The following is a 115,343-nucleotide window of genomic DNA, read 5'->3' as shown; positions in this document are numbered from 1 at the left end:
CCCGCCTTCAACCGTGGCGTCCACGCGCGGCAGCCATCCGCCCTTTGCCCTTTCATACTGATGCACGGCGGACTGGTACTGTGCCTCGGCCGCCTTGACCCGGTCATGCGTCCTGACCAGATCTTCAAGCAGCAAATCCAGCTTCAGTTCGTTCTGCTCAAGACAGAACGCGGACGAAGCCAAAGCCAGAATCAGGGCAAAGGCCAACAGAATCGCATTACATCTTGTGATCGTTTTGGGCATGCGCGACCTCTTTGACCGCCATTTTCATAGAAAAAATCCATATAAAACAGAAAATTACACTGACAACAAAGCCACAAATCACATTGACACTACAAAAAAAATATTTTTTGTGCAATAAAAATAGAAGGTTTCGGGTATATTTTCCCCTAATGGAAAAATCATCCATTACTCCAAATGCAAAAAACAAGAGGTGCCACATGGCCGGCTGGTTGAAAAGACACTTCAAAAAGGATCAGCTGATCCTGCTCGCCGTCGGGCTGTGCGCCACAGCGCTCATGGCCGTACTCTTCGTGCTGCAACCCAGATTCTTCCGGTTTCTCGACTACAAGTTGTACGATTTGTACATGGACAGATATCACTCCGAAAAAACCACCCCCATCCCTGCAATCGTGGACATCGACGAGAAGAGCCTTGCCGAAGCCGGACAATGGCCATGGCCCCGCTACCGGGTGGCCATGCTGCTGAAATACATACAGGCATACGGTGCGACATCCATTGCTTCGGATATCATTTTCGTCGAACCGGACCGCACCTCGCCCTCCATTCTGCAAAAGGAACTGAAAGAGGCATTCAAGCTCGACATCACCATCAACGGCCTTCCCCCTTCCCTGCAGGACAACGATGCCCTGCTTGCCAAAAATCTCAAGACAGGCCCCTTTGTCCTCGGCTTCGACTTCATGACCCGCGAAGCTCGTGAAAAGCTCGGGGATGCCAGGGCATCATCCGAATGCCCGATTCCCCCGGCAAAAGTCGCAGTCCTGTCGCCTCCGGGCTCTCCATCTCCCCATGCAGCGCTCCCCCGGGCGGAAGGGATCGTCTGTCCACTGCCCGAACTGGCCCGATCCGCGCGCCGCTCCGGCTTCATCACCATTTCCCCGGATCTGGACGGCGTATACCGCCGCGTGCCGCTACTCTATTCATGGAATGACAAGTTCTATCCCAGCCTTGCACTGGCCGCCCTGTCACAAGCGGTCGGACAAAAGACCATCACCCTGAAAATGTCCTCCATCGGCGTGGACTCCCTCAGGATCGGCAAGGTGGCCACGGTTCCGCTGGACAAGCACGGCCGCATGCTCATCAATTTCCGAGGGCCGCAAAAGACATTTCCCTACTACAGCGCCTCCGATGTGCTCAACAAGCGGATTCCCAAGGATGCCCTGAAAAACAGAATCGTGTTCATCGGCACTTCCGCAGCCGGACTCAAGGACATCCGCCCCACTCCACTTGATCCCGGCTATCCCGGAGTCGAGGCGCACGCCACCATCGTGGACAATCTGCTTTCACGTGAATTCATCAATATTCCGGATTGGGCACAGGGATTGGAATTCTTCGCGCTTCTGCTGATATGCATCATGACCACCTTCCTGCTCATGTGGGCAAGGGCGGCCTGGATCGCATTGCCGCTGCTCGGCCTGAGCATAGTCATGTGGCAGGGCTCGGTCCATTTGTACACGACCCAGCACATATACGCTTCCCCCTTGTACCCCTTCATGGGGCTGGGGCTTACCTTCACCCTGCTCACGGCCCTCAAGTTCTGGCGCGAGGAACAGGCCAAACGCTTCATTCACGGCGCGTTCGCCCACTACCTCGCTCCTTCGGTCATAGACCGCATCATGGACGACCCGGACTCCCTGAGCCTCGAAGGTCAGGAAAAGGAAATCACCATCCAGTTTTCCGACATCCGCAGCTTCACCTCGCTGTCGGAAAAACTCTCCCCCACGCAGGTGACCAATCTGCTGCACGACTACCTGACGCCCATGACCCGAATCATCACCGAACATCACGGCACACTGGACAAATTCATCGGCGACGCGGTCATGGCCTTCTGGAACGCTCCCCTCGACGTTCCCAATCATCAGTTGCAAGCCATGAAGGCAGCCAAGGAACAATTGGCGCGCCTTCATGAGCTGAACGAACTGTTCGTGGAAAAATACGGTTCAGGCATAGCCATCGGCATCGGCGTGCATTCGGGCGCGGTTCGCGTGGGAAACATGGGCTCGGCCGACCTGTTCGACTACACGCTGATCGGCGACAACGTGAACCTGGCCTCCCGTCTGGAAGGACTGACCAAATTCTATGGACAGACTCTCGTGGTCAGCGGAAAAATCGTCGAAGCCTGTGGTGATGCCTATGTGTTTCGCGAACTGGACAGCGTCCGGGTCAAGGGCAAGCAGGAGCCCGTCACCATCTACACCGCCTATACGCACGAGGAGGCTGCGGAACGAAAGGAGGAACTGGACACATACTTCGAGGGACTCGCCTTGTACAAGGCAACCCGATTCAGCGACGCCTGTTCCCTGTTCTCCCGACTGCAGGAGTCTGGCCGGGAACCGATCCTCTACTCCATGTATGTGGACAGATGCGCGCATTTGCAGGAAGAACCGCCGGAACCGGGATGGGACGGTGTCTTCACCCACAAGACCAAATAGAATGACAGGCGGTCCGAGTCATCCGAACCGCCTGCCATTTCCTGTACAGTGTCAAGGCCTAAGGATTGTTGAGCATCGCCTCGATGAACTCCTCGGGCCAAAGCGAGGGGGAAGGATCGCCATCCATCAGCCGTTTTTTTCCTTCCTCGTCCAGTTGGAAACCGTTCTTGATGAAACTGGTGTAGAATCCGGCGGCGTCAATGTCGCCGATCAGCACGCAACCGACAAGTACATCGTCCTTGAAGACCAGTTTGCGATATACCGAATTTTCCCGGTCCAGATGCACCGCTACCTCATGGCCGGTGGCCTCGTTTTCCTCGGAATTCCCCACGGAAATGGTTGGCAGCCCGTAATAGGTTACGGAATTCATGGAAAGGCCGCCCGAATACGGGGCATTCGCCCCAGCCATGTTCTGTCCGGCGTAACGCCCCTGCGTGTAGGCATTCGGCCAGATGGGGCGAACCGTATATTCGCCGGTCAGCATGTCCTTGGCCTCGGCAACGTCTCCGGCGGCAAAAATGTTGCTGTCACTGGTGCACATGAAATCGTCGACCCGAACGCCCGCCCCGGTTTCAATGCCCCCGGCAATGGCCAGCCCCATGTTCGGTCTGACACCGGCAGCGATCACCACCACGTCGGCCGGCACTTCGCCCCGGTCGGTTTCCACTCCGCGAACCGAACCGTCTTCGTTGCGAAGAATGGCCTTTGTCTCGGCCCCCTGATAAAAGTGGAGCCCATTTCTTTCCAGATGGGAAACAATCATGTCACCCGCAGTTTCGTCAAAGTAGGCACGCATGATCCGGGAACGGACAATGATGGAAACCTCAATGCCCTTTTCGGCAAAACCCTCGGCAGCCTTGAGCGCGATCAACCCCGCTCCGATCACTGCCACGCGCTTCACCTTGTCGACGATTTCCCTGAGCGATTCGGCATGGGCAACCGTGGTGAAGTTGTGGATGCCCTTCCCCTCGATTCCGGGAATTTTCGGCTGAAGCGGACTGCCGCCCGTGGCAAGCAGCAATTTGTCGTACTTCACCACCTCTCCATCCTGAAGCTCAAGGGTGCGCTCGGCAGGATTCACGACCACGACTCGTGCGCCGAGTTTCATGTCCACACCATTGTCCCGATAGAACTCCTCGGTACGAAAAGGCAGGGTCTCCAACTTGATTTTATCCGCCAGATAATAGGAAATAAGCGGACGGCCATACGTGGGAACCTGCTCGTCGCTGATCACGAGAATGCGGCCGTCCCGGTCCCGGGAACGTATCCCTTCAATGGCACCTATCGCAGAGACTCCATTTCCGACAATTACGTAATTCATCAAAACCACCAACCCTGATTTCATATGCAGTTTTTACGCTTTTTGATAAAAACAATCAAAGTACTGACATTTCAATCTACATCTAGCCATTTTTTTGTAAAAAATCCACATTATAAAATTAAAACGCCTGTTTGATCACAACACCCCGTCATGATTGGCAATCCACTCATTTCGAAAATTTGCCAGAAGGCGTAAGAATGGGTATTTATTGCGACCTCACAATCTCGAACAGGAGACATGGACCCACCGTGAGCATCGAAGGAAACAAACTACTCATTGCAAACAGGGGCGAAATAGCTGTCCGCATCATGGAGGCCTGCACGGATCTCGGCCTTCCTTTCGTCGCCTTGTACACAGAAGAAGACAAAGATTCCGGCCATGTGGACATGGCCAGAAAACTGGGCGGCTCGGACTCCCTTTACAGAATACAGAATTACCTCGACGCCGGCGACATTCTGTCGGTAGCCGACGAGTCCGGCGCAACCGCCATTCACCCGGGATACGGATTTTTTTCGGAAAACTACCGTTTTGCGCGCCGCGTCACGGAACGCGACCGGAAGATGAACTTCATCGGCCCTTCCTGGCGCGTGATTCGCGATCTGGGCGACAAGATCAATACCAAACGGCTCGCCAGAAAGCTCGGTGTGCCCACGGTTCCAGGATCGGACCGCGCCATTTATGATGAATTGGAAGCGGAAACCATAGCGGAAAGCCTTTTCGAATTTCAGGAAAAAATGGGCGTGAAACGTCCCGTGGTTCTGATCAAGGCTTCTGCCGGAGGCGGCGGCATGGGAATCGACGAAGTCGAGGACATGGCGCGCTTTCGTCAGGTCTATCGCCGCATCCGCAACTATTCTCTCCGCACGTTCAATGACGAGGGCGTGCTCATCGAACAGCGCATCTTCAACTTCAATCATCTTGAGGTGCAGATCGTGTCGGATCGTTCCGGGACAAATCCCGTGCATTTCGGCACCCGAAACTGTTCGGTGCAGAGCCCGGGTCTGCAGAAACGCATCGAGGTCGCGCCCGGTTTCTGGCCGCAGGACCTGCGCTACACCTTTGACGCAGACAAGCTCATGAATGATATCGTGGGCTACTCCCTGAGCATAGCCAGGGAAATAAAATACGATAACGTGGGCACGTGGGAGTGGATCGTCACCCCGGACGGAGAACCGTTCCTCATGGAAGTGAACACGCGCATCCAGGTGGAAAACGGCGTTTCCGCCAGCATTGCCAATGTCCGGGCAGATTCCAACGTGAACCTGCTGCGCGAACAGATTCGCATCGGCCTTGGCGAACCGCTCGGCTACTCGCAGAATGACGTTTCCTTTGACGGCGTCAGCATCGAGTACCGCATCATCGCCGAGGACACGGAAAACGGATTTGCGCCATGGGTAGGCAGGATCGAGACCATGAACTGGCCCGAACACGACTGGCTCTCCGTGCACACGCACGTCCCTCGTGAACGCGCCTATCAGATTCCCACGGAATACGACCCGAATCTGGCGCTGGCCATTGTCTGGGGCAATGACCTTGAGCAAGCCAAGTCCAGAGGCATGGAATTCCTGAACCAGCTTCATCTTGACGGAACCGACTCCGCCGGAGGCTCCATGCGAACGAACATTCCGTTTCTGAAACAGAAGACTGCAAACCTTCTTGAGTTCTAATACACAATGAATATTGAAAAAAAACTGACAGCTCTCTCTGAGCGGATTTCCTATGCCCGCGAAATCCTCGGCGGCAGCCTGCGCCCGGAACTGGAGGCTTTCGCTCTGGAGGTCGCCGGGTTCAAGGACAAGCACGGACGCAAATCCGCCGAGGACCAGTTCAAGACGCTCGAAGCGCTGGACAGAAGACTTTCCGCCCTTGAGGAAGCGCTGGACAGGCAGCTCACACCCATGGACAAGGTCCGCATCGTGCGCCATCCCCAGCGGGTCTGTCTCAAGGACATTCTCGAGAACGTCTACGACAACTACTCGGAAATCGGGGGCAAGGACGAGCACAGCATCGACCCGGGCATGCTCATTGCCAGAGCCTACATTTCCCGGCGCAAGGGCAAGAAGCTGATCAACCAGCCCGTCATGGTCGTGGGGCAGGAAAAGGGACACGGCGAGGAGTTCCGCAACGGCGGATCGATCAAGCCGTGGGGCAACTCCAAGGCCCTCAAGTACATGAAGGTCGCGGCCAGGGAACGCATCCCCATCCACGCCTACGTGAACACCCCGGGGTCCTACCCTGTGGAGGATTTTCCGGGAGCGGCTCAGCAGATCGCGGAAAACATCTATGAAATGGCCGGGCTGGAAGTACCCATCATCGCGATCTTTTCCGAAGGCGGTTCCGGCGGAGCCGAGGCCATCGGCATGGCAGACAAGCGCCTCATGATGTCCCACGGCTATTATTCCGTGATTTCGCCCGAAGGTGCTGCCGCCATTGAAGGCCACATTCGCGGCCCGGAACGCGCTCCGGTCGAACTCATCGCCTCCTGTGCCAAATCCCAGATGATCACGGCGCAGGACAACCTGCGCAACGGCTACATCGACGAGATAGTCGAGGAACCGCCCCTTGGCGCACGTCCCGACCATTTCGACTTCTACAAGCGCCTGCGGGAACAGGTCGTGCGGGCAACCGACGAGGTCACGCTCTCCGTGCGCGGCGTACGTCTGTTCCGTGCGCTGGCCCTGCGCCATTTCCGCAAGAATCTGGATATCATCGTACGCTGGGACATGAGCGAATCCGCCCGGGAACGTCTGGTGGCGCGTCGTTACAGAAAATATCGCCGACTGGGCCAACACGCCTATCAGGACAAGCGGTCCTTCTGGGAAAAACTCAACGCGGCCCGATCCGGCGTTGTCTCGTCCACCTATTCCTCGGTGCGCTACGGCCTGCTCAAACCCTTGAAGCAGAACATCCAGCGCATTGCCGAGGAGGTCACGGACGAGATCCATGTCATCACGGGAAAAATCGACTCCATATACCGCTCGGTTGCCGGAAAAATCGGCATGAAATCCCCGATCGACAACGCCAAGGTCATGGAACTCACCAGTCTTTCCCGCGACGACAGCAACGGGCATCTGGACAACGGCACCAGCTATGTCAGCCCGCAGGCCAGAGAGGATCGGGAAGTTTCCTGCCCCTACTCCGCCAAACGCGGCTGCATGGACATCTGGGCCAAGGACCTGTTCACGGATTTCGCTGGCGTCTGCCCCACGTGCGGCCACCATTTCCCCATGGAATACCAATGGTATCTGCACAACGTCTTCGATGAAGGCTCCATCCGGGAATTCAACCGCGACATCGTGGCGGGCAACCCCACGGGATTCCCGAACTTCGATGAACGCATCGAAGCGGCCAAGGACAAGACCGGACTGGGCAGCAGTTGCATGACCTTCCATGCCAGCGTGGAGAACATCGACCTGACCTGCGCCATGCTCATCGCCAAATTCAGAGGCGGTTCCGTCGGCGCGGCCGAAGGCGAAAAATTCATTCGCGCTCTCGAAATCGCCCAGAAAAAGCATCGTCCCTTTCTGGCCTACATTCACGGCACTGCCGGAATCCGCATTCAGGAAGGCGTGAACGGCCTGATCCAGATGCCGCGCGTGACCTTGGCCGTGCGCAAGTACATCGAGGCTGGCGGCCTGTACATCGTGCTATACGATACCAATTCCTACGCTGGTCCGGTGGCCTCGTTTCTGGGCTGCTCCCCGTATCAGTATGCGGTTCGTTCGTCGCGTCTCGGCTTTGCCGGTCCCGGCGTCATCCGCGAAACCACGGGCATCGACATTCCGCCGAATTATCACAACTGCTACAAGGCCCTTTCCCGGGGCCACATTCAGGGCGTCTGGAGCAGGCGGGACATCCGCAAGAACCTGCATCAGTCCTTCCTGACCATTGGCGGCCGCAACCTGTACTACAGATAGACCGCCCATCGCCTGATCAAAAACGGCCCGACTTCTCCGGAAGTCGGGCCGTTTTCCTTTCTTTTCCTACCTGACATGGCAGTAAATAATTCCTGTTCTTTTCGCTGGATAAAGCCTTTCCGGATTTGCTATGGAAAATGAAAACAAGCGGCTTGGCACCGCTCGACAGAAACACATTCGACCGCAACCTCATCGCCTTCCCAAGGAGCTTCCATGAAACGATTCGCCGCCCTGTTCGCACTCCTCATCATGCTCACGGCCTCTCCGGCCCTCTCCTGTTCCGATTTTCTCATTTCCTCCACCGACGGGACGCATGTGGTTGGTCGGTCCATGGACTTTTCCAGCCCGCTCCCGGCAGACCTCGTGGTCCGCGCCCGGGGCGAAAAATGGTCCTCTCCGGCACCGAATGGCAAGACCGGCATGCAGTGGAAACAGAAATACGGCTTTGTCGGATTCTCGGTTCTGGGAATGCGGCAGGTTGCGGACGGCATGAATGAAAAGGGTCTTACTGCGGAAGTGCTCTGGCTTCCTTCCGTAGGGTATCAGGAAATCCCGGCGTCCAAACGCGGCAAGGCCATGGGCTCGTCATTCCTGCCGTCGTGGGTGCTGGGTTCCTTTGCTTCCGTGGACGAGGTCGCCGAAGCCCTTCCCAAGGTTCTGGTCTGGGGACGCGAAGTGCCGGAAATGCAGATGGTCCCCACCCTGCACATGGCCGTGCACGATGCCTCCGGCAAAAGCCTTGTCGTTGAATGGGTGGGCGGCAAGCTGCACATGTACGACAATCCCCTTGGCGTGATGACCAATGATCCGCCCTTCCCCATGCAGCTTGCCAACCTGCGCAATTACGTGAATCTCACCCCGTGGGTGCAGAACAGGGAATTGGAAGGCATTCAGGTAAAAGGCACCGGCTACGGTTCCGGTACGCTCGGCCTGCCCGGAGACAGCACCGGCCCCTCCCGGTTCACACGCCTTGCAGTCATGAAATCCTTTGCCTACCAGCCGAAAAACGCGGAAGAGGCCGTAACTCTGACCCGTCACCTGCTCAATGCCGTGGACGTGCTTCCGGGCGTTGCCCGCGCCAAGGCCCCGGACGGAGAGCACACCGACTATACCCAGTGGACCACCATAAAGGATTTGACCAACCTCAAGGTCCATTTCAACTCCTACAAGGACCACACCCTGCGCATGGTCGACCTCAAGCGGCTCGATTTCTCGCGCACCGATTATATGCCCATCAACGTCCAGACCATTTCCGGCAACGGCATTCTGGACGTGACGCCCTGACGGTACCAACGTCATTCGAAAAAAAAAGCCCGGCCTTGCATGCGCAAGGCCGGGCTTTTTCATTTCCACGCAACGGTCATGCCGCCGTCTCGCAATCGTCACCCCATGCTCGGGAAAAGGCGTAGTGTCCAGTCGTGCCGAACAAGACCATCGGCCCTACTGCAACAAACGAGGAAACGATGCACACCACCCTGTCCATCAAGGCTTTCCCGCACGATTTTCTCCCTCTTTCGCATGAATTCCGTCAGATTCTGCAGCAAAGACGGATCACTTCCCTGTATCAGCCCATCATGAACATCGAAGCCTGCACCATTCTCGGCTGGGAAGCCCTGAGCCGCGGTCCCTCAGGGTCGCATCTGCAATCCCCTGCCGTACTCTTCGAAACAGCCGAACAGGTCGGCAAACTCTTTGCGCTGGAAAAAATCTGTCGAGAAAAGGCCATTCGTGGCGCTGGCAGCATGAGGCAGGGTCAGAAGCTGTTCCTGAACATCCATCCACGAACCATGGCCGATCCGGAATTCACGCCCGGCAAGACCATGGGACTTCTCGAATCCGCCGGGTTGTCTGCGGCAAACATTGTCTTTGAAGTCACGGAACGGCACAGCATTCACGATTTCGACCTGTTCTGTCGCACCCTGTCGCATTACCGGAATCAGGGATTTCAGGTGGCTCTGGATGATGCAGGAACCGGCTACTCCAACCTGTCAGCGCTTGCCGCACTTCAGCCCGAATACATCAAGCTCGACAAGTCCCTCATTGCGGACATTCATCAGGATCGCATCAAACGTGCTCTGGTGGAAACTCTGGTCACGTTCGCCAACAAGATCGGCTCGGTCATCATCTGCGAAGGACTGGAAACCCGGGAACAGCTCGTTTGCGTCAAGTCCCTCGGCGCACATTACGGGCAGGGATATCATCTGGCCCGCCCGGCAAATCCCCGCCCCAACCTTTCAAGAGCCTGCGTTGAAATGTTGCACGTCAAATCCGCCTAATGGACACCGCTGGACAGATTCAGCCCGATCACGCCCGCCACGATCAATCCAATGGACATCATCTTGAGCAATCCGACCTGTTCGCCCAGAAAGACAATGCCGATCAGAGCGACCAGCGCTGTCCCCACACCGGACCAAACCGCATAGGCCATGCCCATCTCCATATGACGCAACACAAGGGAAAGTCCCCAGAACGACAGCCCGTAGCCAATTGCCACCCCCAGTGAAGGCAGCAGTCTGGTGAACCCATCGGAAAACTTCAGACAGGTAGTGCCGCTCACTTCCGCACAAATGGACAGCAGCAGGATAATCCAACTCTTGAGCATGACACCTCCATCGCAAAAATGCGCCTCAAAATTCTGCGACAATATTCGCATCCAGCGCAGACAGCCAGATCATAGTCGCCTTTTCCGCAAAAACAAAGGACCCCGCCATCCGGCGGGGTCCTTGCTTTTCATTTGCGTTACCGCGTAAGCCGACGGAACTTGATGCGATGCGGCTGATCCGCTTCCGCGCCCAGCCGTTTCCTGCGATCCTTTTCGTAGTCGGAATAGTTGCCTTCCACGAAAACGACCTTGGAGTCGCCTTCAAACGCAATGATGTGCGTGGCGACACGGTCCAGAAACCAGCGGTCATGGCTGATGACCAGCACGCAGCCCGCAAAGTTGTCCAAGCCGTCTTCAAGAGCGCGCATGGTGTTCACGTCAAGGTCATTGGTCGGTTCATCAAGCAGTAGCACGTTGGCCCCGGACTTGAGCATCTGGGCCATGTGCACCCGGTTGCGCTCGCCGCCGGACAGCACGTCCACGGGCTTCTGCTGATCCGAGCCGGCAAAGTTGAAACGGGAGCAGTAGGCACGGGCGTTCATTTCCCGGGAACCCAGCTTGATGGTCTCCTGCCCGCCGCTGATGATCTCGAACACGGTCTTGCCCGGAATCAGGGACTCGCGGTTCTGGTCCGCATACGCCAGCTCCACGGTCTCGCCCAGAGTCAGGGAACCGGTGTCCGGCTGCTCCTGCCCCGTGATCATCTTGAACAGCGTGGACTTGCCCGCGCCGTTGGGACCGACAATGCCCACAATGGCGTTTGCCGGGATGATGAAGCTCATGTCATCCACAAGCAGCCTGTCGCCCATGGCCTTGGAAATGCCCTCGGCAACAACAACCTGCTTGCCGAGACGCGGTCCCGGCGGAATGTAGATTTCCAGATCCTTTGCCCGCTGCTCGCTCTCGTGGCTGGCCATGGCCTCGTAGGCATTGATACGAGCCTTGCTCTTGGCACGGCGCCCCTTGGGCGACATGCGAATCCATTCGAGCTCGTGCTTCAACGTCTTCTGCCGATCGGATTCGGATTTCTCTTCCTTGGCCAGACGATTCTGCTTCTGTTCGAGCCACGAGGAATAGTTGCCCTTCCACGGAATGCCATGACCGCGATCCAGTTCCAGAATCCATCCGGCCACGTTGTCCAGAAAATAGCGATCATGGGTCACGGCGATGACCGTACCCGGGAAGGTCTGAAGGAACCGTTCCAGCCATGCCACGGACTCCGCGTCCAGATGGTTGGTGGGCTCGTCCAGCAGCAGGATGTCCGGGCTCTGAAGCAGCAGACGGCACAGGGCCACACGTCGACGCTCGCCACCGGAAATCACGGGAACCGGCGTATCGCCCGGCGGGCACCGCAGGGCGTCCATGGCCATGTCCAGCTTGGACTCGATATCCCATGCGCCCTTGGCGTCCATGAGTTCCTGGACCTTGCCCTGACGTTCTATCAGAGCGTCCATTTCCTCGGGCTCCATGGGCTCGGCGAACTTTTCGTTGATCTCGTTGAACTCGCGCACCAAGGCCATGATTTCCCCGGCGCCCTCTTCCACGACCTCGCGCACGGTGCGCTGTTCGTCGGCAAGGGGTTCCTGTTCCAGATAGCCGATGGAATATCCGGGTTTCACATGGGTCTCACCCTCGAAATTCGCATCCACTCCGGCCAGAATCCTGAGCAGGGAACTCTTGCCCGAGCCGTTCAGGCCGAGCACACCGATCTTTGCGCCATAGAAATACGACAGGGAAATGTCCTTGAGCACCTCGCGCTGTCCATGGCGCTTGGTGACCCGGTACATGGAATAGATTATCTTGTCAGGTTCGTTGCTCATGTTTCTCCTCTGATGAACATCGTTGTGTTCAGGGAGACTTCGCAGACCCCGACGAATTTGTCCAGCTATTCAAATCCGGCAAGAATCGAGACCAGTTCCTCCCTGTTCACGGAACGCAGTGCGAGCGGTCCCTTTTCCAGCCCGGGCATGCCCGAACCGAACGGAGCGCGACTGTTGCGGTAGAGTATGCCGATGGGAATCCGCTCGTCGAATTCCATGGCCACGGTCATGGCCGCATCCCAGTCCGCCGAATTGTGATCCTCGCCGAGCTTGTAGCAGCGTTCCCTGTACCAGGCGAACGTGTTCACCTTGTTGAAGGAAACACATGGCTGCAACACGTCCACAAGGGCGAATCCCGGATGGCAGATCGCCTGCTTGATCATGGTCACCAGATGGTCCTTTTCCCCGGAAAAGGCCCGCGCCACGAATCCGGCCTTCATGGTTACGGCCAAAGCCACGGGATTGAGCGGTTCGGACGGCGAGCCTCCGGGCTGGGCCTTGGTCGCCTGCCCCCGGGCCGTGGTAGGACTGGCCTGTCCCTTGGTCAGGCCGTAGATCTGGTTGTCATGCGCGATGAGCGTCATGTTCACATTGCGCCGCAATGCCGCGAGAAAATGGTTGCCTCCTTCGCCGTAGGAACAGCCGTCCCCGGAAACCGCCACCACGGCAAGTTCGGGATTGGCGAGCTTCACCCCCTGCGCAACCGGAAGCGCCCTGCCGTGCAGCCCGTTGAACATGTTGCAGTTCATGTACTGCGGGGTCTTGGCCGCCTGTCCAATGCCGGACACGATGCAGACCTGATGCGGAGCCAGTTCCAGTTCGGCCAGAGCCTGCTTGAGACAGGCAAGGATGGCGTGATTGCCGCATCCCGGGCACCAGGCGGTTTCGAATTTGCCGTACTCTTCCATGGATACCATGCCGCCCTCCTAGATGATGCTTTCAAGACCCTTGAGAATGTACCACGACGTGAGCGGCCTGCCATCAAACCGCAGGATGAAGCTCGACACCCGGAATCCGGTTTCCTGACCGAGCAGCCGCGCGAACTGGGCCGTGGCATTGCCTTCCACGGCAACCACATGTCCGGCGCCCTCCAGAAAATCCATGAACTGATCTTCATTGAGCGGGTAGACCTGCTTGAAATGCAGCACGCCGCACGTGTGATCCTTCATGCTTTCCATGGCTTCCAGACACGGCCCCAGGGTCGACCCCCAGCACAGCAGGACCACGTCCGCGCCTTCCTCCCCGTAATATTCGGGCGGCACCACCTCGTGCCACATGCCGCACGCCTTGACGATCCGCTTGGAATTCATGCCGATGCGGGTCGGTCCATCCTCGATGATATGCCCGGCCTCGTCATGCTCGTCGGAATCCGCCTTGACCAGCGCCTCGGAAAATCCGGGAATCGCCCGTGGTGAAATTCCGTCGTCGGTCATGGCATACCGCTTGTATTCAGCAGGATTTTCCGGCTCCAGCACGGACGACGCCACTTCGGGAAGATCCGGATCGAAACGAGGCACATTGCGATAGGAATCCGCAAGATACTGATCGGAAAGAACAAAGCACGGAGTCTGATATTTTTCGGCCAGATCAAAGGCCCGGTAGGTCAGATAAAAGCATTCCTCGGGAGTGCCGGGCGCAAAAATTGCGCGCGGGAATTCGCCATGTCCGGCATACAACGCCAGATTCAGGTCGCCCTGCTCGGTCCGCGTGGGCAGGCCCGTGGCCGGACCGGGCCGCTGCACCAGCACCACGACAACCGGAGTTTCCGTGATCCCGGCAAGACTGATGCCCTCGACCATGAGGGCAAAACCGCCCCCGGACGTGGTGACCACGGACCGCGCACCGGCATAGGATGCGCCAAGGGCCATGTTGATGGCCGCGATCTCGTCCTCGGCCTGTTCCGCCACCATCCCCAGAGCCGCCCCCTTGCTGATCAGGGTCAAAGCCACCGAGGTGGACGGCGTCATGGGGTAGAAGGACAGGAAATTGCAGCCCGCAGCCAGTGCGCCCATGGCAATGGCCTCATTGCCGTTGATCATCATGGCCGGTTCCGGATTCTCGGGTGGGGGCGGCATGCAGGTGAAATCGAACTCCTGCTCCCGAACCCAATCGTAGGCCTTGCGCAGCACTTCCACATTGGCCTGCACTATCTCGTCACCCTTCTTGTGAAACGTCTCGTGCAACAGCCCTTCCAGAATCGAAACGTCATTGCACACGGATGCGCCAAGCACCCCGAGCGCCACGGTATTGTGAAACAACGGCTTGGGAGCCAACTCCTTGAACGGCACCCGGAGCGCATTCATTCCCTGACAATCAATGGCTTCATCCACCACCACAATGGCCCGGTCGGTCAGTTCCTCCCGATGCAACTCCAGAGTTTCGGCATTGAGCGCCACCAGAATGTCCACGTCCTCGACCGCCGCGTAAATCGGGTCCGGCCCGGTACGGATGGCAAAGGTGTTGTGACCGCCGCGAATGCGCGACATGTAATCCTGATGCACCAGAATGTTGTACCCGGCACGAATCAGGGCCTTGGCCATGAGCTGGCCTATGGTGACCAGCCCCTGCCCGGCTTCGCCGCCGATAAGAATGTTGATGCTCGTTTCCGTCATGCTCCGGCTCCCTGCCGCCCTTGCCGGTCACGGTGAAGGGCGACGTTGCTGTTTACAGGGCGAAAAAACGAACGGCCGGACAGGATGTCCTGTCCGGCCGCATGAATCATGCCGTTGTCGGCGGAGTGAATACCCGCGTACCAAGGTCGCGGTCCAGCATGAAGAGGCCGCCGCCGTCGCCGACCATCTTGAGCTTGCCCACGATGTCGCCCACGGTATCCTCTTCCTCCACCTGCTCGGAGATGAACCACTGGAGGAAGATGCCCACGGCGTGGTTGCGCTCTTCCATGGCCAGATCGGCCAGTGCGTTGATGCGCGAAGTCACGCCCTGCTCATGCTCCAGAGCAACCTCGAACGCCTTGAGCGGCGATTCCCACTCGTAGGGCGGCGCATCGATCACGCCGAGCTTGGCGTGCCCACCAGCTTCGTTGATATAGTTGAAAAATCTCATGGCATGGAACATCTCTTCCTGATACTGGGCCAGCATCCACTGGGCAATGCCGGGCAGGCCCTTGCGGGAAAAATCCGAAGACATGGAGAGATAGATATGCGCCGAGTAGATTTCCCAATTCATCTGATCATTGAGCGCATTTTCCATTTTCTGGCTGAGCATGGCATTCTCCTTTGAATACAAGCAAATAGTGAGTAGCTATACGATTCACTGCCAAACGGTACCATATTCCGTCGACATGATGAAACAAGAATGTAAGACTTTTTCGAGCCTTTTCAACCTGTCATGGTAGAAAAAGGGAATGATTAGAAAAAATCCCCGCACAAGCCTGCGCGGGGATCGAAAATCGAGAGACGAACCAGGGCTATGCGAGACGATTGCCGGAAAACATGTCAGCCAGCCTGAACGAAAGGTTGGTCATGCGTTTGCCGGACGTGACCGTGTTCAGACCGATCTGCATGGCGCGCTCACTGCCGACCATGATGGCAAGCTTGCGGGCGCGCGTCAGCCCGGTATAGAGAAGATTGCGCTGAAGCAGCATGTAGTGCTGCGTTACCACGGGCATGACCACTGCCGAATATTCGCTGCCCTGCGACTTGTGCACGCTCACGGCGTAAGCCAAGGTAAGCTCGTCCAGATCGGACTGTTCGTAGTGGACATGGTTGCCGTCGAACTCGATGTACAGCTCGTTGTCCGCCACATCCAGATCAACGATCCAGCCAAGGTCGCCGTTGAAGACTTCCTTGTCGTAATTGTTGCGCAGTTGCAGCACGCGGTCCCCGATGCGGTAGCGGGTGTTGCCGCGCTTGAGCTCGCGCTGTCCCAGGCGCAGCGGATTGAGGCGCTCCTGAAGCAGAGCGTTGAGTGCCTGCGTACCCACATCGCCCTTGTGCATGGGCGTGAGTACCTGCACGTCGCGCAGCGGGTCCAGTCCGTATGCATCGGGAATGCGGTCGCACACGCTGTCCATGATGAGCTTCTGCACCTTGAGCGGGTCTTCCTGAGGCAGCCAGTAGAAATCCGCTTCCGGGGCCAGCGCCGGATGCTGTCTCGGCATCTTTCCTTCATTGATGCGGTGCGCATTGACCACGATGAAACTTTCCTGCGCCTGTCGAAAGATATGGGTCAGTACGGCACAGGGAACCTGTCCGCTGTTGATCAGGTCGTGCAGCACATTGCCCGGCCCCACGCTGGGAAGCTGGTTCACGTCGCCCACCAGAATCAGGCGACAGGTGTGCGGCATGGCGCGAAGCAGGGAGACGAACAGATGCGAGTCCACCATGCTGGCCTCGTCCACCACCAGCACATCGGCCTTGAATTTCTTGTCCTGACAATAGTGAAATCCGCCGTCGGGCTGATACTGAAGCAGACGATGAATGGTCTGGGAATCCAGTCCGGTCGCCTCGGTCATGCGCTTGGCGGCCCGGCCCGTGGGCGCGGCCTGCTTGATCCTGAGGCCCAACTCCTTGAGCGTACGAACAATGGCCCGGGTTATGGTGGTCTTGCCCGTTCCCGGTCCGCCCGTGACAATGAAGACCTTGTTGCCGCACGCCTCGAACACGGCCTTGCGCTGTTCCTCGGACAGGGTGAACCCGAGTTCGCCCTCCACCTTGGGCAGGGCCTGTGAAATCTTTTTCCGACTTACGGGCGACGGGTGATTCACGAGCTGGTAAAGCCGCTGCGTGATTTCGTTCTCGTAATGATAGAAATGCATCAGGTACACGGCCTGATCGATTTCCTGTTCGGGCAGGTCCTCGATCTTCACCCGCTGCTTTTCCTGAAGCGCATACAGGCTGCTCTCGATCTTCTCGTAATCCACGCCATCAAGAATGCGCAGCACGTCGGACATCAGCCGTTCCTTGGGCAGAAACATGTGACCGTTGCGTTCGCACTCGGTGAACATGGTATAGACCAGAGCCGCTTCCAGCCGCTGCGGGCAATCCGTGGCAAATCCGAGCTTGAGCGCCATGGTATCGGCTGTACGAAAGCCGACCCCACGGATTTCATAGGCCAGATCATAGGGATTGGCCTTGAGCTTTTTGGTGGCCTGAGCCCCATAGAGATGAAAAATCTTGCCGGCAAACGTGGTAGGCACGCCGTGGGTTTGCAGAAAAACCAGCAGATTCTTGATTTCCCGCTGCTTGGACCAGGATTCGATGATGTCTTCAAGCTTCCTTTTGGAAATGCCCTTAACCTCAAGCAGCTTTTCCGGCTCCTCGTCCAGCAGGTCCAGCACGGCCACGCCGAACCTTTCCACCAGCGTTGCCGCTGTCTTCTCCCCCACCCCCTTGATGGACGAGGACAAGAACTTGATGACCCCGTTTTCCGTGGCGGGACGGGTCTGTTCAAAGGTGACCACCTCGAACTGCGGACCATATTTGGGATGCACGACCCACTTGCCGTGAATGTCCAGATTTTCGCCCGCCTGAATCTCACCCATGACGCCCGTGATGGTGATGGTGCCGGGTTCATCCTTGGCCCGCACCCGGGCAATGACATAGCCGTTCTCGGCATTGTGAAAGACAATGCTCTGGACTTCGGCTGAAGAGAGCAGCGTGAGTTTGTCGTCTGGCATGGCGAATCCGGCTATGTACGGGAAAAGGGCCGGAGCTCCGGCCCTTCCGTTTTCTGTTTTGTCATATGGCCCTGCGGCCGATTTCCGGTGACAGATTCATGCTCACACCTTTTGACGGTGCATGAGCGACTGTCGCAGTGTTTCCTTGTCCATGTACTTGACCTCCGCGCCCATGGGAATTCCCTGTGCCAGACGTGACACGGCCACGTCCGGAAATTCGGATTCCACGAGATTCTTGACGTAGGAGGCCGTGGACTCGGCGTCCAGGGTCGCTCCGAGAGCGAGAATCAGTTCCCTGACCTCTCCACTCGCCAGATGACGCCTGAGCCGATCCATTTCCAGATGCCCGGGCTCCACGCCGTCCAAAGGCGACAGCAGTCCGCCGAGCACCAGATATCGGCCGCGAAACAGCCCCATCTGCTCAAGAGCCAGCAGGGAATCCCACTCCGCGACAAGACAGAGCTGCGCCCTGTCCCGTTCCGGGTCCGAACAGATGGCACACGGACTGGACTCGGCCAGACACGCACATTCACTGCACAGACAGAGATTCTCCCGCAGGTCCAGAATGCTCCTTCCCACGGCTCCGGCCTTTTCGCGAGGCATCTTGAGCAGGGTCAGGGCTATCCTGAGCGCGGACTTGGGACCAATGCCGGGAAGCCCGGCAAGCTGTTCCACGACCTCTCTCAGAGGTCCGGGCAACTTCTGCACAGAAGCTCCTAGAACAGGCCCGGGATGTTGATGCCGCCGGTCACGGACTTCATTTCCTCTTCCATCAGGTCCTTGCCCTTCTTGATGGCCTCGTTCACGGCAGTCATGATCAGGTCCTGAAGCATTTCCACATCGCCGGACTCCATGACCGAAGGCTCGATGGCCACGGACAGGATTTCCTGTCCGGCAGTGGCACGCACGGTCACCATGCCGCCGCCGCTGGAAGCCTCGATCTCACGGGTCTTGAGTTCGTCCTGCATCTTGCTGATCTTGCGCTGCATGACCTGGGCCTGACGAATCATTTCATTCATATTCATAGTCGTTTTCCTTCAAGTTGTTGCCGTCCTGCGGCTATTTTCGATGATCAACAGCCATGATGCGCGCGTCAAAGCTCTCCATGATCAGTTGCACGCCGGGATGCTTTTCCGCCTCGGCCATCAACTGCCTGTCGCTCTTGCGCACCTGGATGTTGCCTGTTTCCACACGCACTTCGACCATGGGACCGAAGTATTCCCTGACCATGAGATCCAGGGCATGAAATGTCTTGTTTTCGTTCAACTGGTCGCATTGGACCCGGGATTTGCAGCGGATCACGAGATCATTGCCGTTCAGCTCGCCCGAAGTGAGTCGGAGCACATGGGCCCGAACCGGGGAACTGCCGTTTCTCTCTTCCGCAAGATCAAGAAATCCCTGCCAGTCCCGGCCGATTCCGCCCGCCGAAGCGGGCACGGATCGTGAGCCCGCGTCTTCTTCCTGCTCGGAAGGACGCGCCGAACCCTGCGCCGGAGAACGCTGCTCCCTTGCCTGCTGCTGAAAGGACTGCGCCCCATGCGAGGGTCTGGACTGCGGCGGCATCTGCTGCCCGGCCGGTTGTCCCGGATTCTGCATGGACGGCTGCGCCGGAGCCTGCGCAAACTGCTGGGGACGATGCTGAGACGCATATCCCTGCTGGGACGCGGCCTGCGGTGTCTGCGGCGGCTGTGGAGCCTGCGGTTCCCTGCGCTGATCGTTCCGGGCGAACTGGCGTCCGTTTCCCTGCGGAGTTCCCTGCTGCCTCATGCCGTTCCCCGCACCCGGCCCACCGGGTGCGCCTCCGCGAGCAGGTCCGTTCGAACGCGGCGGAGCCGATGGCGAACCGCCCTGCCCGGCCGAAGTTCCAACACTTTCAAGGCTGATGAGATCGGGCAGGCTGGTCAGATTGAGCAGAAGCAGTTCCAGAGCCATGGCCGGTTCCAGACTGGTCATCACACGCCGCTGGCCGTCCAGCGTCATCTGCCAGCAGGCATGAATATGCGCGGGGTCGAATTTTCCGGCCCAGTCCATCCACGAGGCGGCTTCGTCCTGAGACAGGCCCAGAAGCGGCATGGCCTCGGTTCCGGCCTGACGCAGAAGAAACATGTTGCGCCAGCAGGCCGTAAGTTCGCGCAGAAAGAATCCGAGGTCCAATCCCTGATCCAGCACTTCGCGCAGTACGTGTCCCACGTTCACGAGGTTGCGGGAATGCATGGCCTCCATGAGTCGGAAAAAGACTTCCTGTCCGGCCAGCCCCAGAAATCCGCGAACATCCTCCTCGCGCAGCACGTCCTGCCCCATGGCCAGAGCCTGTCCAAGCAGGGACATGGAATCGCGCACACTGCCGGCACCGCGTTTGGCGATGATCTGCAATGCGCCCGGTTCGAACTGAAGTCCTTCCAGATTCATGATCTTTTCCAGATGGGCGTACAGTTCGTTCTGGGCCAGCATCTTGTAGGTGTAATGCTGGCAGCGGCTGATGATGGTGGCCGGGAACTTGTGCGGCTCGGTCGTGGCCAGGATGAACGTGGCGCGCGCAGGCGGTTCCTCAAGGGTCTTGAGCAACGCGTTGAACGCTTCCTTGGTGAGCATGTGCGCCTCGTCGATGATGAACACCTTGTAGCGGCATTCAATGGGCGCATAGCCTATGTCTTCCTTGAGACGGCGGGCATCGTCGATGCCGCGGTTGGAGGCGCCGTCGATCTCGATCACGTCCGGAGCCACTCCGGCCGTGATCTGACGGCAGTGCTGGCACTTGTTGCACGGTTCGCCCGTGGGGGCCTCCACGCAATTCAGCGCCTTGGCGAAAATGCGGGCGATGGTGGTCTTGCCCACGCCTCGCGTACCGGAAAAAAGATAGGCGGGTGCGACCTTGTCCTGTGCCGCTGCCCGGGACAGAATGGCCTTGACCGCTTCCTGTCCCGCTACATCGGAAAAGGTCTGCGGACGATATTTTGCCGTGAGATTGGATGTGCTCATGATACTTCGTCTGGTTGCGTTCCGGCGTTCGCCATGCTGAATTCTACAAGTCCGAGAAAAAGACCCGCGTCCGGGCCAAGCTCATGACTCCTTAACAAATCGTGCGGCGCGAGACCAGCCCCGGAACCCGATGGATTTTCGGATTCCGGAACAGAAAAAAGCAAAGGGAAGCCTGCCGAACCGGCAGGCTTCCCGCAATATTCGATTTCCGCGGCTGCTACAGGGAATAGCGGTGCAGCCAATGCTCGTAATCCGGATTTTCGCCCTTGACGATCCGGAAGAATTCGGACTGCATCAACTGGGCGACCGGACCGGCCTTGCCCTCTCCGATCACGCGGCGGTCGATCTCGCGAATCGGGGTCAGTTCGGCAGCGGTTCCCGTGAAGAAAACCTCGTCCGCGCAGTACAGCATGTCGCGCGTGATGGGCTCCTCGCGCACTTCGTAGCCGAGATCGCCGGCAAGGGCGATCATGGAATCGCGGGTCAGGCCGCCGAGCACGCCGTCTGCATGCGGGGTGTAGATCACGTCGTTGACCACCATGAAGATGTTCTCGCCCGAGCCTTCGGAAACATGGCCCGTGGTGTCGAGCAGAATGGCCTCGTCATAACCGTCGGCCACGGCCTCGGTCTTGGCCAGCACGGAGTTCACGTAGTTGCCGCAGGCCTTGGACTTGGTCATCATGACATTGACATGATGGCGGCTGAAGGTGCTGCACTTGACGCGGATGCCCTTTTCCAGAGCGTCCTCGCCCAGATACGCGCCCCAGGGCCAGGTGGCGATGATCACCTGAATGGGATTCTGGCCCGGATGCACGCCCATGGCGCCCGCGCCCACGAAAATCAGGGGACGGATGTACGCGCCGGGCAACTTGTTCACCTTGAGGGTTTCCACGGCCGCCTCGGTCAGATCTTCGGCAGTATACGGAACCTTGAGGCCGAGGATCTTGGCGGAATTGATCAGACGGACCATGTGATCTTCCAGCCGGAAGACCTCGGAAGTGCCGTCGGCGCACTCATAGGCGCGGATGCCTTCGAAAACCCCGGCTCCGTAGTGCAGGGTGTGGGTCAGGACGTGGACATTGGCCTCGTCCCAGGGAACCTGTTTGCCATCGAACCAGATGGTATCGGACTTCTGGACCATTCAAGCGCTCCTTCCGTAGTTGCGGCGGAACTGTCCGCCGGGCTTTTCAATTTGAACCTTGAACGCTAAAGAAATCGTTTTCCAAGGTCAAGCAACAGGCCCCTCCGAACAAATACTTTTTGACAGACTCCTCGGCGAAGGCATAAGAAAAATGCCTTACACATCTTGTTATGGAGGAATTTTTGGTATGCAGCAGTTTGCGAGAGTTCACAGGCTTCCGCCCTATGTTTTCGCCCAGGTCAACGAGCTCAAGATGCAGATGCGCCACGCAGGCGCAGACATCATCGATCTCGGCATGGGCAATCCCGACGTTCCCACCCCCAAGCCCATCCTCGACAAGCTCGCAGAGGCAGCATACAAGCCCGGCAACTCCCGCTATTCCGCATCCAAGGGAATCAAGGGATTGCGACGGGCCATTGCCGACTGGTACCAGCGCCGCTTCGACGTGTCTCTGGACATGGATCAGGAAGTCTGCGTGACCATGGGCGCCAAGGAAGGTCTTGCGCATCTGGCTCTGGCCATGCTCACCCCGGGCGACGTTGTTCTCGCTCCGGACCCGGCCTACCCCATCCACCCGTATGCTTCCATCATTGCGGGTGCGGATGTGCGCCGCGTACCCATCGGCCCGGGACAGGATTTCTTCGAAAATCTGGAAATCGCGATCCGGCACACCTGGCCCAAGCCCAAGGTGCTGATCATCAATTTCCCGCACAATCCCACCACCCAGTGCGTGGACGTGCCCTACTTCGAAAAGATAGTGGACTTCGCCAAGGAACACGGCCTGTACGTGATTCACGATCTGGCTTACGCGGATTTCACCTTTGACGGATACGAGGCCCCGAGCTTTCTGCAGGCCAGAGGCGCCATGGACGTGGGCGTGGAGTTCTATTCCATGACCAAGAGCTATTCCATGGCCGGAATGCGCGTGGGCTTCTGCTGCGGCAACAAGGAACTGGTGCAGGCCCTGACCCGCATCAAGAGCTATCTGGACTACGGCATCTACAATCCCATCCAGATCGCGGCCACCTGCGCCCTGAGCGGCGACCTCGGAGACGACCCCAAGTTTTCCCGCGAGGAAATGGACAATGCCGTCCGGGAAATCATGGCCGTGTATCAGGATCGCCGCGACGCATTGTGCGACGGCCTGAACCGCGTGGGATGGGAAGTCGAGCCGCCCAAGGCCACCATGTTTCTGTGGGCACGGATCCCCGAGGAATTCCGGAAGATGGGGTCCGTGGAATTCTCCAAGATGCTCCTCAGGGAAGCCGAGGTGGCAGTTTCGCCGGGCCTTGGCTTCGGCGAATACGGCGACGACCACGTGCGTTTCGCATTCGTGGAAAACCGCCACCGTACCAATCAGGCCATCAGGAACCTGAGAAAATTCTTTGCCAAGGGATAATTGAATGACTCCGATCAAAATCGGTCTGGCCGGATTCGGCACCGTAGGTTCCGGTCTGGCCAGAATTCTGGATATGAATGGAGACCGCATTGCCCGGCGCGTAGGCAGGCGGATCGAAATCAAGACCGTGCTCGTACGCGATCTGCAAAAGAAGCGCGCTTTCGAGACCGGGCCGGACGTGACCTTCACGGACGACCCGGCTCGTCTGATCGACGATCCGGAAATCTCCATTGTCGTGGAACTCATGGGCGGCATCGGTGCAGCAAAAACGCTGATCACCGATGCGTTCAACGCGAAAAAGCATGTGGTCACGGCCAACAAGCATCTGCTGGCCGAACACGGCCCGGAACTGTTCGCCCTTGCTGCAAAAAGACAATGCGGCCTGCTGTTCGAGGCGAGTTGCGCCGGGGGCATCCCCATCGTGCAGACTCTCAAGGAAAGCCTTGCGGGTGACGAAATCGTCTCCATGCTCGGCATCATGAACGGCACGGCCAACTACATCCTTTCCGAAATGACCACCAAGGGGCTGGACTTCGACACGGCCCTGCGCGAGGCTCAGGACCTTGGCTATGCCGAGGCCGATCCGACCTTCGACATCGAAGGCATGGACACGGCCCACAAGCTGTGCGTGCTGATCCGACTGGCCTACGGCGTGGATTTCCCGCTCAAGGACATCCCGGTTCAGGGCATCACCTCGGTCACGCCGCAGGATATCCAGTTCGCCCGCGAATTCGGATACCGGATCAAGCTGCTGGCCCATGTGGCTCAGGTGAACGGCAAGCTCGAAGCCGGTGTGCATCCGGCACTCGTGCCCTACACCTATCTGCTGGCCCGGGTGGGCGGCAATTACAACGCGGTCCGCGTCACGGGCAATGCCGTGGGGCCCATCATGCTGCATGGTCAGGGAGCCGGTGATCTGCCTACGGGCAGCGCAGTGCTGGCCGACATCATGCATCTGGCCCGCCACATCAACAGCAACGTGGTGACCAACAACACGGGCTTCGGGTCCGATCCGCTTCCTCCGGCCGAAATCCATCCGCCCGAGGAAACCGTATCCAAGTACTATTTCCGTTTCACGGTACAGGATCGGACCGGCGTCATGGCCGCCATCACCAAATCCATGGCCACCCATGGCGTTTCCATTGCCCAGGCAGTGCAGACGGGCGAGGTCGGCGGAGATGGGGTTCCCCTTGTCATCGTGTCGCACGACACCAAGGCAAGCGCGGTCGAGGCCGTGGCCCGGGAAATCGATGCCATGGACTTCACTGTGGAACCGTGCGTCAAATTCAGAATACTGTAACCTTTTTGATATTATGAAATTCCTGTACCTGATAGCCGACGGAATGGGCGGCTGGCCTCTGGATGAGCTCGGTGGGAAAACCACGCTGGAAGCGGCGCATACGCCCAACATGGACGAGCTGGCCGCCTCCGGCATCGTGGGCCGCTGCCAGACCGTGCCGCATGGCATGGCCCCGGGGTCCGACGTGGCGAACATGGCCCTGCTCGGCTTCGACCCGGCCCGCTACCACACGGGGCGCGGTCCCATTGAAGCCGCAGCACAAGGTCTGCAACTCGACCCGGACGACCTTGTCTGGCGCATGAACCTCGTCCGTGTCACCGAGCTGACCATTGACGGCATCATGCGCGACTACTCGTCCGGACACATTGCAACGGAGCTGTCCCGTCCTCTGGTGGAACGTCTTCAGGAAAAGCTGGGCAATGACACCTACAGCTTTGTACCGGGCGTGCAGTATCGCCATCTGCTCGTGCAGAAGAACGGCGCACTCACCGAAGACGCGGACCTTGCCGTCACCCCGCCGCACGACATCACGGACAAGCCCATCAAGCAGGACATGCGCGCATTCTCCCGCAGCCCGGTGTTGTGGGACCTGATCATGGAATCCCGCGACCTGCTCGCGGACCGGTCCGTGAATGCGACCAGGGCCAACTCCATATGGCCGTGGGGTCAGGGACGTCCTTTGAACCTCCCGGGGTTCAGGGACAAATACGGCCTGCACGGCGCTGTCATCTCTGCGGTGGACCTGATCAAGGGGCTCGGCTTTGCCTCGGGAATGGACGTGATCGACGTGGACGGTGCAACCGGCCTGCTCGACACCAACTACGAAGGCAAGGTCCAGGCCGCACTGAAATTCCTTGAACAGGGAGACATGGTCTTCGTGCACCTTGAAGGCCCGGACGAATGCGGGCACAGCGGCATTGCCAAAGACAAGGTGGAAGCCATCTCCCGATTCGACGAACGCGTGGTTGCGCCGTTGCGAAAAGCCCTTGAGGGGCAGGACGTGGCGTGGCTCATCGCCTGCGACCATTTCACGCCCATCAAGGAGCGTACGCACACCATGGACCCGGTGCCCTTCATTCTGAACGGCCCGGGCTGCACACCTTCCGAAGTGTCCGCTTTCACTGAAGCCACGGCCGACGCTTCGGGCCTGCGCATCGAAAACGGGCATGAACTGCTCGACTTTGCGCTGAACAGGACCGGAAAGAAGTAATGACACCCAAAAGCGACTTTCCCCAACCGGAATTCTGGTACCCGCACTTTGTCTCCTATGGTGAAACCGACACCATGGGCGTACTCTACTACGCGGAATACCTGCATGTCTTCGAACGCGCCCGCAGCTTCTGCTGCCGCGAGCGCGACATGAGCTATGCGGAAATGGAGCGGCGCGGCCTGATTCTGCCGGTACGCGAAGCCCAGTGCCGATACCGCGCTCCCATCCGGTTCGACGATGCCATCCTTGTCAGGACCGGCATTGCCGAGTGGGCAAGGGCTTCCATCACGTTTCATTACGAAATATGGGACAGGGAAAAGACCGTGCTGCATGCCACGGGCATGACGCAGCACGCCTGCGTGGACGGCTCCGGCAAGCTGATCCGTGTTCCGGGCTGGCTCCGGGAACTCTTTTCCTGATTCAACGAACCATAAAACCATCTTCCGTCGCACACGCATGGCGTTGTGCGGCGCATACTCTTGTGCCATGAAAATCGACGTTCACACACATGCGTTTCATCCGAAAATCGCAGACAAGGTTCTGGATCAACTCGACCACCACTATCACATCGGCATGACCGGGACGGGACGGGCCGACGATCTGATCCAACGGCTGGACAAAGGCGCCATAGACAAAGCCGTGGTGCTCTGCGCAGCTACAGCTCCGAGTCAGGTCATTCCCGCCAACAACTGGGCCATCCAATTGAAAAAGGAGGAACCCCGGTTCATTCCTTTCGGAACCATGCATCCGGATTTCGACAATATCGAAGAGGAGTTCGACCGGTTGGAACAAAACGGCATCACCGGCCTGAAGTTTCATCCGGACTTTCAAGGCTTCCGCATGGACGATCCAAGGTTCCGCAAGGTCATGGAAATCGCAGGCGATCGATTCATCATGCTGTTTCACGTCGGCGACACGCTGCCGCCCGAAGAAAATCCGTCCTGCCCCATCAAGATGGCCAAACTCAGGGACGATTTTCCCGATCCGATCATGATAGCCGCCCATTTCGGCGGGTACCGACAATGGGACCTGGCTGTCGAGCATCTTGCGGACCGGGATGTGTTCGTGGACACGTCCAGCTCCATCGATTTCCTTTCCGACGAGCAGTGCAAACGGATTTTCGACAAATTCGACCGCGAGCACATTCTGTTCGGCAGCGACTACCCTCTGTGGGACCCGCAGACCGAAATGGACAAGCTCAGAAAACGCCTCGGGTTCTCCGATTCGGAAATGGAAGACCTGCTTTCCGCAGGTTCCGTCCTGTTTGCGGATTAAGGTCTTCGACCGCAGAAAACGGAAACTCGCCCCGAAGCGGTTTCTTTTTTGGCCGAAATATCGACAAGACTATTGAAACCAAAACCGTTTTGCATATATGGTACGAAAAACCATGAAAGGAGCATGACCATGAAACGCATCATTGCGATCCTTTTGACCCTTGCCATGGCCTTGCCGCTGACCGCTTGCGGCTCCAAGACGTACCATGTGGTGACCAAGGAAGGGGATTCCTACACCACTCAGGGCAAGCCGGACTATGACGTCAAGACCGAGACCTATACCTTCGAAAAGGAAGACGGTCAGGAAATTTCCATCAATCGCGAACAAATCAAGCACATCGAAAGCGTCAAGAAATAGACCGGGCAGGCTCATGCGGAAAAGGAACGGCGGCAGGGAATCCCTGCCGCCGTTCCTTTTCCGCATGAGCCCGATTCGGCTAGATCAGATCGATGATCGAGCCGAAGTCCGGATCGAACAACCGCTTGTAGGTACGCACCACGAATCCGTCGGTCATGCCGGAAAGATAGTCGCACAGAATCCTGCGCCGCTGATGCGTATCCTGTCCGCGCATGGCTTCGTAGTACTGCGGCGGCAGAAGCGCGAGACTGTCCTTTCCGGTAATCGCGGTCTGCTCGTCCAGTACGGTGAACAGCCGACGCAGAATCTCTCCGCCCTTGTATTCGAGCTGATGGACCTGCGGAGTACGAAAGACCAGATCAATGGCCAACTTCTTGAGTAGAGAACACACGCCCTCGGCTTCCCCGCTTTTCCGAATGTCAAAGGCGTAGCGATTGGTCCTGCCGGAAAGATGATTTTTCCGTTTCACCAGCGTTGTGGCATGGATGAATTTCCCAATAAGCCTCGCCAGATAAGGGCCGAAATCATCTTTTTGAATGGCAAGAGCCAGCTCTTCAAGAAAGCGCTGATGCTCCACGGAAAAATCATTGGCGGCAATCCAGTTCCGAACATGCTTGACGTTGATGAACCCGGCGCGGATGCCATCATCCACATCGTGCACGGAATAGGCGATGTCGTCCGCCCAGTCCATGATCCGGCATTCCAGCGACTTGAAACTGTTCAAGGCATCTTCGGACTTGAGCATGTCGGCAAAAGGCGTTTCCGGAGACACGAACTTCAAGATCTCGTTCTGAAAATCGTAGATGAAATGATTCCGTTTTTCACGTGAAGCACTGTACAGGGTCTTGTATTTGAGCATGCCGTCCAGAAAGGCCCGAGTGGGCTTCATGCCGCTCCACTCGCTTCCCTGCCGGTAGAACAGGTCAACGAGGATACGCAGATTCTGCGCATTGCCCTCGAAGCCACCGGCCTTGCCGACCATGAGGTCGTTGAGTACGCGTTCCCCGGCATGACCGAACGAGGGATGCCCGATGTCATGCGCCAGACACAGGGATTCCACCAGACTTTCATCAATGCGAAAATCCGGCCCGAGCAAATCCGAGGTGCGATTGAGATGATTGCAGATCGATCTGCCGATCTGGGAAACCTCAATGGAATGGGTCAGCCGGGTGCGGTAGAAATCGAACTCGCCGGACAGAAAGACCTGCGTCTTGGACTGCAAGCGACGAAATGCCGGGGAATAGATGATCCGGTCCCGATCCTGTTCGAACGCGGTCCTGCCCTTTTCCTTTCTGGGCTGGCCCCTGCCGATGCACTCCACATCGAAATCCGAATAAAACGAATTGTTCACGGCAACTCCTTGTGTCGGCAGAACCGTACAGGAACCCCCGGCATAAGAAAAGCCCCTGCCGCATCAGCGACAGGGGCCTTGAAAAGGCAAAATCAAATCTCGATCAGCCGAGATCGAGCACAGCCGGTCCGCCCTTTTCCCGATTCTTTCCGGTCGCCATCCTGACTTCCAGATAGTTGAAGAAGCGGGAGAAAGTGAAGGTCATGACCAGATAGATGCAACCTACGCCAACGAGGAACGGCACATAGGTGTAATACTTGGCGCCCAGCACCTTGGCAGAGAACATGAGTTCGGCCACGCCGATGATGGACAGCAGGGAGGAGTCCTTGAGCAGGACCACCAGCTCGTTGCCGAACGGCGGGATCATGCGCTTCAGGGCCTGCGGCAGAATCACGAAGACCATGGCCTGAAAATGGGTCAGACCGGAACATCGTGCGGCTTCCATCTGCCCCGGGTTGATGGACTGAATCCCGGCTCGGACGATCTCCGCATTGTAGGCACCGCTGTTGATGCCCAGCGCGATGCTGCCGAGCAGAAACGGGTTCGGGGAAAGTCCATCACCTGTCAGCATCATGTAAATCTGCGGGATGCCGAAATAGAAGAAATAAATCTGCAGCAGCATGGGAGTGCCGCGAATGATCTGGATGTAGGTATCGGCTGCGACGCGGACCGCGAACCTCCGGCTGATGCGGCACGTTCCCGCGACGGTCCCGAGCACGAGTCCCAGGGACAGCGCGCCGAAAGTCACCATGAGAGAGGCAACCGCACCGTCGAGAATCATCTGGTAATGTTTGAATACAAGGGCGAAATCCACGCGCCGTCTCCTTGGAAAAATCGCCGGGGGAACCGCAGTTCCCCCGACTGATGAAGTTCAATATCTCTTACAGGTTCCACTTCTTGACGATTTCGTCGTACTTGCCGCTGGCCTTCACGGCCTTCAGGGCGTTGTTCAACGCTTCAAGCAGGTCGCTGTTGCCCTTCTTGGTGATGATGGCGAATTCCTCGAGGGAAAGCGGCTCGCCAGCACGCTGGAACATGCCCTGCTTGGCGTATTCGTCGGCAACGGACAGATCGGCGATGACCGCATCCGCAGCCTTGTTCTTCAGCATCATGAAAGCAATGTTGTAGGTCTCGGGACGCACGACGGTAGCGCCTTCGATCTTGTCGGCCTGCTGTTCGCCGGTGGTGCCGAGCTGAACCGCAATCTTCTTGCCCTTCAGGTCTTCGGCACTCTTGACCGGGGAATCGGGCAGGGTCACGATGACCTGACCGCTGGCCACATAGGGATCGGAAAAATCAACCTGCTGGCGGCGTTCTTCGGAAACGCTCATGCCGGACATGCCGATATCGGCCTGACCGCTCTGCACGGCGGTAACGATGGCGGCAAAGTCCATGGTCATCCAGCGAACCTCGATGCCCATTTCCTTGGACAGGGCGTCCATCAGATCGATATCGAAACCGGTGCGCTCACCAGTATCGCCGATGAATTCGAACGGGGGATAATCAGGGCTGTTGCCAATGGTCATCACGCCCTTTTCCTTGATTTTTTCCCAAGCGGAACCGGCAAAGGCATTACCCACAAAGGCGACCATCAGAGTGGCCGCAGCCAGGAGCGTAACCAACTTGAACACATTCCGTTTCATTCCGTAACTCCTTGTGATTGTAAGAACCAGTCTCTCCCAAATCCCGGCGTACCGGGACAACCTCGAAAAGCCTACTCGGACACGACTCCTGCCATGAGCGGGCCGATCTTGCCCGGGGTGTCGTCATCACTCGTAGGCAGCATTCCCAAAATCCGGCCCCGGTAGATCACGGCGATGCGGTCCGCCAGTTGGAGCGCCTCGTTCAGGTCGCCCGTGACCAACAGGATACCGGCCATTTTTCGCGCTTCCAGAAGCCGTTTCCAGACTTCCTCGGTTGCTGATATGTCCAGTCCCTGAGTGGGCTGTTCAGCGACCAGCAAACGCGGTTCACGGTAAAGTTCGCGGGCAAGCACGGCCTTTTGCAGATTGCCGCCCGAAAGCTGCCAGGCCAGAGCATGAATGTTGCCCGGCCTGATATCGTATTCCTCGATAAGCGATTCGGCATTGCGAGCCGCACGCTTCTTGTCGAGCCATGGTCCCTTGGCAAACCCCTTGCGCGTGGTCAGCAGCAGGTTGTCCACCAGATTCTCGTTCCTGAGCGAAGCCAGGCCGAGCCGGTCCTCGGGCACGTAGCACATGGACCTGTTCCAGGTGGATTCCGCAAAAAACTTTCGCCACGGGTGCCCCATGATGAACACGGTGTCCACAGGAGGCTTTCGCATGCCCGTGACCGCTTCGACAAGGGCTTTCTGCCCATTGCCCGCAACACCGACGATGGCGAGCACCTCGCCGCGACGCACATCCAGCGTCACTTCGTGCAGGCCCAGACCCGTCATGCTGCGGATTTCCAGAACGGTCTGGCCGGGATCCATGGGCTCACGGTCCACCTCCAGCAGCACTTCCTTGCCCACCATGCGCGAGGCAAGGTCGGCCTTGGACTCGATAACGGAAGGATCAAGCTCCCCTTCGATCCTGCCGCGCCTGAGTATGGCGATTTCGTCAGCCAGCGCAATGACCTCTTCCAGCTTGTGGCTGATGAACACGATGGCCTTGCCCTGTTCGGACATCAGCCACAGCGCGTCAAAGAGCCGGGAAGCCTCGTCCGGGGTGAGCACGGCCGTTGGTTCGTCAAAAATCAGAATGCGACTCTCGCGATACAGGAGCTTGAGAATCTCCACGCGCTGCTTCTCCCCCATGGAAAGATCGCAGACACGGGCTGCGGGATCAATGTCCAGACCGTATTTCACGGCCAGATCGGCCACGGTCTTGCGCATCTCCTTCGGCTTGATGAAAACTCCGCCTTCCTGTCCGAGCAGCACGTTCTCGGCCACGGTCATGGACTCGACCAGCATGAAATGCTGGTAGACCATGCCGATTCCAGCCTCGATGGCATCACGCGAAGACGTGAAGTTGACAGGCTTGTCATCCACTTCGATCACGCCTTCATCAGGCTTGTACCGCCCGGCCAGCATGCTCATCATGGTGGACTTGCCTGCGCCGTTTTCGCCGAGCAGAGCCTTGATGCGGCCGGGATAGATGTTCAGATTGATGGAGTCATTGGCAATCACCTTGCCGAATCGCTTGGTGATTCCCTTGAGACTGACCAGCGGTCTGGTCCCCTCGGGCAGGGCCCGGACCTGTTCCGGGCGAACAAAACTCAATTCCGACATGGCCTATCCCTCCGGCTCGATGTTGGTGCCAAGGGCGGCCGGGGCATCAATGCGGCTCCCGCGCCAGGCCGAAAAAATCAGGACAAGAATGGTCAGGGCGTACGGCAGCATCAGCAGCAGGGAGGACGGCAGATGCGTTCCCATGGCCTGAAGTCGAAGCTGAAACGCCATGACTCCGCCGAACAGATAGGCACCGGCCACGGCACGGCCGGGCCGCCAGAACGCGAAAATGACCAGAGCAACGGCGATCCAACCGCGACCGCCGGACAGACCATTGGTCCACAAGTGCGTGTAGGCAAGGGAAAGATACGCGCCGCCGAGGCCGATGAGGAATCCGCCGCACATGACCGCGAAATAGCGAAGCCGGATGGGCTTGAGTCCAACCGCAGCGGCCGCGGCCGGCATTTCTCCGGTGGCGGTCACATGCATGCCCATGCTGGTCCGCTTGAAGAAGAACCAGAAAATGAACGGGATGATGAAGGAGATGTACACCAGCGCGTCATGCTTGAAGAAGATGTCCCCGAGAAGCGGTATGGAGGACAGCACGGGCAGCTCGAAAGGATAGAATCCCGGAGCGGGCAGCCCGACATAGGGCACGCCGAGAAAGTTGGTGATGCCCAGTCCCAGAATGGTCAGGGCAAGGCCGGACACGACCTGATTGCCGAGGCAGGTAACGCACACGAAGGCATGCAGGCCGCCCATGAGCATCCCGGCAACGCCTCCGGCCAGAAAACCGATCCAGGGTGATCCCGTGGCCATGCTGAACCAGAACGCGGCCAGTGCGGCCACGCTCATCATGCCTTCCACGCCGAGGTTGAGCACACCGCCCTTCTCGGTCATGATCTCGCCCAGGGTGGCATAGAGAATCGGGGTGCCGGACTGCACCGTGGCAGCAAGCAGCAATACGATGAATTCTGTCATGGTCTCTTCCGGACCGCGCTTACGGCCTGTTCCTTTTCTCCAGTTTGTGAGTCAGGAAGAACTGGCCCGCCAGAACGGACAGCAGAATGAGTCCTTCCAGAATCTTTCCGTACGCCTCGGGAATCTGCAACTCGAGCTGCATGTTTTCCACGCCCACACGCAGGCAGGCAAGCAGAAACGAGGCGAACGCAATATTCAGGGGTTCGAGCCGGGCAAGCCAGGCAACCACGATCGCGGTAAATCCGTAGCCCACCATCAGGCTGGGCTGCAACCGATTGAGCACGGCCGAGGTTTCCACGCATCCGGCCCATCCGGCAAACCCGCCGGACATGCACATGACCAGAATGACCAGTGCGCCGTAGCGAATCTTGGCATACCGGGCCACGCGTGCGCCCTCGCCGCTGGCCTTGAGTTCGTAGCCGAGCCGGGTGTAGCGCATGAAGGCCCAGAGGCCGAAGCCCACCACCACGCAAAAAGCCAAGCCCCAATGCACGTTGGATGCGCCGATGCGGGGGATGATAGCGCCTTCGGGAAACTCGCGGGTCATGGGAAAGCCGAAACTCGCCGGGTCCTTCCACACGCCGAACACGAGATAGTCCAGAATCAGGATGGCGATATAGTTGAGCATCAGGGACGAAATGATTTCGTTCACCCTGAGCTTGAGCTTGAGAATGGCCGGAAGAAACGCCCAGAACGCGCCGAAGATCATGGCCATGAAAAACATCATGGGCAACAGCACGAACCGGGGCAGGTCCGGAAAAGACAGGGCCATCCAGGTCGCACCGATAGCCCCCAAGGCAAATTGCCCTTCCGCGCCGATATTCCATATCTGCATCCGGAAGGCCACGGCAACGCCGAGGGAGCACAGGAAAAGCGGTATGGATTTGAGCAGGGCGCTCTGCACTGCGTAGGAAGAGCCGAAACACCCCTGCCAGAGGATGATCAATCCCTGAATCGCGCTTTTCCCCTGCATGGAAAGCAGCATGGAGCTGACAGCGAGGGAAAGAGCAGGGCGCCCAGGAAAATAACCAGGGCGCCCCACTTCCAGGGTTCATCGCGTTTACGAATTTTAAACGGCATGTTCCAAAGGGTTATTTGGTGGTACCGACAACGCCTTCAACAAACCAGTCCATACCGAGAAGCTCTTCATCGGTCGGGGTCTGGCCTTCGGGAATCTTGACTTCGCCGTTCTGATCCTTGACCGGACCGGCAAAAACGAGATCGTCGCCCTTCATGAGTTCGGCCTTCCTGGCGTCGACAACCTGCTTCACGTCCTCGGGAACCATGGGGCCGTAGGGAGCGATATCCACAACGCCGGTATCAATGCCCCACCACGTGGACTGGTTGCCTTCCCAGGTGCCGTTGCGCACGGCCTCGACAGTCTCGACATACTTGGGAGCCCAGCTCCAGATGGCGGCGGTCAGATGCGCCTTGGGGGCGAAGGAGGACATGTCGGAGTTGTAGCCGATGCAGTAGGCACCCGCTTCCTGCGCGGCTTCCTGCGGAGCCGGAGAGTCCTGATGCTGGGCGATCACGTCACAACCGGCATCAAGCAGGCTCTTGGCGGCGTCCTTTTCCAGAGCCGGATCGTACCAGGTCTTGGTCCAGACAACGCGCACTTCCGCGCCGGGATTGGTCTCGCGCACACCGCGGGTGAAGGCGTTGATGCCACGAATGACTTCGGGAATCGGGAAGGCAGCGGCATAACCGATCTTGCCGCTCTTGGTCATGGCTCCGGCCACCATGCCGGTCAGATACCGGGCCTGATAGATGCGGCCGAAGTAGTTGCTCATGTTCGCGCTCTTCTTGAAGCCGGAGCAGTGCATGAACTTGGTATCGGGAAATTCCTTGGCCACCTTGATCATGGGATCCATGTAGCCGAAGCTGGTGGCGAAAATCACATCGAAACCCTTCTGGGCCATGTTGCGGATGACGCGTTCGGAGTCGGCACCTTCGGGCACGGACTCGACAAAAGCGGTGGTCGCCCAGTCAAGGGCATCCACGGCCTTGCGGCCCTGATCATGAGCATAGGAGTAGCCCGCGTCGCCAATGGGGGAAACGTAGACGAATCCGGCCTTGACGGTCTTGACTTCCTCGGCCGGGGTCTCGGCCTTCCTGGGCTCTTCAGCAGCTTTCTTTTCCGGAGCCTCGTTGCTGCAGGCAAAGAGCGAGAACATCAACGCCGAGCATGCGGCAAACACTGTGAGCAGTCTCATTACCTTTTTCATGGGTCCTCTCCCTGATTATAGTATCAAATGCCAATAGCCCAGCAATGCGTATAGGGCAACACCCATTGCTGGCGCACATGGTTGAACAGGCGGTAATACCTAACCTATTTTTTTTCGATTATCTAGCTGTTCACCTGGATGATGGGCTGTACCGGCTGAGGTTCCGCGTCCCAGGGAAACAGAATCCAGGTATCCTGACTGACCTCGGTAATGAAGGTGTCGACCTTGGGGCGCCCTTCGGGCTTGGCATACACCGTGGCAAAATGCGCACCAGGCACCATGTCCCGGGCGATCTGGGCCGTTTTGCCGGTATCCACGAGGTCATCGATGAGCAGCCACCCTTCCCCGTTGTTCTCCACCTGCTTGAGGATCGTGGCACTGCCCTGGCTCTGCCAGTCGTAGCTGGAAAGACAGATGGTGTCGATGAGATGGATATCCAGTTCCCTGGCAATGATCGCGGCAGGAACCATGCCCCCGCGCGTGATGGCGACAATGCCCTTCCAGGGTCCTTTTTCCACAAGACGCCAGGAAAGCGCCCTGCAGTCTCGATGCAACTGTTCCCAGGAGACCGGGAACATCTTCTTGTAACGGTTCGGATCGCCCACGTTTTCACTCCTATAGTGTTGGGAAAGTGGGTTCCTTATACTGCTTCGCCCCATTAATCAAGGGTACAGGCCCGCCCCTTGTAATCGAAAAGGAACCCCAATGCCTTCTTCACCTTGTCGGAAAACAGTTTTGACGCAAGCACTCTGCCCGCCACCCGCTTGTTGATCTCGCAGACCGTGGGATACGGATGCACAGCGGAAGCCAACGTGGAAAGCCCGGTGCCGGCATTGAGTGCACTGATCCATTCTCCCATGACCTCCCCGGCGTGCGGCCCCGCAATCTGCACGCCAAGCGGCTTTTCCCGCCGATCGAGAACCAGCTTGATCCTGCCTTCGGACTGCCCTTCGGCAAGAGCACGATCATTGGCGGAGAAGGGCTCCTCCCACACCACATGCTCCACTCCGGCCCGGGAGGCGCGCTCCTCGTTCATGCCGATGCTCGCCAGTTCCGGTTCAGTATAGGTGCACCAAGGCATCCACGTGTAATCCACCTTTCGGGGAAGTCGAAACACGGCGTTGGAAATGACGATGCCTCCCTCGTATCCGGCGGCATGCGTGAAAAGATACTTGCCGAGAACATCCCCGGCCGCGAAAATGTGTTTCTGCGAAGTCCTCAGCCGTTCATCCACGACAATGCCGCGCGGTCCGCATTCCACTCCGGCGTTTTTCAGTCGCAAGCCCGCAACATTGGGCGTTCTTCCGGTCGCGACAAGAAGCGCATCCGCATTCAGGACAAATGTTTCCCCGTCCCGTTCACATTCCAGTTCGTAGCGACCATTCCTCTTGCGCACGCTTCGGGGAGTCGCATTCAGTTCGAACCGCACGCCCTCGCGCTTCATGGCGTCCATGACCACGCGAACCATGTCCGCATCATCATTCTTCAAAATCCGAGGGCCTCGCTGCACCACGGCAATCTGGCACCCGAGGCGCTGAAAAGCCTGCGCCATTTCGCATCCCACTGGCCCGCCGCCAAGAATCAGCATGGAAGCGGGCAATTCCTTCAAATCGAACAAATTCCTGTTGGTCAGACAATCGACCCCGTCCAGACCAGAAAAGGACGGAATGGCTGGAGAGGAACCGGTCGCCAGTACCCAGAATCTTGCGGAAATCCGTTTGCCGTCGCAACGCACGACATGTTCATCCTCGAATTCGGCTTCACCGAACAAAACTCTGGCACCAAGACCGCAGAACCGCTCTTCGGAATCATGCGCCTGAATGGAGCCGATCACTCCGCGTATGTGCCGGGCGACAGTCCGAAAATCCACGGGCGGCACGGCAGCTTCGGGCAAACCGTATTGCCCGGCGTTGCGCATGGCATGGTACACCGAAGCGGTCCTGATCAACGTCTTGCTCGGCACGCATCCATGGTGCAGGCAATCCCCGCCGAGATTGGGCTCCCGCTCGACAAGCAATGTGGAAAGTCCGAGCTGGGCGGCCCCCGCAGCCACGGTCAACCCGGCCGCGCCCCCACCGATGATGCCGATATCATAATCATACGTCGCCATGCGTCCCCCGCTTCTTTCGAAACCATTCCAGCCCTTTTCTCATGGTCAGAGGAAAAAGGCCCAGCAAGGCAAAGGAAAAAAGAAAACCGGGCGACAGAATGCCGGAAAGGGATTCCAGCCTGCCAAGTTCCCTGCCCGCATTCACGAACACCAGCGTGGCCGGAAGCATGCCCACCTGAGAGACCCAATAATAGGTCCTCAACCGAAGAGGAGTCAGGGCCATGACCGTATTGACCACGAAAAACGGAAAAACCGGAATGAGACGAATCGTGAACAGATAGAACGCACCATCCCGCTCGATCCCCTGATTCACCTTGCGAAGCCGCTCGCCGAAACGATTCTGCACCCAGTCCCGCAACAGAAACCGGGCAACGACAAAGGCAATCGCGGCGCCCATGCTGCTGGCAAAGGAAACCACGATCGCCCCTGTCCAGAATCCGAACAGTGCGCCACCAGCCAGAGTCAGAATTCCGGCAACAGGCAATGCCAGAGCTGTCATCGCGACATACAGCAGAAAATACCCGGCAATGAACGCGAATCGATGCTGAGCGTGGGATTCCAGAAGTCGCCCGCGAGACGCCTTGAGATGTTCCAGAGAAAAATACTGACCAAGATCAAACACGAAATATGCGGCAACAAGGGCAAGGATGCTCCCTATCAGCAACCATTTTCTCCAAGCGCCACTCCGCATGGCCTACCCCAGCAACTGCATGCCGTAGAACGCGGCTCCGAACAATCCGCTTTCCTCATTGGCATTGAGCTTCACGGGCACGGAACGCAGAAAATCCCCGTAGACATGCGTATTGTGAAACTCCTTCAGGAATTCGGGAGATTGTACCAGAATCGGATTTCTGGCCGCCACGCCGCCGGCAATGTACATGCCGCCATGGGCCATCAGCCCGATGGCCCAATCCCGGCAGGCCCTGCCGTAGAATCGGGCAAACCATTTCGTGGTTTCGCAATCCGGCGCAAGTCTGGCCGCAACCTCCTGCGGCTCCAGATTCTCTCCGGTCAGAAAACGATGCACCAGTTGCAGGCCCAGCCCGGTGACGACCGTATCTCCCTCGGGCCAGCAGCGTCCGGATTCGCGACGATTGAACTCCGCGTACTCGGCCTCTTCCTTGCCAACAAAGGGGAAGGCCATGTGCCCACCTTCGGAGGCAAGCGCGGTCCAGCGGGTTTCTCCTCGGATCAGACCGGAATAGCCCAGCCCGGTGCCTGCGCCGATCACCCCGATGACGCCAAGGTCATCGTGTTCGCCATCCTGAAGCACCACGGCCTCATCCACGGCAGAAGTTCGGCAGGCATATGCCTGTGCGCAGAAATCATTGACCAGACAGGCTCGCTCCACGCCCAGATCGGTTTCACGCAGGTCTATGGAAAACGGCATGTTGGGCGGCTTGCGGCAGAGTACGCCGTGCCAGACAGCTCCGGCCACGGCAAGGGCCGCGCTGTCGTATTCTCCCGGACAAATCGGGAAACCGTTGTCCCGCAATTGTCCCAGAAGCTGATCAAAGGATTCCGCCTCATGCGTCTTGAGCCACAGGGATTCGGCAATGTCGAGCCGCCCGTTTCCGTCGGTTTCAAAAATGGCGAATCGGCTGTTGGTGCCGCCGATGTCCGCAGCCAGAATTTTCGGCACAGATGTCTCCTCCTGAGCCGCAATCTATCACAATTCGCTGAAAAAAAAAGGAGCCTTGCGGCTCCCTCCGTGAAAATCACGACTTGATCGATCATGCGGCTTCACTGCTTTCGGCAAGCAGGCTCTTTTCCTCCGCCTCATCCGTTCGCACTTCAGGCGGCTGCCTTTTCCGATTCACGTATTTCCGGGTAATCTGCCGCAGGGCTTCGGTATTGCCCTCGCGTTCGGCAGGACTCAGAAACGAAGCGAGCTTGCGCTCCAGCTTGTAGGAATTCTGCTCCTTGCTGATGGCAACGATGCCCTCCAGCACGAGTTTCTGATTCAGCAGTTCGGCCCGAGTTCTGAAATTGATGTTTTCAGCCACGGGTGCAAAAAACAGATTGCTGAGCACCAGTCCGTACAATGTGGAAATGAAGGCCACGGGAATGTTCCTGAGAATCACGGTGGTATCGTTGATGCCCATGAGCAGACCGATAAGACCGATCACGCTGCCCGCCACGCCAAAGGCCGGAGCCATGCGCGCCAAGGTATGAAAAATGCGCTCGCTCTGCTGCCGCCTGAGATTGAAAAATGCCATTTCCGTGCTCAGGTAATCCCGGATTTCCTCTTCCTTGTAATTGTCCACCAGAAGTATCAAACCATTTTTCAAAAACGAGCTTGTGGCGGTTTCCTGACGCCGTTCAAGCGAAAGAATGCCGTCCACCTTGCTCTTTACGGAAAGGTCAAGCAACGTGCGGACTATTTCCTCGGAGGTCACGGGTTCCGTGGCATAGGCATTCCGCGCCACACGAAACGCGTTTTTCACCCGCTCCAGCGGATAACTGATCAGTGCGGCGGCCGTAATGCCGGAGCCGACAACCAGAAACGCCACGAGGTTCCAATATGCACCGGCTGCGCCGCTAAGCAGAAAACTGGCCGCAAAAACAGCCAGACAGACTATCACGCCGATGAGATTCTTCTTGTTCATCCCTTCCTCCAGACAACTCACGATTCATTGAACAGCACGATCTCGACCCGCCGATTCCGTTCCTGATTGGCGACCGAGGAATCCGGCAGTTCCGGGGCGTACATGCCCCTGCCGGACAGAATGACCCGCTTCGGATCGATATGGCTTTCCCTGATGAAATATTCGGCCACGCTTCTGGCCCGATCCCCGGACAGAGCAAAACTCTGCACCCCGTCCGCCTCATTGGCCGAGGAATACCCGATCACATGAACCCGCCCGGCACTGACGCGCAGCAACCCCGCTATCTCTCCGAGATACTGCCCGGCACTGGCATTCAATCCAGCCTCACCAGCCTGAAAAAAAAGGCCTCCCCGCAGGGTGATGCGTGTCCTTCCCTCCCTGTCCTGAACCACGGTGACACCATCCGCACGGGATTTGAACACGACTTCGCGTCCGCCAACATGCACCGTGTTCCGGGAGGCGTATTGATCCGCCTGACTGGAAATCCCGCCAATGAGGCCGATCAACGGGTCCAGCGTACCAACAGCCTCGGCCCGAGAAGCAGTCTCCGGGCTGAACAGTACGCGCACGTCCTTGTGCGTACTCGCATAAATGAACAGCACAACGAACAGGACAAACATCACCATCATCAGATCAGCCCATGGCACGACCCAGTCATTGAGTCCCCGCGCCGCAGCCGTGGTTTCGAAATCTTCGAACGAGCTGAATTTTTTTGTCAAATCCGAATCCGGAATTCGCATACACGCTCCTTGGAGTTCCACGCAGAAGAGCTAGCAAAATGCCTGCCACAGCAGTAAGACACTGAATTCAATAGCCTTGATTGAAGAAGAAGAGTGTTTCCACAGTCACGGTGACAAAAAAATGCCACGCCATGAGATGTTTGACGAGCTTCGGGAAATGGAGGAATAACTGCGGGCATGACACAACACGTACAGCCTACCGGACCTTTCGTCGCAACAAAGCCGCTGGTGCTCGGCTCGGGCTCTCCCAGACGCAGGGAGCTTCTTGCCGATCTGGGCCTGCAATTCGAAATCTGTCCCAGCCGGGCCGAAGAGCCAGCTCCTCTGCCGGGCGAGGAACCCGATGCCTACGCCCGTCGCATGGCCACGCTCAAAACCCTTGAGGTTGCATCGCGCCGTCCCGATGCCGCGGTACTCGGAGCGGATACCATCGTGGTTCTGGGAAAACGGATCATGGGCAAACCCAGCGATGCGCAGGATGCCCTTGCCATGCTGTCAGCCCTTGCAGGCACCACGCATCAGGTCATCACCGGATGCTGCATGGCCTTGCCCGGAGAAGCTCCGAACGTATTCACCGTCAGCACGGACGTGGACATGCGCAACTCTTCCGAAACCGAACTGCGCGCCTACATTGCCACAGGCGAACCGTTCGACAAGGCCGGAGCCTACGCCATCCAAGGCATCGGCACTTTTCTGGTCACCGCCATTCGCGGCTCCTATACCAATGTGGTGGGATTGCCTGTGGCAAGAATCGTTGATGAGGCAAAGAGGAAAGGCATAATAGCTCCATCAGGCTGAACATTTTCCCGATGATTCATAGCAGATACGGCCTGTTTCTCCTGTCGACCCGATCGACACGAAAACAGGCCGCTTTTGCATCAGACCATCACATATCCGCCGATTCGGAAATCCTTGGCGTAGCGCTTGTTGATCAGCCGAACACTTTCCGAGTCATAATACCGGGAAAGATAGTCCCGTCCACCATGATGGGAACGGTTGCGCTGTGGCATGCCATCCATGCTCACGACAAAGCTGGACCACGGGGATCCCCCCTCGGCCAGCTTCAATATGGCCAAAATCTGACTGTCGGAATAACGGGACTTCTTCATGTAAAATCTCCTGCGTTGGTTTTACGAGAAAATTCTACTTTTGAGGACCATTGATTTTCGGGGGGATTACCATGCTATTCCGGCGCTTCTTCCCAAAGGATAGGCGGAAGGCATCCGCCTTGGTGTTCCCGGCAATGGCCGGGGTGACGCCCCTCCTCATTGCACCAGTCAGGGGGCGCAAAACCATCTCCCTGAATTTGCAGACGCCTCCTCAATGCATTGCGTTGTTCGAACCGACCTTGTATAGCTCCGCATGTGTTCGCCTGAGCAAGGCGCAAGAGCCTTTGCCGCAGGCATAGACAGTCAGCCATAAAGAGTGAGAAATGAATTCCGCACAATCCTTTTCCGACAAGGCCGCCGTATTTCTGGCCACGCTTGGACCGATAGGACATTTGCCCAAGGCTCCGGGCACTTGGGGATCATTGGCAGCCATACTGCTTGCCCCGGCCTGTTTCCTGCCCGCCCCTTTCTGGATGCGCATCGCCATCCTGATTCTGATTTTCGGAGTCGGAACCTGGGCGGCATCCCGCGCCGAGACCGTTCTGGATCAAAAGGACCCGGGATGCGTCATCATCGACGAACTGCTCGGCCAGTGGATCGCCCTGCTCCCGTTTCAGGTGGTTTCGTGGTGGGTGCTGGTTCTGGCCTTTGTTCTGTTCAGGGTCTTCGACATACTCAAACCCTGGCCGGTCAGGCAGGCCGAAACCGCGTTTCCCGGAGGCTTCGGCGTAATGATCGACGATGCCGTGGCCGGTGGATACGCTCTGCTGATCCTCTGGCTGCTCTGTCTGGCTTTCTGACCGAATCGACTGAACACGAAAAAAGCCGCCTTGAAATCAAGGCGGCTTTTTTCATCTCTAATTGGCGGAGAGCTACTGCACCACGAACTCTGCCCGACGGTTCTTGGCCCACGCGGTTTCATTATGCGAGGGATCGACCGGACGTTCCTCGCCAAAACTGACGATGCTCATCCGCTCCGGGGCAACCCCCAGAATGACCAGATGTTCGTAGGCGGCACGGGCGCGGCGTTCGCCGAGAGCAAGATTGTATTCCTCGGTACCCCGCTCGTCGCAATAGCCTTCAATCACCACGGTGGTGTCGGCATAGTTGCGCATGATGCTTGCCTTGACAGCAAGCAGGGCACGGGATTCCTCGTTCAGCTCATAGGAATCAAAGGCGAATTGAATGCGGGCATCCGTCAGTTCCTGAATGGCCTGAGTCCGTGCGCGAGCTTCGGCTTCGGCCTTGAGAGCCTCTTCATCGATCTGGGGCTGGGGCGCTTCGGGAGCCGGAGGAGGCGTCCACTTGGAATCGTCCTCCACCTTCACCTTGGTCGCGCCCGGCGGCATGCTCGATGTCTTTTTTGTCGAACACCCGGCCGTGACGAACAGGGACAGGCAAATCACTACCAATACGCCCAGATACCATTTCGTTTTCATGCTCTCTCCTTAAAGGTGCCGCATTCAGGCATTTGCGCAGGCGCCAAGCACCGAATACCAGTACGCCGCTTGATTAGATGTACATTTTCCAGCGGCAAAATCAACCCTCAACATGCAACAATTGCCTACCACTGTCGCGACGTATCCCAGGCCGGGGCATAGGCAGGCCCCTTGCCCGTGGGCAGCATCCTGGGCGTATCGCCATGACGCGTGGTCAGATACAGCTTGTATTCCCCTGTCCTGTTTGAGGCAAAGGCGATGAAATAGCCGTCCGGCCCAAAGGCTGGGAATTCGTCATTGCCCGGGCCGAAGGTCAGCTGCTTTTCCCGCCCGGTAGCCAGATCGTGCAGAAAAATGCGGTGCCCCTCATCGGTCCGGTGCGTATAGGCCACGAATCGACCGTTCGGGCTGAGGCAGGGATGCGTGTTGTATTTGCCCTGAATGGTTACGCGCCTCACCTGTCCGGTCTTCATGTTCATGAGATAGATGTGGGGATTGCCCGCCCGGCCCGAGGTAAAGGCCATGAGTTCGCCGGTCCGGTCGAAGCTCGGGGAAACATCGATGTACGGTCCCTGAGCCAGAGTCCGCTTGGGGCGAAACTGGCCGTCAAGCTGATAGATGTTGGTCGCGCCGTTGCGATTCAGGGCCACGGTGATGTGATCGTCCGGTCCGAATACCGGGCTGATGACGGAATGACCGAGTCCCTTGGTATACAGCGTGATCTTCCTTGTATCCGCGTCGTAGACACCGAGGGAATGGGTCTTCTTGCCAATGTGCGTGAATGCGATCTTGCGGCCATTCATGGACCAGGCCGGGCTGAGATTGAATCCGCCAAGTCGGGTGATGCGCTGCAACTCCCTGCCCTGCGGCAAAATGGTGAAAATTTCCTTGGTCTCGCCCTCATGCTTCACGAAAGCGATGGGAGATTCGAAAAATCCCTTTTTTCCGGTCAAGGCCTCCAGAAACACGGAACAGAATCTGTCTGCGACCTTGGCAAGCGGTACCCGGTCAAGATCGTTGTATTTCTTGCCAACGACCCGACGTCCACTGAACGTCTCGAAAACACGCAGCTCCACACTGTTTCCGTCCCAGCCCGTGGTCATGACCAGATCAACCTTGGCAAGCTGCAACGGTTTGAAATCAATGTCCTTGCGTTCGACGCCCTTGCTCGGATCACCGCCAAGCAACGAATTTGAAGGCACATTCCTGAGAAACGGAATGTAACCGAGATCATTGGCAATGAGTTCGGCCAAGGCTTGGGACGGCGCCTGAGGCACGAGCGATACTCCCGCAGGTCTGGGCGGCAGCATGACGAAATTGACCATGCGCTGACCCGGGCCATGGATGTCCACGGTGAGCGGAGCCTGGGCAAAAGCCGGGACCGCCAGGGCCACGGCAAGAAAAATCACGGCAAACAACTGGAAAAGTCGTTTCATTTGGCTACTCTGAAAGTTCCTGACTGTTGAAGTTGATAACGAGAACGCGGTCCCGTTCGGTTCGCGGGCGTTCCACGTACTCGGTCTGTTTGATAGCCTGAAGCGCGGAATTGTCAAACACGGCATTGCCCGAGGGAGCAACAACCTTGTATTCGAGAATTCTTCCATCCGAAGCCAGAACGATTTCCACGGACGCAACGATATTCGCTTCTCCGGCAAACGAAGGATAGCGCCAATTCTTCTTGATGGCCGTCCCCACGATCAGGGCGTACACCTCGGACAGACCGGATCCGCTGATCCCGCTGCCTCCCTGCACACCACCTTCCCGGCCGTCCTGCTGACCACCATGCGCATATACGCCGCTCTCGTTTTTTCGAAGCGCGGCAAGCTCGTCAGCCAGTTTCCGCTTCTGTCTGCGTTCCTGCGCGGCAACCTTTTTCTGCGCGGCCTTGAGTCCCTCGGCCAAAAGCTGCTTTTCCGTTTTTCCGGGCTTGGGCTTCGGTTTGGGCTTCGGTTTGGGCTTTGGTTTCGGTTCGGGTTTCGGCTTTTCCTTCCTTTTTACGACTTTCTTCTTTTCGTCCTTTTTGGGACTGATCTTTTTGGCTTTTTTTTCAGGCTCCGGCTTGACGACCGGCTTGACCGGTTCGGGGTCACCCTTGACCTCCACCGGAGCGGCAGATTCCGGCTGAGAGACCGGTTTGACCTCGGACGCAGCCGGGACTTTCTCTACCGGAGCCGGAGGCGGCGGAGGCGCAAGGGAAACCAGATCGACCGTATACACGGGCCGATCCATGTTCACCCTGACCGGCGTTCCCGTGGCCCAGAAAAGCGCGACCGCAACCAGGGCACAGTGAAAGAAAAAAGAGGCTATGAAACCGAAAAAATGACGCATTCAACTGCTCCGGGAACGGCTTGCGCCTACTTCCGGGCCTGCTTTTCCTGCTCGGCCACAATACCGAGCCGATCAATTCCCGCGCCCTTGATCTCGCCCATGACCTTGACCACGGTGCCGTAGGGCACTTCCTTGTCCGCACGCAGAAAAAGCTGCTTTTTCTGGTTCGCCACCAGCCGCTTGAGATGGTCCTGCAATTCCTCGAAGCCCACCTGATACTCGTCCAGAAACATCCTGCCGTCCCGTTTCACGGTCAGCACGAGATGATCACTGTCCTGAGGCAGGTTGCGCACGGTGCGCGTGGTGGGCAGGTCCACTTCCACGCCCTGGGTCATGAGCGGAGCCGTAACCATGAAAATGATCAGCAGCACCAGCATCACATCCACGAACGGGGTGACGTTGATTTCGTTCAGGTAGCCGCCGCCAGTCTTGATCGCCATGCGCGGCTCCTAGTTTTTGGCTTTGGCCTTTTCGGCCCAGGCGATTTCCCGTTCCGCGCGATTCAGAAACGCGCCAGCGAAATCCACCATCCCGGACTCGACTTCATTGAGCTTGCCCAGAAAGTAGTTGTAGAAAATCGTGGCGGGAATGGCCACGAGCAGGCCGATGGCCGTGGCGACCAAAGCTTCGGAAATGCCCGGGGCAACCGTGGCAAGTGCTGCGGACTGCTGCTGGCCGATGCTGTGGAAGGAATGCATGATGCCCCAGACCGTGCCGAACAGCCCGATGAACGGGGCGGCATTGGCGCAGGTTGCCAGAAACGGCAGATTGCGGGTCAGGGAACGCATTTCCTTGCTGATGCCCTGCTTGAGCACTCGACGCAGAGTGTCCTTGGCCAGCATGCGCTTGCGCTCGCGGTTGACCTCGGCCCGTTCGAGAAGCCTGAACTCCTTGACAGCCAACGCACCAACGCGTGCCAGAGGCGATGCGTCCCGTCCGCCGAGAGCCTTGAGCCCCGAGGTCAGGTCATGCGCATCCACGAATGCGTCATACCCCTGCGCAACCTTGCGCCGGGCAACGCCAATCGAAAGGAATTTGTAGAAGATGATGGTCCAGCTCCACAGGCTCATGCAGGCCAGAAAGAGCAGTACCAGCTTCACCGCAAGGGTGGCGCCGGAAAGCAGCGTGACGATGTCGCTGTCGGGAAGAAGATTCATTGATCACCCGTCATTGTTTGGGACCAGGCCCGTACTTCAGAAAAAATCAGGCAGCGATGCGTGAGATATCCGCATCGCAACCGCTCCGCACCACGATTCCGTGACAAAATGCGAACGCTATTTCATGCAGCGCTGCACGATCTCCCGCGAATTGGCCTCGGCCGCCCGCAACTCCTCGGGCGTCAGTCCGGCCCCCAACGCCACGACCCGCCGCAGCTCCCTGCCGATCAGATCGCGTGGGGCATGGGCATCGTTGTCGATGACCAGTTTGGCACCGTGCTTGCGCGCCATGGCCGCCACATGACCGTTGGTATAGCTGTGCCCGCCCCGTGTGGTGATTTCCAGAGCAACCCCTTTTTCCACGGCCAGAGCAGCTTCCTCGTCCGTGATCAGACCGGGATGTGCCAGAATATCCACTCCGGCCTCGATGGCAGCGAGATTGGTTCCCCGATCCACAGGTTCGACCGGCGTTTCCCCGTGCACCACGACCACCCGGGCTCCGGCCTTGCGCGCCTCGCGGGTCATTTCGCCAATCAACGCCGGGGGCACGTGCGTGATTTCCACGCCGGGGATCACGGTCACATCGAAAAAGTGTCCCTGTTTCCTCACGAAACGGATCACGTTTTCCAAGGTGTGATACATGTTGCTTTCATCGGCATGATCGGTCAGGCCAACGGCCTTGTACCCGGCCACCTGTGCACGGCGAACGAGTTCCGCTGGAATGAGTTCGCCATCGCTGAAAACCGTATGGGTATGCAAATCTATCATGGTCGATCACATCTTGTATTTGGTGTCTTTTTCCGACATTTTTTCCAATTCATCGAGCCACTTGCTGGATTCGTCCCTTTTGAGAACCGTCTCGGTCTCCTGATATGGAGCCCCGGCATCGTCCAGCACGGCCTGACTCACGAGAATCGGGCATTCCGCCCGGACGGCAAGGGCGATGGCATCCGAGGGACGACTGTCGATCCGCCGGGTATTCTCGCCATGCTCCACGACGATTTCCGCGTAGAACGTGCCGCCTTCGATATCCGTGACCTCAACCCGGGTCACGCTGCCGCCCATGCCCTTGATCATGCTGAGAAGCAGGTCATGCGTCATGGGCCGGGGAAAGGGAACCTTGTTCAGGGCGACGGAAATGGACATGGCCTCCATTGCCCCGATCCAGATGGGCAACACGAGATTGCTCACCTCATCCTTGAGCATCAGGATCGGAGATCGGGAATTCTCGTCAATAGCCAGTCCGAATATGTCGACCTTTACCACGGCTCGCCCGTCCTTTCCCCCATCAGGGAGTGTTTCTTGGCTTCGGTTATCCTGGCAGGAACCATGAGCCCGGTCATGCCCTTTTCATGGGGCAATGCGAGATTCACGATACGTCCGGCCGGATCGCGGCCCTTCCACCAGGTACCGCCGCCGTCCTGCCTGCGGCTCACTCCTTCGATCAGAACCTGCGTCCGGTTTCCGACCTGCTTTTTTAGACTATTTCCAGTAATAGCATTCTGCAAATTCTGCAAGCGGGTCAGCCTGTCCGAAGCTTCTTCAGGCGACACCTTGGGTTCCATGTTCAGAGCGGCAACGCCCGGCCTGTCGGAATACTTGAAGGAAAAGCTGGACTCGTACTCCACCTGCTTCATGACGCGCAGGGTCTCCTGAAAATCCTCCTCGGTCTCTCCGGGAAAACCCACGATCAGATCCGTGGTCAGGGCAATGTCGGGCCGGGCCTGCTTGAGTCCCTCCACGATGGACAAATAGCGCTCCCGGGTATAGCGACGCTTCATGCGCTTGAGCACGGCGTCCGAGCCGGATTGAAGCGGCAGATGCAGGGACGGGCACAGATTCTCCAGCTCTCCGAACGCGGCAATGACTTCCGGCGCAATGTCCTTGGGATGCGACGTGGTGAATCGCAGACGATCCAATCCAGGAATCGCGGCCACGGACCGAAGCAGATCGGCAAAACTCACGCCCACGCCGCCCTTGTCCAGACCGAAGCTGTTCACGTTCTGGCCCAGCAGAGTCAGCTCGCGCACCCCGGACCGCACGAGCATCCGGCATTCCTCGATGACGGCCTCGGGATGCCGGGACTTCTGACGACCGCGCGTGTACGGCACGATGCAGTAGGAACAGAAGTTGTCACACCCCTGCATGATGTTCACGAACGCCTGCCGAGTCTCGGCAATGCGCACGGTCTCGCCCTCGGCCTGCTCACGTTCCTCGTACAGGGATACGAAATCCAGCAGCGCGACCTTCTCGTCCGAGCCCTCGGCCAATCGCTCAAGCGCATTGGGCGCATTGGCAATGCCATCCGAACCGAACACCAGTCGAACAAAGGGAAAACGTTCGAAAAAGCCGCGTCCCACCTGCTGGGCCACGCAGCCACCGACCGCAGCAAACCCTTCGGGGATGTCCCGCAGCCGTCCCGCGATCCTGCCGAGTTCGCTATACACCTTCTGCTCGGGCTTTTCCCGCACCGAGCAGGTGTTGACAATGAAGACCTGAGCCTCGTCCTCGGGGACCGCGGTCCATCCGCGGCTGTCCAAAGCTCGTGCAAGCCATTCCGAGTCATGCACGTTCATCTGGCAGCCAAAAGTGCTGATATGGTATTTCATGAAATGTCGCTCTTCCAGACCCCATGCCCGGGCATGGGAATGATTTCGTTTGTTATGGACAATGCCGTCCGCTGGTTGTGGTTAAGCGTTCTTGAGCCAACTGTCCAGAAAAGCGACCACGGCGGCACGGGTCTCGGCTTTGGAAAGCGTGGTGTTGTCGATCATGAATTCGGCCCCGGAATCTTCCTCGAAAGGCACGTCCACACCCACGACATCGCCAAGCCCATCAAACTGTTTTCCGGTTTCCTGCCGCTCCAAGGCCTTGCAATACAGTCCGGCCATGACCAGCCCTTTGGGCCGGGAAGCCTCACGGCGCATGGCTTCACGCACGTCGCACCGGACAAGAATTTCCGCAAACCGGGCAATGCATTTGCGCGCCTCCCGCCGCATGGCCGCGCGATACGCCGTACCGTCCATGACAACGGCCCGCCCCTGCTCCACCAGCGTCGCGGCTTCGTCAATGAACATGGCATACGCCTGCGCGCGTTCTTCTGCCGAATACGTCGGATTCGGGAAATACGCCTTGCGACGGGCATCCATCTGAAGCAGGACCGCGTCATGGCCGTGCTCCAGCAGCCGTGCATGAACGGCCTTGGCCAACGTGGACTTGCCGCTGCCCGGCAGCCCCACGACCCAGATGGCGAATCCGGTTTCCGGCATGTTCATTCCATGTAGCGATTGATGTGTTCCCAATCGAAGACCGAGTCCTCAAGCACGTTTTCCATGAACCGAAACAGGCGACGACGCACGTTGACGGGATGATCCGGGTACCATTCCGGAGAAGCGATGACCAGGGCGCGAAACACGAAGAACGGAGCCATGACCTCAAGCACTTCCTCGTCCCCGGTCAGGGAGAGGTATTCCTCGAAATAGGCCCGGTACAGCAGCTCGTATTTCCCGTTCAGGCGGTCGTGGTCGTACAGGCTCCAGAGCAGGTAGTTCACGGCCATGGTCGCGAGATCGCCGCCGGGCTCGCCCCACTCGCCCCGGCTCCGGTCCAGCACGGAAAAGTCGCCGTCATCCGTGACCAGCACATTCCACGGATGAAAATCCCCATGCACGGCGCTCAGCCGATGGCTGTAGCCGCGAAGCTTCCAGCGCCACTCCACGCACTGCTTTTCCAGACCACGGAACCGCTCGTCCGGAAAAAACTCGTAGGGATGCGGAAAGGCCTCGTCGATCAGGCCGAGAATGCATTCGCTGGAACCGATGAGGTTGCGAATGCGGCGATAGTACAGGTCGGGATCATCCAGCTTGCGGGAATGCACGCGGGCAAGCCACCGGGCGAATTCGCGCGCCATGTCCACGTCCGAATCCCGAAATCCGCCCTCGCGAATGCGCTCCAGATCCTGAAAGTAGTCATGCCCTTCAAGTTTTTCATTAACAATGAAGAACTCCCGGGGCGACTCCACAGGAACAAGCTCGCTGTCCGCATTCACATACCCGAGTCCGAGCGGACGGGCATGGCGTTCCATGAGGGCCGAAGTCTCGAACTGGAACATCAGAATGGCGGCCCGGTCCCAATAAAACTGATGGCCGTACTTGTCCCCCTTCATGACGGACAGTACGGCCTCCTTTTCAGTTCCATCGTGCTCGAAACGGATGAGCAAAGGCTTTCCGTAGCCAAAGCCCTTCATGCCCTGCTCGTCCAGGTTGCCGATGTCCCCGGCTCCGATCAACCGCGCATTGCGGCCGAACACCTTCCGAAGATACTCTTCCAGCGAGGTCCTGGTCAGTTCGATCACGATACGGCTCCTTGGAGGAGCGTCCGGGTCCTATGCCAGCGGCCCGTAGTTCTCCTCGTAACGATGCTTGAAATCCTCCCAGGTATACTGAAATTCCTGGGTGCCTCTTGTCTCGACGGAATACAGGGCGCTCACGCAGCCCATGCGACAGGCGGTTTCCACATCCTTGCCCAGACAAAGTCCCTTGAGCAGTCCGGCACGGAACGCGTCGCCCGCGCCCGTGGGATCGACCACGGCTACGGGCCTGGCTGCGGGAATGTGCATTTCCTCACCGTTGTTGACCATGCAGCCGTTCTCGCCCAGCGTGGTCACGATCATGCCCACCTTGTCCAGCAGCTCCGTCTTGGAATACCCGGTGTCGTTCATGACCATCTGCAACTCGTAGTCGTTGACGATGAGCATGTATGCTCCCTCAAGAGCCTGCTTCAGCTTTTCACCGCCCAAGGTGGTGATCTGCTGTCCCGGGTCGAAGATGAAACGGATATTGTTCTCGCGGTAGTATTTCGGATGATTGACCATGTCCTCCACATTGCCGGGGGACACGATGCCGATGCTGTCGCCATTGAGGCCGGTCATGTCGTAGCCGCAGGAGTGACACATGGCTCCGGGGTTGAAGCAGGTAATCTGGTTGTCGGCCATGTCCGTGGTGATGTGCGCGCCCGCAGTGAATTCGTGATCCAGCGTACGGATGCCCTCCACGGGCAATCCCAGTTTCTGGAGGCGTTCGTCGTAAACGGAAAAATCCCGTCCCACCTGACTGAGGATCACCGGCTTTTCACCCAGTTGGGCCATGCTGTACGCGATGTTTCCGGCCGTGCCGCCAAATTTTTCGTCAAGCCCGTTGCCGACGAAGCAGACGTTCATGATGTGAATCTTGTCCGGCAGAATATGGTCGGAAAACCTGCCGGGAAACGTCATGATGCGGTCAAAGGCCAGAGAGCCGGTGATATATACTTGCATTCATTCCTCCTCGGAACCTGTTGAATTTCTTTGTGCCGAGACTAGGCCGAGGTGCGCGTCATGTCAACGGAACCGCCGTCTATTTGGTCTCCTCACGTATCCACGTCAGAAAATCCGGATTGCCCCCTTCGATGCGCATGGAGACGATGCACGGCACCTCATGGGGATGCACGGCCTTGACAGCTTCAACAAGTTCCGCCACCAGTGCGGACCTGGTCTTGGCAATGAGCACGGCTTCGCTGCCATGCTGCACCTGTCCGTTCCACCAGTACAGGGACTCCATGCCCGGAATGACGTTCACGCATGCGGCAAGTCTGCGTTCTACCAGAACCGCACCGATATTGGCGGCCTGCTCCCGGTTTTCCATGGTCATGTACACAAGGGATTCGCTCATGATGACTCCTTTGTTTCGCTATGCATTCGAACCCTACCACTCCCAGCCCTCCGCGCAAAGCCCGGACATTGATCTTGAGGGTTGCGGCGCAAGCTGTTAACGGATGGACCGTCACAAAGGAATTTGCCATGCAGAAAAAACAACGCGCTCTGGAAATCTTCCGCAGACTCGAAAAACGCTATCCCGCCCCCGAGCCGGCTCTGGACTGGAAAACGCCGTGGGAACTGCTCGTTGCCACGGTGCTGTCCGCGCAATGCACGGACGCCCGGGTCAATCTGGTCACGCCGGTGTTCTTCGAACGCTGGCCCTCCATACCGGACGTGGCCGCAGCCGACGTTGCGGAAATCGAGGAAGTGGTCCGCTCCACCGGATTCTTTCGCAACAAGGCAAGGAATCTCAAGAACGCGGCCATACGCGTTGTCGAGGAATACAACGGCGAAGTACCCCGGACCATGCAGGACCTGATTACTCTGCCCGGCGTGGCGCGCAAGACAGCAAACATCGTGCTGTCCAATGCGTTCGGCATTCACGAAGGCATTGCCGTGGACACGCACGTGACCCGGCTCTCCTTCCGCCTCGGCCTGACCACGTTCACGGATCAGGTACGCATAGAAAAGGATCTCATGGCATTGTACCCCCGCGAAGCATGGGGAGACATCAATCATTTTCTCGTCTACTTCGGACGCGAGGTATGCCCGGCGCGCAAGCCCCGCTGTCCGGAATGCGAACTCAACGACATATGCCCGAAAAAGGGAGTGAAATAGACCTATGGCAAATCCCGGCGATTTCAAGCTGCATGCCACGGACGGCCTTGCCCGTCGCGGCACCCTGGCCACGGCCCACGGAGAAATCCAGACCCCGATCTTCATGCCCGTCGGCACGCAGGGCACGGTGAAGTCCCTGTCCCCCACCGATCTGGAGGAGATGGAGGCCCAGATCATTCTGGGCAACACCTATCATCTGTATCTGCGACCGGGTGACGATCTCGTGGCCAGACGAGGCGGCCTGCACAAGTTCGCCAACTGGAAAAAGCCCATCCTCACGGACAGCGGCGGATTTCAGGTCTTCAGTCTGGAATCCATCCGCAAGCTCTCCGAGGAAGGCGTGGAATTCCGTTCCTACATCGATGGTTCCAAGCATTTCTTTTCCCCGGAAAAAGCCATCGACATCCAACACAATCTCGGTTCGGACATCATGATGGTTCTGGACGAATGCGTGGGCTACGGGGCGGATTATGCCTACACGGAAAAATCCCTCGAAATGACCACGCGCTGGGCCAAACGCTGCCGCGCACGCTACCCCAAGGGCTCTGGCGACCAGCTCATGTTCGGCATTGTACAGGGCGGCTTCTTCAAGGATCTGCGCGAACGCAGCCTGGAGCAGCTCCGGGACATCGATTTCGAAGGATTCGCCATCGGCGGCCTGTCCGTAGGCGAAGGCACCGAGGAAATGTACGACATCCTGCACCACATCACGCCGCTCATGCCCACGGAAAAACCCCGCTATCTCATGGGCGTTGGCACACCACTGGACATTCTGGAAGGCGTTTCCGCCGGAGTGGACATGTTCGACTGCGTGCTGCCCTCGCGCAACGCCAGAAACGGCACGCTGTTCACTTCCGTGGGCAAGATCAACATCAAGAAGGCACAATACCGCGAGGACGATTCCCCTCTGGACCCGAACTGCGACTGCTACACCTGCCGCAACTTCTCACGCGCCTACCTGCGCCATCTGTACACGGCCAAGGAACTGCTGTCCTACCGACTGAATACCTATCACAACCTCCACTTTTATCTGAAACTGATGAAAGAGGTCAGAAATTCCATCGAACAGGGCTGCTTCAACAAGGTCAAGGCCAAGTACGAAGCCATCTACGCAAAGCCTGCGGCGTAGGCGAATCTACGGCGACCAGAGCCCCTATGGCAAAAGGTTCTCTGGTCTCTCCCAAACTCTTTGGCGCTACGCCTCCGGAAAGAATTGGCAGTTTGCAAAATTGCCATGCCACGTAGTTGAAAAATACGGTTCTCCAAACTCCGTTCAGCCAATCGAAAGAGGCGTGATGCATGTCCCGGCAGGGCATGCATCACGCCTCTTTCGATTGGCTGAACAAATGGAGTCGAGGGGCCTCGCTCCTCGCGGGTCCGGGGCAGCGCCCCGGTCCTCCCGAAGGGACCGCCGGAGGCTATTTCGTTTCCCCGACTTCCTCTTTCGGCACTTCAATGGCATGGGCAGGAAATTTTTCCGCGCATTCGAGCAACGTCAGATTGGCTTCACTTTCGGACACGACCTTGCCCAGATTGTCGAACAGGGTTTCCATGAACCCGAACCGTTTGGCAAACGCGGCATAGCTGCGATTGTCGCCATCCATGTTGACCACTCCGATGATATCCACCACCCGGACGTCTTCCAGAGACCGTGCCGGGGCGAACACTTCGCCTTCTCTGCCTTGCACAGGCACCACATATCCGAACTTGGCCAACACGGCATACAGATCGGAAACCAGAGAAGACGGCGCCATCAACTGATCCGAAAGTTCCTCGACGGAAGGCAGGGGCCGCGCATCCCGAAAGCTCCTGGCAAGCATGACCATCATGAGCACGGCAAGTTTCTGACGTTCAAATGGCGTGGCATTGCCGAAAAACCGTTTTTTGACAAAGGCGTTCAGATTCTGAAAAGCGTAGCTCACCTCGCTGCCGAGAAGCACGATGGTCCAACTGATGTAAATCCAGACAAGCAGCAGGGGGAACTGGGCAAAACTGCCGTAGATGGCATTGTACTTGGCCGCGCCTATCTGCCAGTTGATGTAGGCCCATTGCGCAACCTGCCAGAGCGCACCTGCGAACATGCCCCCCAGAAGCGCCCCGGAAAAACGGACCTTGGTGTTGGGGATGAATGCGAACATGAAGGCAAAGGCCAGCGAAATGAGAATGAACGGGGTGATCTTGAGAAACAGGGCCTCAAGATACCCGATGGCCTGAATGCTGAGCAGCCCCTTGATCATGTTCTGCTGATGCAGGGAAACGTTGAAACTGGACGCCACAAGCAGGACGATGGGGCAAATCACGATAATGGGCAGAAAGTCGGAAATCTTTCGCCATGTGGACCGCCCCCGATTGACCTGCCAGATCGTGTTGAAGGCCTTTTCAATGGTCCCGACAAGGGAAAGAACCGTAAACAGCAGCATGGCCACGCCGATCCAGCCGAGCGCCTGAACATTGGTCCGGTCGATGTATTCGATGATCTTGTCCGCCACTTCCATGCGGCCCGTGGTCATCTTCAGGATGAGCGTCCTGATGACTTCGGTGTTCTGCAAGCCGAACCCCTTGGAAATGGAAAAGGCCACGGCCAGAAACGGAACAACGGAGAGAATGGTGGTGAAGGTCAGGGCCGCAGCCCGGATGATGCATTGATCCTGAAAGAAACCGTGCCCAACCAGATAGAAGAAGCGGCAGACGGCCTTCCAGGCGCGCACATGCAGAGGCGTGTCCGGGGCGTTGCGGACCCAGATATCCTCGACAAAATGGCTGCGAAGCGTGGCCGATGCCTTGCGCACTCGTTTCGGCGTCATGATGATCATCCCTTTTGGCTTGTGCGCCGATAATACACGAATTCACGAACCGGGCAATCCCGGCATTTCTACCAGGGGAGAAGATCCCGCAAGAAGTCGATGGGCTTCTGCGGTAACGTAAGGATGTTCGTCACCGTATCACTGAGAATGTTTTTGGTGGGAATCCTCACCTGCGGGTCGGACAGTCTTCCATGAAGCTGAATGGTCACACTCGGCACGGCCACGAAATCATTGCGCAGGGACAAGGCGATAACATCGTCAGCAACACTGAAGAAGCCCGACCCCGTTGTCACGAGAAGCGGCGGCGCGTCCATGCGAAACTTCTGCACCGAAAAGACTCCGTTCTGCACCGTGAAATCTCCGGCCGCCTTTTGAAAGACCGTACGCTTTCCCTGCCCGGCGTCATCGCTCTTCGAAAAACGGAACGAACCGTCGCGCACCCGGAACCATGCCGTGCCCGACAGGGAATTCACGACATCGTCATCCGTGGCACCGCTTGCGGACAGATCGAAATCCACATCGGTTTCGCCACGGATATAGTCGCGCCCGGCCACATCCTTGAGCATCTGCTCAATGCGTCCGTCTTCAACATGCAGCTTCAGGGCGGTATGCAGATATTCCTCGCCTACCTCGCCGGACCAGTCCACGTCCAGAGCCCCTCCATACATCCGGCCCTTGGCCTTGACGGCAATGTCACCCTTTTCCGCCCTGACCGTACCGGAAACCCGGGTCGCCCACAGATCATCCAGTCGAAACTCGGCGATCCGCACCGTTCCATCCAGCCGCAGAGCACGCAGAAAAGTCATGGGCAGACGAACGGGAGCCGATTCATGGACAGCCTGGGAACTCCTGCTCCGCGCCTTGCGCACGTCATCTTCCGGCGGCAGATACCTGTCCAGATCCAGCCGTCCGGCATCAAGGGAAAACCGCAGCACAGGGGTGTCGAATCCCTCGCCACGAACCATGCCCTGAACAGCGCAGTCATCCAGTCGTCCATTCACATCGTCGAAACGGAATCCATCGGAGGAAAGTGCGAACCGGGACGATACGGTCAGTTCTCCCAGAACGCCGGGATCAGCCATTTCCCAGGGTTCCAAACCGGCCAGTCGCAACAGGCGCCGAGGCTGGCACCTCGTCACGGACAACATCCCTGAATATTCCTGTTTTCCACTCAGTTCCCGACCGGAGATACTGCCGGAGACTTCCGTTCCAAGACCACGTACCAGCAGACTGCCGACTTGCAGGGAGTCCGCAGTGGAGTCAAGGGAAATTCTGCCCTTGGCCTGCAGGAGGTCGCTCTTCTGCGGAAAGAAATCACCGGCAAACCGACCGGAAAACACGACTTCGGATGCGCGAAAGTCCCCGTTCTCCCGCACTGCAACAGGACCTTCGACCTGCAATGCGGAAACGTACTTCCCGCTCTGCCCATCGACATTCAGACTCCCGTTGACCTGAAAACCGAACCAGTCCGAATCCTCGGCCAGCGAATGCGCATCAAGGGAGGTTTCGGCCCGGGAAAAGGCAACATTCTTCCGGGCATGGTCCGTGGCAACGGAAATCACGCCGTTCGTCATCTCGGCCTTGCCCGCCAATGCGACATGGTGCAGAAGTTTCAGGGAACGGTCAGCCGGTACACATGGCACTTTCCCAGCGCGCAACTCAAGCCTGACCTTGCCCCCGGAGTGGATATCAACCGAATCCGACTTCCAGACAAACGAGTCGGCAGCCACTTCCACAGCCCCGACCATGGATACGACTGGCGATCGGCGGGCAGCGCCGGACAAGTCGAGATCAAGCATTGCACGCCCCCTGGCGGAACTGCCGTTGAAAAGAAAAGGCCCGGTGGCCAATTGCATTTTTCCACGGGAAGATGCCAACGACGCGGAGACCGAGTCGAACTCATGCCCAAGGACCACGACGCTTGAAGCTTTGGCCTTCCCCTTTGCCCGAAGGTGCGCCAGCTCGGCAAGATGAAAATCTCCCCAGACAAAAGGCTCTTCGGTCATGAAAAGCGGAAGATACCGGTCGATATCCAGTTTGCCCGCAGTCAGATCGAAATGGAATTCCGGATTGGAAAAATCGAAACAGGCCAAGGAACCACGAAGCCTGGCATCATCCAAGGCAAACGACAGTTTCTCCAAACTGATGCCTTTGCCATCCATGCGAAAACGCGTTTCCCCGGAAACGGAGTTCAGCCCGTCGCGCACCTTGTCGAGAGGCAATGCAGGCACATACTCCTTGAGCAACGGACGGGGCGCAAAGGAATTGACCGCCAATTCGCCCTCCAGAAGAAAAGGCGCATCCAGCCGTCCTGTCCGGAACGAACCATGAGCCGACATGCCAAGAAGCCGAAGGTGGAAACCGTCCACAAGCAGCTTGTCCTGTTCACGGTCGAACCGGATGTTGGCCGTCACTTCACCCGGGGCAGCCTTGTCCGGCAGGAACCCGCCCCCCACAACAGCGTAGAGGGACGTATCGGAAATCAGGTCGTGCTTTCTGCCCAGACCGGAATCCAGACTTCCCTGAAGATTCACATCGGCAACAACATCCCCCTGATCCCAGCCAAAGGAGCCGCGCAAGGTAAAGGCAACACGCTCCCCCGGCCGAAACTCGCCCAGTTTCATTTCCAACCCCTGCGCAATGTAGGATTGCTTTTCCAGCTTGTCCCGCATGCGCAAGGTGCAACCGGAAACGTCGGCGCCTCGAATGACGAAATCCCGAATGGCAATTCCGCCCTCCTCGCCGCTGCCGGCGTTCATGGCCGAACCGTTTCCGGAGGATGCCACGACCGATTCCCAGTTGAACCGGCCATCCGGCAGGCGCACCACATTCACGGTCATGCCCTCGACCGATGCGGCATTGACAATGACGTCACGATCCAGAAGCGGAAACAGGCGAACGCCCAGAAGCAGGTTGTCCACTTCCAGAAGCGGCAGATCGCCGAATTCCGGATCATCGGGAATGGTCAGCCCCTTGACATGCAGGCGAATCCATGGACGGAAGGAAATGTCCAGTTCGCCATCAAGCCGAAAAGGGACACCCGTGGCATCCTGCAGGACCGAGACGAATCGCGTCCGAAAATCTTGGGTATCAATGTATCGGGAGACGAAAAAAAGCGCGGCAGCCCCAAGCAGGACAGCAACGGCAACGGTTTCGGACACGAAAACCAGAAAACGCCGCAACATCCGCGTCATGCGTCCTCCACTCACGACTCCCGGCCGCAGGTGACGAGAAAGGCGGAACTGCCGATCTCCTGTCCCGTATCCCGGGCTACTCGGTCGCACTTGACCTTGAAGGCACAGAACACCCCCGGAAAACGTCCCTGCAAGGCCTCGAAATTGCCCTGCCCCTTGGCCAGAACCAAATCGGCATTGCGCATTTTATCGAGGAAATCCGGCGTGCACCGTTCCAGTACCGTACCCGGCGTATCCACTCCGCTCTCGACCACGGGACACAGAGCTGTCATGCCGACCTGTTCGGCATCGGCAACCGTGGCATCATTGAGCACGGGACAGGAACGAACGGCATAGGTCACGGAGCATCCGAGTCTGGAAAGCTCTTCGACCAGCAGGGTATCCAGCACGATTTCTCCGGCATTGTCGCCGAGGATGAGCACCTCTTTGCCCGGCCCGGTGCGATCCATGAAACGTTCCACGGTAACAGGGCACAATGAGGTCGACAGGTTGTCGAGTGCCGCTTTCCAATCAAACGTCAATTCCACGCCCCTGTCGATGAAATTGCCGACTATGGACATATCCAAAGCAAGCGACAGTACGCAGGTTTCCCCCTGCGGCCTCTGTTCGTCAAGCAGGGACCGAAGGCGGGGCAACGTCCTTGAAACGCTCGCATTGGCCTCCAGCTTATCGTCCTCGTACAGATCGGCGCAACCGGACAACTCGGCCACCAGCCTGTTCAAATGGGCAGCGATGGCCGGCGGAGGAAGACGCAAATCCAGATCGGCAAGAATGCGACACCACCGGGAAACCACAAGGTGGTGAAAATCCTCGTCATGAGGGCGAGCCAGCCGGGCTGAACGAAGCGCCATGCCCATCAGGCACGGCATGCAGTCTATGGATGTATACATGGTGAAAACCTGTCAAAAAGCCGAAAACGATGTTGACGGAAATCGCAACATCGCAATATCCGTGAAAAATATTTAATCTCACACGGACCCGCCTTTGGCAAGGTTCATATGGGGACGGGAAAACGGCTCGAAAGCCGAGAAAGAGAAAAAATCAGGAACCGATCTGATCCGCCGTCAGTCCGACGATGGAAATTCCGGCCTTGCGGGCCGCAGCAAGCGCTTCTTCACGATCAAAAAACAGGCTTTTTTCAGCCTCAATGCCAAGACAGGTCGCGCCATGCTCGGCCATGATGTGAATGGTATCCGCTCCCAGACTGGGCAAATCCACCTGATCCTGCTGACCGGGCTTGAACACCTTGACCACCACGCAGCCTTCTCCGGCAAGGGAACAGCCGCGGCGAATGGTTTCATCCGTGCCTTCCAGAGCTTCGACAGCCGCAACCACGGCCTGCTTGACCACAAGGCACTGGCCGATGTCGAGCTTGCCGAGCTCCTTGCCCACTTTCCAGCCGAAACGCAAGTCCTCCCATTCGTGTTCGTCGGGTTGACGTTCCGTCAGCACCCCAGCCGGAGTCAGCAGATCGGGAAGATAGAGGTGGGCGGGCTCGACAGGCATGCCCTCGGCTTCGAGTTCCTCGCCGAAAGCCTGAAGAATCTGCGCGTCTCCCCTGCCCTTGATGCGAAAGATGAGTTTCATGGCGCGCATGTCCAGAAATCTGAGATCCATGACCTTGGGCTTGTTGATGGTCCCGGCCATGATAACGCGCTGCACGCCGTTGCTCTTGAAGAACTTGATGAGCTGGGCGAGCTTGCCGAGCTTCAGTTCCTTCCAGACATCGGCAAGGGGCACCACATCCATATTGGTGTGGCCGGAAAATCCGGCCACCACCAGTTTATGGCCACGAGCCTTGATTCCCTGAGCCACGAGAACCGGGAATTTCCGGCCTCCGGCAATCAGTCCTATGGTCATGGAAGCAGTCATTCCAAGGCTACTCGTCGTCCTGGCACTGCCCGCTCTTCTGACGCGTGTCGGGAGCAACGCCCCTGCTTTCGCGAATGAAGGCAACAAGCGTATCCACTTCCGGTACGCCCTGAATTTCCGCTTCAACCTGAGCCAGGGCTTTTTCCTTGGTCTGACCGGAACAGAAAATGGTCTTGTAGGCCCGTTTGAGCATCTTGCAGGTCTCGGAAGTGAAACCATGACGCTTGAGCCCGATGATGTTCAGCCCGGAAAGCTTGCCGCGAACTCCGTGCGCCAGCATGTAGGGAGGAACATCGAGATTGTAGCCGCTGGCGCCGCCAAGAAAGGCGTAGTCACCGATCCGCACATGCTGCTGCACGGCGGAAATGCCGCTCACGATGACATGATTGCCGATCTGGACATGACCGGCCAGATTGACCGAGTTGGCCAGAATCACGTTGTCCCCGAGGCGGCAGTCATGCGCGACATGGGAATAGGCCATGAGCATGCAGTTGGAACCGACCACGGTTTCCCCGTCACCCTGCACTGTTCCGCGATGAATGGTCACGCACTCGCGGACCGTGTTGTTGTCGCCGAGTCGGGTAAACGTCTTTTCGTCCTGATACGCGACATGCTGCGGTTCACCGCCGATGACCGCATTGGGATGAATGTGGTTGTTTTTTCCCATTTCCGTATACCGCTTGATCACGGCAAAGGATTCCACGTAGGAACCATCGCCGATCACGGTATCCGCCTCGACAACCACATAGGGTCCGATCCGGACGTCAACGCCGAGCTTGACGGAAGGGTCAACCACCGCAGTAGGATGAATCTCGGTAGCCACTACATATCCCCTTTATCGGCGACAGCAGCGGTGAAATCCCCTTGAGCCACGACCTTGCCGTCCACAGTGGCAACGCCGCTCATGCGCCATATGTTCATTTTCTTTCTCTGATAAAAGACCTCAAGATCCAGCTTGTCACCGGGAACCACCGGAGTACGGAACTTGACGTTGTTCATTCCCGCAAAAAGAAAGACCTTGTCCTTGGATTCGAAATCCACGGAACGGGTCACGAAGACAGCGCCGGTCTGGGCCAGAGCCTCCAGAATGAGCACGCCGGGCATGACCGGAAGTCCGGGAAAATGTCCCTGAAAAAACGGCTCGTTCATGGTCACGTTCTTGTACGCCTTCATGCGAACACCGGCTTCGAATTCCACCACCCTGTCCACCAGCAGAAACGGATATCGATGCGGAATCATTTCCATGATCCGCTTGATTTCAATGATTTCCTCGAAATTACCCATCGTTCTCTCCAGAAACGGCCTTGAGCTGCTCCAGTTCCCTTTCAAGCTGTTTCACGCGCTTGAACAACTCCGGCAGCCTGGGCAGGCAGACCCCACCGGCGCGCATGTACTGCTTGACCGGAATGGCCGGACTGCCCATCAGTTTCGCCCCTTCGGCAACATTGCCGGCAATGCCGGACTGCGCGGCAACCTGCACATTGTCACCAATGGACACGTTGTCCGCCACGCCGACCTGACCAGCCAGAATGACACCGTTGCCGACCTTGGTGCTCCCGGCAATGCCCACCTGGGAAATGATCAGGCAATGCTGTCCGATTTCCACGTTGTGGGCCACCTGAACCAGATTGTCGATCTTGGTCCCCTCGCCCACGCGGGTCACGTCCAGCGCGGCCCGATCAATGGCGGAGTTGGAACCGATTTCGACATTTCCACCAAGCTCGACACGTCCGATCTGAGGAATCTTCATATGTCCGGCCGGAGTCTGGGCATAACCGTACCCGTCCCCGCCAATCACGGCGCCGGGTTGAAGAATGACGTTTTCGCGAAGAACGCACTGTCCCATGACAACGGCATTGGGATACAGAATGCACCCCTTTTCCAGAATGGCGTCTTCCCCGACATAGCAACCGGAAAAAATCACGCAGTCTTCGCCGACCTTGGCGTTCTCCCCCACAAAAGCGAAGGGATACACCGTGGCCGAAGGATCAACCTGCGCATCAGGATGAATGTAGGCCAGCTCGCTGATGCCCTTGAAGCATCCGTGCGGCCTGGCGAACACATGCAGAATCCTGGCAAGGTCCATGTAGACATTGGCGCTGATCAAGGCGCAGTCCACGGATTCGGCGTGCGTCCTGTCCGTCAGAATGCAGGACGCACCGGTCGTTTCCAGTTGTGCGGCGTATTTCGGGTTGACCAGAAAGGACAACTCGCCCGGCCCGGCCTTGTCCAGGGTATTCACGCCCGTGATTTCAACGTCGTCACCCAGGAATTCAAGCCCGAGCCGCTCGGCAAGTTCGGAAAGCAGATACGACATGATGCTACTTCTTGGCCTTCCACTGCTTGTTCATCTCGGCCATCAGTGCATCCGTGATTTCCACGCTGTTATCGAAGTACACGATACCGGCCACGCGCATGTCCATGATCACGGTCATCTTGTGCTTCTTGCCATATTCGTCGACCACCTTCTGAATGAGTTCCAGAATGGGCTTCTGCAGCTTCTGGCTCTGGGAGGCCTGCTTCTGCTGGAGGGCAACGGCGCTGTCCTGATAGTCGCGGATGCGGCTGCGAAGCTTGCGCTGCATGTCCTGCTTGGCGTCCAGCTTCAGAGCCAGATCCTGCTTCTTGATGTCCTCTTCCATCTTCTGGATGGCAGCCTTTTCCCGCTCAAGGTCCTTGATCAGGGGCTCGAACTCGGCCTTCATCTGGGCTCCGGCATCCTGGGACGCATCGGATTCGAGCATGAGTTTCTGCATGCTGAAAACACCGATCTTGGCGTCTGCGGCATACGCGGGCACCTGAAGCAGAACAACCAGGCACAAGGTGGCAAAAAGAATGCGTTTCATCAGTATTACTCCTTCGGTCAATCCGATTTGTTTTTTTTAAAAGCGCTGTCCCATAACCAGCTCGATCTTGTGACGGCTGCTGTTTTCCAGCTCGTCAAGACCATAGCCGTACACAAAGCCGACGGGACCCATCGGGGAGAACCAATGCAGCCCGGCGCCGACACTCTTGTACAAACCGAGGGAAGGCGTCTGTCCGTACCGTTCCACGGGCTCGAACAGCATCTCGCCCTCATCCCAGGCATTACCGGCGTCGAAAAAGACCAAACCGTTAATGCCGTATTCCTTGCTCAGCACGCGGCGGACTTCAAGGTTCATGTAGAAGGCCTTGTCACCGCCAAGCACTTCGTCCCTGTCATCGCTGTCGATGGGACCAATGCGATAGCTGGAGTAGCCGCGCACCGAATTCAGACCACCGAGGCGGAAACGCTGCGTGGTGGGAATCCTGTCGCCACCGAAATTCTGGTGGACGAAACCGACCCAGAACTTGGAATGGAAAACGAACTTCTCAATGGCCGGCGTGTACCAGTCATGGGCCACCGTCCACTTGAAGAAATCATCCGTGCCGCCGATCAGACCGCCGCCATTGGCGACCGTGCCCTTGATGATCGTACCGGTCGTGGGATTCATGTAATCGTCGCGAGTATCCCGCTCCACGGAAGCGGCAAGCTGACTCAGGACATGTGCGCCCTTTTCGTCCCGAAGCGATTTCGAGGCGTCGGAAGCCAGGTCGCTGATTTCATAATACTCACCGGTGTAGGACCACTTGAGCGTGGAATACTCGCCCACCGGATAAAAGAATTCCACAACACCACCGGTGGAACTCTTGTCATAGTCCGTAAAGTCCTCATCCCGATTGTAGGCGGTCACGCCGAAGCCGACATCGGTATCGTTGAGATGCGGATTGATGAAACTCAGGGAAAAGACGTTGTTCTTCTGGCCGACAAGACCGTTCAGGCCAAGGGAATATCCACGTCCGAACAGATTTCGCTCCGTGATTTCCGCAGCCAGATACACGCCATCATACGTGGAGTAGCCGATACCACCACCAATGCGGCCGGTCGGCTTGTCCTTGACCTTGACGATCAGGTCCATTTCATCGGGATCACCGGTGGGAATCGGTGCAATGTCGACCTTCTCGAAAAAGCCCAGATTGTTCAGACGCTGCTGGGAACGGGTCAATTTCTCACCGCTGAACATGTCCCCGTCGGCAAGACGCATCTCCCGCAGAATGACATTGTCACGAGTGGCGGTATTGCCCTCCACCAGCACGCGACGAATGTGCACGCGCTGGTGCTTGCTCATGTTGAAGACCACATCCACGACCTTGTCGTCCCTGTGATCCTGCAACCGGACCCCCACTTCGGCATAGGCATAGCCGTAATCGGTGTAATACTGGGTCAGCCGCTCGACATCGCCCTTGAGCAGGGAACGGTCGAAGTATTCGTCCTCGAGCTTGAGGTTGTGCACCTTGGTCACGGCCATGAGCTTGGCCGGATCATCGATGAGATCGCCTTCGAACAGGGTTTCTCCCATCTTGTAGCGATCACCTTCCCAGACCTGATAGATGACGTAGATGCCGTCATCCTTGATGTCGATCTCGGGACGCCCCACCTTGGCATCGATGAAGCCCTTGCTGTTGTAGAAGGCCATGATTGCCGCGGCGTCACGCTCAAGCAGTTCCTCCTTGAGCACACCGGTATTGGTGATCCAGGACAGGAAACCGCGTTCCTTGACCGCGAGCACATCCTTGATGTCATCGGGATCAAGCTGCTGTGCGCCGTCGATGACCACTTCCTTGACGTAGAGCTTGGGACCTTCGTCAATCACGAAAGTCAGCCGGGCAATGCCATCGCCCGCGCTCTCGATCTCATGGGTGACCTTGGCCTTGTAGTACCCTTCCTTGCGATACATTTCGCGAATGACGCGGATATCGTCGGCAAGCACCTTGGGGTTGACCACGCCGCCCTTTTTCGTGGAAACGGCCTCCACGATGTCCTCGGAATCAAGTGCGTCGGCACCGCGCACGCCAACAGCCTGAATGCGCGGTTTTTCCTTGACGTCGAAAATGACGTTCTTGCCTTCCGACGTGTCTTCCACCTTGACGGTCACATCGTCGAAATAACCAAGATCATAAATATTCTTCAAAGCCGTGTTCACGGCCTTGCCAGTCAGCAGATCGCCCTTCCGCAAGGTCAGGCGCATGAGCACGACTTCCTTGTCCAGCACCTTGGTGCCTTCCACCTGCACGTCGGCAATGACATCCTGCTTGAGCAGGGTCATCTTCATGCGATCAACGACCGCGTCCACGGCCGGAAGCAGGTTGATCAGCCCCTGCTCGGTCACGGCGACCTTGCGGGCAGGCTTGGTCCCATAGGACTCGACCAGACGGGCATCGATGGTCAGGTCATCACCGATCTGATTGAAGGTTCCGAAAACCGCAAATCCCGCACCGGAAAGCAGAGCGACCTCGCGAGCGGCATCGGGAGTAACGGCGGCAAAGCCCTTCTCCGCCATGATCCGCTTCACCTCGGCCTGATCCACAACTTCGAATCCGGCTTCGTGAAGACGATCGGAAAACAGTTCGGGCAGGCTGTCCTTGAGATAGGACAACTCTTCCCCGGCATTGACCGTAAACGGCATGACAGCGATCTTCACATCGCCTGAAATGTCCGCAGCCGCCCCGATGGAGGCAAAACCCAGAAGGAGAGTGGCCAAGACCCCGGCCACAAGAACACGAAAACGATTAGCGGGCATACAGTTCTCCTGAACGCAATTCCAGTCGCCGTTGCATCATGCCGGCAAGCTCGGGATTATGCGTAACCACTACGAAGGTCATCCCGAGTTCCTTGTTCAGGGAAACCAGAAGGTCGCCGACCAATGCGCCGTTTCCTTCATCCAGGTTCCCCGTGGGTTCATCGGCCAGAAGCACCTTGGGCCGCAGCAGAATGGCCCGGGCAATGGCAACGCGCTGACGTTCCCCGCCCGACAGGGTCGTGACCCTGTGCTCCATCCTGTGCTCCATGCCGACCAGTGTCAGGGCTTCGCGGGCCAACCCATGGGCCTCGCTTCGCCCCATGCCGCGGATGATTCCGGGCATGGCCACATTCTCCAAAGTGGAGAATTCAGGCAGCAGATGATGAAACTGAAACACGAAACCGATCTCGCGGTTCCGCAATTCCGCCCGCTGCCTGCGGCTCAACGACATGACATCCATGCCGCTGAAAAAAAGCTGTCCGGCCGTTGGCGTGTCCAACGTACCGAGAATATGCAATAACGTCGTCTTGCCGGACCCCGACGCACCCAGAATGGCGACGGATTCCCCGGCCTGAATATCCAGATCGACCTTGTCCAGCACACAGATGGATTCGGACGGCCCGGAATAGGACTTGTCCACGGCGGCCAAGCGGTATAGCGGCTCTCTATTCATAACGCAAGGCATCACTCGGGTTCAGGGCCGCTGCCCGGCGAGCCGGGTAGATGGTCGCCAGAAAACACAGCAGAAACGCCGCCAGTCCGATCACCGTCAAATCCAGCGCCTCCAGACGCACGGGCAGGTAATCCACCGGATACACGTTGCTCGGAAGTTTGATAAACTGATATTTCTTCAGAAGCAAACTCACCGGGATGCCGATCATGTATCCGGCCACGGTCCCCACCAGGCCGATAAACGTCCCCTGAAGCATGAAAATCCGGCGAATCCGGGATTCATCCGCCCCGAGAGACATGAAAATGGCAATATCCTTGGTCTTTTGCATCACCAGCATGACCAACGTGGTCACGATGCTGAAGGACCCGACCAGCACGATCATGGCCAGAATGATGAACATGGCGGACTTTTCCAGCTCCAAAGCTGCGAAAAGATTGGCGTTCATCTCCTGCCAGTTGCGGACATACACCGTGAAGGTGCCTATCCTGTCGCGCAGATTTTTTGAAATCTGGTCCACGTTGTACACGTCGTTGACGCTGATTTCCAGTCCGGAAACGATATCACCCTTGAAACCGAGCAATTTTCTTGCTGCGGGAATGGTGACATACCCGAGAGAGGAATCGTATTCGTACATGCCGGTCCGAAACACCCCGGCAACGCGGAACCGTCGCACCTTGGGAGTGAATCCGGCAGCACCGGAACGCCCCGAGGGCGACAGGAGATTGACCTCGGAACCACGCGCAAGACCAAGCCGTTTGGCGAGTTCGGAGCCGATGATGATTCCGGGCTTTCCTTCCTCGTTGTCAAGGTCGAGGATCGAGCCATTGACCATGTCCCTGGAAAGGCTGAGCACGGTCTTGCTGGATTCGGGATCGATTCCGCGCAGAACCACGCCCTTGACGCCGTTCCGGCTGGAAAGCATGACCTCGGAATACACAAAGGGCGTCACACCGGTGACGCCCGGAACTTCGGCAGCCTCGCGGGCCAGCCGTTCGTAATCCGTGATGCCGCCCCGGATCGACGTGACCAGAACATGGGCATTCACGCCCAGAATCTTGTCACGCAAATCCGTGGAAAACCCGTTCATGACGCCGATGACCACGATGAGAGCCCCGACGCCGAGTGCGACACCGCACACGGCGAACAGGGAAATCACCGAAATGAAGGACTGTTTGCGCAGGGCGAACAGATATCTGAGAGCGACAAACGTCTCGAATTTCATACCCTGATCGGCTCCATCCGGATACGGACACCCTCCATAGGCTAGACTTCCGGCCTGAGCAGCGGGAAGAGAATGACTTCACGAATGGACGCGCTGTCCGTCAGCAGCATGACCAGACGGTCGATGCCGATTCCCTGCCCGGCAGCCGGGGGCATGCCGTATTCCAGGGCGCGAACATAATCCTCGTCCATGAAATGCGCTTCCTCGTCGCCAGCTTCCTTTTCCTTGACCTGTTCCTCGAAACGCCCGCGCTGGTCGACCGGGTCATTCAGCTCGGAAAACGCATTGGAAAGTTCCCGGCCGGTCATGAACAGCTCGAAGCGATCCGTGATTTCCGGGTTCTCCTCGTTCCTGCGGGAAAGCGGAGAAATGTCGGTCGGATAATGATAGATGAAATGAGGCTGAACAAGATTGGGCTCAACCAGAATGTCGAAAAGCTTGGCCTGAAGCTTGCCCAGCTTTTCGCCTTCGACGACCTTTTCGCCCTTCTGCTTCACCAGCTCCTTGCACTTCTCGTAGTCGTTGTAGACTTCCGGAGAAACGCCGCCCACCTTTTCGAGGGACTCGTGGAACGGCATGCGGGTCCAGGCACCGATGGAAAGATCGATGGTTTCACCCTGATACTCGACCTTGGTGGAACCGGTCACCTTTTCGGCGATGCGGGAGAACATCTCCTCGGTCAAATCCATGAGGTCGTTGAAGTTGGCATAGGCCCAGTAGAATTCCAGCATGGTGAATTCCGGGTTGTGCCGGGTATCCAGACCTTCGTTGCGGAAATTCCGGTTGATCTCGTACACGCGATCCAGACCACCCACGAGCAGACGCTTGAGGTACAGTTCGGGGGCAATGCGCATGTAGAGCTTCATGTCCAGAGCATTGTGATGCGTCTCGAACGGTCTGGCCGTGGCTCCGCCCGGGATGGGGTGCATCATGGGGGTTTCCACTTCCATGAATCCCTTTTCATCCAGGAAACGACGCATTTCACGAATGACCGCAGTCCGCGCCTTGAAGATTTCCTTGGTGCGAGGGGTCACGATCAGGTCGACATAGCGCTGGCGGTACCGGGTTTCCACGTCCTTGAGCCCGTGATATTTCTCGGGCAGCGGGCGCATGGATTTGGTAATGAGCTTGAAGCTCACGGTCTTGAGAGTCAATTCCCCGGTCTTGGTCCGGAACAAGGTGCCCGAAATGCCGACGATGTCGCCGATGTCGGTTTTCTTGAAAAGTTTGTACAGGTCCGGGCCGAGGTCGTCCCTGGCGGCATAGACCTGAATCTGGCCGGTGGAATCCTGGAGATGAAAGAACGTCACCTTGCCGAAAGAGCGGTAGGAGACCACCCGACCGGCCAAAGCGAATTCCGTTTCCAGTTTTTCCAGAGCCTCGCCGTCCATCTCATCATATTTGTTCCAGATGTCGGCGATTTCCGAATCGCGGCGAAAATCGTTGGGATACAGGGCGACGCCCTCATCCAAAAGTGCGCAAGCCTTCTCCACCCGGGTCTTGACGACCGGGTTGAGTTCATCCTTGGCCTGCAGGGCCTCAAGCATGGGCATGAACCGTTCGGCATGGGCCGACTTGGTCGCCAGCTTGATCTTCTTGTTCTTCTTCTTCGTATTCTCAGACAATGTTCCGTACCTTGATCCCTTGTATAGTCTAGAAAAAAACAAGAGACTTCGTTTGCGTATGCCAAATAACGTTTCCCGTCAAGAAAATGGGCCGCTTAAGACCATCTGAAGCAGCCTGACGGACACGCCGGAGTGGAAGTAGTTTTTTTTCAGAGAAAAAGCAATTTTTTACTTGACCCTCAACCGTGATTTCTTTAGAACCCTTTTCGCTTCAACGCGAAGTGCTCCCCAGTAGCTCAATCGGCAGAGCGGGTGGCTGTTAACCACTAGGTTCGCGGTTCAAGTCCGTGCTGGGGAGCCAGATTGACATCAATCGCCTCTTTGCATTCCAGAGAGGCTTTTTATTTGAAAAGATCTTTGATTTCAGGCATTTTTTTACTTGCCAACTCCGAAGAAAGCGGATATTTCTCTTTCTCGGTTGCTTACAGATGTTCCCCAGTAGCTCAATCGGCAGAGCGGGTGGCTGTTAACCACTAGGTCCGCGGTTCAAGTCCGTGCTGGGGAGCCAGAAATCACAAGGCTTGCGTCATTTCGGCGCAAGCCTTTTTTCATGATGAACCAAACCATTTCCCTACCCTGCTTGCGGGTAACGCTTGTGGAACGCATGAGAGTGGTGTAGAAGCTGCCCCTTATGGACACCTATCAGATAATAGCTTTGATAATCGGTTGCATAGCCCTGCTGTTTATCATCTGCTTTCGCAGGGCTATCAAGGCCAAGGCTCCGGACCGCCCGGGCATCAACATCGACTTCGATACAGCCAAGGAGCGGGAGGACAAGAACCGCTACTTCAGCTAACAGCAACCCCTATTTCATCGACAAAAGCCGCGTATCACGCGGCTTTTGTCGTTTCGCGCTTTGACACGCACACGAAATTCGGCCTATTTTGTCGTCATACCGACAAAAAAGGATTCCAGCCATGTGCCGAATTCCCTGGTTCGCGACATTGCCGCTCCTGATCTGCACGCTTGTGTTCGCCGCCTGTTCGAATGAACATTCCGACACGTTTCAAGGCTATGCCGAAGGCGAATTCGTCCATGTTTCCTCCCCTCTCGGCGGCATCCTGCAAGCCTTGTCCGTAACCCGAGGACAAACCGTGACTGCAGGTCACCCCCTGTTTGCGCTGGAGCATGACTTTGAAACAGCCGCACGCGAGGAAGCGGCCCACAATCTGCAACGGGCACAGGATCGTCTCGCTGACCTGAAAAAGGGACAACGCCCCTCGGAACTGGACGCAATCCGCGCCAGACTCGGGCAGGCCCGCCATTCGGCATCCCTGGCGGAAAAGGAATACCGACGCCGCATCACCCTGCTTGAAGAACAGACCATCTCCCAGGAAGAACTGGACAGGACCAAGTCCGACTACGAGCAGAAGAACGAGCAGGTCCGCCAGATTCGGGCCGAATTGCAGACCGCGCAACTCGGTGCGCGCACCGATGAAATCCGTGCAGCCGAAGCCGAGGTCAGACAGGCGGAAGCCAAGCTGGAACAGGCGGAGTGGAACCTGAACCAGAAACGCCAAAACACCCCGTCTGCCGGGCTGATCTTCGACACGTTGTACAGGGTCGGGGAATGGGTTCCGGCAGGCCGCCCAATCGTTTCCCTGCTCCCCCCGCAAAACATCGAGGCCCGTTTCTTCGTTCCGCAGGACCTTGCAGGAAAACTCGCGGTGGGCGATGAGGCATTGATTTCCTTTGATGGCACCCCGGAACCTGTCCCCGCAAGAATATATTACATTTCCCCTTCCGCCGAATATACGCCTCCCGTGATCTATTCCAGCCAGAGCCGGGCCAAGCTCGTCTTCCTGATCAAGGCCCGCCCCGAGGCGGACAAGGCAACACTGCTGCACCCGGGCCAGCCCGTGGACGTCACCATTCCCGAACTGGCGGATTGAGCCATGACAACGGCAACCGCCATCAGCGTCAGCGGCCTGACCAAATCCTTTGGCAGCAAGGTCGCGGTAAACAATCTGGACATGGAAATCCGCAAGGGGGAAATCTACGGTTTTCTCGGTCCGAACGGTTCGGGCAAGACCACGTCCATCCGCATGCTGTGCGGCCTGCTCAGACCGGATTCCGGGCAGGGAACGTGTCTGGGGTACGACATTCTTTCCGAAGCCCATCGCATCAAGCCGCATGTCGGGTACATGACCCAGCGCTTCAGTCTGTACGAGGACATGACGGTCCGGGAAAATCTGGAATTCACGGCCCGCGTCTTCGGATTGAAAAACGGCACCGGAATCGTGCGCGACTGCATGGACCGCATGCGGCTCGGCCAATTCGAAAATCAGCTCGCCGGGAACCTGTCCGGAGGATGGAAGCAGCGGCTTTCCCTTGGCGTCTGCACCCTGCACAAACCGGCCCTGCTTCTGCTGGACGAACCCACGGCAGGTGTGGACCCGGGCGCTCGCCGCGCATTCTGGGACGAGGTGCATGCCCTGGCTTCCGAAGGCATCACCGCGCTCATCTCCACGCATTACATGGACGAGGCCGAACGCTGCCACAGGCTGGCCTACATCGCCTACGGCAACCTGCTGGCCTCGGGCACGGTGGAAAGCATGATCCGCGATGCCGGACTGACGACATGGAGCGTGGCCAGATACGCGGATGCGGACACAAGCCTGCACGCCCTTTCGCTCAGCCTGAAGAACAAGCCGGGCGTGGATCAGGTGGTGGCCTTCGGCAACACCCTGCATGTCAGCGGACGCGATGCTGCCCGGCTTGCCCAAAGCATCGAACCATACCGCTCCGTCCCCTTTGTCTGGAATGAAATCGACACCAGCCTTGAGGAAGTCTTCATCGACATGATGCAGCAGACCGGGGGCAAGCAGTCATGATCCCGATTTTCCGCTGGCAACGATTTGCAGCCATGACTGCCAAGGAATTCATCCAGATGCGCCGTGACAGGCTGACCTTCGCCATGATGATCGGGATTCCTCTGATCCAGCTCATCCTGTTCGGCTACGCCATCAACTCGGACCCGCGCCACATGCCCACCGCCGTGCTCTCCGGGGACAATTCCCCGTACTCACGAGCCATTGTGGCAGCCATGCAGACCAGCACCTTCTTCGACATCACGGTGCACGCGAAAAGCCGCGCCCAGACCGATCGCCTGCTGCGCGAAGGGGATGTGCAATTCGTCCTGACCATCCCGGAACAATTCGGGCGCGCCCTGCTTCGCGGAGACAGGCCGATCCTGCTGCTCGAAGCGGATGCCACGGACCCGGTCGCCACGGGCGGCGCAGTCAAATCCTTTCAGGAAATCGTCGGCACGGCACTGGGCAGGGAGCTTCAAGGCACCTTCTCGGACATGGTGGCAAAACAATCGCCCGTGGACGTGCGCATCCACAACAACTACAACCCCGAGGCCGAAACGCAGTACAATATCGTCCCCGGACTCATGGGCGTGATACTCACCCTGACCCTGGTCATGATCACGGCTCTGGCCATCACACGCGAACAGGAACGCGGAACCATGGAGCACCTGCTGTCCACGCCGATCCGGCCGCTGGAAGTCATGCTTGGCAAGATCGTTCCCTACATTCTGGTGGGATACATCCAGATGACCCTGATCATCGTTGCCGCACGCCTGCTGTTCAACGTGCCCATGCACGGCAGCGTGACGCTGATCTACGCCTTTTCCCTGTTCTTCATTGCCGCCAACCTGTCGGTCGGGGTCACCCTGTCCACCGTGGCCCGCAACCAGTTGCAGGCCGTACAGCTCTCCATTTTCTTTTTCCTGCCGTCCCTGCTGCTTTCCGGGTTCATGTTCCCGTTCCGGGGAATGCCGCAATGGGCGCAGGCCATCGGGTCGGCCCTGCCCCTGACACACTATCTGCGCATGGTTCGCGGCATTCTGCTCAAGGGAAACGGCATAGCGGATTCCCTGCCGCATGTCTGGCCCATACTGCTCTTCTGGCTGGCCGTGGTCATGGTCGGCCTGAAACGATACCGCCGGACGCTGGACTAGCCCGGGAAAATCGGTTTACTTTGCCATTCTGGACAACTAGAATGCCAATGCAAGCTTTCAAGGAGTGAACAGCCCCAATGACCCTCTCCATCGTGACCGGCCTGCTCGGCGGCCTCGGCCTGTTCCTGCTCGGAATGCGCCTGATGACCAACGGGCTGCGCAAGGCCGCGGGCCGGGCGCTTCGCCAACTCCTCGCCAACTGGACAAAAACCCCCGTTCCGGGGCATGTGCACGGGGTTCCTGTTCACGACTCTGGTCCAATCCTCCAGCGCGGTAACCGTGGCCGTGATCGGCTTTGTCAACGCGGGACTCGTCACCCTGTCGCAATCCGTGGGCGTGATCTACGGGTCCAACATCGGCACCACGATTACCGGCTGGATCGTCGCGGCAGTAGGCGTTTCGGTCAAGGTCAAGGCTCTGGCCCTGCCCATGGTCGGACTCGGAGCCATACTCCGGCTCACCGGGGCGAACACCCGCCGGGAGCATCTCGGAGACGCGCTCGCCGGATTCGGCATCTTCTTTCTGGGCATCGAAGTGCTGCAATCCACTTTCACCGGTCTTCAATCGCAGGTGAACCTTGCCGCGTTCGCAGGCAACGGTCCGCTTTTCATCATGCTCTTCGCCCTTGTCGGATTCGGACTTACCCTGCTCATGCAAAGTTCCAGCGCAGCCATAGCCCTGGTACTCACCGCCGCCATGTCCGGTTTTCTGGACCTGTCACTGGCTGCGGCCACCGTGGTCGGCGCAAACATCGGCACGACCTCCACGGCCGCGTTTTCCGTGATCGGTGCCACGCACAATGCCAAGAAGGTCGCGGCCGCACAAATCCTGTTCAACCTCGGAACCGGCGCAATAGCCCTGCTCATCATGCCCCTGTTCCTGAAAGGTGTGGCCGAGCTGGCCCATGTGGCACACAACGACGACCCGGCAACGATTCTCGCACTGTTCCACACCTGCTTCAACCTGCTGGGAGTGGCTCTGTTCCTGCCGTTCACGGAACGACTGGTCCGCTTTCTCAATCGCCGAATCGGCTCGAAGATCGCGGAAATCGGAACGCCCCGCTATCTGGACAGGAACGTGGTCAAATCTCCGGTTCTCGCTCTGGACGCCCTGTTCATGGAGCTGGGCAGACTGGGGGAGCAGACGAGACTCATGACCCAGAAGGCACTGGCCTCGGACTTTCGTTCACGGGAACTGATCCGAATGAAGGCCGGACTGGAAAACCTGATCATGGGCATCCGGGAATTCTGCGCCAAGCTCCAACGCGCGGACCTGCCGGAATCCGTGGCAAAGGGCATGCCGGAAAGCCTGCGAGTCGTTCAGTACTACAACACAGTGATCGACACCATTTTCGAAGTATCCCAGGAGCATGCCACCCTACGTCACGACCTGCCGCCAATTACGGCCGAGCATGCCCTGAACTTCCGCAAGGCAGTACGGGAAATACTGGATGTGGCTCATACTCCATGCGCTCCGGAATTTCACAACCTCAAGCAGCAGCTCCACGAGCTGGGAGATGTATATCACGAATTGAAAAAGGCCCTGCTTCAGGCAGGAGCCAACGGGTCCATCAGCCTTTCCCGCATGGTGGAACTGCTGGATTTCTATTCGCGCCTCAGACGCGTCACCAGTCAGGCAATCAAGGGATCAATTCATTGGGCCGGGCTGCGAGACCTGACCGAAACCTGCCGTTTCAACGGCACAGACAACGCCCCCTCCTGGAAACCGGGAGAATAACGGCCAAGACACACGGGAGCTTTTCACATGAATCGCCGCACTACAGCAATCATACTTTCCGCCACGGCAGCCATGCTCATTGCCGGAGCCGCATTCCTGCTCTTCAAGCCGGGAACGGACCAACCCGAACACAGGGCAGAGGTCACGCCCCCGCCCGTGGAAATCCCCAAGGCTCCTGATTGGGTTGCCAACGGTCAGGATGCTACGCCGGATTACACGCCTTCGACCATGGAACCCAAGGATGCGACCCCAAGCCCGGAACCGGCTCCGGCTCCCAAGGCAAAACCCGTTCCCGAACCGGTTGAAACCGTGGTGGAAGTCCGTGAGGACGCCATGGTTTCCCTGGAATTCCTCGACCGCCTCGCCGCATATGTGCTGGACCGCTTTCAGCCCGAAGCCCGCCATGGCAAGCCTGCAAGCCTTGTTTCCTTCAAGGGCATGAACATCCGCTTCGGGCGCGATCCGCAGGGATTTGCCGTCGACCAGAACAACATTCGCAAGGCGCGTCAGGCCATTCTGGACTATGTCTTCACACCCAGGATGGTGCGCACCCTGTACGATCAGTACGCTCCGGCATTCGTGGAACGGCTTGCGAACATGGCTACAGGCGAAGATCGCGAATACGTGGTGAATGGGAAAAAACAGACGCGGGTTCTCGACATACCCGAGGCTTCAGCAATGTTCCGGCTCAACGCGCATCGTCTGGAACAGGCGGCGACCGTCTTGCGAACCATTGCCGAAGACCCCGCCCTTACCGAACTCTCCGGGAAATACCTGCAGGCAGCCAAGGCCGTGGAACGTGCCAACGCCAGATTTCAGACTCTGCTGGCGGACGAAAAGGAGCCAGGCGATGCCGGAGAACGCCTGAAGCAGTCCATTCTGCAGCGGGAACGCATCAAGGCCGAAATCGTGACCCTGCTCAAGCAGGCTTGCCACTCCTGCGAGGAAACCGATCTGTTCTACCTCGCCATGTGGTCGTACCGTCGCACTCTGGATGAAACGGAAAAGCTTCCCGTATTCGCGGTTTCCGCAGATTGTCTGGACGATCTGGCCCAGCGCTTTGCCCGCAAGTCCGAGGAACTGGGAAAATAGAAACCACGAGAATCCCCCCATGGGGTTGCGCAGCCTTTTCGGGAATGATATTCATTCATTCCAAAAGCCAACAACCCCATAGGGAGGGAATCTCATGTTCTTCAAGCAGATAGTCACGCCCGGACTGGGCTGTTTTTCCTATGTCATAGGCTGCCCGGGTGCCCGGGAAATGGTCGTGGTGGACCCCAAACGCGATGTGCAGGACTACCTTGATATTTCCCGGGACCAGGGCATGCGGATTTCCCATGTCATCGATACCCACGTGCATGCCGACCATGTGAGCGGCAATCAGGAACTTGCCTCGCGCGTCGGGTGCGATATCATGATGTATGCCACCTCGCCCGTGGAATTTCCCTTCACCAAACTGAGCGAAGGAGACACGCTGGAAATCGGCAACGCGCGGCTGGAGGTTCTGCACACGCCGGGACATACCCCGGACGCACTGTCTCTGCTGGTGACGGACAAATCCCGGGGCGACGAACCGTGGATGATCCTGACCGGTGACGTGCTTTTCGTGGGGGACATCGGCAGGCCGGACCTCGTGGGCGAGGCCAAGCTGGATGAACAGATAGACAACCTCTACAACAGTCTGTACGGCAAACTTGCCAAATATCCAGATTATCTGGAGGTTTTTCCGGCGCACGGCATGGGGTCTCTCTGCGGCAAGGGCATGAGTTCCAAGCCCAGCTCCACTCTGGGCTTTGAGCGACGCCACAATCCCATGCTCGGATTTCCGGACCGCAAGGCATTTCATCATGCCATGAGTCAGGATTTCCCGGCCCGGCCCAAAAGCTTCACGCACATCATCGGCACCAATGCGCACGGCGCGCCCCTGCTGGAACGCTGTCCGCTGGACAGAGCCATGGAGCCCGCACAGTTCGAATCCCGCATCCTCGACGGGGCCGTGGTCGTGGACGTACGCGACGCTGCCGCCTTCAGCGGCTTCCACATTCCCGGTTCACTCAACATCGGGTTCGAACCAAGCCTTGCCAACTGGGTCGGCATGGTGGTGGATCCGAAAAGCGACCTGCTTCTGGTGGTTGATTCCAAGGAGGATTACGACCGGATGACCACGGAGCTGCACCGCATCGGCTACGACAACATTCACGGGTACCTGACTGGCGGAATCATGGCGTGGGTATACAGCGGCCGTCCCGTGGACAGACTCTCCCAGATCACGGCGCAACTGTTCAAAGGCATGATGGATGACGGCGAGGCCAAAAGCATTGTCGACGTGCGCACTCCGGCCGAAGTTCAGGGAGGCGGAATCCCCGGAGCCGTGCACATTCCTCTGGCCGACATCCTCGAAGGCAAGCACGACCTGCCCGAGGATGGCAGTCATGTCCTGTATTGCGCGACCGGCTACCGTTCCAATATCGCGGCATCCTACCTGCAACGCCACGGATTCTGGAATGTTCAGGCTCTGGCGGGCGGTTTTCTGGCCTGGAGCCGGGCAGGGTATCCCACGAAATGAGTCCCGGCCATCAGCGACAAAAAAAAGGGGCCAGACTGCTGTCTGGCCCCTTGTCATTGACTGGTGGGTCACCAAGGAATCGAACCTTGAACCTCCGGATTAAGAGTCCGCTGCTCTGCCAATTGAGCTAGTGACCCAGTCGGGTGTCGCCGTTGCCGTGCGACAAAGAGGGATTTATTTACTCCGCCCGGAAATGTCAAACAAAAATCGCAATTAATTTGATTTTTACTTTTTTCTTCCCAAAAACGAAAAAGGGGGCCAGACTGCTGTCTGGCCCCTTGTCATTGACTGGTGGGTCACCAAGGAATCGAACCTTGAACCTCCGGATTAAGAGTCCGCTGCTCTGCCAATTGAGCTAGTGACCCAGTCGGGTGTCGCCGTTGCCGTGCGACGAAGAGGGGTTTATTTACTCCGCCCGGAAATGTCAAACAAAAATCCCGGCCAAAATGATTTTTTCTGCTTTCCGGCAAACCTCTCTGGCGAGACCATGAAAAAGGGGCTAGACTGATAGCCTAGCCCCTTGTATTGACTGGTGGGTCACCAAGGAATCGAACCTTGAACCTCCGGATTAAGAGTCCGCTGCTCTGCCAATTGAGCTAGTGACCCAGTCGGGGTGCCGACGTTGCCGTGCGACGAGGAGTTTTCTATATATTCCGCCTCTGGTTGTCAACAACATATTTTCAAAAAAAAACAGATTTTGCTCATGACCCGAAAAAACGCCCTACTCATTAGTTTTCCAATCCTTTTTCTACTCGCAACCACGCTTGGCGCAGTCACGCCCTCCACAGCAGGAGACCTGCCCCTGCACACGCGATTTTCGGTATTCTCCCTGCCCGAGGATCAAGCACAGCGACTGGAGAACAAAGCGGAAAGACTTCTCACCCTGACGCTGAAAATGGATCAGGGCTGGTATACCTATGCCCACAATCCCGGCGGCATGGGAAAACCCACACGGCTTGCCGTTTCCGACGCAACCTCGGGCAAGGCAATCGGCACGCTCTATCCCGAGGGCAAAAGCAAGATCGACCCGTTCAACACGACCCAGACCATCAACACCTATGAATCCGGTACACGGCTTTTCATTCCCCTGCCCAGCGGCGTTGAATTCGTAACCGCAACGCTGGACCTGCTGCTCTGCTCCGCAACCACCTGCCTCCCGGCCAGCGTCGACCTTGTCTGGAATGGTTCGAAAAACGCTTCCCCCTTGCTCAAGGCAAGTGACCAGCCATGGTGGGAAAAATATCGACAGATAGCCGCAACAACACCGCTGGAAGCAACAAGAGCCTCCTCTCCCGAAATCCCCTCGACAAGCGAAAATGCCCAGTGGAATTTCGAACCGCGCTATCTTGTCCCGGGACTGGAAGTCAGCGACCTGATCACCGCCATTCTTCTCGGTCTGATCGCAGGGCTGATTCTCAACGTCATGCCCTGCGTGCTTCCCGTAGTCAGCCTCAAACTGTCCGCCATTCTGTCGGCTTCGTCCGAACAGGACGAAAAGGAACGGCAACGCCTTTTCCGCGAACACAACATTTTCTTTGCGCTGGGGGTACTCTGTTTCTTTTCCGTTCTTGCGCTGACGCTGGGCCTGACTGGACAGGCATGGGGAGCCTTTTTCCAGAACCGCTGGCTCGTGCTGGCCGTGGCAGGCATCATACTTGCCCTGAGCGCCAGCCTGTTCGGCCTGTTCCATCTGCCCGTCATCGACCTCAAGTTCGGTTCCAAGGCGACTTCGCCCCGATCACAGGCCTTTTTCACGGGCATGCTCACCACGCTGCTGGCCACGCCGTGCAGCGGTCCGTTTCTCGGCGGCGTCCTGAGCTGGGCCCTGCTGCAGCAGCCGTTCGTGGTCACGGTGGTCTTTCTCGCCATTGGCGCGGGCATGGCCTCGCCGTACCTGCTGATGACGATATTTCCCGGCCTTTCCCGCTTCCTGCCACGGCCCGGACCATGGATCGAATTCGTGGAAAAGGGGATCGCGTTCTTTCTGCTGGCCACGGGCTTCTATCTTGTTTCCCTTGCCCTCGGCAGCCGGACCCTGCTTTTTCTGGTGCCAACATGGGGCATTGCCTGCGCGATCTGGCTCTGGAAACGTTCCATGGCGGCGCGCACGGCACGCAATGTCTGGAAACTTCGACTGACAGGCGCATGCCTTGCCGGACTTTGTCTGGCATGGACCTTTGCCCCTGCCGACCAATCGCAGCCGTGGGACCCCTTCGACACGAAAGCATTCAACCAGCAACTGGGCAGTGAAGTCCTGTTCGTGGATTTCACGGCAGACTGGTGCCCCACCTGCAAGCTGCTGGAAGCCACGGTCCTGACGCCGGACAACGTGCGTCACTGGAAACGGCAATATGACATCCGCTTCATCAAGGCGGACCTGACCGAACGCAATCCGGATGCCGAAGCCCTGCTCAAGGCCCTTGGCGGCTCCAGCATCCCCATGGCCGCAGTGTTTGGCACCGGCCCTGCTGCGGACCGCCCCCTTGTGCTGCGCGACCTGTTTACGAAAACGCAGCTTGAAAACGCCCTTGAATCATGGGACAAGCCCGGGAAATAAGGAGAACGCCATGCTCAACTTCCAATACTACATGCCCACCCGCCTGCTCTTCGGGCCGGACAAACTGGATGAACTCAGCGAAACGCCCCATCTGCCGCGCGGCAACAAGGCCATGATCGTGATCGGTGAATCCGGCATCATGCTGAAACTCGGCTATCTGGCCCGAGTTCAGGGCATGCTGGCCAAACAGGGAGTCGCTTCCCTTGTCTATGACAAAATCAAACCCAACCCGGAGAGCGAACAGGTGGAGGAAGCCGCTGCCATCGCCCGGGAAAACGACGTGAATTTCATTGTCGGTCTGGGCGGCGGTTCCACCATTGATTCGGCCAAGGCCATTGCCCTGCTGGCGGCCAATTCCGGACAGTACTGGGACTACATGATCGAAGGCACGGGAAAAATGAAAACCCCGGAACACCCGGCCCTGCCCATCGTGGCCATCCCGACCACGGCAGGAACCGGCACCGAGGCCGATCCCTGGACCGTGATCAGCAGAACCGGCTCGCAGGAAAAAATCGGCTGGGGCAACGATTCCACCTTCCCCACCCTGTCCATCGTGGACCCCAAGCTCATGCTGTCCGTGCCCAAATCCCAGACTGCGTACACCGGATTCGACGCATTCTGTCATGCGGCCGAGGCGTACCTCTCGATCCGCCGCCAGCCTGCCAGCGATGCCCTTTCCCTTGAAGCCGTGCACCTGATTGCCAACACCCTGCCCGAGGCCGTGGCTGACGGAAGCAACCTCGAAGCACGCACGGTCATGGCGTGGGCCAGCACAGCCGCAGGGCTGTGCGAGACCTATTCCTCGTGCATTTCCCAGCACTCTCTGGAACATGCCCTGTCCGCATTCCACCCGGAGCTGCCGCACGGTGCGGGCCTTGCCATGCTGTCCCGCTCGTACTTCGCATTTCTGGCCTCACGCGGAGAGGAGCGTCTGGGCGATCTGGCCCTGACAATGGGCACCAGCCTTGAAGAGGACATTCCGGCCGATCAGTTCGGCCCGGCGTTTCTGGAAGCTCTGGACCGCCTGCTTGAAGGGACTGGACTCGATTCGCTCAGAATGTCCGACTACGGCATCACGCCCGACGAATTCCCGGCCATGGCGGACTGCGCCTTGGGCACCATGGGCAAACTCTTCAATTCGACCCCGGTGGAAATGACCAGGGAAGACATCATCGCCATCTATGAAGCGGCATACGAATAGGCTTCGCCGCTCGAATCGGAATAAAAGGCCCCGACAGCCAAGACTGTCGGGACCTTTGCATTTTCACAAGCGAAATCACACGCAGATCATCTCGTAACGATCCCCGGAAATGCATCTGGCACCGGAGGCCGTTACTTCGTAGGTATTCTCGACCCCGACCATGCCGACTCCCGGAATGCCCTGCTTGGGTTCCAAGGCAAGCGCCATGCCTTCCTGCAACGGCATGTCGAACCCGGCAGCCAGGGGCGGAAACTCATCCACGGTCAAGCCTATGCCATGGCCGATGAAGGGAACCTTGTTGTCGCCGAGCCCCATGAAGCCTTCGGCAAAACCACGCTTTCGCGCCTGTTCGATGCAATAGGCATACAGCTCGGCGGGCGTGACCCCGGGTTTGGCATGTTCCGCGGTCCGATTCTGCATCTCCACGCAAAACTCATGGGCGCGGCGCACCTCGTCCGGGATCGACGATTCAGGGCCGGACCAATATGCCTGCGTCTTGTCCGTCTGGTATCCGTCGATCTGAAAACCGATGTCCAGCATGAGCGGTTCTTTCGGCTGCCAGACCTTGGCGGCATGTCCCATGAACGGGACGGCGGGATGTTCGCCCCGCAATCCCAAGGGGCCATTGAACGAACTGGGATAATTGCCGGAATCACCTGCCGAGACATGCCCCAGAAAACATTCCTCCCCATGCGCCTGCATGCGCAGCATGCCCTGATGCCCCTTGGCGAAAAACACCTCCCACGACTTGTGGGAAATCTCGCGTTCGGTCATGCCCGGATGCAGCATGCCCGGCAGCATCTCGCACAGGGCCTCGTGATGGAGCTTGCCGCAGGTCCGCAGAATGTCCAGTTCCCATTCGGACTTGATCATCTTGGCCAAGGCCACGGCATGGTCGCCGGGCACGAATTTCCTGTCGGCAAGCTTGCGTTCCAGAAGCTGCCCGAGCTGCCAGCTCAACCCGGCCATGACCACGGCCACGGTATGGGGCAACGGACTGCCCGCATCCGCGCACAGGCCCGGCATCTGGGAATAGGACTTGTAGGAATGGATATGCTCGAGCGGCGACTCCAGCCTTGCCCTGTCCAGCCCCTTGCGCACGAGAAGCACGGGGGCGGAATCCAGAGGCAGCCACAATACGCCCTGCCCCAACGTTCCCGTAAGGTAGTAGATGTTGAGACGGGAAAACACGAGAATGCCACCGGCTTCCGGCGCAACGTCCGCAAGATGGTGCCGCACGGCATCCTGCCTGCGCCGGATTTCACCGGCAGGGATATGCCCAAGGGCTTCAAACATACATTGTCTCCTTTCCGACACACTAGGCAACCGGAGTCTTTTTCTGTACAACTGCACGCATTCAAAACGAGGAATGATCATGCTGACGAATATGAAAGAGCTAGCCGCGCTGCTGGGGCAGGTCAAGACCATTGCCGTTATCGGAGCCGTGGACAAGCCGAACCGCCCGGTGGACCGCGTTGGCCGGGAAATGATCGAGATGGGGTTCAACGTGATCCCGGTTCATCCGGTCCGGGAAAACGTGTGGGGTCTCAAGGCATACAAATGCGTGACCGACATTCCCGAGCCCGTGGACGTTGTGGACCTGTTCCGCAACGCCCAATTCTGCCCGGACCACGCCCGCGAAGTGCTGCGCATGAATCCACTGCCCAGACTCTTCTGGATGCAGGAAAACATATACAGCCCGGAAGCCAGAGAAATCCTGAAAAAGTCCGGCATAATCGTAATCGAAGACCGCTGCCTCAAGGTCGAGCTGCAGCAACTGGGGATCGCCCGATGACCGTGAAAGCCTTTGAATGCCGCATGTGCGGCCACTGCTGCCAGGGAAAGGGCGGCATCGTGATGACGGAAAAGGATCAGGTGCGGCTGGCCGCCCACCTCGGCATTTCCGTTGACGAACTTCTGGAAAAGTACACGGAAAGTCGCGGGGGCAAATATCATCTGACCGTGGGCGACGACCTGTACTGCATCTTTTTCAAACACGGGCTGGGGTGCGGCGTGCATCCGGGTCGGCCCGACGTATGCCGCGCCTGGCCGTTCTTTCGGGGCAATCTCGTGGACAAGACAAGCTGGGAAATGATTCAGGACTACTGTCCGGGCGTGAACCCGGATGCGAGCCACGAGGAATTCGTGCGTCAGGGCCGCGAGTATTTGCACGAGGAAGACCTTTTGCGCTATGCTCCCGGCGTGTCGCCGAACGCCCTGCTCGCCGACGAATAACCGGCCTTGGCCGCCAGCTCCGGGAATACCTCTATGACTCTTCAGGAATGCTACCGCATACTCGGCCTCGGCCATGGTTCCGACCTTGGCGAGGTCAAGACCGCGTTTCGCAAACTCGCCTTCAAGTATCACCCGGACCTGAACACGTCTCCCGAAGCCGCGGACCGGTTTCGGGAGATAAACGAGGCATACGTCACGGCCAGGGAACTGCTCCGCAAGGCAGGCCCGCGCCCGGAACCGAAAGCCTCGCACACCGAACGCCCCGGGCCCACGGCCCGCCCGGATCAGGGAGCCAAGGCGTATGCCCGGCAGCATCGCGTCAAGCCGAAACGCCCGGACAGGAAGCAGCCCGGATCGACCCGCGCCAAATCCCAACACTTCTACTATCATGAGGAAGACGTTCTCAAGGACATCCTGAACGACGAATTCGCCCGTCAGGTGTTCGAGGACATCTACCGCCAGATTCGCAAGGACCGCCCCGGCTACAAGGGCCCGCTCGAGCACAGGAAGCGCAAGCTCCAGCTTCACTGGGGCGAGCGTACGCTGAGCCTGGATTTTTCCAAGGGACTGGTCGGGTCCATCAAATCCTGGTGCCGTCACCAGATGGACCACGAACAGATCGTGCATTTCCCTGCCCATCACCTGATTCCGGGCAGAAAAATCCGCATCACCGTGGATCAACGCTTTTCCAAGGGACCGCGCACCATCGAGGTCACGCTGCCACCGGACTTCGTGGTCGGCAGGCCAATCCGCCTCAAGGGACTGGGCCGCAAGCTCGGCCCCGTCACCGGGGACCTGCTCCTGCGCATTCTGGCAAAATAGCCTCACTTCCTGCTTTTTCCCTTCTCGCGAAACAACGCTTCACGCGCCATCCGGCGCGCCTTTGCCGCTGCTCCGTCGGCGTGGGCCACAAACAGGGCCGCGACCACGCATCCCGCGACCAGACCGATTCCAATGGCAATGGTTTCTTCCAGCATGGCGATCTCCTTTTCCACAAATGATCAAGAATCGCGCCACAGCGAACATCTTGCACATCCATCCGAATTCATGTTGCCTTCCCATGAAGGCATCAAATTCATTCCATGACAGAAAAGAAATCTCGCGCATCAGAAACAACGTTATTGTCAATTCGTAAAAAACCCTTGTTTTCCTCACCATTTTTTACTAGTCGCTGTATTGAAAGAAAAATCCAAGGGAGGGACAATGCTCGCCATATTCGATTACAAGGCGGGGAACCAGACCAGCGTGAAACGTGCTCTGGACCACCTCGGAATCCCCTGTGAAATCACCAATAAGCCCGAAAAGCTGGATGCGGCACAAGGCATCATCTTTCCCGGCGTTGGCGCGGCAGGACAGGCCATGGACGAACTCACGGCGGACGGTCTGGACGAAGTTCTCAAGGGACTGATCTGGCAAAAAAAGCCGGTACTTGGCATCTGTGTGGGATGCCAGATTCTTCTGGACTACAGCGAGGAAAACGATACCGCTGCGCTTGAAGTCATTCCCGGTGAGTGCCGTCTGTTCAACCCGTCCTGGGTGGACTTCGAAGGCAATCCGATCCGCGTACCGCACATGGGCTGGAATCAGGTGGAGCTGAAGCAGGAGTGTGAACTGTTCGCCGGCATCGCGCCGGACGCGGAATTCTACTTCGTGCACAGCTACTACCCCGCGCCCAAAGAGGACTTCGTGATCGGTACCACCCGCTACGGCATCGATTTCTGTGCCATTCACGGCAGAACCGGACTCTGGGCCGTGCAATTCCACCCGGAAAAAAGCGGCAATCCCGGACTGCAGCTGCTGAAGAACTTTCATGAGTACTGCAAGGAGGCGGACAATGCTGAGTAAACGCGTCATCCCCTGCCTCGACGTCCGCAACGGCAGGCTCACCAAGGGCATCAAGTTCAAGAACAACGTGGATATCGGCGATCCCGTGGAAACCGCCAAGCTCTATTACGAGCAGGGCGCGGACGAAATCGTGTTCTACGACATCACCGCCTCCCACGAAGGCCGAGGCATCTTTCTGGACGTGGTGGAACGCGTGGCTTCCACCATATTCATCCCCTTTTCCGTGGGCGGCGGCATCGGTACCGTCGCGGACATGCGTGACGTGCTTCTGGCCGGAGCGGAAAAGGTTTCCGTGAACTCGGGCGCGGTCAAGAATCCGGACGTCATCAGTGAAGGCGCGGCCCGGTTCGGATCCCAATGCATCGTGCTGGGCATGGATGTGAAACGGGTCGAGGTCTCCGAGAACATCCCCTCGGGCTTCGAAGTCGTGATCCACGGCGGACGCAAGCACATGGGCATGGACGCCATTGAATGGGCCAAGACCGGCGAAGCGCTCGGCGCAGGCGAAATATGTCTCAACTCCATTGACGCGGATGGCACCAAGGACGGCTACGACATCGAGCTGACCCGTGCCGTGACCGATGCCGTGCACATCCCGGTCATTGCCTCGGGCGGAGCCGGAACCCCGCAGCATATGGTGGACGCCATCCAGCAGGGACACGCCACCGCAGCCCTGATCGCTTCCATCGTGCATTACGGTGAATACACCATCCCCGAGATCAAGGACTACATGGCTGCCCAAGGCGTGAAAATGCGCACCCACTGGTAACCAACCGGAATCATCACAACAAAAAAAAGGCCCCACCATCAGGCGGGGCCTTTTTCATTTCGTTTTCAGTCAGCCTACCAAGCCTTGGCACGCTGCTTTTCCAGGGCTTCCTCCTGCTCGTCAAAGGAAGCGAACCCGGCGTGATGCAGAGCATCCTCAACGGTCTTGTGCCAATCCCAGTGAGCGTAGATGACCGGCTTGTGGAACAGGGAGCGGAACTGCTCCATTTCCTGACGGTAGAACACTTCCTTGGGCGTATCCATGTGTTCGCGAAGCTGTTCGCTGAAGCGATCGAGTTCACCCTCGTACCACTCCATGAAGTCCTCGGCGGACACATACTTCTTGAGGATATGGCCGTATCCGTTGGCCTCGACCAGCTCGCGCAGGTTGTGCATGTGCTGTTCCTTGAGCCATGCGCCAAGGTCGCGGGTCCTGATGTTCAGCGCCTCGACAGCGGCCATGTCCAGCTTGGTCTGATGGTAGGTGTCGGGCACCACGGATGCGGACACGATGCCGGCAATGGCCACCAGCCCGCGCAGAATCACGCTGTTGGACACGCCCTGACCGCAGAAGCCGACCTTCTTGCCGTACTTCTGACCCGCAAAGATTGCGGAGAGAATGGCCCAGACCACGCCCGGATCTTCCTCGTCGTAGATGTGCTGGAGCCGCGCGTTGTCGCGGTCAGTGGCAAGCACCATCTGGGTCATGTCGTTGGAGCCGATGGAGAAGCCGTCCACTTCCTGAATGAACTCGCGGCACAGAATGGCATTGCTCGGAATCTCGGCCATGAGAATGATCTTGAGACCATCCTTGCCGGACTGCATGTTGTGCACCTGCTTGAGGTAGCGCTTCATGCTCCGGGCCTCTTCCATGGTGCGCACGAACGGGAACATGATGCTCAGGTTCTTGCCGCCGTAGATGCCACGCGCCAGCTTGAAGGCTTCCAGTTCCCAGTCATGGATGTTGCGGGAAACGCCGCGGTAGCCAAGCATGGGATTGTCCTCGTGGGACTCGAACAGGGAGCCGCCCAGCAGGTTCCGGTACTCGTTGGACTTGAAGTCCGTGGTCCGGTAGACGATGTCCTGTCCATAGAAGGCCATGGCAAACAGGGCCAATCCCTGAGACAGGGTCTGAATGTAATTTTCCTTGCCCGTGGTATAGCCACGGGATTCCAGCAGGATCCTGATCTTCTCGGGCAGGGTGCGAAGATCGTCCATTTCGGACTTGAGGCCCATTTTGAGCGCCACTTCCTCGCGCAGGGAGCGGATGCGTTCGAGATGTTCGACAACCTCTTCATTGCCCTGAATCTCTTCGACATATCCGGCAACGATCCGCTTGTGGTCCTGAAGAATCTTCCAGGCCTCGGTGCGCGGTTCGGGATGGGAGTCGAGAACGTCATGGAATCCGTAGATGACGGCCACATGGGCTTCGAGGTCAACCGAAGTCTTGAGCACGTCCAGACGCTCGGTAGCCAGGGAAATGTGCTCGTCGAGCTTCTTGTCCAGCTCGCGCAGCTTGCGGTGCATGGCCAGAACCTCGTCCGTGCTCCGCGCGCCTTCCTGCTCGGCAAGGGCATCCATCTGCCTGGACAGGCCGGTCACGATGCCGACATATTCGCGAAGCTTCAGGGGAAGCGCAATCAGGCCGGTATCAAGCTGATCCTTCATGACCTTGGTCAGCTTGTCGTCCATCTCCTTCAGGGAATCCTCGACAAGACCGTTCAGTTCGTCCTTGTCATAGGCCTCCAGGGCCATGGGATGCACGCCGATGTTGCCCAGCATGAATTCGGCACGCAGCAGGCCCACCTCGAAATCAGGCACGTTGCGCAGGCGGGACAGGAACAGGGCCTGCCCCACGTCGGCCAGAATCAGGCCGACCTTGGTCTTGGTGGCGGGCAGCTTGCTCACGTCGATCTCGCCGCCGACCTCCACCAGAGGAAGGTCGCCGCGATAGACCTTGCCGCGAGAGCCGTCGACCGTCACTTCCTGACCTTCCAGAGAGCGCAGTGCCTCAAGGCGCTGAATGCCGATGATGGCGGGAATTCCCAGCTCACGGGACGTGATGGCCGCGTGGCTGGTGTCGCCGCCCACATCGGCCATGATGCCCGAGGCGATGCGCATGCCCGGCACCATGTCCGGATCGGTGCGCTCGGCAGCCAGGATGTCGCCCTTGTTGATCTTGTTCAGTTCCAGAGCGGACCGGAGATATTTCACGGTACCGCGTCCAGCACCGCGGGACGCGCCATTGCCTTCGAGAATGACCTCGGCATCAAGCAGAGCCTTGGGGTCAACCTCGAGACGGCGCATGTAGATGGTATGCGGATGCTGCTCGAAATCCTCGTTCCAGCGGGTCTCGGGCCGGGCCTGCACGAACCAGAGCCTGTCGGTCTTGTCGATGCAGAATTCGGAGTCCATGATCATGCCGCCGTAAGCCTTGGAAATGGCACGCACGCCCTGTGCAACCATTTCAGCCTGAGCAATGGACAGGGCCCAGCGGAACACCTCGTTGCCCGGGACCTTGACGACATGAGTGCCGGAGCCGTCCTCGCGGTACACGATCTTCTTGTCCTTGCACCCCATGTAGCGGATCACGACTTCGGAGCCGCTGTCGCGCTGGAACACGTAGAACTTGTCCGGAGTGACCATGCCGCCCACGACAGCCTCGCCCAGACCGTAGCTGGCATCGATGGATACCAGATCGTTGCGGTCGGTGCCCCGGCAACCGGTGGCGGTGTCGGCGGAAAATGCAGTGCCGGAAATCACGGGATTGATCATGCGCATGATGCAGACGGACAGGGAAGTGTGCTCGATGGCCCACTCCTTCTTGGCCTGCTCCGCGATCTTGTCATCGCCCGTGGTCTCGGCCTGGGTAATGGCGTCCAGAATGGCCTCGCGGCGGTAGGTCATGGACCGGAGGTTGTAGGCGGATGCACAGTCCCAGTGATAGGCTTCCAGACAGGTGTCCGAACCCACGATGTTCAGATAGGTGTCCTGCAATCCGGCGAACGCCTTCTTGCGGCTGTCCTCACCGGCTGCGGAGGAACGAACCGCCACGGGAACGTCGTCGAGTCCGGCTTCCTTGCATATGGAATTGTACGCACCCTTGATGGCCTTGGCGATATCCTCGGGCATTTCCACGGAAAGGATGGCGGACTGCACCAGCACGGACCGCTTGCGAAGCTGGTCGATGCCTTCGGGAGAGGTGGCGAATCCTTCAACCACGTTGTTGATGAAGGTACGCAGCTTGATGGGCGTGCCCGTGGACTTGGCGGATTCCACGCGAATCTTCTTGCCAAGCTGACGGACGAAATTCTGAAGGAACTCGGAATCGCTGTTGACCTCGTCCGAATTCCAGTCGATCTGATTGTATTCCTTGTCCACCATGGCGCGCACCGTGGACGCGCTGACCTTGGTCTCATCAAGGATGGTGTGGAAGGCTATCGAGGAAATGGCCCTGAATTCCGGGGCCCTGATTCCCTGCACCTGGCTGATGATCGCGGTGTTGTAGTTCTTGCCGCCGACAATGAGTTCGGCATCTTCCCCGATCTGAACAATATCCGATCCGTCCAGAACCAGCTTCGCCTTGAGCTTGTCCAGCTTGGCGTCATTCTTAGCTGATTTGGCGGGCTGTTCCTTTTCAGTCGCAGGCTTCCTGGGAGCTTTGGCCATCTTGTCCTCCAAGGGCACCGTGAGGTCCGATTCCATGCGGTCAGATCCAGTATCCACAGCGCCAAATGTAAATATGGTATCCAGTCCAAACGAGTTTCCGACTCGACAACTGCTCCTCCAACTACAGCCAAAACCGCACCCAAGTCAACAACTCAAATAAAGAAAATAACTCAAACTATCATCGATTTCGATAGTTGAATTTCAACAAACGATTCCATCGATATCAACCTTGAAACCCGTTGGCACACAACGATTTTACCACACCGGAATTGGTACCGTGTAAAGGACTTCGATTTGTATACGCATGCGCGTCCCGTGACGTGCACCTGATTCCACATGCCTGCCCCCTCTCGTTGCCTCTGCAAACCGGAACGCATGAAAAACGCATTTTCCTTCCCAGGGCCGGGAAGCGCTCAAGCACAGATGTGCAGGAACAAGAAAAGCCCCCACCTAAAGGCAGGGGCTTTTTCAAAGCTTGATTGTCGGAGAGGAATCTAGCCGAGCTTCTGACCGCAGTTCGGACAGAACTTGCAGTCCGAATTGGGCATTTCCGCCTTGCAGGTCGGACACTGGCCAGAGGAAGGTCCGAGCTCCACAAGCAGCTCCCCTTCCACGACCGGCACCATGACCTTGTCCTCGGTGAAGTTGGCGGCCTTGAGTACGCGTCGCACACGACCGTCGACCGGGGCGTACACGGCCTTTTCCTGCTTCATTATGGAGATGTTGAAAATCTCCTCGCCCTTCTTGACCGTATCGCCGGGATGCACGTGCATGACCCAGAGATCGCCATTGCTGGGCGACCCCACATGATACTCGTTGGTGCGGTCGGCCATTTCAATGGCCTCCTTGCCGCCGGATTCGGGCTCTGCAACCTTCACCTGATGGCTGAAGAACTCGGAATCCAGAATGTAGCGCACCACGCTCATGCCGTTCTCGTCCGGTTCGGAGATGTCCAGAATGCGCATCTTGTGCGGTTTTCTGCAACCGCTCTGGAAATCGAGGACTTCGCCCTTTTCCAACCCTTCGAACCACACGTCCACCGGGAGCCGGTTCACGTCGCCGAACTTCTCGCAGAACTCGATGGTCTTGAGCGCGTCGCCCGGATGGTTGAGGTACATGACGAACTCCTCGTCCGAAGGCTGCCGCCCCAGATGGGACTTGAGCGCTTCCATCTCGGAATCCAGATCGACATCCGGCAGGGTCTTGAGCGGAGACTCTTCGGTCCGTTCGGCAATGGCCATTTTCCAGCTCTGCCCGAACGCGGACTGATAGACCCAGTCCGGAGGAAAACCGAGCGGCATCTTGCCGTACTTGCCGAGCAGCAGGTTGCGGAACGCATCGTTGGCGTCGCGGTACAGGTCGAGCCGCGCCTTGCGTTCCAGATCGGTCAGATCCTCTTCCCGGCACACGGTCACGATATCAAGGACATTGAGCAGACGCCGAACCTCACGCTCACCGCCACGCTTGAACGCACCGGACACGGCCAGAAACGCGGTGTTCCAGGTAATCTGGGAACCGGGAGTCACGTCGTGATAGCGATTGATCTTGCGCGTTCCCTCCAGGAACTTGAGCATGTAGGGAAGCAGCTTGATGTAGCCCTGCTTGAGCGCACCTTCCTGAGAGGACGAGGTCGCGCCGCCGGGCATGCCATGGCGAACCACGTCGTGGTCGATGCCCTGAAAGTAGGGAGCGGTATATCTGTCGTAGTACGGCATGATCTGCTTCAGCATGAAATTGGTGGAACGGATCATGTCCTTGTCGAGATGCGTCCTGAGCCCGATCTCGTCCTCGATGTAGGCGGCGGTGGACAGAACTTCGCCCTGCCCGTACCAGCGCACGCTCGCGCCGAGCGCCACGTCCACGATATGCGCTCCGGCCTCGGCCGCCGCGCCCATGGTGGGTACGAACAGGCCGTCGGTGTAGTGGCGATGGCTGTGAATGACGAGCTCGGGATGCCGCTTGCGAATGGAGCCGATCAGCTCGCGCATGAACCGGGGCGGACACACACCGGCCATGTCCTTGAGTCCGAGAATGATCATCTTCTCGGCCTTTGACGGGCTGACGCCCGCAGCATCCGCGCACATGGCGATGATGTTCTCGGTCACCTGCAAGTAGCGGTCGACGTCGAATCCCTTGGCCCACGACAGCGAGATGGCTGGCTCGAAGATGTTGGTCTCCGAGGCCAGTGCCACTTCGGCAAAAGGCTTCATGTTTTCGACATGATTAAGGAAATCGAAGCAGCGGATCACATCGTAATCCTCGTCGATCATCTCGCAGGTCAGCCGCATCACGTTCTTGGGCTGCGGCTTGTACCCGAGCACATTGGTGGAACGCACCAGAATCTGCTTCAGGGAATTGGGAGCAAAGCGGTTCCACTCCCGCGCTTCGGTGAACGGATAGGTCATGTTGGCGAGCATGGCCACATGGAAATGCGCGCCGCCGCCGTTCTCCAGCGAGAAGAAGCCGCACTTGTCCAGATGCGGACCAATGATGCGATCCTCGGCCAGACGGAACCGGTTGCCGCTGTTGGACTGGGTGATGTCGCGGGTCGTGGTGTCCGTCATGTGGACAATGCCCTTCTCCCGGTCCTCGCGGAGCGCGTCCAGAATGGAATCCCGGGTCATGCCACGCTTGAAGCGGGGCTCGAACCAGGAGGTATCTTCCGGCGGTTCGGCAACGGAGAACCTGCCGACGCGCTTGTCGACGCGGCCGCGGTATTCACCAAGCTGGACATGCGGATTGTAGCCAAGAGCCGAAATCTCGGCCACAAGCCGGGTCAAGCGCAGGGAATCGGGCTCGCGGTCGGAATAATCCATGAGTTCCGCGGAGTTCTCACGAATGAAATTGGTATCGTAATCCGCTTCCACGAATTTGGAATGTCCAATGATCTTTCTGTGGAACGGCAGGGTCGTCTTCACGCCGCTGATCATGTATTCGCGCAGGGCGCGGCCCATGAGAGCGACAATCTTCTTCCAGGAATTGCCGTACGTGATCAGCAGGGACGCAGCGGAATCATAATTGGACGGGAACCGGTATCCGTCGCCCACGCAGGAGTCGATTCGGATGCCCTGCCCGCCGGGAGACACGTATCGGGTGATGCGCCCGGAGTTCGGCTCGAAGTTCTTCTGCGGGTCCTCGCAGTTGATGCGGCACTGCATGGCCCACTGGTACGGCTTGGTGTTCTCCTCGTTCAGACGCAGCTCCGCGCCAAAGGCAATGGCAATCTGCTCCTCCACGAGGTCGATGCCGTAACGACATTCCGTAATGCCGTGCTCCACCTGAAGCCGGGTATTGACCTCGATGAGATACGGGGTGCCGTCACGGTCCACCAGAAATTCCACGGTAGCCAGGGAATGGTATTCTGCCGCCTTGATCAGACGCGCGGAATAATCCTTGAGCCGGGCGCGCAGTTCCTCGGTATAGACAGGCCACGGCGAAGGAGTGATCTCGATGAGCTTCTGGTGATTGCGCTGTACGGAACAGTCGCGCTCGTCCAGACAGAACACGTTGCCGTGCTGATCGGCCACCACCTGAATTTCAATGTGGCGAACCGAGGTGAGCAGCCGTTCCACGTACAGACGCGGATTGCCGAAGGAAGCCTGCGCCAGAGCCGAAGCCTTGGAAAAGGCGCTTTCCAGATCCTCTTCCCTGTACACTTCGTAAATGCCGCGGCCACCGCCGCCGCCTTCGGCCTTGAGCATGACCGGGAAACCGATCTGCTTGGCGATTTCCCGAGCCTCGGGCACGCTCACCGCACCGTCGGACCCCGGTACCACGGGAACCCCCTGCTCGATGGCGAGCTTGCGCACCGCAACCTTGTTGCCGAGAATGCGCATGGGCTCCTGAGGAGGGCCGATGAAAATGAGTCCGGCTTCCTTGCAGCGTTCGGGGAAGGTGTCGTCTTCGGCCCCGAACCCCCAACCCGGATGGATGGCCACCACGCCCTGCGCCTTGGCCATGCGAATGACTTTGTCCAGGTCGAGATAGGATCGCGGATCCGTGCCGAGCAGCAGGAGCTGATTCGCGCCGGAGGTTGCGGGCGAGGTTTTGTCGACGTCGGTGGCGGTCATCACAGCCACGGCTTCGAACATTTCCGTAATGGAGCGGCAGATGCGTCGCGCCGGGATACCCCGGTTGGCAACGAGAATCCGCTTGCCCCGAACCTCTTCCAAAACCTGATCAAAAGACTTGGGCTTCATTTGGGTTCACTGATCTCCTAGAACAATGATGGACAACGTCAAACCTGGGGTGCACCGATCCCAACGGGGCACCGCCTAGGCAGGCAAAATGGATCCGGACATGAGAACGACCTCGCTTCCGTCACGAAGCAGGGTGAGCCCACCCTTGGGGGAAAGGCCGAGGATAACGGCCCGATAGGATTCATCCCCCCCTTCACGGACAAGAACTTCCCGGCCCAGCCAGGCCAATCGCTTTGTGGCAAGGGAAAGGAATTCGGAGGGTTCCATAGTGTCAAGCAAAACAGCGTACACATTTTTGGCGTGCCCCCCCCACAAGCGTTCGACACAGAGCCAGCGGGCTTTCCGGGCGTAGGGGAAATACCATTTTGCCAGCTTGCGCCGCAAAATTTCGCCTCATGAGGTCTTCCGGCGGCGAAAAAGCCAAATTCACACCCAGCCCGAGCAGAATTCGCCCCTTTTTTTCTTCGATAAGCATTCCGCCAACTTTTTTCCCGGCCTGCATGAGATCATTGGGCCACTTCATTTCCACAGGGGCCCCCAAGGCAACGAAACTCTCGCAAATCACCCAGCCCGCAACAATGGACAGAAGGTCGGGCATGGCCTTTGCCCAGGGGCCTTTCTCCGGGAGAGTGGGCCAGCACAGCGTGACGTGCAGGTTGCCCGGCGGCGAGACCCATGCCCGACGAAGCTGCCCCCTGCCCTGTTGCTGATCCGGGGCAAGCACGCCCGACCAGTCGGACAACCCCGACAACCGATCAAGTTCCCACCCGACATCCATGGTGGATTGACAAGGGCCCACGATCACCAGTGAATCGTCATTCCGTCCGCAACGGGTCAGAGACATGCCGCAGTCGGCAATTTCCTTGCCGGGCTCAAGAGTGGCTGCAGCCGCTTCCCATGAGGGATGCATCGCGGAAAGTCCGGCGAGATCAAGGGGATCGGCCATGTTTTCAATGCCGTTTTTCAGCAGAAAAATTCCTTGTGGAATCATATGTTACCTTATGCTAGGGATGCTTCATGAATATTTATCTGGCTGGCGGTGCGGTCCGCGACATACTTCTGGGCCGCAGAGTGTCGGACCGGGACTATCTGGTCACCGGCATTGACAAGGATTCCTTTGCAAAGACATTTCCTCAAGCCCGGGAAGTGGGAGTCGCGTTTCCGGTTTTTCTTGTGGAAGGTCTGGAATTCTCGTTTCCACGCGCCGCATCTCTTGAAAAGGAAGTAAAAGCTCGCGACCTGACTGTCAACGCAATGCTTGTGGATGACGAGGGAGAGCTGTTCTGCCACCCGGACGCACTGGACGATCTCCATGCGCGGCTGCTCCGTCCGACATCCCGCCAAGCCTTTCACGACGACCCCCTGCGCGTGTTCCGCGCCGCCCGATTCTGGGCCAAGTTGCCGGAATTCCAGCCGACAGACGAACTCGTCGGCCTGATGCGCGAGGTCGCCGAATCCGGTGCGCTGAAAGACATCGCCCCGGACCGCATCGGTCAGGAAACCCGCAAGGCCCTGCGAGCCAGGATGCCCGGAAACTACCTGCGGCTGCTGGGCCGCACAGGCTGTCTGTCCCCCTGGTACGAAGAGCTTGCCAATGCAGACGGCATACCGGCCGGACCACCGCCCTATCATGACGCGGACGTACTGGAACATACCTGCCGGGTCATGGACTACCTGTCCGGTGACGAGATTCAGGTCTGGATGGGCCTGACACACGACATCGGCAAATGCCTGACTCCGGAAGATCAATGGCCGCATCATTTCGGGCACGACATGGCAGGGGAAGCTCCGGCGGAAGCACTGGGCAGACGCATCCGCCTGCCGAACCTGTTCATCGAGGCCGGAGCCAAGGCGGCCCGCTGGCACATGAATGCCTCGCGCTATGACGAACTCAAGCCCGGTACCCGGGTGGACATGCTCATGGCCCTGAATCACGGCGATCTGGTGGAGCCGATGTTCGCCCTTGTCCGGGCGGACAACGATCAGGATCACGGCCGCCGACCGGAACGCGACCTGCGCACCATACTCGGGGTTCGGCTTGCGCCCGAGGACTGCAATCAGGGCGAAGCGTCGGGCATCAAGCTCCGCCAGCTTCGTGCCAAGGCGCTCAAGGATCGCGACATTCGTCGCGGCCACAAATAATAACGCATCCCGTTTTGACATGTTTTCCCGGGGCGGGTTATGATTCACGTCAGGTCCGGCTTTTCCGACCGCTTCTGAACGTTCGTCTCAACAACCTGAAAATACGGGAGTTAACATGAGGCTGGTAACCCGCTCCGACTTTGACGGTCTGGTCTGCGCAACCCTGCTCAAACAGATCGGCGTGATCGACGACTACCTCTTCGCCCACCCCAAGGACCTGCAGGACGGCAAGGTGGAAGTCACGGACAAGGACGTGCTTGCCAATGTTCCGTACGTGCCGGGATGCGGACTCTGGTTCGACCACCACACCAGCGAACAGGACAGGCTCGGCTCGGATCTGGAGTTCTCGGGCATGAGCAAACCGCTGCCCAGTTGCGCCCGGGTCATCTGGGAATACTATGGAGCGGACAAATTCCCGGACACCTTCATCCCCATGCTGGAAGCCGTGGACAAGGTGGACTCGGCAACCCTCACGGCCGAGGAAATCGTGAATCCCGAGGCCTGGATTCTGCTGGGCTACATCATGGACCCCAGAACCGGGCTGGGAAGATTCAAGGACTACCGCATCAGCAACTACCAGCTCATGCTGGACATGATCGAATACTGCCGCTCCATGAGCGCGGATGAAATCCTGCTCCAACCGGATGTCAAGGAACGCGTCGACAGATATCTGGAACATCGGGACGCATTCCGCACCATGCTCGAAAGTCATTCGACCGAACACGGCAATGCCGTTGTGCTCGACCTGCGCGACGTGGACACCATCTATTGCGGCAACCGTTTCATGATCTACACCCTGTATCCGAAGTGCAACGTCAGCATTCGCGTGATCTGGGGATTCAAGAAACAGAACGTGGTCTTCACCGTGGGACATTCCATCCTGAACCGGACCAGCAAAACGGATGTGGGAAGATTGATGCTGGAATTCGGCGGAGGCGGACACAAGGCCGTGGGCACCTGTCAGGTGCCGGAAAGCCGCGTGTCCGAAACTCTGAAACTCATAGTCGACCGCATCAATGCGGACGGCTGATTCCTTCAGGAGGCCAGTCAGTGACAAAACCGAAGCTGTTGATCGTCGACGACGACGAACGGTTCTGTCTGCTCATGACCACCAGACTGAAAACGCATGCCAACTGCATCTCCACCACGGATGGCAAGGAAGCGCTCCTGCTGTTCGAACATCACCTGCGCGAAGGGCAACCCTTTCATGCCGTACTCATGGATATTGAAATGCCCGACATGGACGGGCATCAGGTCGTGCAGCAGATGCGGAAAATCGAAAGAAGCAACGGGGTCGACCCGCTGCATTCATTCAAACTCGTCATGCTGACGGCGCACAGCGACGTGAAGAACGTCAGCAAATCCTTTTTCCGCAACGGCGCGGACGCCTATGTTCCCAAGGCGGAAGCCGACAGCAGTCTGCTGGAAAAACTGCGGGAAATCGGAATTACCACGCAATAACGCACAACGCTATTCCGTTTTCTTCAGGGAGGACAACATCGCCTTGATGTCGTTCTCCCTTTCCGCGTACAGGTCCCGACAGAAATGCACGATGTTGGTTTGAACCTTGTACAGCGCGGGCAGATCCTGGACCACGGGCAGCCCCAGACTGTCGAAGTCCAAAGGCGAGAACTTCATTTCCCCGTCCAATGAACACCCCTCGTTCATGCAAACCTGCCCGATGGCCTGCTCGCGTTCCATGCGCACCGGGTCCATGCTCTTGACGTACCGGAGCGTGGCCGAGGCCGACATGCCCTTGTTCACCCGGTCGACTTCCTCGTTGATGTGCTCGCAAAGCGCCCGCATCCTCAGATAGTGCACGGTCAACCGCTTGCGCTTGGGATGCTCCGGATCCTGATAGTATTTCCCGTTCAAGTACTCGTCGGCAACGCGTTGAAATCCGTGATATGCCGCAAGCACGCATTTTTCATAACGCCCGCGCGCCGTGAATGCGAACGGAATCGAATACAGATCGGGCGCATCGGTCCCGTCCTCGCCGAACGGAATGCAGGAAGGCACGATGTCGAGCGCAATATAGAAATCCCGGGCCGTATGACGGTCCAGAAGCAGATAATGCAGGCTGGATGCAGCCCGGGAAAGACGCGGCACCAACCTGCGAAGCTCCTCCACCATGCTTTGAAAGCCCTCGGTCATGTCCTCCAGATTCTTGCGAGTGCCGAAATAATTCTCGGCCATGTCCGTGACAACTTCCTGCTGCAACTGATCTGCGAATTCCTTGATGTCGGTCATGCTCCCCACCCGCTGTTCCTGATGCGAATCCAAGTCATGGTTGAAGTATTCTCCGATAGCTTTGCATGGTCAATACATTTCCGTTGATAAAACGCCGCAAACAAACTACCCTTCCGACCATCCCTAACCAACAGAAAGGACACGAGAATGCTGCTGAACGAGCACAAGAGCAAGACCCTGTTTGAGGAGTCCGGCATCCCGGTACCCTGCGGCAAGGTGGTTTTCCCGGGCGAACAGGACGATTTCGGCTCCCCGTTCCCGCTCCCATGGTTTGCCAAGGTTCAGGTGCTGACTGGCGGCAGAGGCAAAGTCGGCGGCATTCGACGCATCGAATCGGCCGAGGAATTTCCCGCAGCAGCACAGGAACTGTTCGATCTGCGGATAAAGGGGCATTCGGTTCCCTTTGTCCGCGTGGAACCCGCCGTGAATATCCAGCGGGAATTCTACCTGTCCATGACCGTTTCCCGCCCGTCCAGAACCATTCTTTTCACATTGGGCCGATCCGGGGGAATGGATATCGAATCCATGGGCGAACGCAACCTGCTCGTGCAGAAGATTTCCGTGACAGCCGGATTGCAACCGCATCATGTTCGTGCCGCCTTTTTCCATGCACGCCTTGAAAAAGGACATTTCAAGGCCTTTCACGATCTGGTGGAAAAACTGTTCCGCACCACGCTGGACACCGGCCTGCTCCTTGCGGAGATAAATCCGCTTGTCCTCTGCGCGGACAACACGTTCCTTGCTCTGGATGGCAAAATCGAAATCGACGACAACGTGGTGGACCTGAATCCCGAACTGGAAAGATTTCATCAGCCGGAACACGCCACGCCAGAGGAAAACACCGCCCGAAACGCAGGTCTTTCCTTTGTTTCCCTTCCCGGCTGGGTCGGCCTGATGGTCAACGGAGCCGGGCTGGCCATGGCCACCATGGACCTGCTCAACTTTTCCGGTCTCCCGGCCAGCAACTTTCTCGATCTGGGCGGTGCAGCGGATCACAAACGCATGGCCGCAGCACTGGATCTGCTGTTTGGCGATACTCGGGTCAAAGCCGCATTCATCAACATGTTCGGCGGAATCCTGTCCTGCGCGGACGTGGCTCGCGCCCTGCTCAACGCTCTGGGCAATGGCGCGCCCCCCAAACCCATCGTGGTCAGAATGGCGGGAAAGGATGCCGAAGCAGGCATTGCCCTGCTCAGGGACAACCATGTCCAGGGCCTGCATCTGGCCGGGGACATGAGCGAAGCCATTTCCATACTCGCCACGCTCAAACCTGCGGACGCCCCGATCATTGAATTCCCGATTCCCGATTCCCCGTGCCCGGCTTCCCGTCCTGCGCCCACAGGCTACACCTGTGACGCAACGTTCGACATTGACCGCAACACCCCGATCCTGGTGCAGGGTCTCACCGGCCGTGAAGGCAAGCTGCATTCCGCACTGATGCGCGAATACGGAGCCAACATCGTGGCCGGAGTCACTCCATTCAAGGGCGGACAATCCGTACAGGGAATTCCCGTCTACAATTCCGTGGCCGAGGCCTGCCGCCGCCACGAAATCGGCGCCAGCATCATTTTCGTTCCCCCGAAACTGGCGGCAGACGCAGTGCTCGAAGCCGCCTCGAACAACATCCCGTGGGCCGTATGCATAACCGAAGGCATTCCCCAGCACGACATGCTGCGGGTCTTTGAACAGATCAGAAAAAGCCGCACACGTGTGGTCGGGCCCAACACCCCGGGCATACTCGTTCCAGATCAGACAAAGATCGGCATTCTACCCACCATGCCCTTCAGCCCCGGCCCGGTGGCCATCCTGTCACGCAGTGGCACTCTGAGCTATGAAGTGGCGGACAGGCTGACGCGATCCGGCATTGGCCAGTCCCTGTGCGTGGGCATCGGAGGCGATCCGTTCATCGGCATGAACTTTGCGGACATGTTCGACATGCTGCGCAACCACGAAAAGACCCGCGCCGTGGTGGTGCTCGGGGAAATCGGAGGTCGGGCAGAAGAGAATCTGGCGGACTACGCGATCAAAACGGGCTTTGACAAACCCGTGATATCCTTTATAGCAGGACGCACCGCGCCTCCGGGACGACGGCTCGGCCATGCCGGAGCCATTCTGGAAAGCGGGGGCGGTATCGACGCCAAGCTCTCGGCCATGCGCGATGCCGGCTTTTTCGTCTGCCCCAGTCTCGAGGCCGTGGCCGAATTCACAGCGCAAACTCTCAAGTAGGTTTCATGCCCGGCAAGCGCATCTGTTTCTTCAATACGAACAAGGCCTGGGGCGGCGGGGAAAAATGGGCCCACGACTTTTCCCTGCTGGCCCGGGACAACGGCTATGCGGTTCACGCCGTGGCCCATGCCAAAGGCGACCTTGCCCAACGCCTCGCACAGGCCGAAAACATCCGGCTTCATCTCACGGACGCTGGCAATCTCAGCTTTCTGAATCCGCTCAAGATTCTTGAACTCGGGCACTTCTTCAGGGACAACCGCATCGAAACCGTGATCTTCGCCCTGCCCCGCGACCTCAAGTCCGGCGGCATCGCAGCCAGGCTGGCAGGTGTGCCCAACATCATCTATCGACGTGGCATCGCCCTGCCGATCCGCAACACGGCGCTCAACCGCTTCCTGTTCGGCAGGATACTGACCCGCTTTCTCTGCAATTCCGAGGAAACCAGACGGCTCGCCCTGCAACGGAATCCGAATCTCATTGCCCCGGAGCGCACTTCCGTCATCTACAACGGATTCGATCTGGATTCCTATGACGCAGCGGATGCGACTCCGCTTCGTCCGGCCCGGGAAGGAGTCGTGACCATCGGCAATGCAGCCCGACTCACGGCCCAGAAGGGACAGAAACTGCTCATCGACTGCGCAGCCCAGCTCAAGCAACGCGGCCATTCATTCCGCATGCTCATTGCCGGTTCCGGCGAACTTGAACAGGAACTGAAAGCGCATGCCCGGGAAAAGAACGTAACCGATTGCGTTGAATTTCTCGGCTTTGTCGACAACATGCGTGCCTTCCACGAATCCGTGGACATTTTTGCCCTGACTTCGCTCTGGGAAGGATTCGGCTATGTGCTCGTGGAGGCCATGGCAGCGCAGAAGCCCGTGGTCGCCTTTGCCGTCAGCTCCAATCCCGAGGTTGTCTCGGACGGAAGCACGGGGCTTCTTGCCAAAGTCGGCGAGGTTCAGGACATGACGGACAAACTCGAAGCGCTCATAGCCAGCCCGGAACTGCGACGCAAAATGGGCAAGGCGGGTCGGGAAAGCGTTGTTCGCAGGTTCACTCTGGACAAGGCGTTCGCAGCTCTCGAACCTCTGCTCTAGCAGCCTAGCGGAATTCCCCATCCAGCAGCAGATGGGAAAAGTATCCCACCACGAAAGCAGCATAGAACGGAAGAAACGCCTTGGCCTCGGGCAAACCGAGAACCGCTGCGGGAACAGCCATGATAGGGACGGGGACAAGCAGCATGGCCCACCAGGTGTGCGTCCAGCCGCGATGCGAACCGATGGCCGGAAGCATGGCGAAAAAACCGAGCCAGGCTGCCCACATGTAATCCTTGTGCAGAATCAGTCCGAGATCGACAGCCGCGAACACGAGATAAAACAGATTCTGGCCCTTGGAATCCGTGTCCACATCCGGGAAAAGCGCTCCCATCAGGCAGAATCCGGCAATCCCGGCCCACACGAGCGGATCGCGCATGGCCCAGCCGAGCAGCAGCGCCCCCACGAATCCCATCACGAAAAAAGCCAGCCCTCCGGCCAGATGTCCCTTGTATCCCGGCATGATCCTTCCTGAAATCTCATTTGCGAATTGTGTTGCTGCACCATAGCCCGGACTTCGATACAGTTCAACAACGCCAGAATATACTTGCCCATTGAAGCCGAATGCCGTGTAGTGTGCATATGCATCAGACAAGGCTCTTCGTTTTCCTCGTCCTTTTTCTGGCTGCAATGCTGGCCGAAGCAGTCTGTGCGCCCTCGGCGCACAGCGCGTCCCCCAAGACCGTGCTCGTGATACACAGCTACCACCCGGAGTACGAATGGGTCCGGGAATACAGCGGCCCCTTGTACAGCGAACTGCTCAAGCAGGCTCAGGTCGAATCCTTTTATCTGGATTCCAAACGACTCAGTCCCAAAAATCAATTCAAACAGATCGAAGCCGCCTGGCAAACCTTCCGGGACATCTCTCCGTCACTGGTCGTGCTCTGCGACGACAATGCGCTCAAAAGTCTGGGCAACCGCATAGGCGAAGCAGGCACCCCCATCGTCTATCTGGGAATCAACGGCAACCCGCGGAACTATCTCAATGACATCCACTACGCCACGGGCGCACTGGAGCGTCCCCTGTTCAAACGGTCCATCATCTTCCTTCAGGAGATACTCGGGGATCGACTGAAACGTCTGCTCATTCTTTTCGATAACAGCACGACATCTTGGGCATTGGTGGAAGAAGCCTTCAACGACAGGACATTCATGGGGCTGTCGCCGGTCGCGGTGGATTTGCGATTCATCGAGGAATGGCATGAATGGAGAAGGACGGTCTTCGAGGCAAAAGAAGATGACTACGACGCGGCGATAGTCGCCCTGTACCATACGATCAAGGACGCTGCCGGGAATCATGTTCCGGAAGACATGGTTCTCGACTGGACCGGCGAACACTCGCCGATCCCGCTGTTCGCCTATTGGGACTTCGCGATCGGACAGGACAAGACCTTGGGAGGGCTGGTGCAAACCGGCCACATTCAGGGCGAAACAGCCGGAGACATGGCAAGGCAGATTCTGAAAGGAACGCCAATTTCAAGCATTCCGCCACGCATTCCGGAACAGGGGCGTTTCGTCTTCAGCCGATCCGGACTGAAGAAATGGGAAATCACCCTGCCGGAATCCATTGCGGAACGCGCGACGTTCGTGGATTGACCCCGGCGAGGTCAAACCTCCCACAGTTGCTCCACCCCCTGAGCGGTCATGCCGGGATGAAACTCCACGACCTGATACTTTGCCACGTTCTCACGCTGAAAGGGATCGCGAGCCAGCACCTTGTCCAAAGCCTCGCGACTTTCCGCAGCAGCCAGAATCACGCCGCCCACACGCGGCTCCTGACGACCGGAAGCCAGAAACATGCCTGCGGCATACTGTTCCCGCAAATAGGCCACATGTTCATCCAGCAAGGCATCTATCCGTTCCAGCGAGTCCGTGTATTCCAGAATGACAACAAACATCATGATCTCCAAAGAAATCGTGAAAGCCGAATCAGGGACAAGAACGACTTGCCTTGCCCTGAAAAACGAAAAAGGCGGCCCGGGTTTTCCCCTCGCCGCCTCTTTCAATCCACAGAGTCCGGAAAAAGCTACTTTACAAAAGTCTTTTTTCGGAAAAAGCAATAAAACTCATCGTGACGACGACCAAAAAGTCGAGGATGTCGTTCACAATAAGCAGAAATTTTCTTTACAGTGCGCGACGAGTGATTGTTGAGCCACTCAACAATCATGTGTTTCACCGTCATCATCATCGCTACAACAATGAACATGCCCACAAACATCGTAAACAACATATCGGATTCCATTCTGCTTTCTCCTTGCGAGCCCAGAATGGTACTCCAGAATTCGCTTGTGTCAATACCCCAACAATAATTCTTTATTTCACAATACGACCTCCCGACAACCTTGCCTTTCAGCGACATTCAGTCCGAGACACGCCTTTTCACGGTGAAAATCGACGAAAAAAGGCGACTTCCTTTCGGAAGCCGCCTCCTGCTTGATCAATTTTGCCCAAGCGCTACATGGCGCCGCTGGCCTGAAGCTCCTCGATCTGCTTGTCGATGGCCCGCTGGAGTCGATCCGGCAGCCCCATGATGTCACAGTTGAGAAATCCGCGAACAATGGTGGAGGTGGCTTCATCCTCGTCCAGTCCGCGAGCCATGAGGTATTCGATTTCCTCCTGAGCAATCTTGCCCACGGAGGCCTCGTGCGAAAGCTCAACGCCCTCGATGGTGCCGTCCAGCTCGGGAATGGCCCAGATGCGCCCTTCCCCGAGGATCAGGCCCTGACATTCCAGATGTCCCTTGGAGGGCACGTGGTAGGCGCCGATGTGACCGCGGTTGATGATGGTGCCGCCAGTGGAAATGGTCCGGGCGATGATCTCGCACCGGGTGTCCGGGGCTTCCATGAGCACTCTGTTGCCCATGTCCAGATTCGATCCCTCGGGAGCGACAACCACGGAATTGAACCGGGCCACGGAATTGCGGCCGATCATGCGAATGGTCGGATACATCTGCAAATCGCGGACGGGCTTGAGCAGCACGTAGTTGGAAAGGAATTTGCCACCCTCTTCCACAACACCGGACGAACGGGGCCGCACCGCGACCTGCTCGCTCCAGTTGTGCACCATGGTAAAGGTGAGAGAGGCATTCTTCTTCACGAAGAATTCGGAGATGCCGAGATGCGCACCGGACTTGGTGCCGTGGGCCACGGAACAGCCGGTGATGACATGCGCCTCGGCCTCTTCCTCCACGATCACGAGATTGTGCACGTTCTGTCCGACATTTTCGGACTTGAGCAGCAGACAGGACTGAATCGGATCCTTGATCTTTGCCCCGGCCTTGACGCGAATGAAGTAACCGCCGTGCAGATTGTCATGGGCCGCACGGGTGAACTCGTCCTTGTCCTTGTCCACCAGAGTCCAGTAGTAATCCTTGAGCCCATCGTACCTGGCCAGCGCGTCCTTGATGTCCATGATTTCGACGCCGCTGTCATGCGAGGAACAGTGCACCGGAGAATGGTCCATCTGAAGAAACGAAGCGGAACGCATGCTCTCATCGGCCACCACTCCAGCCATGAGCATCTGATCCTTGTCCTCATCGGACAACTGGTTCAGATCTGCGATGGCGTCCTGTTCCACACCCTTGAACTGATATTCCGAAAGATCAACCTTGCTCATATCTCTACTCTCAAACTGGAGGTTAGTGCAGGCAGCGCACACATTCCTGATAGCCGTGCTCGCGAATGTGGTCCAGAATGTCGCGGGGCCGGGCTTCGCAGCACAGATGTCCCTGATACAGCACCTGTCCCCTGTCCGCATTCACGTAATCGAGAATGTATCCGGTGTGGGTGATGATGAGCCCGGAGGTTCTGGCCTGCGCCTTGCGCTCCTTCATGCTCAAATCCGGGCTCGTGTGCATGGAGCCGTCCAGCACCTTTCTGGCAACATGTCCCACGAGCTGCATGTTCTCCATGTCCACGCCGGATTCCGGTTCGTCGAAAAGAACCAGATCGGGCCTCTGGGCCATGAGTTGCAGCAGCTCGGAACGCTTGATTTCGCCGCCGGAGAAACCGGCATTGATATCTCGGTCAAGAAAACTGCTCATGTTGACCATTTCCGCAAGCCGTTCGACCTGCGGGTCCCCGCTGCGAGCGCACATCTGTACCAGATGTCTGGTCTTCAGGCCATGAATGGTCGGGGGACGCTGAAAGGACATGCCGACGCCAAGCCGCGCACGCTCGTACATGGGGGCTTCGGTAATGTCCTCGCCCTTGAAAAGGATTTTTCCCCTGGTGACATTGTATCCGGTAAATCCCATCAGAGTCATGAGCAGGGAGGTCTTGCCGGAACCGTTGGGGCCGAAGAGGATGAAGGTTTCACCTTCGTTGATATGCAAATTGATGCCCTTGAGCACCTCTTTGTCGCCAATGTTGACGTGAAGATCTTCAATCTTGAGCATGAGACTTTCCTCGCTTTGGTACAAAGTGCATTGCGGTCTTACTGAACCACGGCAGGGAAGTCCAGTGGTTCCTTCCCGGTGACACAGTCTCCAGATGGAAACCGGGTGTTGCCTGACAGGCCCATCGGCATTATCAGTGGGAAAGACAAAACGACAATGGAGCCGCTCTCATGGGAAAGAAAAACATGCGTTCCCTTTCCGACCTCAGAAAACTCAAGGTCGGCAAGGACGAAAAAGACATCCATACGCTTCCGTACAAGAAGAAACCGTCCAGACAGGAGCCGGAAACACCGCAAGCCCCCCCGGATCAGGATGAGGAAATGTTCATGGCCGCCATGCGCGGCGTTTCCACGCTCAAGGGAGCAGGCCGCCAGATTGCGCCTTTGGCCACGCCGGAACCGACGCAGGCTTCCGATCCCGAGGCCGAAGGTCGAAACACCCTGAAACGCATCGTGAACGGCGACGTGGAATTCGAAATCGAGTTCACCGACGAGTTCATGTACGGCTACGTGCGCGGGCTGGACATCAAGACCTTCCAACGCCTCAAGGCGGGAAGCCTGTCCGTGGAAGCGCACCTCGACCTGCACGGACTCAATTCGGACCAGGCCCAGGACAGCCTTCTCTTCTTTCTCCGGGAAAGCTATCTCCAGAACCACAGATGCGTACTCATCGTCACCGGCCGAGGCCGAAACTCCCCCGGCGGCCAGAGCATCCTCAAGCGGGAGACCCAGATATGGCTGACCAAGGAACCGCTCCGCCGGGTCATCCTCGCCTTTTGCACGGCCCAGCCTAAACATGGGGGAGCCGGCGCCCTGTATGTTCTGCTGCGCAAGCAGAGAAAGAACGAAGGCAAGGTGCAGTGGGACAGAATGATGAATTGGGAAGACGCCTGATTTCACCATGCATCGACAGCAAAAAGAAAAACGCCCCGACCATCTGGCCGGGGCGCTGTTTTTTCGTCGATATGAAGAAGTGCCTAGGCAGGAGCGGGAGCCGCAACAACTTCCTCGGGAGCGACATCCGGGCCAGCAGCCTGAGCGCCAGCCATCTCCTTGACCGCAGAGAGCTCTTCCGCGGAAAAGATCTTGCTGATATCAAGAATGATGATGAACTGATCGTTCTGGCGTCCCATTCCCTTGATGTACTCGGCATTCACGGCCGCGCCCATCTTGGGAGCCGCTTCAATGGCGTCGGGCGCCATCTCGAAGACCTCGCGCACGGAGTCGACCAGCGCACCCATCACGGTGAACTCGCCGTCAAACTCGATCTCCACGATGATGATGCACGTATCCACGGTATCTTCACCCTGAGACATGCCCAGCTTGCGACGCATGTCCACAACCGGCACTGCATGGCCGCGCAAATTGATCACGCCGCGCATGAATTCCGGTGTACGCGGAATTTTCGTGATGGACGTGAGTTCCAGCACCTCGCGCACCGTACCGATGTCGAGGGCGAAAATCTCCTTGCCCAGCGTAAACGTCAAAAACTGGTTGATATCCTTCAATGCTTCATCATTCATGGCGTGCCCCTTGTTTCAGGTCTCAACTCCTGGCAGGTTCAGTTTTAGCATGTCGAATCATGTGAGAACAATTAGAATCTTTCAAAATCAGGATCGTCGCTGGCGCGCATGTCCAGGTCCACACCGTTACCTACCGCCGTTTTGGAAGAGGCCTGCCGCGACTTGCCGTTCCCATTACCATTCCCTTCGCCCGCAGGCAATTCCCTTGGATCGGCACTTTTTACGGTAAAACGGCTGATGCTTTCGGAGGGAAGCCTGCCGGTTCCATCCACCTTGAAGAAGGACATGGTATCCTGAAGCTGCTGGCTCTGTCCGGCCAGTTCCTCGCTTGTGGATGCCATTTCCTCGGACGCCGAGGCATTCTGCTGGATCACCGTGTCGAGTTGGGCAATGGCCTTGTTGATCTGGTCAACGCCGGAATTCTGTTCCATGCTGGAAGACGTGATCTCCTGAACCAGCTCCGCAGTGCGCTGAATGTCCGGAACCAGCTTTTCAAGCAGTTGTCCGGCCTTTTCCGCCACGCCGACACTGGAAACCGACATTTCACTGATCTCCGCGGCAGCTTCGCCGGAACGTTCGGCCAGCTTGCGAACCTCGGCCGCCACAACGGCAAACCCCTTGCCGTGTTCACCGGCCCGGGCAGCCTCGATTGCCGCGTTCAGGGCAAGCAGATTGGTCTGACGCGCGATTTCCTCGATGATGGAAATCTTTTCCGCGATATTCTTCATGGCTTCAACGGTCTGTCCGACAGCCGACCCACCCTCGCGGGCATCGGATGCGGCCTGACTGGCTATTTCCTCGGTGGTCTGGGCATTTTCCGCGTTCTGCTTGATGTTGGAAGCCATCTGCTCCATGGAAGCGGACACTTCCTCGATGGACGCGGCCTGCTCCGTGGCCCCCTGAGACAGGGTCTGTGCGGATGCGGCCAACTGTTCGCTGCCAGAGGCAACATAATCCGTGGCGTTGCGCACGTCGGCCACCACATCACGCAACCGCCCCACCATGCTGTTCAGAGCCGTTGCCAGCACACCGATCTCATCTCGCTGCGTGATCTGCAAATCATTGGTAAAATCACCAGTGGACATGCTCTCGGCAAACGTGACGCCCTGCCGCACGGGCCGCGTGATGGCCAATGTCAGCAGAATGGCGGCAAGCGAACCGATCATGAGAGCAACACCGGCACCGGAACCGCTGACCACATTGGCAGTGGTCATTTCGCTGACCATCTTGCCCTTCTGGTCCGCACGCGCTTCGCGACACACCTTGTCCGCCTGCCGGGCAGCCGCCAGCATGATCTGTGTATCCTGGGCCTGAGCCTGCATGAAGCCGTAGAAATTGCCGAATTCCTTTTCATAGCCGTTAACGGCAGCCAAAGCCTTGTCCACCTGAGCAATATTTCTCTCGTTCCTGAAACGGGTCCGCATGTCCGCCAGCAGATTCTTGACCTGGGTGATTCCCTCGGCATTGGCCTTCAGGTATTTCTCCTCGCCGGAAATGATCACTTCCTTCTCGTTCTTGCGGGAATCAACAAACCACTTGATCAATCTGTTGGCATCGTCAGCCTTGTGCAACTTGTCGTTGATCTGTGCCAGACTTGCAGTACCGGACTCCTGCAACTCCTTGAGCTGCTGCTTCTGGTCCGCGCGCAACGCCTCAATCGTTTCCAGCGTCGTGCGGGCCTGCTGCCGCATGTTCGCCATGGCGCCGTTCTTGCTTTCTTCCAGCGTCACGTATTTTTCGAACGCCTTCTGATAGCGAAGCACGGAATCGTTCACCGTGGCCATCTGATCCTTGTTCAATTTGTCGGAGAATTTTCCGGTAGTGTCGTTGGCCTGATCATAGATCTTCTGCAAGGCTGCGGCATGGGCCAGCACCGAGGCCTCGTCCTTGCGCAGCATGTAGTTCTTTTCCTGAACTCTGGCTTCAAGGATGTATCTGACCAGTCGGTTGACGTCATCCGCCTTGTCCACCCTGTCCTGCACGTTGACCATGCCGTTGAAACCGATCATGGCGACAAAGGCCGTGAGCATGAGAACCACGCCGAAACCAAGTCCGAGCTTCACGCCCAGCTTCAAGTTTTTCAACATAATGGCAACCCCCCGTTGTCACTACTCAATCGAATTGAATAAACTTTTTCCTATATACGCTTTCACCGCCTTTAGTTCTGGCAGGCTATTATAATCGGGCTTTCGATTTATAACTGAACGCGTGTTCAATCTTCAACGCTGTTCTCCCTTCCCCAACCGGGGCTGACGCTTTTCGATTATTCCCAACCTTGTAGAATTCAACAAGCTTATTCAACTTGAAAAACTTTTTCTTCAAAAAAACATTTGACATCCCGGCGGCTCGCGGATAGATACCTGTCTCCGCGTCGGGATGTAGCGCAGCCTGGGAGCGCACTTGAATGGGGTTCAAGGGGTCGGAGGTTCAAATCCTCTCATCCCGACCAGACGCGACATCAAAAGGGATCGACTCAGTCGATCCCTTTTCAAAAGCCTTCATAGCTCAGTAGGTAGAGCGCATCCTTGGTAAGGATGAGGTCAGCAGTTCAATTCTGCTTGAAGGCTCCACGAAGACAACGCCCGGTTCATTTCACGATGAATCGGGCGTTTTCCTTTTGCCTGCGACGCACTTCCCGGCACGATCGCCCCACCGCTGCCCGATGGAAAATCATTTTTTTTCAAAAAAACAAACATTATCTCTTGCCTTTCAAATCCAGCAGGTATAAATCCTTTTTCCGCGTCGGGATGTAGCGCAGCCTGGGAGCGCACTTGAATGGGGTTCAAGGGGTCGAAGGTTCAAATCCTTTCATCCCGACCAGGACGCAAATGAAAACGGGCCGATCACCAGATCGGCCCGTTTTTCGTTTCATGAAACATGCACCTGCTCAGGAACTCTCATCCACCACGGTCCCGGTTTCCTTGAGCAGCAGATTCAGCAGCAGCTGTTCCACGGAATTCGTGGTTTCCGGACTCCGCGCGGCAACCGCCTGATCAATGACCTGCGCCTGGGACTCCAGATGCAGCACCTGGCTGTTCAGGGAATCCTCCTTCTTTTCGTATACATCCAGAATGGCGTCGACCTGTCCCTGATAATTCTGCACGAGAGCCAATTGCGCGGCTCTGTCCCCTCCGCCGCTGTCGTCCAGCTGACTGCCAATGAGCTGACTCCAGTCAATGTCATCCATGGCGTGAAACGTGACGTCGAATCCGCCGTCTCTGGTTGACTGGATGTAGACATTGCCGTTCGAATCAATCTGATTGGTCCCCCACTGGGAACTGTCCAGCATGGCAATGCCGTTGTAATCGGTACTGGAAACCAATCCCTCGATCTTGTCCCGAAGTGCATCGTAATCGGACTGAACAACGGCACTGGTCTGATCCAGTTCCCCGCTGTTGATCTTGTCTATGAGATCCTCCATGTCCGACAGGGCATCCGCAATCTGCGCCACACCGGTCCGGGCCGTCCCGACCATGCTCGCGGCTTCCTGCACATTGCGCGAACTCTGGCGTACCTGCGCTGCATCCCCGCGAAGCGTGCCGGTAATGGCTGCTTCGAACGGATTGGTCAATGGCTGAACCGGCTGCTTGGCAAGAACCATGCTCCGCAGATCGCGACCAACGGAAGACCCCGCAAACAGCGAGTTCGTCAGAATATCCTGCTGCAACAATTGCATGGAATAATTGTAAATGAATTGGCGTTCCACATCGGAAAGAGCCATATTTTCTCCTGGTCGCAAGAGTCCTCTTCAGTCTGCTTATCGACCAATCGACAAAAATCTTTAGATTTCAAACAGAAATTCTCTTTTCCCAAAGAGTCACCAATATCTCACGATCATTTTTGACACCGAGCTGTTGCAACCCAAATATTGCAAAACGACTTCGGGAAAAGACGCATCAAGGTTTTCTGAATGAATTTCCCAACAGCATTCAACTCATACCCTTTTGACCGATCAGTGCTTTCATGCATTTTTCCATCTTCCGAAGCTCTCCATATCGAAAACTTGTACAGAAGAGACATGTTTTCGACATATTCCATCTTTTCAACAGTGAATCCTGCCATTTCAAGCGCAAGACGAAACTCGTCTTCCGTCAAATTCAATTTGTGAAAATGACGTTCACCATTGCTCTCATGTCTTTTGTCATAAAGCCAATCATTGATATGATTGCATATATTATCGGCTCTGAATGAAGCGCACAAAACACCACCATCATTCATTACGCGATGAGTTTCCCTTAACGAATCCAGCAAATCTCTTCCATGAAAGTTATGATACAATCCAAAAGCAAGTACCACATTGAAACTGTTGTCTGCAAAATTCAGTTTTGTAATGTCAGCAACTTCGACAACAAGGGAAGCATCCAATCTCTTCAGTTTTTCAACAGCCTTTGCGACATAATCAATGCCCGTGATATCGCAACCCTGCTCATGAAAATATCTCAGCACACGCCCGGCGCCACATCCAGCCTCCAGTATCCGGCCCGGCATGGAATTGACCGCAAAACACGCATGCTTCAACGGATACACCGTTTCATTTGTCATGGCTTGGTCTGCCGGAATATCCGTCCATCTTTTGGACCAGTAATCGAACGTCCCCATGTTTCTATACGTTTTTCGCACGCTTTCCCCCAAAAGTATCTGTCTGAATTGACGAAACAATGCCGTGATATCTTGAGCCGGACCATAGCAAGAAACATGTTTTTTCCAAAAGCCTAATTCACGGCAAAGGGCAGGCCATGCACATGACCTGCCCCGGACACGCTGCGCGAATGCCCAAACTTTCGGCCGAATGCCATCCGACAACAGGAACCTAGAAATACTTGCCCAGATTCTCGAAGATCGAATGCGACCCGTCATGGCGTCGCACGTGATGCACATCCTCCAGCTTCTCCACCTGCCGCACCATCTGCTGCAAGCGCCCCTCGGAATTCACAAGCAGCCAGATGCGGCTCTGGTCACCGCCGTCCACGGGCATGCATGCGATGCCTTCCACATTGTAGGCTCGACGCGCGAACAGGCCGCAGACATGCGACATCACGCCGGGATGGTTGTTGACGCAAAGTTCGAGAACGGTCTGGTTGCTATTCGACATGAGCTTCCCCTCCTATCATTTCCTTGTTCGCGGCTCCCGGAGGAACCATGGGATACACGGCGTCGTCCATGTCCACGGGGGCATGAATCAGGCACGGACCGGGCGCGGCAATGGCCTCTCCAAGCAAAGCCGCAGGATCGTCGCAATTGCCGAGATCATAGGCACGCATGCCGAAGCCCTCGGCGATCTTCACGAAATCAACCTGCAACGAGTAGTCCGAGGCAAAGTACCGCTTGTCGTAAAACAGATCCTGCTGCTGACGAACCAGCCCCAAGGCATTGTTGTTCATGAGAATGATCTTGAGATTCACGTTCTGTTCCACGGCAGTGGCCAGCTCCTGAATGTTCATCATGATGCTGCCATCCCCGGTGAAACAGAGAACCGGAAGTTCCGGAGCGGCAAGCGCCGCGCCAAGGGCAGCAGGCACGCCAAAGCCCATGGTGCCGAGGCCGCCGGAAGTGAGCCAGTGCCGAGGACAGGCAAACGGGTATGCCTGAGCCGTGCGCATCTGGTGCTGGCCCACGTCCGTGGCGACCACGGCCTCGCGTCCCGCGTACATGGCGGCCTGAACGATCAGACCGTACGGAGATCGAGGATCGGCCTGTTCCGACAGATTCATGGGGTACCGGCGACGAAGCTCGTCGATTTCTCCGAGCCATTCGGACCGATTGCGTCTGGCAACTCTGGGACGGAGCGCACGCAGGGTCTGCCCGACATCCCCCACGATTGCCGCGTGCGGCGACTTGATCTTGCCCAGCTCGCTCGGGTCAATGTCGATATGCACGATTTCGGCCTTGGGACAGAAGCGGGAGACCTTGCCCGTGGCCCGGTCATCGAACCGCACACCCACAGCCATGAGCAGGTCGCACTCCTCCAGAACCAGATTGGTGAAACGGGCGGCATGCATGCCGAGCATGCCGAGGGAAAGCGGATGATCCGAAGGGATGGCACCAAGCCCCATGAGGGTCATGGCCGCCGGGATGGCACCTTTTTCCACCAGAGCAAGGGCATCCCCGGCTGCTCCGGACTGAATCACGCCGCCCCCCAGATACAGCACCGGCCGTTTGGCGCGGGCGATCATGTCCGCAACCCGGTCCAGATCATGCTCGTTCAGCGCAGGCGGCTCATCCGGACATCCGGGGGCGGGCCATTCCGGAAACTCGATTTCCCGAGCCTGCACGTCCTTGGGCACATCAACCAGAACCGGCCCCGGGCGGCCGCTGGACGCAATGCGGAATGCCGCCGGAATCACGCGCAACAGTTCCTCGGTGGAGCGCACCAGAAAATTGTGCTTGGTCACTGGCACGGTCAGACCGTAGGTGTCCACTTCCTGGAACGCATCCGTACCGATCAACCCCAGTGGCACCTGTCCCGTGATGCAGACCAGAGGAACGGAATCCAGCTTGGCATCGGCAAGAGCAGTGATCGTGTTGGTCGCTCCGGGGCCGGATGTGGCGAAGAACACGCCGGGCTTGCCCGTAAGCCGGGCCACTCCCTGGGCAATGAACCCTGCACCCTGCTCATGGCGGGTCAGGACGTGAC

At 57.8% G+C, this 115,343-nt stretch carries 102 protein-coding genes, 8 tRNA genes and 2 pseudogenes (2 of these 112 only partly in view); 41 read left to right on the top strand and 71 right to left on the bottom strand.

The genetic code is table 11. From position 1 onward, the window contains the following. On the bottom strand, positions 1-243 hold the beginning of the coding sequence (locus MPN23_RS03385) for a TolC family protein (RefSeq protein WP_243546148.1). Its footprint begins 1,080 nt before the window's first position; 243 of the gene's 1,323 nt are visible here — the first part of the coding sequence; it begins with the start codon at positions 241-243; its stop codon lies off the left edge, out of view. Between the two features lie 197 nt (positions 244-440). Here MPN23_RS03385 and MPN23_RS03380 point away from each other — a divergent pair, with 197 nt between their 5' ends. Further along, positions 441-2,672, top strand: coding sequence for a CHASE2 domain-containing protein (locus MPN23_RS03380; RefSeq protein WP_243546147.1), 2,232 nt, complete (start codon positions 441-443; stop codon positions 2,670-2,672). 58 nt (positions 2,673-2,730) lie between these two features. On the opposite strand, the gene MPN23_RS03375 is transcribed toward MPN23_RS03380, so the two are convergent. Next, positions 2,731-3,993, bottom strand: coding sequence for an NAD(P)/FAD-dependent oxidoreductase (locus MPN23_RS03375; RefSeq protein ID WP_243546146.1), 1,263 nt, complete (start codon positions 3,991-3,993; stop codon positions 2,731-2,733). Between the two features lie 248 nt (positions 3,994-4,241). Between MPN23_RS03375 and MPN23_RS03370 the strand changes: the two genes are divergently transcribed. The 4 genes from MPN23_RS03370 (at position 4,242) to MPN23_RS03355 (ending at position 10,186) form a co-directional block, all read left to right on the top strand. Further along, the gene (locus MPN23_RS03370) at positions 4,242-5,660 is read left to right on the top strand and encodes a biotin carboxylase N-terminal domain-containing protein (protein WP_243546145.1); all 1,419 of its coding nucleotides are present in this window, start codon (positions 4,242-4,244) and stop codon (positions 5,658-5,660) included. 6 nt (positions 5,661-5,666) lie between these two features. After that, positions 5,667-7,910, top strand: coding sequence for a carboxyl transferase domain-containing protein (locus tag MPN23_RS03365; RefSeq protein ID WP_243546144.1), 2,244 nt, complete (start codon positions 5,667-5,669; stop codon positions 7,908-7,910). 213 nt (positions 7,911-8,123) lie between these two features. Next, on the top strand, positions 8,124-9,194 hold the full coding sequence (locus tag MPN23_RS03360) for a linear amide C-N hydrolase (protein WP_243546143.1): 1,071 nt from the start codon (positions 8,124-8,126) through the stop codon (positions 9,192-9,194). 179 nt (positions 9,195-9,373) lie between these two features. Further along, positions 9,374-10,186: an EAL domain-containing protein gene (locus MPN23_RS03355; protein ID WP_243546142.1), complete on the top strand. Its 813-nt coding sequence runs from the start codon at positions 9,374-9,376 to the stop codon at positions 10,184-10,186. Here the strand turns inward: MPN23_RS03355 and MPN23_RS03350 are convergent. The 10 genes from MPN23_RS03350 to MPN23_RS03305 form a co-directional block, all read right to left on the bottom strand. Beyond that, a complete protein-coding gene (locus MPN23_RS03350; RefSeq protein ID WP_243546141.1) occupies positions 10,183-10,512 on the bottom strand; it encodes a DMT family transporter in 330 nt (109 codons plus the stop codon). The two genes, MPN23_RS03355 and MPN23_RS03350, sit on opposite strands and share 4 nt — an antisense overlap. Before the next feature lie 137 nt (positions 10,513-10,649). Then, the gene (ettA, locus tag MPN23_RS03345; protein ID WP_243546140.1) at positions 10,650-12,332 is read right to left on the bottom strand and encodes an energy-dependent translational throttle protein EttA; all 1,683 of its coding nucleotides are present in this window, start codon (positions 12,330-12,332) and stop codon (positions 10,650-10,652) included. A 65-nt stretch (positions 12,333-12,397) separates the two neighbouring features. After that, entirely contained in the window at positions 12,398-13,249 is an 852-nt protein-coding gene (locus MPN23_RS03340; protein ID WP_243546139.1) for a 2-oxoacid:ferredoxin oxidoreductase subunit beta, read from the bottom strand. Between the two features lie 9 nt (positions 13,250-13,258). Further along, positions 13,259-14,944 (bottom strand): 2-oxoacid:acceptor oxidoreductase subunit alpha, encoded by a 1,686-nt coding sequence (locus tag MPN23_RS03335; protein WP_243546138.1) that lies wholly within the window; start codon positions 14,942-14,944, stop codon positions 13,259-13,261. Between the two features lie 106 nt (positions 14,945-15,050). Next, positions 15,051-15,557, bottom strand: coding sequence for a ferritin (locus MPN23_RS03330; RefSeq protein ID WP_243546137.1), 507 nt, complete (start codon positions 15,555-15,557; stop codon positions 15,051-15,053). A gap of 202 nt (positions 15,558-15,759) precedes the next feature. Continuing rightward, positions 15,760-17,970, bottom strand: coding sequence for an SF1B family DNA helicase RecD2 (recD2, locus tag MPN23_RS03325; RefSeq protein ID WP_243546136.1), 2,211 nt, complete (start codon positions 17,968-17,970; stop codon positions 15,760-15,762). Positions 17,971-18,072: 102 nt separating this feature from the next. Continuing rightward, positions 18,073-18,678 (bottom strand): recombination mediator RecR, encoded by a 606-nt coding sequence (recR, locus tag MPN23_RS03320; RefSeq protein ID WP_243546135.1) that lies wholly within the window; start codon positions 18,676-18,678, stop codon positions 18,073-18,075. A gap of 8 nt (positions 18,679-18,686) precedes the next feature. Beyond that, entirely contained in the window at positions 18,687-18,989 is a 303-nt protein-coding gene (locus MPN23_RS03315) for a YbaB/EbfC family nucleoid-associated protein (RefSeq protein ID WP_243547346.1), read from the bottom strand. A 40-nt stretch (positions 18,990-19,029) separates the two neighbouring features. Continuing rightward, on the bottom strand, positions 19,030-20,949 hold the full coding sequence (dnaX, locus tag MPN23_RS03310; RefSeq protein ID WP_243546134.1) for a DNA polymerase III subunit gamma/tau: 1,920 nt from the start codon (positions 20,947-20,949) through the stop codon (positions 19,030-19,032). 217 nt (positions 20,950-21,166) lie between these two features. After that, complete coding sequence (locus MPN23_RS03305; protein ID WP_243546133.1) at positions 21,167-22,090, bottom strand: branched-chain amino acid transaminase; 924 nt, start codon at positions 22,088-22,090, stop codon at positions 21,167-21,169. Between the two features lie 187 nt (positions 22,091-22,277). Here MPN23_RS03305 and MPN23_RS03300 point away from each other — a divergent pair, with 187 nt between their 5' ends. The 6 genes from MPN23_RS03300 (at position 22,278) to MPN23_RS03275 (ending at position 27,631) form a co-directional block, all read left to right on the top strand. Next, a complete protein-coding gene (locus MPN23_RS03300) occupies positions 22,278-23,489 on the top strand; it encodes an aminotransferase class I/II-fold pyridoxal phosphate-dependent enzyme (RefSeq protein ID WP_243546132.1) in 1,212 nt (403 codons plus the stop codon). 4 nt (positions 23,490-23,493) lie between these two features. Continuing rightward, the gene (locus MPN23_RS03295) at positions 23,494-24,789 is read left to right on the top strand and encodes a homoserine dehydrogenase (RefSeq protein WP_243546131.1); all 1,296 of its coding nucleotides are present in this window, start codon (positions 23,494-23,496) and stop codon (positions 24,787-24,789) included. A 13-nt stretch (positions 24,790-24,802) separates the two neighbouring features. Beyond that, complete coding sequence (locus MPN23_RS03290) at positions 24,803-25,999, top strand: cofactor-independent phosphoglycerate mutase (protein ID WP_243546130.1); 1,197 nt, start codon at positions 24,803-24,805, stop codon at positions 25,997-25,999. Next, on the top strand, positions 25,999-26,418 hold the full coding sequence (locus MPN23_RS03285) for an acyl-CoA thioesterase (protein ID WP_243546129.1): 420 nt from the start codon (positions 25,999-26,001) through the stop codon (positions 26,416-26,418). The genes MPN23_RS03290 and MPN23_RS03285 overlap by 1 nt, the downstream gene beginning before the upstream one ends. A gap of 67 nt (positions 26,419-26,485) precedes the next feature. Continuing rightward, entirely contained in the window at positions 26,486-27,274 is a 789-nt protein-coding gene (locus MPN23_RS03280; protein ID WP_243546128.1) for an amidohydrolase family protein, read from the top strand. 129 nt (positions 27,275-27,403) lie between these two features. Beyond that, positions 27,404-27,631, top strand: a complete 228-nt coding sequence (locus MPN23_RS03275) for a YgdI/YgdR family lipoprotein (protein WP_243546127.1) — start codon at positions 27,404-27,406, stop codon at positions 27,629-27,631. Positions 27,632-27,710: 79 nt separating this feature from the next. Here the strand turns inward: MPN23_RS03275 and MPN23_RS03270 are convergent, their stop codons facing one another. The 13 genes and pseudogenes from MPN23_RS03270 to MPN23_RS03210 form a co-directional block, all read right to left on the bottom strand. Beyond that, complete coding sequence (locus MPN23_RS03270; protein WP_243546126.1) at positions 27,711-28,982, bottom strand: deoxyguanosinetriphosphate triphosphohydrolase family protein; 1,272 nt, start codon at positions 28,980-28,982, stop codon at positions 27,711-27,713. A gap of 103 nt (positions 28,983-29,085) precedes the next feature. Next, the gene (locus MPN23_RS03265; RefSeq protein WP_243546125.1) at positions 29,086-29,796 is read right to left on the bottom strand and encodes an amino acid ABC transporter permease; all 711 of its coding nucleotides are present in this window, start codon (positions 29,794-29,796) and stop codon (positions 29,086-29,088) included. A 67-nt stretch (positions 29,797-29,863) separates the two neighbouring features. Next, positions 29,864-30,625, bottom strand: a complete 762-nt coding sequence (locus MPN23_RS03260; RefSeq protein ID WP_243546124.1) for a basic amino acid ABC transporter substrate-binding protein — start codon at positions 30,623-30,625, stop codon at positions 29,864-29,866. Between the two features lie 71 nt (positions 30,626-30,696). Continuing rightward, positions 30,697-32,235 (bottom strand): ABC transporter ATP-binding protein, encoded by a 1,539-nt coding sequence (locus MPN23_RS03255; protein WP_243546123.1) that lies wholly within the window; start codon positions 32,233-32,235, stop codon positions 30,697-30,699. A gap of 3 nt (positions 32,236-32,238) precedes the next feature. Further along, positions 32,239-33,156, bottom strand: coding sequence for an ABC transporter permease (locus tag MPN23_RS03250; protein WP_243546122.1), 918 nt, complete (start codon positions 33,154-33,156; stop codon positions 32,239-32,241). 19 nt (positions 33,157-33,175) lie between these two features. After that, positions 33,176-34,236, bottom strand: a pseudogene (locus tag MPN23_RS03245) (ABC transporter permease). Positions 34,237-34,247: 11 nt separating this feature from the next. Next, positions 34,248-35,384, bottom strand: a complete 1,137-nt coding sequence (locus MPN23_RS03240) for a BMP family ABC transporter substrate-binding protein (protein WP_243546121.1) — start codon at positions 35,382-35,384, stop codon at positions 34,248-34,250. 122 nt (positions 35,385-35,506) lie between these two features. Then, a complete protein-coding gene (gene gpt / locus MPN23_RS03235; RefSeq protein WP_424450069.1) occupies positions 35,507-35,962 on the bottom strand; it encodes a xanthine phosphoribosyltransferase in 456 nt (151 codons plus the stop codon). Positions 35,963-36,042: 80 nt separating this feature from the next. Next, positions 36,043-37,494, bottom strand: a complete 1,452-nt coding sequence (locus tag MPN23_RS03230; protein ID WP_243546119.1) for a dihydrolipoyl dehydrogenase family protein — start codon at positions 37,492-37,494, stop codon at positions 36,043-36,045. Then, the gene (locus MPN23_RS03225) at positions 37,481-38,158 is read right to left on the bottom strand and encodes a TVP38/TMEM64 family protein (RefSeq protein ID WP_341540093.1); all 678 of its coding nucleotides are present in this window, start codon (positions 38,156-38,158) and stop codon (positions 37,481-37,483) included. The genes MPN23_RS03230 and MPN23_RS03225 overlap by 14 nt, the downstream gene beginning before the upstream one ends. Before the next feature lie 30 nt (positions 38,159-38,188). Continuing rightward, positions 38,189-39,136, bottom strand: coding sequence for a glucokinase (locus MPN23_RS03220; RefSeq protein WP_243546117.1), 948 nt, complete (start codon positions 39,134-39,136; stop codon positions 38,189-38,191). Positions 39,137-39,227: 91 nt separating this feature from the next. Beyond that, positions 39,228-40,103 carry a motility protein A gene (locus tag MPN23_RS03215; protein WP_243546116.1) on the bottom strand — a complete coding sequence of 292 codons (876 nt, stop codon included), beginning with the start codon at positions 40,101-40,103 and terminating at the stop codon, positions 39,228-39,230. A 17-nt stretch (positions 40,104-40,120) separates the two neighbouring features. After that, complete coding sequence (locus MPN23_RS03210) at positions 40,121-40,843, bottom strand: OmpA/MotB family protein (RefSeq protein ID WP_243546115.1); 723 nt, start codon at positions 40,841-40,843, stop codon at positions 40,121-40,123. A gap of 177 nt (positions 40,844-41,020) precedes the next feature. On the opposite strand from MPN23_RS03210, the gene MPN23_RS03205 reads away from it, so the two are divergent. After that, positions 41,021-41,641, top strand: a complete 621-nt coding sequence (locus MPN23_RS03205; RefSeq protein WP_243546114.1) for a Maf family protein — start codon at positions 41,021-41,023, stop codon at positions 41,639-41,641. Between the two features lie 183 nt (positions 41,642-41,824). Here the strand turns inward: MPN23_RS03205 and MPN23_RS17175 are convergent. After that, positions 41,825-41,952 (bottom strand): annotated as a pseudogene (locus MPN23_RS17175) (transposase); the annotation flags it as partial. A 323-nt stretch (positions 41,953-42,275) separates the two neighbouring features. On the opposite strand from MPN23_RS17175, the gene MPN23_RS03195 reads away from it, so the two are divergent. Then, a complete protein-coding gene (locus MPN23_RS03195) occupies positions 42,276-42,752 on the top strand; it encodes a phosphatidylglycerophosphatase A family protein (RefSeq protein WP_243546112.1) in 477 nt (158 codons plus the stop codon). Between the two features lie 72 nt (positions 42,753-42,824). On the opposite strand, the gene pal is transcribed toward MPN23_RS03195, so the two are convergent. From pal to cutA, 12 genes are all read right to left on the bottom strand, one after another. Further along, entirely contained in the window at positions 42,825-43,391 is a 567-nt protein-coding gene (gene pal / locus MPN23_RS03190) for a peptidoglycan-associated lipoprotein Pal (protein WP_243546111.1), read from the bottom strand. Positions 43,392-43,516: 125 nt separating this feature from the next. Further along, entirely contained in the window at positions 43,517-44,827 is a 1,311-nt protein-coding gene (locus tag MPN23_RS03185; RefSeq protein ID WP_243546110.1) for a protein tolB, read from the bottom strand. Between the two features lie 4 nt (positions 44,828-44,831). Beyond that, positions 44,832-45,719, bottom strand: a complete 888-nt coding sequence (locus MPN23_RS03180; RefSeq protein ID WP_243546109.1) for a TonB family protein — start codon at positions 45,717-45,719, stop codon at positions 44,832-44,834. 26 nt (positions 45,720-45,745) lie between these two features. After that, the gene (gene tolR, locus MPN23_RS03175; protein ID WP_243546108.1) at positions 45,746-46,159 is read right to left on the bottom strand and encodes a protein TolR; all 414 of its coding nucleotides are present in this window, start codon (positions 46,157-46,159) and stop codon (positions 45,746-45,748) included. Between the two features lie 9 nt (positions 46,160-46,168). Continuing rightward, the gene (locus MPN23_RS03170; RefSeq protein ID WP_243546107.1) at positions 46,169-46,876 is read right to left on the bottom strand and encodes a MotA/TolQ/ExbB proton channel family protein; all 708 of its coding nucleotides are present in this window, start codon (positions 46,874-46,876) and stop codon (positions 46,169-46,171) included. Positions 46,877-46,993: 117 nt separating this feature from the next. Then, complete coding sequence (locus MPN23_RS03165; protein WP_243546106.1) at positions 46,994-47,644, bottom strand: histidinol phosphate phosphatase domain-containing protein; 651 nt, start codon at positions 47,642-47,644, stop codon at positions 46,994-46,996. Positions 47,645-47,650: 6 nt separating this feature from the next. Continuing rightward, complete coding sequence (locus MPN23_RS03160; protein WP_243546105.1) at positions 47,651-48,142, bottom strand: bifunctional nuclease family protein; 492 nt, start codon at positions 48,140-48,142, stop codon at positions 47,651-47,653. Further along, positions 48,136-49,485, bottom strand: a complete 1,350-nt coding sequence (gene miaB, locus MPN23_RS03155) for a tRNA (N6-isopentenyl adenosine(37)-C2)-methylthiotransferase MiaB (protein ID WP_243546104.1) — start codon at positions 49,483-49,485, stop codon at positions 48,136-48,138. Before miaB ends, MPN23_RS03160 begins: the two co-directional genes overlap by 7 nt. 81 nt (positions 49,486-49,566) lie before the next feature. Then, positions 49,567-50,145, bottom strand: a complete 579-nt coding sequence (locus tag MPN23_RS03150; RefSeq protein ID WP_243546103.1) for an adenylyl-sulfate kinase — start codon at positions 50,143-50,145, stop codon at positions 49,567-49,569. Between the two features lie 2 nt (positions 50,146-50,147). Further along, the gene (locus MPN23_RS03145; RefSeq protein WP_243546102.1) at positions 50,148-51,230 is read right to left on the bottom strand and encodes a phosphotransferase family protein; all 1,083 of its coding nucleotides are present in this window, start codon (positions 51,228-51,230) and stop codon (positions 50,148-50,150) included. 30 nt (positions 51,231-51,260) lie between these two features. Next, on the bottom strand, positions 51,261-52,190 hold the full coding sequence (locus MPN23_RS03140; protein WP_243546101.1) for a carbohydrate kinase family protein: 930 nt from the start codon (positions 52,188-52,190) through the stop codon (positions 51,261-51,263). A 79-nt stretch (positions 52,191-52,269) separates the two neighbouring features. Then, entirely contained in the window at positions 52,270-52,584 is a 315-nt protein-coding gene (cutA, locus tag MPN23_RS03135; protein WP_243546100.1) for a divalent-cation tolerance protein CutA, read from the bottom strand. 128 nt (positions 52,585-52,712) lie between these two features. On the opposite strand from cutA, the gene nth reads away from it, so the two are divergent. Next, positions 52,713-53,348, top strand: coding sequence for an endonuclease III (nth, locus tag MPN23_RS03130; protein WP_243546099.1), 636 nt, complete (start codon positions 52,713-52,715; stop codon positions 53,346-53,348). 4 nt (positions 53,349-53,352) lie between these two features. After that, complete coding sequence (tgt, locus tag MPN23_RS03125; RefSeq protein ID WP_243546098.1) at positions 53,353-54,477, top strand: tRNA guanosine(34) transglycosylase Tgt; 1,125 nt, start codon at positions 53,353-53,355, stop codon at positions 54,475-54,477. A 289-nt stretch (positions 54,478-54,766) separates the two neighbouring features. Here tgt and MPN23_RS03120 read toward each other — a convergent pair whose 3' ends face one another. The 12 genes from MPN23_RS03120 to lysS all read right to left on the bottom strand — a co-directional run bounded on the left by MPN23_RS03120 (position 54,767) and on the right by lysS (position 70,260). Continuing rightward, positions 54,767-56,152 (bottom strand): YihY/virulence factor BrkB family protein, encoded by a 1,386-nt coding sequence (locus MPN23_RS03120; protein WP_243546097.1) that lies wholly within the window; start codon positions 56,150-56,152, stop codon positions 54,767-54,769. A 68-nt stretch (positions 56,153-56,220) separates the two neighbouring features. Beyond that, a complete protein-coding gene (locus MPN23_RS03115) occupies positions 56,221-59,346 on the bottom strand; it encodes an AsmA family protein (protein WP_243546096.1) in 3,126 nt (1,041 codons plus the stop codon). Positions 59,347-59,357: 11 nt separating this feature from the next. After that, positions 59,358-60,236 (bottom strand): damage-control phosphatase ARMT1 family protein, encoded by an 879-nt coding sequence (locus MPN23_RS03110; RefSeq protein ID WP_243546095.1) that lies wholly within the window; start codon positions 60,234-60,236, stop codon positions 59,358-59,360. Between the two features lie 151 nt (positions 60,237-60,387). Continuing rightward, positions 60,388-61,206, bottom strand: coding sequence for an LpxI family protein (locus tag MPN23_RS03105; RefSeq protein ID WP_243546094.1), 819 nt, complete (start codon positions 61,204-61,206; stop codon positions 60,388-60,390). 19 nt (positions 61,207-61,225) lie between these two features. Further along, positions 61,226-62,041 (bottom strand): acyl-ACP--UDP-N-acetylglucosamine O-acyltransferase, encoded by an 816-nt coding sequence (gene lpxA, locus MPN23_RS03100; RefSeq protein WP_243546093.1) that lies wholly within the window; start codon positions 62,039-62,041, stop codon positions 61,226-61,228. Beyond that, entirely contained in the window at positions 62,041-62,502 is a 462-nt protein-coding gene (fabZ, locus tag MPN23_RS03095) for a 3-hydroxyacyl-ACP dehydratase FabZ (RefSeq protein ID WP_243546092.1), read from the bottom strand. The genes lpxA and fabZ overlap by 1 nt, the downstream gene beginning before the upstream one ends. Next, positions 62,495-63,535, bottom strand: coding sequence for a UDP-3-O-(3-hydroxymyristoyl)glucosamine N-acyltransferase (gene lpxD / locus MPN23_RS03090; RefSeq protein ID WP_243546089.1), 1,041 nt, complete (start codon positions 63,533-63,535; stop codon positions 62,495-62,497). The genes fabZ and lpxD overlap by 8 nt, the downstream gene beginning before the upstream one ends. Before the next feature lie 4 nt (positions 63,536-63,539). Continuing rightward, positions 63,540-64,064, bottom strand: a complete 525-nt coding sequence (locus tag MPN23_RS03085; RefSeq protein ID WP_243546088.1) for an OmpH/Skp family outer membrane protein — start codon at positions 64,062-64,064, stop codon at positions 63,540-63,542. Between the two features lie 36 nt (positions 64,065-64,100). Then, the gene (bamA, locus tag MPN23_RS03080) at positions 64,101-66,818 is read right to left on the bottom strand and encodes an outer membrane protein assembly factor BamA (protein WP_243546086.1); all 2,718 of its coding nucleotides are present in this window, start codon (positions 66,816-66,818) and stop codon (positions 64,101-64,103) included. Beyond that, a complete protein-coding gene (locus tag MPN23_RS03075; RefSeq protein ID WP_243546084.1) occupies positions 66,808-67,491 on the bottom strand; it encodes an ABC transporter ATP-binding protein in 684 nt (227 codons plus the stop codon). Before MPN23_RS03075 ends, bamA begins: the two co-directional genes overlap by 11 nt. Beyond that, the gene (locus tag MPN23_RS03070) at positions 67,484-68,713 is read right to left on the bottom strand and encodes a lipoprotein-releasing ABC transporter permease subunit (RefSeq protein ID WP_243546083.1); all 1,230 of its coding nucleotides are present in this window, start codon (positions 68,711-68,713) and stop codon (positions 67,484-67,486) included. The genes MPN23_RS03075 and MPN23_RS03070 overlap by 8 nt, the downstream gene beginning before the upstream one ends. 41 nt (positions 68,714-68,754) lie before the next feature. Further along, positions 68,755-70,260, bottom strand: coding sequence for a lysine--tRNA ligase (gene lysS / locus MPN23_RS03065; protein WP_243547345.1), 1,506 nt, complete (start codon positions 70,258-70,260; stop codon positions 68,755-68,757). A gap of 303 nt (positions 70,261-70,563) precedes the next feature. Here lysS and MPN23_RS03060 point away from each other — a divergent pair. From MPN23_RS03060 to MPN23_RS03020, 9 genes are all read left to right on the top strand, one after another. Next, positions 70,564-70,639, top strand: a tRNA-Asn gene (locus MPN23_RS03060). Between the two features lie 131 nt (positions 70,640-70,770). Then, a tRNA-Asn gene (locus MPN23_RS03055) sits at positions 70,771-70,846 on the top strand. 123 nt (positions 70,847-70,969) lie between these two features. Then, positions 70,970-71,134, top strand: coding sequence for a hypothetical protein (locus tag MPN23_RS03050; RefSeq protein ID WP_243546078.1), 165 nt, complete (start codon positions 70,970-70,972; stop codon positions 71,132-71,134). 121 nt (positions 71,135-71,255) lie between these two features. Continuing rightward, a complete protein-coding gene (locus MPN23_RS03045) occupies positions 71,256-72,230 on the top strand; it encodes an HlyD family secretion protein (protein ID WP_243546077.1) in 975 nt (324 codons plus the stop codon). A 3-nt stretch (positions 72,231-72,233) separates the two neighbouring features. Then, complete coding sequence (locus MPN23_RS03040; protein WP_243546076.1) at positions 72,234-73,172, top strand: ABC transporter ATP-binding protein; 939 nt, start codon at positions 72,234-72,236, stop codon at positions 73,170-73,172. Then, positions 73,169-74,305 carry an ABC transporter permease gene (locus MPN23_RS03035; RefSeq protein ID WP_243546075.1) on the top strand — a complete coding sequence of 379 codons (1,137 nt, stop codon included), beginning with the start codon at positions 73,169-73,171 and terminating at the stop codon, positions 74,303-74,305. Before MPN23_RS03040 ends, MPN23_RS03035 begins: the two co-directional genes overlap by 4 nt. 225 nt (positions 74,306-74,530) lie before the next feature. Further along, entirely contained in the window at positions 74,531-76,042 is a 1,512-nt protein-coding gene (locus MPN23_RS03030) for a Na/Pi cotransporter family protein (protein WP_243546074.1), read from the top strand. Positions 76,043-76,069: 27 nt separating this feature from the next. Further along, positions 76,070-77,134 carry a hypothetical protein gene (locus MPN23_RS03025; protein ID WP_243546072.1) on the top strand — a complete coding sequence of 355 codons (1,065 nt, stop codon included), beginning with the start codon at positions 76,070-76,072 and terminating at the stop codon, positions 77,132-77,134. A gap of 94 nt (positions 77,135-77,228) precedes the next feature. Next, entirely contained in the window at positions 77,229-78,608 is a 1,380-nt protein-coding gene (locus tag MPN23_RS03020; RefSeq protein ID WP_243546070.1) for an MBL fold metallo-hydrolase, read from the top strand. Between the two features lie 61 nt (positions 78,609-78,669). Here MPN23_RS03020 and MPN23_RS03015 read toward each other — a convergent pair. The 3 genes from MPN23_RS03015 to MPN23_RS03005 all read right to left on the bottom strand — a co-directional run bounded on the left by MPN23_RS03015 (position 78,670) and on the right by MPN23_RS03005 (position 79,214). Beyond that, positions 78,670-78,745: transfer RNA gene (locus MPN23_RS03015), tRNA-Lys, on the bottom strand. Positions 78,746-78,897: 152 nt separating this feature from the next. Then, a tRNA-Lys gene (locus tag MPN23_RS03010) sits at positions 78,898-78,973 on the bottom strand. A 165-nt stretch (positions 78,974-79,138) separates the two neighbouring features. Then, positions 79,139-79,214: transfer RNA gene (locus MPN23_RS03005), tRNA-Lys, on the bottom strand. 97 nt (positions 79,215-79,311) lie between these two features. On the opposite strand from MPN23_RS03005, the gene MPN23_RS03000 reads away from it, so the two are divergent. Beyond that, positions 79,312-81,165, top strand: coding sequence for a protein-disulfide reductase DsbD family protein (locus MPN23_RS03000; RefSeq protein WP_243546068.1), 1,854 nt, complete (start codon positions 79,312-79,314; stop codon positions 81,163-81,165). Between the two features lie 10 nt (positions 81,166-81,175). Beyond that, the gene (locus tag MPN23_RS02995) at positions 81,176-82,366 is read left to right on the top strand and encodes an iron-containing alcohol dehydrogenase (RefSeq protein ID WP_243546067.1); all 1,191 of its coding nucleotides are present in this window, start codon (positions 81,176-81,178) and stop codon (positions 82,364-82,366) included. Between the two features lie 75 nt (positions 82,367-82,441). Here MPN23_RS02995 and MPN23_RS02990 read toward each other — a convergent pair whose 3' ends face one another. Next, a complete protein-coding gene (locus tag MPN23_RS02990) occupies positions 82,442-83,662 on the bottom strand; it encodes a M24 family metallopeptidase (RefSeq protein ID WP_243546065.1) in 1,221 nt (406 codons plus the stop codon). Positions 83,663-83,741: 79 nt separating this feature from the next. Between MPN23_RS02990 and MPN23_RS02985 the strand changes: the two genes are divergently transcribed. The 3 genes from MPN23_RS02985 to MPN23_RS02975 are packed head-to-tail and all read left to right on the top strand — an operon-like array spanning position 83,742 to position 85,423. Beyond that, the gene (locus tag MPN23_RS02985) at positions 83,742-84,161 is read left to right on the top strand and encodes a CoA-binding protein (protein ID WP_243546062.1); all 420 of its coding nucleotides are present in this window, start codon (positions 83,742-83,744) and stop codon (positions 84,159-84,161) included. Further along, positions 84,158-84,601, top strand: coding sequence for a YkgJ family cysteine cluster protein (locus MPN23_RS02980; RefSeq protein ID WP_243546060.1), 444 nt, complete (start codon positions 84,158-84,160; stop codon positions 84,599-84,601). Before MPN23_RS02985 ends, MPN23_RS02980 begins: the two co-directional genes overlap by 4 nt. 33 nt (positions 84,602-84,634) lie before the next feature. Continuing rightward, a complete protein-coding gene (locus MPN23_RS02975) occupies positions 84,635-85,423 on the top strand; it encodes a J domain-containing protein (RefSeq protein ID WP_243546058.1) in 789 nt (262 codons plus the stop codon). A gap of 2 nt (positions 85,424-85,425) precedes the next feature. On the opposite strand, the gene MPN23_RS02970 is transcribed toward MPN23_RS02975, so the two are convergent. Continuing rightward, positions 85,426-85,578 (bottom strand): hypothetical protein, encoded by a 153-nt coding sequence (locus tag MPN23_RS02970; protein WP_243546057.1) that lies wholly within the window; start codon positions 85,576-85,578, stop codon positions 85,426-85,428. A gap of 226 nt (positions 85,579-85,804) precedes the next feature. Here MPN23_RS02970 and hisH point away from each other — a divergent pair, with 226 nt between their 5' ends. Next, positions 85,805-86,446, top strand: coding sequence for an imidazole glycerol phosphate synthase subunit HisH (gene hisH, locus MPN23_RS02965; protein ID WP_243546055.1), 642 nt, complete (start codon positions 85,805-85,807; stop codon positions 86,444-86,446). Further along, positions 86,436-87,215, top strand: a complete 780-nt coding sequence (hisF, locus tag MPN23_RS02960) for an imidazole glycerol phosphate synthase subunit HisF (protein WP_243546052.1) — start codon at positions 86,436-86,438, stop codon at positions 87,213-87,215. Before hisH ends, hisF begins: the two co-directional genes overlap by 11 nt. 74 nt (positions 87,216-87,289) lie before the next feature. On the opposite strand, the gene MPN23_RS02955 is transcribed toward hisF, so the two are convergent. The 4 genes from MPN23_RS02955 to MPN23_RS02945 all read right to left on the bottom strand — a co-directional run bounded on the left by MPN23_RS02955 (position 87,290) and on the right by MPN23_RS02945 (position 96,073). Next, positions 87,290-90,883: a PEP/pyruvate-binding domain-containing protein gene (locus MPN23_RS02955; RefSeq protein ID WP_243547344.1), complete on the bottom strand. Its 3,594-nt coding sequence runs from the start codon at positions 90,881-90,883 to the stop codon at positions 87,290-87,292. Positions 90,884-91,377: 494 nt separating this feature from the next. Then, complete coding sequence (locus MPN23_RS02950; protein WP_243546051.1) at positions 91,378-95,082, bottom strand: pyruvate carboxylase; 3,705 nt, start codon at positions 95,080-95,082, stop codon at positions 91,378-91,380. A gap of 75 nt (positions 95,083-95,157) precedes the next feature. Then, a complete protein-coding gene (locus tag MPN23_RS17170; RefSeq protein ID WP_424450062.1) occupies positions 95,158-95,349 on the bottom strand; it encodes a hypothetical protein in 192 nt (63 codons plus the stop codon). A 4-nt stretch (positions 95,350-95,353) separates the two neighbouring features. Further along, a complete protein-coding gene (locus MPN23_RS02945; RefSeq protein ID WP_243546049.1) occupies positions 95,354-96,073 on the bottom strand; it encodes a biotin--[acetyl-CoA-carboxylase] ligase in 720 nt (239 codons plus the stop codon). 26 nt (positions 96,074-96,099) lie between these two features. On the opposite strand from MPN23_RS02945, the gene MPN23_RS02940 reads away from it, so the two are divergent. The 3 genes from MPN23_RS02940 to MPN23_RS02930 all read left to right on the top strand — a co-directional run bounded on the left by MPN23_RS02940 (position 96,100) and on the right by MPN23_RS02930 (position 98,685). After that, positions 96,100-97,224 carry an HD domain-containing protein gene (locus MPN23_RS02940; RefSeq protein WP_243546047.1) on the top strand — a complete coding sequence of 375 codons (1,125 nt, stop codon included), beginning with the start codon at positions 96,100-96,102 and terminating at the stop codon, positions 97,222-97,224. A 115-nt stretch (positions 97,225-97,339) separates the two neighbouring features. Further along, the gene (locus tag MPN23_RS02935; protein WP_243546045.1) at positions 97,340-98,254 is read left to right on the top strand and encodes a DHH family phosphoesterase; all 915 of its coding nucleotides are present in this window, start codon (positions 97,340-97,342) and stop codon (positions 98,252-98,254) included. Between the two features lie 20 nt (positions 98,255-98,274). Beyond that, on the top strand, positions 98,275-98,685 hold the full coding sequence (locus MPN23_RS02930) for a response regulator (RefSeq protein WP_243546044.1): 411 nt from the start codon (positions 98,275-98,277) through the stop codon (positions 98,683-98,685). Positions 98,686-98,694: 9 nt separating this feature from the next. Here MPN23_RS02930 and MPN23_RS02925 read toward each other — a convergent pair whose 3' ends face one another. Beyond that, positions 98,695-99,474: a hypothetical protein gene (locus tag MPN23_RS02925; RefSeq protein WP_243546042.1), complete on the bottom strand. Its 780-nt coding sequence runs from the start codon at positions 99,472-99,474 to the stop codon at positions 98,695-98,697. A gap of 147 nt (positions 99,475-99,621) precedes the next feature. On the opposite strand from MPN23_RS02925, the gene sucD reads away from it, so the two are divergent. Together sucD and MPN23_RS02915 are read left to right on the top strand one after the other, a co-directional pair. After that, positions 99,622-101,700: a succinate--CoA ligase subunit alpha gene (sucD, locus tag MPN23_RS02920; protein WP_243546041.1), complete on the top strand. Its 2,079-nt coding sequence runs from the start codon at positions 99,622-99,624 to the stop codon at positions 101,698-101,700. A gap of 5 nt (positions 101,701-101,705) precedes the next feature. Next, positions 101,706-102,794, top strand: a complete 1,089-nt coding sequence (locus MPN23_RS02915) for a glycosyltransferase (RefSeq protein ID WP_243546039.1) — start codon at positions 101,706-101,708, stop codon at positions 102,792-102,794. A gap of 4 nt (positions 102,795-102,798) precedes the next feature. On the opposite strand, the gene MPN23_RS02910 is transcribed toward MPN23_RS02915, so the two are convergent. Beyond that, positions 102,799-103,254 (bottom strand): metal-dependent hydrolase, encoded by a 456-nt coding sequence (locus MPN23_RS02910; RefSeq protein ID WP_243546037.1) that lies wholly within the window; start codon positions 103,252-103,254, stop codon positions 102,799-102,801. 119 nt (positions 103,255-103,373) lie between these two features. On the opposite strand from MPN23_RS02910, the gene MPN23_RS02905 reads away from it, so the two are divergent. Beyond that, positions 103,374-104,387: an ABC transporter substrate-binding protein gene (locus tag MPN23_RS02905; RefSeq protein WP_243546035.1), complete on the top strand. Its 1,014-nt coding sequence runs from the start codon at positions 103,374-103,376 to the stop codon at positions 104,385-104,387. Between the two features lie 11 nt (positions 104,388-104,398). On the opposite strand, the gene MPN23_RS02900 is transcribed toward MPN23_RS02905, so the two are convergent. From MPN23_RS02900 to MPN23_RS02885, 4 genes are all read right to left on the bottom strand, one after another. Then, entirely contained in the window at positions 104,399-104,692 is a 294-nt protein-coding gene (locus MPN23_RS02900) for a YciI family protein (protein WP_341540092.1), read from the bottom strand. 125 nt (positions 104,693-104,817) lie between these two features. Further along, entirely contained in the window at positions 104,818-105,033 is a 216-nt protein-coding gene (locus tag MPN23_RS02895) for a hypothetical protein (protein ID WP_243546034.1), read from the bottom strand. 212 nt (positions 105,034-105,245) lie between these two features. After that, complete coding sequence (locus MPN23_RS02890) at positions 105,246-106,406, bottom strand: SufB/SufD family protein (RefSeq protein WP_243546033.1); 1,161 nt, start codon at positions 106,404-106,406, stop codon at positions 105,246-105,248. 22 nt (positions 106,407-106,428) lie between these two features. Beyond that, a complete protein-coding gene (locus tag MPN23_RS02885; protein ID WP_243546032.1) occupies positions 106,429-107,187 on the bottom strand; it encodes an ABC transporter ATP-binding protein in 759 nt (252 codons plus the stop codon). 170 nt (positions 107,188-107,357) lie between these two features. Between MPN23_RS02885 and MPN23_RS02880 the strand changes: the two genes are divergently transcribed. Then, positions 107,358-108,080: a Smr/MutS family protein gene (locus MPN23_RS02880; RefSeq protein WP_243546031.1), complete on the top strand. Its 723-nt coding sequence runs from the start codon at positions 107,358-107,360 to the stop codon at positions 108,078-108,080. A gap of 83 nt (positions 108,081-108,163) precedes the next feature. On the opposite strand, the gene MPN23_RS02875 is transcribed toward MPN23_RS02880, so the two are convergent. Further along, on the bottom strand, positions 108,164-108,709 hold the full coding sequence (locus tag MPN23_RS02875) for a chemotaxis protein CheW (RefSeq protein ID WP_243546030.1): 546 nt from the start codon (positions 108,707-108,709) through the stop codon (positions 108,164-108,166). Between the two features lie 71 nt (positions 108,710-108,780). Continuing rightward, complete coding sequence (locus tag MPN23_RS02870) at positions 108,781-110,796, bottom strand: HAMP domain-containing methyl-accepting chemotaxis protein (protein WP_243546028.1); 2,016 nt, start codon at positions 110,794-110,796, stop codon at positions 108,781-108,783. 285 nt (positions 110,797-111,081) lie between these two features. Here MPN23_RS02870 and MPN23_RS02865 point away from each other — a divergent pair. The 3 genes from MPN23_RS02865 to MPN23_RS02855 all read left to right on the top strand — a co-directional run bounded on the left by MPN23_RS02865 (position 111,082) and on the right by MPN23_RS02855 (position 111,529). After that, positions 111,082-111,158 (top strand) — tRNA-Pro (locus MPN23_RS02865). Positions 111,159-111,203: 45 nt separating this feature from the next. Continuing rightward, positions 111,204-111,279, top strand: a tRNA-Thr gene (locus MPN23_RS02860). Between the two features lie 173 nt (positions 111,280-111,452). Next, positions 111,453-111,529: transfer RNA gene (locus MPN23_RS02855), tRNA-Pro, on the top strand. A 67-nt stretch (positions 111,530-111,596) separates the two neighbouring features. On the opposite strand, the gene MPN23_RS02850 is transcribed toward MPN23_RS02855, so the two are convergent. The 4 genes from MPN23_RS02850 to ilvB form a co-directional block, all read right to left on the bottom strand. After that, complete coding sequence (locus MPN23_RS02850; protein WP_243546026.1) at positions 111,597-112,430, bottom strand: flagellin; 834 nt, start codon at positions 112,428-112,430, stop codon at positions 111,597-111,599. A 113-nt stretch (positions 112,431-112,543) separates the two neighbouring features. Further along, complete coding sequence (locus MPN23_RS02845; protein ID WP_243546024.1) at positions 112,544-113,308, bottom strand: class I SAM-dependent methyltransferase; 765 nt, start codon at positions 113,306-113,308, stop codon at positions 112,544-112,546. 211 nt (positions 113,309-113,519) lie between these two features. Beyond that, entirely contained in the window at positions 113,520-113,801 is a 282-nt protein-coding gene (ilvN, locus tag MPN23_RS02840; RefSeq protein WP_243546023.1) for an acetolactate synthase small subunit, read from the bottom strand. After that, a protein-coding gene (gene ilvB, locus MPN23_RS02835; protein WP_243546021.1) for an acetolactate synthase large subunit crosses the window boundary here: on the bottom strand, positions 113,791-115,343 show its 3' portion. 127 nt of this gene lie beyond the right edge of the window; 1,553 of the gene's 1,680 nt are visible here — the last part of the coding sequence; the start codon falls outside the window, past its right edge — the gene reads right to left on this strand; its stop codon occupies positions 113,791-113,793. Before ilvB ends, ilvN begins: the two co-directional genes overlap by 11 nt.

The sequence above is a fragment of the Pseudodesulfovibrio tunisiensis genome, assembly GCF_022809775.1.
In the GTDB taxonomy this organism is placed as follows: domain Bacteria; phylum Desulfobacterota; class Desulfovibrionia; order Desulfovibrionales; family Desulfovibrionaceae; genus Pseudodesulfovibrio; species Pseudodesulfovibrio tunisiensis.
The sequence above is the reverse complement of the archived record's forward strand: the minus strand, read 5'-3'. Positions and strand labels throughout refer to the sequence as shown.

Bases quoted from the DNA above. Each gene is read 5' to 3' on its own strand.
- MPN23_RS03380 (WP_243546147.1), top strand. From the start codon at position 441: ATGGCCGGCTGGTTGAAAAGACACTTCAAAAAGGATCAGCTGATCCTG.
- MPN23_RS03375 (WP_243546146.1), bottom strand. From the start codon at position 3,993: ATGAATTACGTAATTGTCGGAAATGGAGTCTCTGCGATAGGTGCCATT.
- MPN23_RS03365 (WP_243546144.1), top strand. From the start codon at position 5,667: ATGAATATTGAAAAAAAACTGACAGCTCTCTCTGAGCGGATTTCCTAT.
- MPN23_RS03360 (WP_243546143.1), top strand. From the start codon at position 8,124: ATGAAACGATTCGCCGCCCTGTTCGCACTCCTCATCATGCTCACGGCC.
- MPN23_RS03355 (WP_243546142.1), top strand. From the start codon at position 9,374: ATGCACACCACCCTGTCCATCAAGGCTTTCCCGCACGATTTTCTCCCT.
- MPN23_RS03350 (WP_243546141.1), bottom strand. From the start codon at position 10,512: ATGCTCAAGAGTTGGATTATCCTGCTGCTGTCCATTTGTGCGGAAGTG.
- ettA (WP_243546140.1), bottom strand. From the start codon at position 12,332: ATGAGCAACGAACCTGACAAGATAATCTATTCCATGTACCGGGTCACC.
- MPN23_RS03340 (WP_243546139.1), bottom strand. From the start codon at position 13,249: ATGGTATCCATGGAAGAGTACGGCAAATTCGAAACCGCCTGGTGCCCG.
- MPN23_RS03335 (WP_243546138.1), bottom strand. From the start codon at position 14,944: ATGACGGAAACGAGCATCAACATTCTTATCGGCGGCGAAGCCGGGCAG.
- MPN23_RS03330 (WP_243546137.1), bottom strand. From the start codon at position 15,557: ATGCTCAGCCAGAAAATGGAAAATGCGCTCAATGATCAGATGAATTGG.
- recD2 (WP_243546136.1), bottom strand. From the start codon at position 17,970: ATGCCAGACGACAAACTCACGCTGCTCTCTTCAGCCGAAGTCCAGAGC.
- MPN23_RS03315 (WP_243547346.1), bottom strand. From the start codon at position 18,989: ATGAATGAAATGATTCGTCAGGCCCAGGTCATGCAGCGCAAGATCAGC.
- dnaX (WP_243546134.1), bottom strand. From the start codon at position 20,949: ATGAGCACATCCAATCTCACGGCAAAATATCGTCCGCAGACCTTTTCC.
- MPN23_RS03305 (WP_243546133.1), bottom strand. From the start codon at position 22,090: ATGGTCCAGAAGTCCGATACCATCTGGTTCGATGGCAAACAGGTTCCC.
- MPN23_RS03300 (WP_243546132.1), top strand. From the start codon at position 22,278: ATGCAGCAGTTTGCGAGAGTTCACAGGCTTCCGCCCTATGTTTTCGCC.
- MPN23_RS03295 (WP_243546131.1), top strand. From the start codon at position 23,494: ATGACTCCGATCAAAATCGGTCTGGCCGGATTCGGCACCGTAGGTTCC.
- MPN23_RS03290 (WP_243546130.1), top strand. From the start codon at position 24,803: ATGAAATTCCTGTACCTGATAGCCGACGGAATGGGCGGCTGGCCTCTG.
- MPN23_RS03285 (WP_243546129.1), top strand. From the start codon at position 25,999: ATGACACCCAAAAGCGACTTTCCCCAACCGGAATTCTGGTACCCGCAC.
- MPN23_RS03280 (WP_243546128.1), top strand. From the start codon at position 26,486: ATGAAAATCGACGTTCACACACATGCGTTTCATCCGAAAATCGCAGAC.
- MPN23_RS03275 (WP_243546127.1), top strand. From the start codon at position 27,404: ATGAAACGCATCATTGCGATCCTTTTGACCCTTGCCATGGCCTTGCCG.
- MPN23_RS03260 (WP_243546124.1), bottom strand. From the start codon at position 30,625: ATGAAACGGAATGTGTTCAAGTTGGTTACGCTCCTGGCTGCGGCCACT.
- MPN23_RS03255 (WP_243546123.1), bottom strand. From the start codon at position 32,235: ATGTCGGAATTGAGTTTTGTTCGCCCGGAACAGGTCCGGGCCCTGCCC.
- MPN23_RS03250 (WP_243546122.1), bottom strand. From the start codon at position 33,156: ATGACAGAATTCATCGTATTGCTGCTTGCTGCCACGGTGCAGTCCGGC.
- MPN23_RS03240 (WP_243546121.1), bottom strand. From the start codon at position 35,384: ATGAAAAAGGTAATGAGACTGCTCACAGTGTTTGCCGCATGCTCGGCG.
- gpt (WP_424450069.1), bottom strand. From the start codon at position 35,962: ATGTTCCCGGTCTCCTGGGAACAGTTGCATCGAGACTGCAGGGCGCTT.
- MPN23_RS03230 (WP_243546119.1), bottom strand. From the start codon at position 37,494: ATGGCGACGTATGATTATGATATCGGCATCATCGGTGGGGGCGCGGCC.
- MPN23_RS03215 (WP_243546116.1), bottom strand. From the start codon at position 40,103: ATGAACAAGAAGAATCTCATCGGCGTGATAGTCTGTCTGGCTGTTTTT.
- MPN23_RS03210 (WP_243546115.1), bottom strand. From the start codon at position 40,843: ATGCGAATTCCGGATTCGGATTTGACAAAAAAATTCAGCTCGTTCGAA.
- MPN23_RS03205 (WP_243546114.1), top strand. From the start codon at position 41,021: ATGACACAACACGTACAGCCTACCGGACCTTTCGTCGCAACAAAGCCG.
- MPN23_RS03195 (WP_243546112.1), top strand. From the start codon at position 42,276: ATGAATTCCGCACAATCCTTTTCCGACAAGGCCGCCGTATTTCTGGCC.
- pal (WP_243546111.1), bottom strand. From the start codon at position 43,391: ATGAAAACGAAATGGTATCTGGGCGTATTGGTAGTGATTTGCCTGTCC.
- MPN23_RS03185 (WP_243546110.1), bottom strand. From the start codon at position 44,827: ATGAAACGACTTTTCCAGTTGTTTGCCGTGATTTTTCTTGCCGTGGCC.
- MPN23_RS03180 (WP_243546109.1), bottom strand. From the start codon at position 45,719: ATGCGTCATTTTTTCGGTTTCATAGCCTCTTTTTTCTTTCACTGTGCC.
- tolR (WP_243546108.1), bottom strand. From the start codon at position 46,159: ATGGCGATCAAGACTGGCGGCGGCTACCTGAACGAAATCAACGTCACC.
- MPN23_RS03170 (WP_243546107.1), bottom strand. From the start codon at position 46,876: ATGAATCTTCTTCCCGACAGCGACATCGTCACGCTGCTTTCCGGCGCC.
- MPN23_RS03165 (WP_243546106.1), bottom strand. From the start codon at position 47,644: ATGATAGATTTGCATACCCATACGGTTTTCAGCGATGGCGAACTCATT.
- miaB (WP_243546104.1), bottom strand. From the start codon at position 49,485: ATGAAATACCATATCAGCACTTTTGGCTGCCAGATGAACGTGCATGAC.
- MPN23_RS03150 (WP_243546103.1), bottom strand. From the start codon at position 50,145: ATGCCGGAAACCGGATTCGCCATCTGGGTCGTGGGGCTGCCGGGCAGC.
- MPN23_RS03140 (WP_243546101.1), bottom strand. From the start codon at position 52,190: ATGCAAGTATATATCACCGGCTCTCTGGCCTTTGACCGCATCATGACG.
- cutA (WP_243546100.1), bottom strand. From the start codon at position 52,584: ATGAGCGAATCCCTTGTGTACATGACCATGGAAAACCGGGAGCAGGCC.
- nth (WP_243546099.1), top strand. From the start codon at position 52,713: ATGCAGAAAAAACAACGCGCTCTGGAAATCTTCCGCAGACTCGAAAAA.
- tgt (WP_243546098.1), top strand. From the start codon at position 53,353: ATGGCAAATCCCGGCGATTTCAAGCTGCATGCCACGGACGGCCTTGCC.
- MPN23_RS03120 (WP_243546097.1), bottom strand. From the start codon at position 56,152: ATGACGCCGAAACGAGTGCGCAAGGCATCGGCCACGCTTCGCAGCCAT.
- MPN23_RS03115 (WP_243546096.1), bottom strand. From the start codon at position 59,346: ATGACGCGGATGTTGCGGCGTTTTCTGGTTTTCGTGTCCGAAACCGTT.
- MPN23_RS03110 (WP_243546095.1), bottom strand. From the start codon at position 60,236: ATGTATACATCCATAGACTGCATGCCGTGCCTGATGGGCATGGCGCTT.
- MPN23_RS03105 (WP_243546094.1), bottom strand. From the start codon at position 61,206: ATGACCATAGGACTGATTGCCGGAGGCCGGAAATTCCCGGTTCTCGTG.
- fabZ (WP_243546092.1), bottom strand. From the start codon at position 62,502: ATGGGTAATTTCGAGGAAATCATTGAAATCAAGCGGATCATGGAAATG.
- lpxD (WP_243546089.1), bottom strand. From the start codon at position 63,535: ATGTCGTATCTGCTTTCCGAACTTGCCGAGCGGCTCGGGCTTGAATTC.
- MPN23_RS03085 (WP_243546088.1), bottom strand. From the start codon at position 64,064: ATGAAACGCATTCTTTTTGCCACCTTGTGCCTGGTTGTTCTGCTTCAG.
- bamA (WP_243546086.1), bottom strand. From the start codon at position 66,818: ATGCCCGCTAATCGTTTTCGTGTTCTTGTGGCCGGGGTCTTGGCCACT.
- MPN23_RS03075 (WP_243546084.1), bottom strand. From the start codon at position 67,491: ATGAATAGAGAGCCGCTATACCGCTTGGCCGCCGTGGACAAGTCCTAT.
- MPN23_RS03070 (WP_243546083.1), bottom strand. From the start codon at position 68,713: ATGAAATTCGAGACGTTTGTCGCTCTCAGATATCTGTTCGCCCTGCGC.
- lysS (WP_243547345.1), bottom strand. From the start codon at position 70,260: ATGCTTGAGGCCCTGCAGGCCAAGGATGAACTCAACCCGGTCGTCAAG.
- MPN23_RS03050 (WP_243546078.1), top strand. From the start codon at position 70,970: ATGGACACCTATCAGATAATAGCTTTGATAATCGGTTGCATAGCCCTG.
- MPN23_RS03045 (WP_243546077.1), top strand. From the start codon at position 71,256: ATGTGCCGAATTCCCTGGTTCGCGACATTGCCGCTCCTGATCTGCACG.
- MPN23_RS03040 (WP_243546076.1), top strand. From the start codon at position 72,234: ATGACAACGGCAACCGCCATCAGCGTCAGCGGCCTGACCAAATCCTTT.
- MPN23_RS03035 (WP_243546075.1), top strand. From the start codon at position 73,169: ATGATCCCGATTTTCCGCTGGCAACGATTTGCAGCCATGACTGCCAAG.
- MPN23_RS03030 (WP_243546074.1), top strand. From the start codon at position 74,531: ATGTGCACGGGGTTCCTGTTCACGACTCTGGTCCAATCCTCCAGCGCG.
- MPN23_RS03025 (WP_243546072.1), top strand. From the start codon at position 76,070: ATGAATCGCCGCACTACAGCAATCATACTTTCCGCCACGGCAGCCATG.
- MPN23_RS03020 (WP_243546070.1), top strand. From the start codon at position 77,229: ATGTTCTTCAAGCAGATAGTCACGCCCGGACTGGGCTGTTTTTCCTAT.
- MPN23_RS03000 (WP_243546068.1), top strand. From the start codon at position 79,312: ATGACCCGAAAAAACGCCCTACTCATTAGTTTTCCAATCCTTTTTCTA.
- MPN23_RS02995 (WP_243546067.1), top strand. From the start codon at position 81,176: ATGCTCAACTTCCAATACTACATGCCCACCCGCCTGCTCTTCGGGCCG.
- MPN23_RS02990 (WP_243546065.1), bottom strand. From the start codon at position 83,662: ATGTTTGAAGCCCTTGGGCATATCCCTGCCGGTGAAATCCGGCGCAGG.
- MPN23_RS02985 (WP_243546062.1), top strand. From the start codon at position 83,742: ATGCTGACGAATATGAAAGAGCTAGCCGCGCTGCTGGGGCAGGTCAAG.
- MPN23_RS02980 (WP_243546060.1), top strand. From the start codon at position 84,158: ATGACCGTGAAAGCCTTTGAATGCCGCATGTGCGGCCACTGCTGCCAG.
- MPN23_RS02975 (WP_243546058.1), top strand. From the start codon at position 84,635: ATGACTCTTCAGGAATGCTACCGCATACTCGGCCTCGGCCATGGTTCC.
- MPN23_RS02970 (WP_243546057.1), bottom strand. From the start codon at position 85,578: ATGCTGGAAGAAACCATTGCCATTGGAATCGGTCTGGTCGCGGGATGC.
- hisH (WP_243546055.1), top strand. From the start codon at position 85,805: ATGCTCGCCATATTCGATTACAAGGCGGGGAACCAGACCAGCGTGAAA.
- hisF (WP_243546052.1), top strand. From the start codon at position 86,436: ATGCTGAGTAAACGCGTCATCCCCTGCCTCGACGTCCGCAACGGCAGG.
- MPN23_RS02955 (WP_243547344.1), bottom strand. From the start codon at position 90,883: ATGGCCAAAGCTCCCAGGAAGCCTGCGACTGAAAAGGAACAGCCCGCC.
- MPN23_RS02950 (WP_243546051.1), bottom strand. From the start codon at position 95,082: ATGAAGCCCAAGTCTTTTGATCAGGTTTTGGAAGAGGTTCGGGGCAAG.
- MPN23_RS17170 (WP_424450062.1), bottom strand. From the start codon at position 95,349: ATGGAACCCTCCGAATTCCTTTCCCTTGCCACAAAGCGATTGGCCTGG.
- MPN23_RS02945 (WP_243546049.1), bottom strand. From the start codon at position 96,073: ATGATTCCACAAGGAATTTTTCTGCTGAAAAACGGCATTGAAAACATG.
- MPN23_RS02940 (WP_243546047.1), top strand. From the start codon at position 96,100: ATGAATATTTATCTGGCTGGCGGTGCGGTCCGCGACATACTTCTGGGC.
- MPN23_RS02935 (WP_243546045.1), top strand. From the start codon at position 97,340: ATGAGGCTGGTAACCCGCTCCGACTTTGACGGTCTGGTCTGCGCAACC.
- MPN23_RS02925 (WP_243546042.1), bottom strand. From the start codon at position 99,474: ATGACCGACATCAAGGAATTCGCAGATCAGTTGCAGCAGGAAGTTGTC.
- sucD (WP_243546041.1), top strand. From the start codon at position 99,622: ATGCTGCTGAACGAGCACAAGAGCAAGACCCTGTTTGAGGAGTCCGGC.
- MPN23_RS02915 (WP_243546039.1), top strand. From the start codon at position 101,706: ATGCCCGGCAAGCGCATCTGTTTCTTCAATACGAACAAGGCCTGGGGC.
- MPN23_RS02910 (WP_243546037.1), bottom strand. From the start codon at position 103,254: ATGCCGGGATACAAGGGACATCTGGCCGGAGGGCTGGCTTTTTTCGTG.
- MPN23_RS02905 (WP_243546035.1), top strand. From the start codon at position 103,374: ATGCATCAGACAAGGCTCTTCGTTTTCCTCGTCCTTTTTCTGGCTGCA.
- MPN23_RS02900 (WP_341540092.1), bottom strand. From the start codon at position 104,692: ATGATGTTTGTTGTCATTCTGGAATACACGGACTCGCTGGAACGGATA.
- MPN23_RS02895 (WP_243546034.1), bottom strand. From the start codon at position 105,033: ATGGAATCCGATATGTTGTTTACGATGTTTGTGGGCATGTTCATTGTT.
- MPN23_RS02890 (WP_243546033.1), bottom strand. From the start codon at position 106,406: ATGAGCAAGGTTGATCTTTCGGAATATCAGTTCAAGGGTGTGGAACAG.
- MPN23_RS02885 (WP_243546032.1), bottom strand. From the start codon at position 107,187: ATGCTCAAGATTGAAGATCTTCACGTCAACATTGGCGACAAAGAGGTG.
- MPN23_RS02880 (WP_243546031.1), top strand. From the start codon at position 107,358: ATGGGAAAGAAAAACATGCGTTCCCTTTCCGACCTCAGAAAACTCAAG.
- MPN23_RS02875 (WP_243546030.1), bottom strand. From the start codon at position 108,709: ATGAATGATGAAGCATTGAAGGATATCAACCAGTTTTTGACGTTTACG.
- MPN23_RS02870 (WP_243546028.1), bottom strand. From the start codon at position 110,796: ATGTTGAAAAACTTGAAGCTGGGCGTGAAGCTCGGACTTGGTTTCGGC.
- MPN23_RS02850 (WP_243546026.1), bottom strand. From the start codon at position 112,430: ATGGCTCTTTCCGATGTGGAACGCCAATTCATTTACAATTATTCCATG.
- MPN23_RS02845 (WP_243546024.1), bottom strand. From the start codon at position 113,308: ATGGGGACGTTCGATTACTGGTCCAAAAGATGGACGGATATTCCGGCA.
- ilvN (WP_243546023.1), bottom strand. From the start codon at position 113,801: ATGTCGAATAGCAACCAGACCGTTCTCGAACTTTGCGTCAACAACCAT.